Genomic DNA, 115,343 nt, shown 5'->3' with positions numbered 1-115,343 from the left:
TTAACAAGCGAAAAGTAAAAACCATTACAGAGGCAGAAATAGCAATAAAAGCAGAAACATTTTGTCTACATGGAGATACGCTTCAAGCTGTAGAATTACTTAAAAAACTTCATGAAAATTTAAAGGCTAAAGGCATAAAAATAATTTAATTTTATGGCTTTTAATCTTACATACAAACCGTTTGGCGAGCGTTCTATTTTGGTGGAATGGCCAGCAGTTATTGATAATGAAATATTAAATGATATTATTCAATTTAAAAAGATTATTGAAGAAAAAAAAATTAAATCTATTGTTGAATTAAAATCCGCATATAACTCGTTATTAATTATTTACGATTCAATTTGTAGGAATTTTGAAAATGAAGTCATTTTTCTGAAAAATGCATACAAATCTTTAAAATTGAATAATGACAGTGTGTCAGTTTTATGGAAGATACCTGTATGTTATGATGGTTTTTTTGGAATAGATTTGGAAGTTGTTTCCAAAGAAAAAAAACTCTCAAAAGAAGCCATTATTAAGCGACATTCTCAAGCTGTTTATACGGTTTATTTTATTGGTTTTTTACCCGGTTTTTTATATTTGGGTGGTTTGGACAAATCGCTTTATATACCTAGGAAATCGACCCCACGTTTACAAATTGAAAAAGGCGCTGTTGCCATTGGTGGTAGTCAAACGGGCGTGTATCCATCGGCGAGTCCGGGTGGTTGGAATATTATTGGAAATTCGCCTATTGCGTTTTTCAATCCTAAATTAAAAACACCTTGTTTTTCGAAACCAGGAGATCGTCTGGTTTTTAAGCCAGTTTCTTTAAAAGAATATGAAAACATCAAGATTTTGGTAGATTCTGGTGTGTATCAGTTGGAAAGTGAGGTGTTTAGTGGTTAAAGTATTGTCTCCCGGGTTTTATTCTACAATTCAAGATTTGGGAAGGACTGGGTTTCAGGAATTCGGCGTTCCATATTCAGGGGTTATGGATGTGTATTCGGCAACTTTAGCAAACCTTATCTTGGGTAATCATGCTAATGATGCAGTTATTGAAATGACTATGACGGGAGCAAAACTACAATTTAGCTGCAGTACCTATATCTGCGTGTCTGGAGCAGATATGTCGCCTCAATTAAATGGCGTGCCTATTCATCTAAATAAAAGCATGAAAGTAAGTGCGGAAGATGTGCTTTCTTTTGGAAAACTAAATAAGGGTTTTCGTTGTTATTTGGCGGTTTCTGGTGGTTTCAAAACAGAGGAAGTCATGCGAAGTAGAAGTATGTATAAAGATGTTACAGATTTGAATAAATTATCAAAAAATAACGAATTAAAAACAAACATAAATGATTTATATTTAAATGATAACAATTCATTAGTTAAAGTAAAAAATAAACATTTCTCAACTAAAGATATTGAGGTTTTTAAAGGTCCGGAATTTCATTTATTATCTACTAAACAACAAAAATTGCTGCTTCAAAATGAATTTACTATTTCCAAAGAAAATAACCGAATGGGGTATCAACTTTCAGAACTTTTAGAAAATAATTTAGAGCCTATCATTACATCTCCAGTACTTCCGGGAACGGTTCAATTAACCCCATCAGGTAAGCTCATAATTTTAATGCGCGATTGCCAAACAACAGGAGGTTATCCAAGAGTGTTTCAGCTTAAAGAATCTTCTATAAATGTATTGGCGCAAAAGTTTACAGGTAAAACAATTCATTTTAAACTTAATTCTCAATATTAGGTTAAGTATTTATTAGTATTAACGACAAATTGCTAAAATTATATCATGCCTAAAAAAATTATATTATTAGTTGTACTAACAATTTCAATGCTTAGTTGTGAAAAAGAAATTAAAGATGCCACCGTCATTGTTCGTAAATCTATTGAAGTTTCAGGTGGCAATTTGATTAAAAATTCTAATATTGAATTTGATTTTAGAGACAAACATTATTTTGCAAAACGTAATAGTAACGGTTTCACGTTAGCTAGAGTTTCTGATTCTATCGTTGATTTATTAAGCAACAAGGGGTTTGAACGTGTTATAAACGAGCATGTTGTTGAGGTGGCCGACAGTATGATTCCTAAATATGCTGCTTCTGTAAACTCGGTGCATTATTTTTCGGTATTACCTTACGGGTTAGATGGTGATGCTGTAAACAAATCGTATTTAGGAACATCAAAATTGGCAGGAAAAGAGTATTACAAAATTAAAATTACTTTTAATGAAGAGGGTGGTGGTGAAGATTTTGAAGATGTTTTTATTTACTGGATTAATGCCGAAACATTTAAAGTTGATTATTTAGCCTATTCTTATAATGAAGATGATGGTGTTGGTTTTCGCTTTCGAGAGGCTTATAACGAACGTTACATTAAAGGAATACGGTTTGTAGATTACAATAATTATAAACCAACAAACGAAAATGTTTCATTGGAAAATCTTGATAATTTATTCGAAACTGGAGATTTAAGTTTACTTTCTAAGATTGAACTTAAAAATATAATTGTTGATTAGTAATTATTTGATTTTTTTTGGGTTTCATACCTCGAGGCTTGCCCCGTCTTCATTTATGGAATTTGGAATTTCCTTTTTTTTGGAATTTAATACCTCATGGGCTTGCCCTGAGGTAGTTTATTTTTATAATATAACGCCAAAACTTTCTCACTAAGCTAATTCTAAAGCAATCTCAATCATTCCTTTAAAGGTGGTTTCTCTATCTTTTGAAGTAGTGCGTTCTCCAGTTACCAAGGAATCTGAAATAGTTAAAATAGTAAGCGCATTTACATTGTGTTTTGCGGCAACGGTATATAATCCTGCCGTTTCCATTTCCACACAAAGCACTCCGAATTTCGACCATTTCTTATAAGATTCAAAATCATCTGCATAAAATTCATCCGAGGTAAATACATTGCCAGCTTTAATTGGGATGTCTTTAACTTTTGCAGCTTCTATGGCTTTTTGAAATAATTCAAAATTAGCGGTAGGAGCATAATCTGCACCACCAAAACGAAGCTCGTTAACCCCAGAATTTGAAGATGCCGCCATAGCTAATACAATATCACGTAATTTAATATGCGATTGGTAAGAACCTGCACTACCTACACGAATTAAATTTTTAACACCATATTCCGTTATTAATTCGTGTGCATAAATAGATATGGAGGGTACGCCCATACCAGTTCCCATAACCGATACGCGTTTATTGTTGTAGGTGCCTGTGTATCCCAACATGCCTCTTACTTGATTAAAGCATACTGGGTTTTCAAAAAATGCTTCAGCAATCCATTTGGCTCGTAATGGGTCTCCTGGTAATAAAATGGTTTCTGCTATGTCACCTTTTTTTGCTTCTATATGTACGCTCATTAGTTAGATTTTTAGAAAGTTGGATTGTTGGATTGTTAGACGGTTAGAAACGATTATTTAATAACTCTCTGTAGAAGTTTTGCCTGTAACTATGGCAATTCCAGAGGAAGTTCCTAGGCGTTCAACACCTAAATTAATATATTCCATGGCTGTTTTGTGATCTTTTATACCACCTGATGCTTTTATTTTTGCTTTTCCATCGGCAACACTTTTCATAAGTTTTACATCTTCAATAGTGGCGCCTCCAGTGCCAAACCCGGTTGATGTTTTAATAAAATCTGCACCGCTTTGAATCGCTATTTCACTGGCTTTTATTATTTCATCTTCGTCTAGGTGGCAAGTTTCTAAAATCACTTTTAAAGTTAGGTTTGGCATGCATTTTTTAACAGCTTCAATATCTTTAGAAACGGCATCAAAATCTTTGCTTTTAAAAAACCCCACGTTAAGTACCATGTCAATTTCATCGGCACCATCACTTAAAGCTTGTTTGGTTTCGGCTATTTTTGCTTCAGTGCACATGGCTCCTAAAGGAAATCCGATAACACAGCAAACTTTTACAGGGCTATTTTTTAGCTGTTCCTTAGCCAAGGTTGCATAACAAGAATTAACGCAAACAGAATGAAATTGATATGTTTTAGCTTCATTGCAAAGCTGTATAATATCGTCTTTCGTGGCTGTTGCTTTTAAAATGGTATGGTCTATATAGCTACTTAGCTGTTTCATGTTGCAGTTCGAATTTAAGTAAATTAATCTATCTAAACATGTATATCATCTTGAAATAAATATGATATACATGTGTTACAAATGTATTAACTATTCTTTAAATTCAACGGTGCTAATAGCATAAATAAGCAGTTTAATTGTTTTAAATTAACAATCAAACTGCTTATTAAAATTGTAAGTAAGAATTTATGGTTTACCGCAATTCTTGGCTCATTTTTGAGTACTGAGCTTCTGAATTGTTTTGTTTATGGTTGGCGTCCAGATACTTTTTGTAAATCTTAGCATTTCTGGTTTGAAGGCTGCTGCTTGCTGGGTTTATGTTTTTTGAGGTTCCAATTCTATCAGCACCGGCTTCTAGGTATTTCATGGCGGTTTCATAGTCTTCAATGCCACCAGAAACCATTATTTGAGCTTGATCTTTTATGGTTTTTTTTATGATTTTTGTAGCGGTTAAAGTAGCGCCACTTTTTGAAAACCCACTAGAAGTTTTAATAACATCTACATTAGCATCTAAGCAAATAGAACAAGCTTTAATTATTTCGTTTTTGTTTAATTCGGAAATTTCCAATATAACTTTTAAAGGCGTGTCCTTTATGGCAAGCTTCACATCTATAATATCTTTTAAAACAGATACAAAGTTTCTACTTTTTAGAAATCCTAAATTCATTACCATTTCAATTTCATCAGCGCCATCTTCAACAGCCTTTTTAGCTTCGTAAACTTTAGCGGCTGTAGATGTAGCTCCTAATGGAAACCCGGTAACAGAGGCTATTTTAATACTTGTGTCATCTAAAAGTTGCTTTGCTAAAGCTACATAAGCCGTGTTGATACAAACGGCGTAAAAGCCATTTAATTTGGCTTCGTTGCATAGGTTTATAACATCGCGTTCTGAGGATGTTGCTTTTAATAGTGTGTAGTCGATAAATTTGGATATATCCATTGTTATAAGTAGGGTTTTAGGGTTTAATTCTTGTTAATTAACAGAATTGATTGAATTATTGTAATGTTTGGGGAACTTACAATATGGCTAAATTAGGTAATTTTGTCTATATTAATATACCGTTCATCGATTTTCAAATTATTTTTGCTAACTTTTTTATTAACTATTTAAATTTCAAAATATTCCGTTTTTAAAAATTGCTTAAATGTCGTTTCAAATTTTTTAATAGAAGTTAGGTTAGTGCATTTAAAAAGTATTGCTAAATTTAATTATATGGGTGAAGTATGATTGTTATAGTTTCTCAATTATAAACTTTGATTATTCATTTATGGTTTGAGTTTTGCTTCTTACAACTAATTCGTGTGCCCAAAAAATGGCTTCGCCCAATGTATCAAAAATTTCATAGGGTTTATCGAAAAAAGTGCGTTCGTATTCTGCGTTTTTCCGCATTGTTTCAGTTTCTGGTATTAGTGCAATGGCAAGCAAATTGGGTATTTTTTCGGTTTCGTTATAAATTAAAGGATTAACGGTGTAGGATTTCACACGGTTGGAAATATAAACCATATCTTCATTTCTAAAATGTTGCCGAATGATAGTGTTCAAGATGTCGTTATGATGCGATTCAATAATAACACCTTCTTTAATTTGATTAATAATGAAATTAGGGAAAATGAATAGTTCAGAATCTTCTTCGTTCAAATATTTTATTATTCCCATAGTTAATTTCGTTTGACAAATTGTATTCATGTATGATGCAGAAAACAATTTGATAATTAGATTTTTTTATTAAAACAATCGACACAGTGAAAGAACCTGTTTAGTATTGAAATATTCAATTAAAACTTGTTACAAATAAGTTTAGATTAAAAAAATGTTTAATAAATGTAGTAACTAATTTACAAATAATTAACTAGAAAAGCAACATTTGTTTCTGTAAAAACAAATATTGCTTTCTGTAAATTAATAAATTATTAAAAGTGTTTAATTAAAATATGTTGAACACTCATTTATATTTCTTCTGAGACAAAATCTCCTTGATTTCTAAATACTAGCTTATCATCAAAAGCGTCTAACAATATTATGCTATCTGTTGTTACTTTGCCTGATAAGATTTCTTTACTCAGGGCATTTAAAACGTCTTTTTGAATCACGCGTTTTACAGGACGTGCACCATATTCTGGATTGTAACCTTTATTTGCTAAATAGTCAATGGCTTCTTGCGTTGCATCAAATGTGATACCTTGTTGACCAATCATTTTGGTGATGCCTTTCAGTTGTAATTTCACAATAGCTGTTATGTTGTCTTTGCTTAAAGGTGTAAACATGATGGTGTCATCAATTCTGTTTAAGAACTCTGGGCGCACACTTTGTTTTAATAATGCGAGTACATCAACTTTGGCTGCTTCAATAGCAGAATCAATATCTTTTGTCGCTTCAAAACGTTCTTGAATTATCTGGCTTCCAATGTTAGAAGTCATAATGATAATGGTATTTTTAAAATCAGCTACACGTCCTTTGTTATCCGTTAAATGGCCTTCATCCAATACTTGTAAAAGAATATTGAATGTGTCTGGATGTGCTTTTTCAATTTCATCCAACAGCACTACAGAATATGGTTTTCTACGAACAGCTTCGGTTAATTGTCCACCTTCATCATAGCCAACATATCCAGGAGGTGCGCCAACCAGTCTGCTAACGGCATGACGTTCTTGGTATTCACTCATGTCTATACGAGTTAAAGCATTTTCATCATCAAACAAATATTCGGCTAAGGCTTTTGCTAATTCGGTTTTACCAACTCCAGTAGTTCCTAAAAACAAGAACGTTCCAATAGGTTTTTTAGGGTTTTGTAAACCGGCACGACTTCTGCGAACTGCATCACTTACGGCTTCAATAGCTTCTTCTTGTCCTACCACACGTTTGTGTAGTTCATCTTCTAGTTTTAAAAGTTTTTCACGTTCACTTTGAATCATTTTGGTGACAGGGATTCCAGTCCATTTTGCAACCACTTCAGCAATATCATCATAAGTCACTTCTTCCTTAATCATTGAATTTTCAGATTGTGCATCCAGTTGCTTTTGAAACACTTCCAGTTGCTCTTGGGCTTCTTTTATTTTACCATAGCGTAATTCGGCTACTTTTCCATAATCGCCATCTCGTTCAGCGCGTTCTGCTTCTAATTTGAAGTTTTCAATGTCTTGTTTGATGTTTTGAATGTTTTCAACTACCTCTTTTTCACTTTTCCATTTCGCATTTAAATCGTTACGTTGTTCTTTTAAATTTGCTAAATCGGAGCGTAACGTTTTTAATTTGCTTTCGTCTTTTTCACGTTTTATGGCTTCAATTTCAATTTCCAACTGCATCACTTTTCTGTCTAAAACATCCAATTCTTCAGGTTTGGAATTGATTTCCATACGCAATTTAGAAGCAGCTTCATCCATTAAGTCAATGGCTTTATCTGGTAAAAAACGGTTGGTAATGTAGCGTTGCGATAATTCCACAGCACCAATAATAGCCTCATCTTTAATACGTACTTTATGGTGGGTTTCATATTTTTCTTTAATACCACGTAAAATGGAGATAGCACTTTCGGTATCAGGTTCGTCCACTATCACTTTCTGGAAACGACGCTCCAACGCTTTATCTTTTTCAAAGTATTTTTGGTATTCATCTAAAGTGGTTGCTCCAATAGCACGCAATTCGCCTCTTGCTAAAGCAGGTTTTAAAATATTGGCAGCATCCATAGCGCCTTGTCCGCCACCAGCACCAACAAGCGTGTGGATTTCATCAATAAATAAAACGATGTCGCCTTCACTTGAAGTTACTTCCTTAACAACGGCTTTTAAACGCTCTTCAAATTCACCTTTATATTTGGCACCTGCAATTAATGCACCCATATCCAAAGCGAAAATTTGCTTGTCTTTTAAGTTTTCAGGGATGTCGCCATCAATAATTCTGTGTGCTAAACCTTCCGCAATAGCGGTTTTACCAGTTCCGGGTTCACCAACTAATATGGGGTTGTTTTTGGTTCTACGCGATAAAATTTGAAGGATTCTTCTAATTTCTTCATCACGACCAATAACAGGGTCTAACTTCCCATCTTTCGCTAATTGATTTAAGTTTTTAGCGTATTTGTTAAGCGCATTATAGGTTTCTTCCTGACTTTGGGAGGTTACATTTTCGCCTTTACGTAATTCGTTTATGCTAGCAGTAAGTGTTTTTTCAGTAACACCTTGGTCTTTTAGCATTTGTGCTATTTTGCTGTTCGATTTAAAAATAGCGATGATTAAATGTTCAATAGAAACATAATCGTCGTTCATTTTTTTAGCAATAATAGCCGCTTCATTCAAGGTTTTACCAGCTTCTCGCGAAAGCGTAAGTTCACCTCCAGTTACTTTAGGGAAACTTTCAATTTGTTTATCTAAAGCCTGTTCTAAAATGTTAATATTTACATTCAATTTTTTTAAAATGAATGGTAAAACATTTTCATCTACTTCAAAAATACCTCTAAAAAGATGTTCGTTTTCAATTTGTTGTTGCCCGAAACCTTGCGCTATTTGTTGCGCTTGCTGTATGGCTTCTTGCGATTTTATTGTATAATTGTTTGGGTTCATATTGTATGTTTTTTCATTCCTCTAATGAGAAAGTGTTATTATTGTTTTACTTTTACACTCTGTATAAGTCAATAATCTTACCAGTACGATTTTAAAGACAAAATGTCACCTAAAAGCTTTTTTTGAGTGACTTTTAGTCAGTTGGTAAGGTTTTGAAAGGATAACGACTTATATGAATAGTTATATAAAATATACTAAAATGTTCGCTTTCGCGGAAATAAAAAATGTATGGGATTATTTAATAAAATATTTAGCGGTTCTAACGAAGAAAAGGAAACTAAATCCTTGCCGTGGATTCAATTAACCACCTTGGAACAATTGCAGGAAATTGAAACAAAATCAAGTACTAAAACACAGGTTATTTTTAAACACTCTACCCGTTGTGGCATCAGTCGTATGGTTTTGAAACAGTTTGAAGCCGATTTTTATCTTACTGAAGACCATCTCGATTTATACTATTTAGATTTGCTTAATTACAGAGATATTTCAAATGAAATCGCTATGAAATTTAAGGTTTTACACGAATCGCCTCAACTTTTAGTTATAAAAAATGGCGAAACGGTAACTTATGAAAGTCATGGTGGTATTAATAGTTTAGACTTGAGCAACTACATTTAATTACTTCTGAAGTCTATGGAATCGGAGTACTTATTTGTTTACGGAACGCTTCTAAAAGATTTTGAAAGTTATATGTCTAAATTTTTAGAACGGAATTCTAATTTTATAGGTTCAGGTACTTTTCAAGGAAATCTATATCAAATATCATGGTATCCGGGTGCTATTTTAAGTCATAATACAAATGATAAGGTTTACGGACATATTTTCAAAATTAAAAATCCTGAAAAAACCTTTCAAGTTTTAGACGATTATGAAGGTATTGGTGATACGGGCGAACATGCTAACGAATACACCCGAACACTCATTGAAGCTTACCTTAACGAAACCGAACGTATTAAAACCTATGTGTACATTTACAATTTGCCCACTGCACATTTAAAGCACATTTCATCTGGTAAGTATGTCTAATTTTGGTAATTCTTTCTTTCATACATTAGAAAACAAACAGGGAATAGCGTTACCCCAAAAATTCACCTTTCCGTTTTATTACGAGCCACATCCTTTAAGTTTATTAGCGGCAGAACAACTGCAACAGTATTTAGTAACGCAAAACGATTTCGAACATAATTTCGGATTAAACCCAAAGCAAAAAGGTTTGATAATAGGGAAGATGTTTGGTGTTATGGTGGTTAAAAACACTAAAAATGAATTAGGTTATTTAGCTGCTTTTTCAGGGAAATTGGCCGATAGTAACCACATAAAAGGGTTTGTTCCCACCGTTTACAACACCTTAAATGAAGCTGGTTTTTATAAAAAAGGAGAGGCCGAATTAAACACCATAAATAATGAAATTGAAATTTTAGAAGAAGCTCAAATATATAAAAAGGCTCAGGAAAATGTTTTAAATAATAAAATCGCTTTTGCGGAAGAACTAGAGCAATTAAAAGAAGAAATTAAAGCTGCAAAACGAGATAGAAATAAACTTCGAGATGATGCAAAAAACACCATGTCTGCTGAAGCTTATATGGTATTTGTTGAAACTTTAAGTCAACAAAGTATTGGTTACCAAATACGTTTGAAGCATTTTAAAATAGAAGGGGAGCAGCGTATTCAAAAAGCCGAAGCACATTTGAATGGCTTAAACCAACCCATTCAAAAGTTAAAAACGAAGCGTGCCAATTTATCGGCATCTTTACAAAAACGGATTCATGAGCAGTATAGGTTTTTAAATTCCGAAGGAAACACCAAAGATTTACTCACTATTTTTAAAGACACCACAGCACTTGTACCTCCAGCGGGATCGGGAGAATGTGCTGCACCCAAATTGTTTCAATATGCTTATGAAAACGATTTGAAACCCATTTGTATGGCAGAATTTTGGTGGGGTGCTTCACCAAAATCCGAAGTTAGGAAACATCAACAGTTTTACCCATCATGCCGAAGCAAATGCGAGCCTATTTTAGGGCACATGATGCAAGGTTTGTTGGTTGATGAAAACCCTATTGAAGCGCAAATTATTTTCAATCAAGCATTGGATATTGTTTATGAAGACGACCATTTGCTTTTGGTAAACAAACCTCATGAATTTTTATCGGTGCCGGGAAAAAACATCAATGAGTCGGTATTAAGTAGAATGAAAGCATACTTGCCCAATGCTACAGGACCTTTGTTGTTACACAGGTTAGATATGTCTACTTCGGGTTTGTTGTTGGTGGCAAAAAGTAATCGGGTTTATAAACATTTACAAAAACAGTTTATAGAACGTAGTATAAAAAAGCGTTATATAGCTTTGTTAGATGGCGTGTTGCCCAACACCGAAGGCAGTATAAATTTACCGTTACGAGTTGATTTAGATAACCGTCCACAGCAATTGGTGTGTTACACCCACGGAAAACCAGCAACTACCAACTACCAAGTTATTACCATAGAAAACGGAAAAACCCGTGTTTATTTTTATCCCATTACGGGGCGTACCCACCAATTACGTGTACATGCTGCCCATAGCGAAGGTTTAAAAACCCCTATTATGGGCGACGATTTATATGGCACCAAAGCCAACAGATTGCATTTACATGCGGAAAGCATTACTTTTATGCATCCTATTACTAAAGAGGTGCTCACGGTTCGTTGTGAAGTTCCTTTTTAGTTGTAGTAGTTTACTATTTTTTGTGTCTTTTTTTTTAAGAAAAAAAATTAAATTTGATTTTATAAAATAAAGATTCATTTGGACTTACAGTTTTTTGAAATTTATAAAACATCAATAAAATTAAAATATGGCAAATTTATTTAAGTGTTTAAATATTATTTCATTAACGTTTTTGTTGTCAAGTTCTTGTTTTTATGGTCAAAATCCAGATTTTAAAAACTTGGATGTTCAGATTTTAAAGGTGGAAGATAGATATTCAATTCCTCAAGGATCTCATGCTATTTTATCTTCACGAGGTTCTTTTAAAATGATCCAATTAGTTATTAAGAATACAGGAAAGCCTCCCATTAATTTAAATTTTAAAAATGTTTTTGCCCTTGATAAACTAGGTAATAGATATCCAATTTATTTTTTAAAACCATTTCCAAAGAAAAAGAAAAAATTGAAAGGAAATAGAAACTTAAAAAAAACTTTATATTTTGATTTTCCACATAATCATGAACCAGTTATGATTTTAATTGAAGATAGGAAGTTTCAATTGTATTTTTAAAAAATAAATTTTGTAAAAAAACCTCTAAATAATTTTAGAGATTTTTCGTTTATTTTATCTCGGACTATAAGAATTTATAATCTTTTTGAGTTGCAGTTTTAAATCTTCACCAGTGTCGTAAATCATTTGTTCTTCACTAGGGAAGGGCACACGTTGGTTATTTAAAAAGGGTATTAAGGTGGTTTCTAAAGCACGTCTATCACCACGTGATGTTGCAAAAATATGTTGAAACACAAATTCACTACTTATTGGGAAGGCATCTACTAATTGTTTGTTTTTAACATCAACATATTCCACATTGCCAGCAACTTGTGCCGATTTAAATTGGGTGCTTTCGTAGTATTCGCATCGTACCGTTATCATTTTGTCAACTTGAATAACTTTTCCTAAGCTATCTTTTACTTTATTGCCTCGGCTATCCAGTAAATCTTTTTTACCATCAACTACTTGTTTTTCTTTTATAATTTGACGCTCCTTAATTTGCTCTGGCGATAAATTAATCTCTCTTAAATTAACACGCATATTGTAATCGTAGGTTAATTTATCTACAGGTGCGTTGTGGTACACGGTCCATAAATTGTTGAGTCCGTAAGTACTGAAGTTTAATAAATCATCTTCCAAACGGTTAGGAATGGTTTTGCGGGTATCGTTAATCATATCAACCAAAACAAAATCGGTACCTTTATTGTGCGCTACTTCTAAAAGGTTGCGTACATCTTTATAGTTTGGGTTGATGTCTTCAATATCTTGAAAAATATCAAAGGCTTGTCTAGCATCTAGTTTATTGCTTGATTTTAAAATTTCTGTGGCATTTTTGTATAAATTTAAAGAAGCATCGTTTTTAAAACTGATAATTTGACTAGAATAATCCTTGATATCAAACTTCACCGTTCTGCCATTAATAGCAAGAGGAAGTATGGGTTTAATAACTTCTTGACGCTTGTTTAAACCCATATACATATCATAAATTTGTAGATAATTTTCTGGGTTGTTGTCTTTTTTCAAGAAATTAATAGTGGTTAAATCGCGCTCGTTGGCTTTATTATAAGCTTCTTGAAGCATTACAATAAAATCCGCTTTTCCTTTTTTGTCTTTATTGGTTCGTAATTTTCCAATAGCATCGTAAATGGCTTGGTCGTAATTACCGGCACTTACCGCTTTTTCAATTTGTTTACTGGTGCTGCACGATAGGATGCAAGCAATTAGTATTGTAGAAAGTAATGTTCTTATCATGGGTTTTACGTTTGGTTTATCTGGGTGCTATTCCAATAAGAGTGCCAAATTAGTAAAACAATAGATAAAACGCTAATAAATCGGGTAAAATGATTTTTAATTATCTTATTTATATGAATTATAATACGAAAAGTGTTTTAAAAAAGAAATCCCGATTGGTATTTCGGGATAACTATTGTGATTTAAATATTATGAGATTGCTTCGTTCCTCGCAATGACGTGAATAAACCTATTTCCGTTTAAAAATCGGTAACAGTTTGGTTGAAACTTCACCAAAACCAATACGTGTTCCATCTTTTTCGCAGAAACCACGCATAATAACGGTGTCGTTATCATTTATAAAGGTGCGTTCACTGCCATCTTTCATTTTAATAGATTTTTCACCTTTCCAAGTAAGTTCTATCATCGAGCCGTACGAATCGGGTGTTGGTCCAGAAATAGTACCAGTGCCCATTAAATCGCCCGAATTTACGGGGCAACCATTTACAGTATGGTGCGCCAATTGTTGTACCATATTCCAATATAAATGTTTGAAATTAGTTTTGCTCACTACCGTTTCTTTAGCACCGCTTGGGCGAATGGCAACTTCCAAATTAATATCGTAACTTTTTTTACCTTTATATTGAAGGTATTCCAATTGTGGTTTAATAGCTTTAGGTCCTTCAACTTTGTAAGGTTCTAAGGCATCTAATGTAACAATCCATGGTGATATAGAGGTTGCAAAGTTTTTAGCTAAAAAGGGACCTAATGGTGCATATTCCCATTTTTGAATATCGCGGGCACTCCAGTCGTTTAACAATACCAATCCAAAAATATATTCTTCAGCTTCTGCTATTGGGATGGGTTCACCTAAATCGTTAGCTACAGTTGTTATAAATGCCATTTCCAATTCAAAATCCACCGATTTACTTGGTCCAAACACAGGGGCGTCAGCACCTTCAGGTAACATTTGCCCTTTTGGTCTATGTACAGGGATTCCAGAGGGGATAATAGAAGAACTTCTACCATGACACCCAATAGGAATATGTAGCCAGTTTGGTAATATGGTATTTTCTGCATCTCGAAACAAGCTTCCAAAATTAGTAGCGTGCTGCATACTAGAATAAAAATCGGTAAAATCGCCAATTTGTACAGGTAATTGCATTTCAATTTCATCCAATCTAAATAGGACAATTTCTTTATGGCTCTTGTTTTCTTTTAAGGTTTTATCGTTGCTATCAAAAATTTGAGCAATACGATTTCTTACGGCACGCCATGTTTTACGGCCATCGGCTATAAAATCATTCAACGTATCTTGAAGAAAAATATCATCGGTTAATGGGATGTCTATAAAATAACCTAATTGGTGTAACGCTCCTAGATCGATAGCGGTATCACCAATTCGCGTACCAATGGTAACAATGTCATCACGCGTTAAAAAGACCCCAAACGGAATATTCTGTATAGGGAAATCTGAATTTTTATCGACGTGTAACCACGATTTTCTATCTGGATTGTTAGCGTATAATGGCATAACTTTAAAGTTTAGTGTTTATTGAATTATATTCAAACCTACACAATTTTTTCATTTTAATGGAATAAAATGCGTAAAAATTAGGTTTCTTTTAACCGTTAATAAAACAGTTAAAAACTTAGTAGTAAATATATGTTTTTTGGTGTATTTAACTAATCTATTTGTTATTTTTGCCGAATATTTAACAAGAAATTAATTTTATGCAACGCGACGAACAAATTTTTGAACTAATTGAAGCTGAAAAAGAACGCCAACTTCATGGTATAGAACTTATTGCATCAGAGAATTTTGTAAGCCAACAAGTTATGGAAGCTGCAGGCTCTGTGTTAACCAATAAATATGCTGAAGGCTACCCAGGAAAACGCTACTATGGCGGGTGTGAAGTGGTTGATGAAGTAGAACAAATAGCTATTGATAGAGCAAAAGCTTTGTTTGGTGCAGCGTATGTAAACGTACAACCCCATTCTGGAAGTCAAGCAAATACAGCGGTTTATCACGCATGTTTAAACCCAGGTGATAAAATTTTAGGATTCGATTTATCGCATGGAGGTCACCTTACTCACGGTTCTCCAGTAAATTTTTCTGGTAAATTATACAACCCTGTATTTTACGGTGTAGAGCAGGAAACAGGCGTTTTAAACTATGATAAAATTCAAGAAATTGCGACTAAAGAGCAACCAAAATTAATCATTGCTGGTGCCTCTGCATATTCTCGCGATATTGATTTTAAGCGTTTTAGAGTAATTGCAGATAGCGTTGGAGCTATTTTAATGGCAGATATTTCACATCCAGCAGGTTTAATTGCTAAAGGTATTTTAAACGACCCACTACCGCATTGCCACGTTGTAACCACGACAACTCACAAAACGTTGAGAGGTCCAAGAGGTGGTATGATTATGATGGGACAGGATTTTGATAATCCATTCGGCATCACTTTAAAAGACGGTAGTTTACGTAAAATGTCATCTTTATTAGATTCTGCGGTATTCCCAGGAAACCAAGGTGGCCCTTTAGAACATATTATTGCAGCTAAAGCGATTGCTTTTGGAGAAGCATTAACTGATGATTTTTTACATTATCAACTACAAGTAAAATCGAACGCTGCAACTATGGCAAAAGCATTGGTGGAGAAAGAATATAATATTATTTCTAATGGCACCGATAATCACTGTATGCTAATTGATTTACGTAACAAAGATATTTCTGGAAAAGATGCCGAAAACGCCTTGGTAAAAGCAGATATTACTGTAAACAAAAACATGGTACCTTTCGATACACGTTCGCCGTTTGTAACATCGGGTATTCGTGTGGGTACTGCTGCTGTTACAACCAGAGGTTTAAAGGATGCTGATATGATTGCTATTGTTGAATTGATTGATGAAGTGATTATGAATCATGAAAATGAAGAAGTTTTAGCCTCAGTAAAAGACAGAGTAAATGCAATGATGGCGGGACGTCCATTGTTTGTGTAGTTAATATCATTGCGAGGCGTTTTTCACGACGAAGCAATCTCTCCTTAATGGAAATAAAAAAAATCCTGCTACATGCAGGATTTTTTATTTTTGGATATTTTCTTATTTATGGTTTTATAAAAAACTAAATGCACCTACTTTCATTCTTGTACTTGCATATAGCCAGGTGTACCGTGCAAACACTTAATAATTTGATTATCTCCTGGTGCTCCTGCATGGTAGTGGTAACCTCTTTCATTATCAAAATGGCCGCCACAATCATCTAAATCAACAGGTTTTTGTCCCATTTTATCCAATAAGGCATAAATACCAAAACCATCAATAGCATAACCAATCATGGGAGCGTGTTCATCCATTTGTTCAATTTCTTTGGTCGATCCTGTAACGGCGTGGTAATGGTAACCACCATGCGGATTCACATGTCCGCCATGGTCATCTAAAGGTGCAATAGTATGGGCAGCTAATATAGCATGCGTTGGTGCTGGTGGATCAAATTTAACACCGTTAAAAGCAAGACCAATACCACCTCTTCCAAAACGTTGGGAAAAATTTTGATAGGTAGGTGTAACAGGTATTACAAAAGTGGTTACTTGGTTTTTAAAGTATTCAGGTAAACACTCCACGCAATAGTTTTGGTAAGCTTCGTCTACATCTGGTTTTGCAGCACTCAAACAACCTTCTTCTGTATCGGTAACCTTTATAGAACCGTCTTCTCTATATAATTTCCACTTATCATCGTTGTAGAATTCATCCAGTTCAGCAATAAAATGGCCAGAGACATCATACACTTTTCCATCATCAAACCAAATTCCCGCTTTTTCTTTACCGTCTTCTATATGTCTAGGACACCATGGGCCCATTTGATGTTCGGTTGCTCGAGAGTTTGTTTTTATAATGTAACAAAGGGTTTCGGTACCTTTTAAATCTACTTTTTCTTGAGTAATCTCTCCAATAATATTTTCCGCAATAAAGTGATTTTTGTTTACAGGAATCGCTTGTATTTTATCAGTTTCTGATGTTTTGGTGGTAGTTTTTTGATTGGATTTACAAGCAAAAAGGACAACAAGTAATGTGAATAGGAGCGAAGTTTTTCTCATTTTTAAATTATTTAGATTTAGCATTTAGACTACTTTTAAAGTGTTTTCTTGTGTTTTAAAACATATTAATTTACAAAAAAATAAATTGATGAGCATCCAAATCAGACGAGGTTTGATAAAATATGATTTTAAAATCGAGCAGTAAGTAGATTTTATTTCTGGGCATTACCAAAAGGGTCGCGATTTCAGCTATTATTTTTCGTGCCTTAAAAAAAGGATACCGCTTCAAATGCGCAACATTCACTATTTCATTCATTTAAAATAGAATGCATGAGAATCCCTGACGCAAAAATGAGATGGTAATAATTAAAATGAGCAGAAACCCAAATTTCTATGCTTTATTTGTTTGAAGTGTTTTGTAAACTTGCTCAAAAATTTTAGGTCTATCAGCAAGAACTATGAGCGTGTCTTGTGATTTTATTTTTGTTAAACCATTTGGAATTATATAGCTGTCATCTCTTTTAATCATGGCTATTATCGCATTTTTTGGAAAACCTAATTCCACAATTTTTTTGTCTACTGCAAAGCAGTCAGGAGTAATTAAAAGCTCTTTCATTTCAGCCTTGGGGTTTTCAGCCAATAGCATATCGGTTGTATTGAATTTCTTTTGTGTTTCTGGCAATCCTACTTTCAACCATTTTGCAACAACGGAAAGGGTAGTTCCTTGAATTAATATGGATGTCACCGAAATAAAAAATACAATGTTAAAAATCATATGGGCTTTGTCAATTCCCGCCAAAAGCGGATACGTGGCAAACACAATAGGAACAGCACCACGCAACCCCACCCAAGAAATGTAAAACCTTCTTTTTAGCTTCATTTTAAAAAATATAAGGCTTATAAATACACCAATAGGTCGCGCAACAAGTATCAAGAACACAGAAATAAGCAGTCCTATACCCATATATGGAATAATTTGAGAAGGAAAAACAAGCAGACCTAAAGTAAGGAATAGAACAATTTGCATAAGCCACGCTAAACCATCAAACATTTTTAAAATGGTTTTTTTATGTATGAGGTCTTGGTTGCCTAAATAAACCGCACAAATGTAGATGGCAAGAAATCCGTTGCCTCCTAGAAAATCGGTGGCAGAAAATGTAATGAACATTAGGGCAATCACTAAAACGGGGTAGAGACCTTCAAAGTCAAGTTTTATTTTGTTGATGATATATTTGCTAGACATTCCAAAGGAAATTCCTAGTACGCCTCCTAAAATCATTTGCTGTAAAAACAATGGTATAATGGATAAAAAACTTTGGTCTTGATTAATTACTAGAGTCAAAAATGCAATAGTAAGTACATAGGCCATGGGGTCGTTACTTCCGCTTTCTAATTCTAAAGTGGGTCTTAAATTAGTTTTTAATGCCAGACTTTTTGAACGTAGAATTGAAAATACAGCAGCCGCATCTGTTGAAGATACAATGGAGCCTAATAGCAAACTCTCATAAATGGTAAAGTCTGTAACAAACCATACAAAAGTACCAAGTGAAACTGCTGTTATTAATACACCTAATGTTGATAATACAATGCCTTCTTTAAGAATAGGTTTAACAGCGGTCCAGTTGGTATCCAATCCGCCAGAAAACAATATAAAGTTTAGAGAAACGATGCCGATAAATTGAGCAAATTGAGGGTCATCAAAGCGGATTCCTCCAATTCCATCAGAACCTGCCAACATTCCAATTCCCAAAAAGAGCAATAAAGTGGGAACCCCAAACTTATAAGAAGTCTTACCAGCAAAAATACTTATAAGTAATAATAAAGAGCCAACTAATAGTATGTTTTCAATCGTTAAATTCATTCTTTTTCATTTTATGTCTCACGTTACAAATGTAATGTTATTCATCTAAAAATTTCTGCTAAAAAGGCTGAAAACGCCTTAGTTAAAATAGGTATTACTATAAAAAAAATATGATGCCTTTGATACACTTTTACTGTTTGTAAGATCAAGTATTCATGTTGGTACTGTTGCCGTTTATAATTAGAGGTTTAAAGATTCAGATATTTTTGTGTAATTTATACCATAAGATCTTACAGGTTTTAAAAAACTTATTAGGTCTCGTTAAAATTTAAAATCCTGCTACATGCAGGATTTTTTGTTTTTGGGCGTTACCTTTATCCTGAAACAAGTTCAGGAACCAGGTCGGGCTTTACGTTACAAGTCCTCGCACCTCCTACGTCGGGCTGTGGGCTTTCCACTGCAATCCCTAACGCGCTTACTCATGCACATCACTCAGAACAAATAAAATATGTAATATAAAAAAAAACCAACCACAAGTTAAATAAACATTGCGGTTGGTTTTAGTAATTGTAAAAAGTAAGTTGGTATTTCTAAACTTTAACCACTTTTTTTTCTGCAAGTTCTCTTGTAAGCCATCCACTACGGTTTGCTGTAGCAATAGCGTAAGGAGTGATCCAAAACAAGCCAAAAGTGTATAAAATACTGTATGAATAGGCCCAAAAAGCTTCAAACGATTTGTATCTATGTGCAAAGAATATTACTGGAAACGTAGCAAGAACCAAAATAGTTACCAATGTAGAACCCACGAATAATAAAGGATGTATAAGTACAAAATATAACATGAAAAATAAAAACGGAAAACTCATTAGGATTTTTGAAAATTGACTAATAAACAATAAGCGAGTCCCGAATTTAGAGTCCGTTCTAAAATTAGTAAACACATATTTTGACATTTCTAAATTTTCGCGCACATTACTGCGTCCCCATCTAATAAACATTTTATATAAACCTGTGTATTCTTCAGGAACGTTAGTATATGCCACAGCATTTTTTTGAAACAACACGTGTTTACCTTGTTTTAAAATCATGTTGGTCATAGCACGATCTTCACCAATATCCGATGGAACACCCATAAAGGTTTGGTTAATCCATTGTGGCAGACATTTGTGAACAGCAGTACTGCGGTAAGCCGCCAAAGCACCTGGTGTGCAAAGTACAGAATTTAAATTGCTTTCGGCAGATCTTACAAACTCAAAACTTAAAACAAAACTAACATCTAACATTTTAGGTAGTGTTGCTTTTTTGTTATTTAATACCCGGATGTTTCCTGCTACAGCACCACATTGTTCGTTATGTACAAACGGACTTACCAAAAGTTTTAGGGTGTTGGTATTCACAATGGAATCGCTATCTACAGTAACAAAAATTTCGCCTGATCCAATGTTAAAACCACGGTAAAGTGCGTGCCTTTTTCCTTTGTTTTTTGGTTGTTTGTAAATTTCTAATCGGTCTCCTAACATTTCTTTGGCATTTTGTATCCATGTCCATGTATCATCTTTACTACCATCATCAATGGCAATTAATTGTAATTTCTCTAATGGGTAATCACTTTCAGCTAAACTCATTAAGGTGTCCCAAACTTGTTTGCCTTCATTATATGCAGGTACAATAACAGTGCATGTTGGTAATTCCTCATCAGGTACAGAGGCTACAGGTTTATATTTAAAAAAATTATATAGCATGTATATAAAAAGTAAAATTTTATAAGCCATAAAACTGAAGGCGATTACAGCAAAAGCATAACCTAATGAAGTACTAACTTTATTGGCATTAAATTGCTCAAAATCGTTATGAAATACCGAGAAAAGTGAAAGCCCGAGTCCCATAAATAGAAATGTACTTAGGGAAACAAAATTGTTTTCGGAATTTTCAGGAGTTAATTGGTAACGGAAAAAAACTTTAGTAGAATGGATTGATTTTTTAATTATAAAATTGATTTTACGAAGGTAAAATGAGATGTCCATAAATCTTTAAATGTTTATTTGATTTTTACATAAGATTTACGCAGGAAAATATGATTTAGATTTTTTGTTACTGTTAATTATAACTTAACAATTGGGTGGCTTTGAAAAATATTTTCGTATAAGAGTAAGATAATCTGTGGTTTATCTTAGCCTAAGTGATGTATAATGAAGAGTGTTTAAGTAAATAAATACTATTCGTTAATAATAATACCCTTTTCAATTTCTGCTTTATTGGGTTTTTCAAACCAACCCTCCATAAAATCAAAATTTTCTTTTGTTACTTCAAATGCAAAGGTGTCTCCTTTTTCAATGTTACGTTTCATAACCCTCTCTAAACGTGTTTGTTTCGGAATATCTAAAAAATGAATTTTTATTTCGTAACCTTTAGACTTGGCAAACACCCTGAATTTTTCCCTATGTTCAAACTTCGATAAGCCTAAATCTAAAATAGAATCGGTTTTAGCATTTTCTAATTGGCTAACTAAATCCAATATCATTTTTTCGGCTCTTTCAATGCGTTCTAAAAACCATTCTAACCCATCGTTCGGTTTTTTGTCTTCAAGAAATAATGTTTTGTTCCATGTATCTATTGAAAATATAATACCCTTCGTTTTTTCCTTTAACGTTTTAGAATAGGTTGTTTTTCCTGAACCAGTATTTCCAACTATTAAGTGTATCACGTTCCTTAAAACAAGTATTATTATTATATGTTTTTATGCCTTAAATAAAACTAATCTTCCCCTGGAAAAATAATATGCTGATAAGCTCCTAAATCTGGAGTGGTAATTCTACTCACATTCAAAATATCAAATGGTACTTGAGTTGCAAATGTTGAAAGCCCTTTGTTTATGGCAGCCGAATCTTCACCAATAATTAGTTTATTTAAAGAGGTATTTAAAAAATTCGGGTCTTGATTGAAAATATTGCCTTCGTAGTGGTTAGCATCAGTAAAATCGTAATTAGCAACCGTATAGTTGTTGTTTCTATTATCAAAACGAATTAAGCAGTTGGTAAACTTAAAGTTAAAAACAACCGAAGCATCTTCAATTTCATCTAAAATAATTTCAGGATTATCGTTTCCGTAAATAATGCAATTGTTGAAGTTGGCTTGGGTTAAATCGGTTACTGTCGCCGTATTATCTTCGTCTATAATAAAGTTATTCAATAATACAGATGGTAATTGGCGTGAGCCATTCCAATAATTGGCAATAGTACAATGTGTAAAATTATATGTGCCGCCAAAAGTACCCGCGAATGAGGATTGTCCAGAATTATTAATCACCACATTTTCACCTGTAATGGAGGTGTTTCTACCCAAAATACCAAAACTACTGGAGTTGTATATTTGAGAATTGGTAATTTTAAGTTTTTCAGTAGTCACATCTGGGTCGCCATCGCACAGGATACCTATCGAGGCATTTTTTATGGTAGCATAATTTATAACATTATTTACACTGCCTTCAAACAACCAAATAACTCCCCATTGACCAGAAACATCTGAAAAATCAGGTTCTAAACGGTCACTTTCAAAAATAACTTCGTTTTCTAAAGTTTCAGGGTTTGAACTTAAACTGCCATTAACTTGTAAAGAGGCACCTTCGCTTACTATTAACCCAGAATTTTCATGAAAATGGATGCGTGCACCAGCATCAATAGTTAATGTTTCTCCGCTTGGTACGGCAGCAAACCCGTAAATAACATAAGGTTTTTTGTTTGTAAATGTGAGTTCGTAAGGTAATAATTCACGTCCTTGAAGGTCAGTTTCTATCTGGTCTCCATTAATGTCAAGCTTCAATGTTTCAATTATTTTAGTGGTGTTATCTCTTTCAGGATAAATAAAAACAGCATCTTGTACCAAAGTTACAAGTTCTACTTTTTGAAGATTATCACCCGCATCAAACTCAATTTGATCGGTGTATAAGAACTGGTCATCTAAATTGGAAAAATTTTTAATATCTATAGTGGTTTCAACAAAAATAAACAGACTGTCTTTTGCTAAAATTTGAATATTTTCAAACTGTTTCCCTGCCAAACCATCAACATTTAAACGGTAGTTGGAGGCACTTCCTAAGGCAAGTTTTATAGAAGGAATTATGATATCATTATTACTTCTGTTATATACTTTTAAATTGTATGTACTGGAGCCAATATTGGTAAAAACGGTATCTAAATAAACCGTGTCTTTTGAGAATTGCAGATTTCCTGTGTTTGGAGAAAAGTCGAAATCTTTTCTGCAAGAACTCCAAAGCATTAAAAAACCAATTACGAAAATGAGGTATATAGTACGTTGCATGAAACGTTAATTATTTTGAATCAATAGATTTCAAAAATATAACTTTTGTTTTGATAGTATTGTATGTTGCTTGGTTATTTAGTTAAAATAAATCGATTATTTCGGGTGTAATACGTGCAGGACGATTTGTTTGGCTATTTATTAAACACCAAGTGGTTTCAGATTTTGCCAGTAATTTATCGGCACCATTATATATTTCAACAATACGTGTTGATGTGGCACCTTTATAATTTATGATGTAGGTTTTAAGCTTTATAACATCGTTTAAAAATGCCGAACTTTTATATTCTATGTAGTGCGAAAGCATCACCCAATGATAATCATTTATAATTTTTGAAGACGCTTTTTCTAGCCAATGGGCTTTTGCGATATCTTGTACCCATTCTACATATCTTATATTGTTTACATGGTTAAGTTCGTCTAAATCATTCTTATTTACTATAAGTTTTGTTTCAAAAGTGGCCATGTGTTCTGTTTTTGTAATTAGATAAAAGGAAAGATAAAAATTTGTATCTAATTAAGTCTGAAAATTTCTTTAAAGTTTGAATTATATAAAAGGTCGTTGAAATGATATAACAGTTCAAAATAATCTGTCAAGTATCTTTGTGTCATCAAATAACCTTAAAACCAACATATTATGAAAAAATCATTCATTATACTATTATTCATGACATCATTAATAGCATTTCCAAACACTATGATGGCTGCCGAAAAAGCACCAATTAACACGACAGCTCCAGCACCAGCTGAAATTCCTGCTGAAGTTCGAGTGATGATAAATCGATTGGAAGAGATAAAAGCCATGGATAAATCGACTTTAAATTCTTCGGAAAAAAAGGCACTTCGTAAAGAGGTTAGGAAAATTAAGAAAGATGTAAGAGCATCGGGAAATGGGCTTTATATTTCATCGGGTGCAATCATTATCATTTTACTTTTGATTATTATACTATAAGGTAAACAGATGCTTAACTATATCAATTTTTATTGAAGTTTTAAATAAAAAAATGCTGTACAATTTAATGTTACAGCATTTTTTGTGATTTAAATCAATTTCACATTCCAATTAAGTTGATGGCTTTCATTGGGTTTTAAAATTTGTAAACCTATCTTGTTATTAAAACTATCAGAAACACCTGTGGTTGGTTCTATCGCAATAACATTTGCTTTTGGAGGCGTATAAATTTGTAAAAAGTTTTCTTCGGAAGAAGCACTAATCAAAAGCTTATAATGCGGTGTGTTAAATTGTGTTTGGTTGGTGTTTAGAATGAAACAATCATCTAGTTTTTTGTCTTTAACTTCAAAAATGGCTTCATTATTAATATCGGAAACACCAGTAGTTATGCAACGTTCATCAAAAATAAGTTGCTTGTTACTATCAAAATTTAGCGTGCTGTTATACAAATCGCTACTACTAAAATAAGGATGCCACCCTAGTGTGAAAGGAAATGCTTTGGCATCGGTATTTTTAACGCTTACATGAATATCAACTGAATTTTTCTTTATTATATATTCAAGTTGCATACTGAAAGTGTATGGAAAACCAATAGATTCTTTATCTTGAACATATTCAAATGTAATAGAAGCAAAATCGTTGGTCTCTTTTTGGTTAATAATCTTGAAGGTCTTGTTATAAACCAAACCATGTAAGGCGTTGTTATTGCCAGCTTCATTAATTTCAAACTTAAACTCATTACCATCATACGTATAAGCTCCATCTTTAATTCTATTGGCAAACGGAAACAAAATTGAAGACGCATAGGTATTGTTGTAAGTTAAAGGATGTAAATCTTCAATAATCGTTTTTCCTTCAAGCTTTAATTCCTGTAAGCTAGCACCTTCATTAACGTGAATTTTGGCATAACACGTTTTTTCTGGGTTTTCTATTTCAATACACTCTAAAATATTAGAGCTATTTAAAGTCTGTTTTATAGTATACAATGTTTTAGTTTTTTTTTGATTAATAAACTTCACAAATATACTAAGAGCAAGTTAAAATGTCTTCATATTATTAATGTTTGTATTCTTTAATTAATGAGCTGAAAATTTTTGAAAAAAACAGTACAAAACAGGGTAGTATTTATAATTGAGATGCTTAAATTTGTTACTGACTTAAAAAATTTTAAGTCAGATTTTTTAATATACATAAAAATGAAAGTAGGTTTATTTATACCTTGTTACATAAATCAATTGTACCCACAAGTAGGCATTGCCACTTTAGAACTTTTAGAAAAATTAGGGGTTGAAGTTATTTATCCAACAGGGCAAACATGTTGCGGCCAACCTTTAGGGAACTCGGGTTACGAGGATGATTCCAAAGGAATTTGTCAATTATTTGTTGAAAATTTTAAGGAATTCGATTATATCGTGGGGCCTTCTGGTAGTTGTGTATATCATGTAAAAAAACATTTTGACATTTTAGAACAAACGGAAGACGTAAAACGCGTTAGAAAAAACACCTATGAGTTATGCCAATTTATACACGATGTATTGGGTAAAACCGATTTAGGAGCCTCCTTTCCACATAAAGTAGGGTTACATAAAAGTTGTCACGGACTTAGAGGCTTACGTTTAGGGTCTTGTTCCGAGCGCATGGACCCCCATTATTCAACCGAAGAAGATTTACTTAAAAACGTGAAAGGCTTACAACTTCAAACGTTGAATCGAGTAGATGAATGTTGTGGTTTTGGAGGTACTTTTTCAGTATTTGAAGAAGCTATTTCAACAAAAATGGGAAAAGATAGAATTCAAGATCATATAGACAGCGATGTAGAAGTGATTACAGGTGCAGATCATTCTTGTTTAATGCACATGGAAGGCTTAATTAATAGAAATAAACAACCTTTAAAAGTGATGCACATAGCAGAAATTTTAAATAGCAGTATCTAAATTATGGCACACGCAGACGAAGCAGCAATTTTTAACAAAGACGAAGCAAAAGTAGATTGGCACGACAAAGCTTTGTGGTTTGTTAGGCAAAAAAGAGATAAATCGGCGCACAACGTACAAGGTTGGGAAGAACTTAGGAATTTAGCATCGGCCTTAAAGGCAAATGTACTTTCTAATTTAGACACCTATCTTTTACAGTTTGAAGAAAACGCTAAAAAAAATGGCGTTACTGTACATTGGGCAGCAAATGCCGAAGAACATAATAAAATTGTTCACAGTATTTTAGTGAAACATGGCGTAAAAAGAATGGTTAAAAGTAAGTCGATGTTGACTGAAGAATGCCATTTAAATCCATACTTAGAAGCCAATAATATTGAAGTTATTGACACCGATTTAGGTGAACGCATCGTGCAATTGGCTAAAGAGCCACCTAGCCATATTGTGTTACCAGCTATTCATAAAAAGAAGGAAGAAGTTGATGTATTGTTTCAAGAACATTTAGGCACAAAACCTTGCGATGGCGATCCACAATATTTAACAGGAGAAGCTAGAAAGCACCTACGTGATAAATTTTTAAAAGCAGAAGCCGCTATAACAGGCGTTAATTTCGCCATTGCCGATACGGGTGGTTTTGTGGTTTGTACCAATGAAGGAAATGCCGATATGGGCGTACATCTTGCGAAAGTACACATTGCGTGTATGGGGATGGAAAAATTAATTCCGCAAGAAAAACATTTAGGCGTTTTTCTACGTTTGTTAGGTAGAAGTGCTACAGGACAACCTATTACAACATACTCATCGCATTTTAATAAACCTGCTCCAGGTAAAGAAATGCACATTGTTATAGTTGATAATGGCAGAACTGAGCAATTAAGTCGTGAAGATTTTAGAGCATCCTTACATTGCATCCGTTGTGGAGCCTGTATGAATACTTGCCCAATTTACAGACGTAGCGGTGGGCACAGTTACAAATCAACCATTCCAGGGCCTATCGGATCTATTTTATCACCAGGTCTCGATTTGAAAAAACACAGTTCGTTACCTTTTGCATCCACGCTTTGTGGTTCATGTAGCGATGTGTGTCCTGTAAAAATTAATATTCATGAACAGTTGTATAAATGGCGCCAAATAATAGTAAAAGAGGTGCCGCAACCTGGTGTTAAAAAAAATATTTTAAAAATAGCAGGTCGTGTGTTAGCAAATTCTGCAATGTATCATGTTGCTGGGAAATCAGCACGTTTTATGTTGAAATATGCCCCACGATTCGTCATTTATTCCAAATTAAATGCTTGGGGTAAAGCCAGAGATTTGCCAGAAGTTAAAAATGGAAATTTTGATGATTGGTATAAAAACAGAAAAAAGAATGAGTAGAGAATCTATATTAAAAGCCGTTAAAAAAAACAAACCAGAATCGTTACCCTTACCGGAAATTGATTTGGGGATTTTTGAAGAAAACATTAATTTGGTTGAAACCTTTATTGGTAACTTGAATTTTGTTGGAGGTAGAGCCATACAGTTAAATAATATTACTGAAATGGATGCCGAAATAAAAAAACTGTATCCTAATGCTTCAAAAATAGTGTCTTGTGTTAAAGAATCTGCTTTAGGTACTATTTCTATTGATAAAGAAACCGACCCACACAGTTTAGAAGATATTGATTTAGCTATCATTAAAGGTGAATTGGCTGTTGCCGAAAATGGTGCTATTTGGGTTACCGATCAAGATTTTACCATTCGTGCTTTGCCATTTATTACAAACGATTTGGTTTTAGTTGTTTCAACAAACGATATGTATTTACACATGCACCATGTTTATGAAGCTATTGCAAAACGCGATAGAACGTTTGGTGTTTTCATTTCAGGACCTTCAAAAACCGCCGATATCGAACAATGTTTGGTTGTTGGTGCACACGGCGCTATGAGTTTAACAGTTTTTATTGTTTAGTTTACAATCACTTTAGGCATTAAAGTTATAGAGTCGAAAGTTTATTTTAGTTAAAAGCTAATAAAGAGTTCAGATAAAAATATCATTATAAAAATTACAAAATAGGAAAGCCCTTTAGCTGTAAGTTAAGGGGTTTTTAATTTTATTTCTGAAATGAATTATAAAAACCAATAATAAAAACAGTTGTTATTGGCGAAGTTAAAAGCTTGAAAGTTTATTGTTTACAAGAAAAAAAGCTATCGTGAAATGGCATTTTAAATAGATTTTAAAAATATATTTGCACCTTGTATCATATTCAATATTTAAAAATTAAAATTATATGAAGTTTAATAAAGTACTAACAATCCTTTTTTTATTTACAGCGCAAATGGCAACCAGCCAAATTACCGGAAAAATTCAAGATACTGCCGATAATTATCCGTTAGAATATGCCACCGCAGCACTTTACAATCAATTAGATAAAACACTTGTAACAGGTGTTATAACCAATATTGATGGTGTTTTTGTAATTGAAAATATAAAAAACGGACGTTATTATTTAGAAGCTTCATTCGTTGGTTATACGACTAAAACAATTCAAAATATTGAAATTTCAAAAGGCAATAGAAAAGTAGATTTAGGTACAATAAACTTGGTTTTAGGGAATCAACTTAACGAAGTTGAAATTAACGCAGAGCGTTCTACGGTTATTAATAAAATTGATAGACAGGTTTTCGATTCTAAAAATTTCCAAAGCAGTCAAGGCGGCAGTGCAACCGATGTTATTAAAAATCTCCCTTCCGTTACTGTAGATGGTTTAGGCGATATTAGTGTGAGAGGAAGTAAAGGTTTTTCGGTTTTAATCAATGGAAAACCAACACAAGGCGATGCCAACGCTATTTTAGCGCAATTGCCAGCAAATGCATTAGAAAAAGTGGAGATTATTACAGCGCCATCTGCTAAATACGACCCTGAAGGCAAAGGGGGTATTCTTAATATCATCACGAAGAAAGGTGCTGCAAACGGTACTTTTGTACAAATAAATGTGCGTGGTGGTTTCCCTTCCATAGAGCCTTATGACACGCAAGTAGCGGCACAACGTTATGGCGCAGATGCTACCATAAACACAAAAACCGATAAATGGAATTTATCCTTTGGAACCAGTTATCAGCGCAATGATAAAACGGGTAGAAGAGAAGGTGAGTTATTTATCATCAATGAAGCAGAAGACAAACAATCTTTTTTACCATCGGATGGAGAACGTAGTTTCGATGATATTAATTATAACGGGCGTTTTACAGTCGATTTCACTCCTAATGAAAACGATGAATTCTCCTTAGGGTTTTTTGCTGGTAAGCATACGGTGGATAGGTTAGCTGATATTACGTATTATGATAATCATGCGGTTTCACCCATTGAAAGCAATAATAGATTGTACACTTTTTCATATTACAACCACAATTTAAGAACCCGTAAAGGTGATTTTGTTTTAGGTAGTTTTGATTATGGACATACGTTTAATGATAAGTCTAAATTATCTACTTCATTTTTATACGAATATACCTTTTTAGGAGGACCCACTTATAATGATAATGTGGATACACCTGCGTATAATGAAATTTATCAACAAGAATATAATACGAATGATAATCCGCTACACGGTTTGCGTTATAATTTTGATTATAAATGGAAACCGTTTTCGTTTGGTACTATTGAAACGGGATATCAATTTAGAAATTTAGATCATGAAGGTAAATTTGTTTACGAACGTGATGGGGTTGTTGTTCCTGAATTCTCAAGTAATATTGAATTAAAAAGAACCATTCATTCAAGTTATGCACAATTGACTGGAGATAAAGATAAATGGGATTATGCCGCTGGAGTTCGTTTGGAATCTATGGATAGAACCTATACCGAAGCTTTAGTGAGCGAAGTTTCTGCTAATGAATATAATTATGATTTTGTAAAATTATTTCCTTCAGCATCTTTACAATATTCGGTAAATGACGCTACAAAAATTAAAGCCGCTTACAGTAAAAGGGTAGAGCGCACCACCACTTTTAAAATGAATAGTTTTGCAGAACGTGAACATTCTGAAGTTTTTGAACAAGGTGATAACCGATTATTGCCAGAATTTATAGATTTGGTCGAGTTAGGCATTACTAAAGAATTCAATTCAAAAAGTTCCTTGTATGCAACGGCATATTACAGACATGTTGATAATGCCATAAATCGGGTTAATACCTTGGCTTATGAAAGTAATGAAGCCGTTATTGACAGTATTTTAAACCGAGTATATTCCAATGTCGGAAAAAGTAAAGCTATTGGATTAGAGTTAGGGACGCAATTTAAAGCAACTAAAAACTGGAGTAATTTTATAGGAGCGAACATCTATAATTATGATATAAATGGTGCATTTATTTTTAGACATCGGGATGGTATTACCAGAACTTATGGTGTAAATAGTAGTAGCACCATTTACTCGTTTAACATTAATTCTACCTATTCGTTTTGGAAAAATGCGACAGCACAACTTACGTTCAACTACCTGTCTGATACCAATACGGCACAAGGTGAAGATTCTAGATTTTATGCGCCAAATTTAACCCTTAAAAAATCGTTTTTAGATAGTCGTTTAACAGCAACCTTGCAGTGGCAGAATATTGATATGGGATTATTGAAAAGTAACGAACAAAGTATTGCTACTTGGAGACCTGGAGAATTTTACACTACTACTAATTATGTATATGAAGTAGATATGGTGACATTAAATTTGACTTATACCTTTAATAAGGTAAAAAATAAATCGAAATTTATTGAAAGTGAATTTGGTAAACGTGAGTTTTAAGTTGACAAGATTTTTATAAATAATTTTAACTATTTAGCTGTAATGGAAAAAAATCATCGATACTTTGCGAAATAAGAAACAATATTTACTTGAGAAATTATCCCGCAGATTTTACGAATTTTCGCAGAATAAAAACTAATATTTGTTTTTTTGTGACAAGACAAAGAAGCCTACAAAAAAAGCCCTCACAGATTTTAAAACTTGTGAGGGCTTTTTAGTAAAAGAAAGCTTAATTTTTAACAGAGCAACCAGCTCCATCAGTTTTTTTAACTCCTAATTTCACCAAAATAGTTTCCAATAAGCACCATTTTGTAAATGCTGATTGTATAAGGTTTACACCAATAAATACCGTAAACCACATCCAGTTTTGATTAACATACACGGTTAAAACAACGCTTAAAAGCACCATAAAACCAACTATTACTCTAAAATATGTATTTAACATTTTTGTTAATTTTTAAGTTTATATAAATTTTTCAATAGGAACAACAATCGCTTTTATTGGATTGTTCGTTTTTAAATTCGAATTGAATTCTTTAATTAAATTGAATAATGCATCTATATTTTCATCTTCTGTAAAAGAGAAAAACATTTCAGAATCTGCTCCACTATTTTCATTAGCAAACCAATTGGAATCTAACTTTACAGATGGGGCGGTTTTAAACCCCTCAATGTCAGACTCACTAAAATTATTTATTTGAGCTTGTTTAAATAATTTGATGATATCCTTTTTGTAGTAATCCACTACTGTTACTATAACTAGTTTCATGATTTTATTTTTTTGATTCTCGCAGATTTCGCAGATTCCCGCAGATTTTTCAATCTTTTCTGCATAAATCTGCGTTTGCTGCGGGATAATTATTATTTATAATTTTTCTTTTCTATCATGTAGTAAACAAGAGGTACAACCAATAAAGTTAATACGGTTGAAACAATAGTTCCACCCATTAACGAAATGGCTAACCCTTGGAAAATGGGGTCAAATAATATAACGAATGCTCCAATTACAACAGTTCCTGCTGTTAGTAAAATAGGCGTAGTTCTTACAGCCCCAGCTTCAATACAAGCTTGTTTTAATGGGATGCCTTCATCGGTTCTTAAGTTGATAAAGTCGATTAATAATACCGAATTCCTAACCATAATACCTGCTAGAGCAATCATTCCAATAAATGATGTTGCAGTAAAGAATGCGCCCATAATCCAATGCCCTAGAATAATTCCTATAAGCGATAATGGAATAGCAACCATCATTACAACTGGAGCTTTAAAGTTTTGGAACCAGCCTACAATTAAGATGTAAATCAAGATAATAGCACCTAAAAAGGCAATACCTAAATCTCTAAATACTTCCAAAGTAATTTGCCATTCGCCATCCCATTTCACGGTGTAATTATCTTCAAAATCGGGTTGACCTAAATACATTTCGTTAATATCATAACCTTCTGGTAATGGTATTTCTTTCAGTTTTTCTTCCATTCCAAGTATAGCATATGCAGGACTTTCTAAATCGCCAGCCATATCTGCCATCACATATACCACACGTTTTTGGTTTTTGTGGAAAATGCTTTTTGCACTTGTAACTTCTTTAATATCAACTAAATCTCCAATTGGAACCATGGTTCCTTGTTTCGACTTTACTTTCAATTGAGAAATATCTGTAATGGTCGATTTTTCTTTTTCATCTAAAGCCAATACCAGACCAATTTGGTTTACAGCATCTTCATCATATAAATTCGTAATAGCTCTGTTAGACAATGCCATATTCATGGTGTAAGCAATTTGCTGTGGTGCTACACCATATAACATCGCTTTTTCTTTATTGATGTCAAACTGAAATTCAGTTTGATCTCCTTCAACCATCCAATCGATATCTACAACATCGTTGGTGTTTTTTAGAATGTTTTGAACATGGTTAGCAATTTTTATTTGTTCATCATAATCAGGTCCGTAAACCTCTGCCACAATTGTAGATAATACAGGAGGTCCAGGTGGAACTTCTACTAATTTTACATTCGCATTATATTTTGATGCAATTTTTTGAATGTCAGGACGTAACAATTTAGCAATATCATGACTTTGTGCTGTACGTTCTTCTTTATCCAATAAATTTACTTGAATATCTGCCATGTTACTACCACCACGTAAATCGTAATGACGTACCAAACCGTTAAAGGTTATAGGTGCCGATGTTCCAATATAGTTTTGGTAATTCACAACTTCAGGACGCGATGCTAAATATTGCGAAATCTCTTGAGCTACAACACCTGTTCTTTCCAAGGTTGTGCCTTCGGGCATATCTATTACTACCTGAAATTCATTTTTATTATCAAAAGGCAGCATTTTCACAGCAACCGATTTTGTAAAAAACAATACCATGGTCGCTAATAAAAGTAAAAACGTACCACCCAAAAACAACCAACGTTTGTTTTTGTTTTCTAATAAAGGTGTTTCAAATTTATTGTAAACTTTATAAATGTAAGTATCTTCAATTGGTTTTTCCTCTTTTTCAACAGCACCTTTTTTATCTTTTTCTCTTAAGAAAATATAACCCAAATAAGGCGTAATAGTTAAAGCAACAAACAACGATAATATCATGGCAATAGAAGCTCCAATTGGCATTGGTGCCATATAAGGTCCCATTAAACCAGATACAAATGCCATAGGTAATACCGAAGCAATTACGGTAAATGTTGCTAAAATAGTTGGGTTACCCACTTCATTAATGGCATACAAAGCCGCTTGTTTAAATGGTAAGCGTTTCATTTTGAAATGCCTATGCATGTTTTCGGCAATAATAATGGAGTCGTCCACCACAATACCTGTTACAAATACTAAAGCAAATAGGGTGATTCGGTTTAGTGTATAATCCAGCATGTAGTAGCTTAACAAAGTTAATGCAAACGTAATGGGAACCGATAAAAATACCACTAAGCCACCACGCCAGCCCATAGCCAACATAACCACAAGCGTTACAGCAAAAATAGATCCAATAAGGTGCCATAAAAGTTCAGATACTTTATGTGAAGCGGTTTCACCATAGTTTCTGGTAATTTCTACATGAACATCATCTGGGATTAAGTTTTTGCGTAAATGTTCCACTTTATCAATAATAACCTCCGAAATTTTCATCGCATCGGCACCTTTGCGTTTCGCTACCGAAATGGTAACTGCTGGGTATTCAGATTTATAATCTGAAGCCTTTTCGCTGCCTTTTCCAAATCCTAAACTTACATAGTTTTGTGGCACTTCTGGCCCATCAATAATGTTTGCTACTTGCTTTAAATAAATTGGTTGATTTTGTTGTACACCAACCACTAAATTCTCAACATCTGTAACAGATTCTAAAAACTTACCCGTATTTACAAGAAATTCAGTATCGCTTTTATCAAAACTACCCGAGCTTAATTGACTGTTGTTTGCCTTAATCATTTCAGAAACGGTTAAGAAATCCAAACCACTGGCAGCCAATTTATCTTTATCTAAAACCACACGTAATTGACGGTTTCTACCACCAATTTTATGCGTAATCGCCACATCATTCACCTTTTTAATTTCGGCTTCCAATTCTTGCGCCATTTGTCCTAATTGGTAATCGTCGTAATTTTCACTCCACAACGTTAAACCTAACATAGGCACATCATCAATAGCACGTGTTTTCACCAATGGAAACGTAACACCTTCCGGCATTTGGTCCATGTGCTTATTAATTTCATTGTAAAGTTTTACAAATGAACGCTCAATATCTTCGCCCACATAAAACTGAACAATCACCATGCCTTGTTCTTTCATCGAGGTAGAATACACATATTCCACACCTTTAATATTCGAAATTAATTGCTCTAAAGGCTTAATTACTCGCGATTCAACTTCCGTAGGGCTTGCACCCGGGTAGCCAACAAAAATATCGGCCATAGGCACATCAATCTGTGGTTCTTCCTCACGTGGAATTAAAAACGAACTATACACACCAACAACCATAAACACAATCATCAACAGCACGGTAAGCTTCGATTGTATAAAGATTTTTGCAATTTTTCCTGCGATTCCTTCTTTCATTTTTATAATATTTTGGGCGTTTTAACAGGCTATCCGTTGCAATCTTTTTTTGCCATATATGGCAGCAAAAAAAGGATTTTCACTTCTATCCTTAACGCAGCTTTTTAGTTATTGAATTGAAATTTTAGCACCATTATAAAGTTTACCTTCTGCAGAAACTATAAAAGCTTCATCGGCATTTAAACCAGATAATACTTCTACTTGGTTTCCAAAGGTTCTACCCAAACGTAACCAACGTAACATAGCGGTTTTGCTTTCACTTACTGTATAAACTCCAGATAACTGACCATTCGTTACAATAGCTTCCGTAGGAATTAAAACTAGATCTGTTTTTGCTTTTCTTTCCACAGGAAATTGAACGGTTGTAAACATACCAGATAGGATATTCGCATCTGTTTTATCTAAAGCTATTTTTACTAAGTATTGTCCACCTGTATTTTTAGCCGAAGTACTAACTTCGGTCACTTTTCCTTTAATAGTTTGGTTTATTGATTTTACCAAAACATCTACAGTAGTACCATTTTTAATATCTGAAATTTCAGTTTCTGGTACCATGGCCATCACTTCAAAACTTCCAGGTGTTTCTACGCTTATTAAAGGCATTCCTGGATTTGCCATATCACCAGCTTCAATGTTTTTACTGGTAATGATACCGCTAAAAGGTGCTGTAATATTACTATATGTAAATTGGGCATTCACTTCGTTTTTCATTTGGTTTGCAGCTTCCAAACGCGCTTTTGCCATTTCAAAATTTGCCGTCATATCATCCATTTCTTTTTGAGAAGCACTGTTTCCAGCAAATAGATTTTTAAAACGGTTGTAATCTTTCTGCGCATTATTAAATGCTGCAGTAGCTTCGGTAATGCCTGCGTTTACTTGGGCACGTTTAGCTTGTAAATCGGTGTTATTAATAGAAACTAATAATTGGCCTTTACTAACTTTGTCTCCAACATTTACATGTACTTTGTTAACATAGCCCATCATTCGGGTGCTTAAATCTGCACTATTGGTGGCTTGAATTTTTCCACTAACACTTAAAAATGGACTTGTTCCGTTTGATACAACTTGACTCACTTTTACAGCAATTGCTGGTGAATTATCTGTACTAACTTCTTTGTTTTTGTTACCGCAACTTGCTAATGCTAAAGCTGCTGTAAAGGCTACGATGGTATATAATTTTTTCTTCATTTTATGGTTTTTTTAGCAACGAATACACAAATAAATGGTCTTGCTTGTTGGTTTTTGTTTCTCTTTATTCTTTAGTTAAAAATTGTAAGTAAGCTTGCGCATAGTTATACTCAAAAACAGTTTGATAATACTCCAATTGCTTTTGTGCATATTGTGTTTCTGCAGTAAGTAAATCGGATGTTTTTTCAAGTCCTTCCTTAAATCTGTTGGTACGGATTCTTAAAGATTCTTCGGATTGTTGTAATGCTAAATTGGTGAGTTGGAGTTTGTTTTCAGCATCTAAAAAAGCGCGTTTTGCTTTGTTCAATTCTAAATTACTTTGCGAGACATATTGCTGATATTCTAATTTGGATTTTTCAAATTCGGCTCTACTTTTTTGAGCTTTTCCTAAACGTTGCGATCCTTTAAAAATATCCCAACTTAATTGTGCACCAAATAAATACCCATTAGCATCACCTTGAAAAATTTGGTCGTCGTATAACTCATAACTTCCAAAAGCATTTAATCGTGGTAAAAACGCCATTTTATCAGCCTTATTCATAGCTTCATAAGCATTGGATGCTAGTTGCATGGCTTTTATATCTGAACGATTTTCAGAAACCATTTTGTTTTCCATTGAAAATGTTGAAACCATTAACTCGTCTGAAGGGGTGTACACCACATATGTGTCATCATTCATTAAAAAAGATAAGTAATTAGACGCATTTTGTACATTACTTTTTGCCATTTGTAATTGGTTTTGAACCTCCGTAACACGTACTTCAACATTCAACACATCGGCACGCTGTAAATAACCTTGATTAAAACTGTTATCGGCTAGTTTTTTATTAGAATTTGCAGCTTCTAGAGCTTTTTCTAAAACATCAACTGCTTTATAGGATAATTGTAATTGCATATAAGCTTTTTCAACTTCAAAAGCCAAATAATCTTGTGTGCGCTCTGTTTGTAAAGACATAGCATCCATTTTAGATTTGGCTGCTTTGCGTTGGTACATCCCGTCTAAATTGATTAATGGTTGCTGAATTTCTAACTTGGTTGCGTAGTTTTCAATTTGCGCAGGGTCATTTAATAAGGCAGGATTAAAATCGTTTGCTGTTAAAATTTCCTGATTTAGTTTAGAACCAAAAGCCATTAATGGATTTGTTGTTGCAATACCTGTATGACTGGCTGTGATGTTTGGTAAAAACACAGCGTTGGTTTGTCTATAATCGGCCCTCGCTTGTTTAAATTCTTGTTCAGAAATTTTAATACTTGTATTGTTTTCTGAAACTTTAGTTAACACTTCTGTTTTTGTAATTGGCACGATATCTTGTGCTTGTACAGACAAAGTGAATACTAAAAGTAATAATGGTATATAAATATTTTTTTTCATTTATTTTAATTTTACAGAGCAAAAATAGTTGAATGTTGTATCGCAGTCTGTAACCAATGTTACTTTGCGTTCTTTTCCTTTTTCAGCAGGTATTCAATGGGCTTTTTTCATTTTGATGAGTTATTTGAATATTAACTAAAAATATTCGACAAGAGGAATTAGTACAATGATATTCATCAGGTTAAAAAATAATGTTCTTCTAAAAACAAAAAAGACTGCCTTTTCAGACAGCCTTTATCAAAAGTGAAAAATTAATTATCACTTTTAAAAACCAACCAAAAAAACTGATAACCACATCAGTTTACTTTTCTTGTGCCTCCATGGCCTCCAGCTACAATAACCATAATTTTAATACTTAAAATTATAAATTTGAAAAACTGAAGGAATGGATTCATCATTCTAAACCGCATTCTGGGTGAAATTCTTTTCATTATTCTATTCCTTTTAATAGTTGAAATTAATTTTTGATTCCTTTGTTAAAATAATTCTTTTATTTTGTTTTTTATTCTGGAATTAGCCACCAAAATGGACGCATTTTTGCTTTATATAAAAAAGCATAGTGTAACATTAATTTAAGCCAATGCCCAGCCAAACCAATAGCTCCAAAAGTTTTTCCTAAATGTCTTCCATGTGAATCTGGATATTTTACAAAATCGGGCACAATAGGGTAGGTGGTTATGCTAACGCCGCTTCCATCCCAAAATCCATATCCAGCAGATGCAATACATGCAGCTCCCATATTTCCTAAAGACCCTTTATGATCTAACGATTCTTTTCCATTTTTAATGCTATCTATTATATTGTCTGCTACCAACTTAGCGGTGATGCCTGAGGGCATTCCTGTTCGTGGTGGTGCAGGTGAAATATCTGTTCCGTTTGCGCTTTTTCTTGGTTTTGAAATGGCATGAGGTGGCGCAAAGGCGATACCTGGTGCATAAATATTTTTATAATTGGGGTTTTGGTAAGTTTCTGGCCAATCTTGAACAGTCCATTCTTCGTAAGGTTTTGGTGTATAGTCTGCATCTACAATCATAAATCCTTTGAAGAGTTTTTCTGTAATATCATTTTCGTTCTTATCAAAAGCCTTAAAGCCATGACCAGAAAATGCTGGAATTAGCATGGCGAAATCGTAAGTTTCTACTTTGTATTCACCATCAAGGGTTTCATAATAAGCAATACCATCTTCAATTTTATTAACGCCGGCACCAATAATCCATTTAATGTTTCTATCTTCAAAAATCATTTCGACCAATTCACTGGATTTCATAATCATATCACCATAACTCATCAACATGCCATCCATTCCAAAATCGCCTAATTGATGTTCGTTGGCAATCCAAGTTATTTCGGCCATGTCTCTTACATTGTGTTTGTGCAGCTCTTTTTCTACATTTAAAATATACTCGAATGCAGCACCTTGACAAGTAGATTTGGCATGTCCCGTTCCAATTAAAATTTTGGCTTTTTTACCAGCCTTCATTTGTTGAATAATATCATTTAATCCTTCCCAAGCATGGTCTGCATGTGTGTAAGTACATACAGAATAGGTTTTGTTTTTACCAGGAATTAGGCCTTCGGTGGCTTCAAAATTAAGTTTCGGCCCCGTCGCATTTATCAAATAATCGTAGGTGATTTTTTCTTGTTGACCTTGATTGGTTCCTGCGACATATTCGGCTAAAACATAAGGTTTTTGTTCGCTTTTGTCACCTTCAGGATAAAATGAAACTGCTTTGGCTTGTTTATAGCCAATGTTTTTCTTTTTGTACAAAGGCTCTAAAGGAAATAAGATTTTTTCAGATTTCATTCTGCCAATACCCACCCAAATGTTTGAAGGAATCCACTGGTAATTACTATTTGGTGAGACCACCAAAACTTCATGTTCTTTGGATAATTTTCTGCGTAAATGGGATGCAGCTACATGACCCGAAATACCTGCTCCAAGAATAACTATTTTAGACATTTAATGTAAATTAATATTGTGAAGTTAGTTTAAAAATAAAAATTGTAAAATGATATTTATCACTCTTAACACTTTAAAGCGATTAAGTAAAGATTGTTATTTTTAAACTGTTTTACAGTAACTAAAGTTACACAAGCCTTAATTCGTCTTTTTATAACTCCAAACGGCTAACCCATTCATAATAAAAGCATACAATAATGTTTTTAATAGTTGAGGGAGGATGTCCATAAGCCCTGAACCTTTAAGCATCACCATACGCATTACCTGTACAAAATATTTTATGGGGTTGAATTCGGTAATGGTTTGGGCCCATTTTGGCATGCTTTCAATAGGAGTAAATAAACCACTCATTAAAATGAAAATAACCGTAAAAAACCAAGCAATAAACATAGCTTGTTGCTGTGTTTCCGTAAAGTTTGAAATGAATAAACCTATGCCTAAAACCACTAAAATATAAATGGATGTATAAAAATACATGAGGGGCAAACTACCTACCATCGGTACATTGAAAATTAGTTTTGCTATAATTAATCCCACTGTTAATAAACTCATTCCTATTACCCAAAATGGGAAAAGCTTTCCTATTATAAACTGGCTTTTTTTAATTGGGGTCACATTGATTTGTTCCAAAGTCCCTATTTCCTTTTCACGTACAATATTCATTCCTGAAAGGAAAAGCGTAATCATGGTAACTAATAAAACCAAAATGCCCGGAACCATATAGGTTTTGTAATTTAAGGTTTTGTTATACCAAAACAACGGAATGGTATCTATATTGATGGGTTGGATTTGTAGGTCTGAAGGTTGTAACAAATCAACTTTTAAGTGTTTATTAAAATTTTGAACAATCTGTGTAACATAAACGTTTTCAACACCTGCTGCGGCACCATCAATTGCATTAATGGTAACACCTAAATGGTTGTATTTTTCTTTTTGTAGATTGCGTTCAAAATACTGTGGAATTTCCAAAATAACATCTACGTTGCCGTTTAACATGGCTGAACTGGCTAGTTCTTCCGAAGGAAAATCTGTTAAAACATCAAAATAGGTTGATGCATTGAATTTTTCAATTAATGCTCTGGATGTTGAAGTATGGTCGTTATCAATATAACCAAATTTGATATTTTTAATTTCAAAAGTGGCCGCATTTGATAGTATAATAAGTTGGAGTAGTGGTAATACAAATATGATAGGAAGCATGCCTTTATTTCTAAAGATTTGCTTGAACTCTTTTTGGATGATGTATAGAATTGTTTTCATTACTCTAATCTAATTTTATATTTTTTCACACTTAATGCTATGAAAAATACGGTCATTCCTACTAAAATCAAGGTTTCTTTCCAAATGTATTGAAGTCCAACACCTTTAAGCATTATGCCTTTAATGATGATGATAAACCATTTTGCGGGTATAATATTACTGATAAGTTGAAGCGGTAAAGGCATGCTTGAAATAGGAAAAATGAAACCAGATAATAGTATTACAGGAAGCATTAATCCCATTAAAGAAATCATCATGGCGGTTTGTTGTGTTGCGGAAATAGTTGAGATTAAAATACCTAAAGCCAAAGCCGTTATAATGAATAAAACACTTTCCAGACCTAATAAAAACAAACTACCTTGAACGGGCATTTTAAATATGAAAATGCTTAGCATTACAATAACAATAGCATTTATTATTGATAGAAAAATGTATGGAAACACTTTGCCTACAATCACCTGAATTGGTTTTAAAGGTGATACTAAAAGAATTTCCATGGTGCCTAATTCTTTTTCTCTGGTAATGGAAATTGAGGTCATCATTGCTGAAACTAGCATCAAAATAATAGTCATAACACCTGGTACAAACATATACACACTTTTTAATTCTGGATTGTAAACCATGCGTGTTTGTGGTACTATTTGATAGGAAATAACAATGTCTTTGTTTATTTCTTTTTGATACGTTTGAAGGATGGCATTTACATAATTACTTATAGTGTTAGCTGTATTAGGATCTGTAGCATCGGTAATAATTTGGACAGTTGCTTTGTTGTCTTTTATTAATTTTTGACTGAAATCTTTTTCAAAATTTAAAACGGCTTTAACATGCCCTTTTTCAAAAACCGAGGCAATTTCTGCTTCACGCGTTAGCATTTGTTTGATGCTGAAATATTTTGATGCCGATATTTTATTGATAATTTCTTTTGTAGTTGCATCTTTTGAATGGTCTAAAATAGCAATATCTACATTGTTGATTTCATTGGTAATGGCGAAACCAAACAGCATAATTTGGGCAATGGGCATTCCAAATAGGATAAACAACGAGCGTCTATCTCTAAAAATATGGTAGAATTCCTTTTTTATGAAGCCTATAAATCTTTTCATAATATATTCCCGCGGATTTCACTGATTACCGCAGATATTTTATTGTTATAACCCGTTTACTTTTCTAAAAACTCCTTTTGATATGTCATCAACATTAAAATTTACTAAAATGCCTAACTTCATTTCTGAAATCTTTAGATAAGTTAGAATTTGTTTATGATGTACTTTTGACAAAATCTCTACCGATTTGATTTCAATTATTACTTTATTATTTACTAATAAATCCAATCTAAAACCTATTTCTAATTCAATACTATCATAAAATACAGGCAGTACTACCTGCTTTTTAACTGATAAACCTTGCTTTTGCAACTCATACATTAAAACAGTTTCATATACAGATTCTAACAAACCTGGACCTAATTCATTATAGACTTTAAAAATTGCACCTCTTATTAAATATGAAATCTCGTTTTCTGTCAATTCTTTCATAGTATTTGTTTTTGTTTTTTTCTCACGCAGATTTCACAGATAAATGCATATCTATTTTTTGTTTCTTTTCTGCGAGAATCTGCGAAATCTGCGGGAAACTTTCATCCTCTAGCTAATTTCAAAAACACATCATTCATATTATCCACTTTAAATTGTTCTTTAAGCTTTTTAGGTGTGTCTAAAGCTTCAATTTTTCCGTTAACCATGATGGAAACCCGGTCGCAATATTCTGCTTCATCCATATAGTGCGTTGTTACAAAAACAGTTGTTCCTTCATGGGCTGCTTTGTAAATCATTTCCCAAAACTGACGTCTGGTAATGGGGTCAACGCCTCCAGTTGGTTCATCTAAAAACACGATTTTCGGGTCGTGTATTAATGATACAGAAAAAGATAATTTCTGTTTCCAACCTAAAGGTAAAGCACCAACTAAGGTATTAGCAACTTTTTCAAGACCTAATTCTTGAATCAATATTTCCGATTTTTCCTTGATTCTTTTTCTTGGTAATCCATAAATGCCACCAAAGAAGGTAATGTTTTCTTTAACGGTTAAATCGTCGTACAAGGCAAATTTCTGACTCATATAACCAATGTTTTTTTTGATGTCTTCAGCATGTGTAAATACATCAAACCCTGCTACGTTTGCTTTTCCAGATGTTGGGTTGGAAATACCAATTAGCATTTTCATGGCTGTAGTTTTTCCTGCGCCATTCGCTCCTAAAAAACCAAATATTTCACCTTTTTCAACCTCAAAAGTGATGGCGTTTACAGCTGTGAAATCACCAAACGTTTTGGTTAATCCTTCTACTTGTATGACTTTGTTATTATTCATTATTTGGCTAATTCCATAAAGGTATCTTCAATGGTTGCTTTGGTTTTTTCAATTTCTATGTTGAACAGATTTTTAGATTCTAAGTACACTTTTAAATCATTCGGATTAAAATCCGTTCTGCTGTCCGTGTAATGCACAAACTCACCAAAAGGGTACACGCTATGGTTGTGTTGGTATTCATTTAAACTGGTTATAAGTTGGTACATGTTATTGGCACGTACATTATAAATTTGTTTCGGAAAATGTTTTACAATCGCTTCAGGTGTGTCAATCTCTAAAATTTTTCCATCTTGGATTAAGGCAATTCTATCACATAAAGCCGCTTCATCCATATAAGGCGTTGATACCAAAATGGTGATGTTTTTTTGTTGAAGGCGTTTCAACATATCCCAAAATTCTTTTCTAGAAACGGGATCGACTCCAGTTGTGGGTTCATCTAAAAACAACACTTTCGGTTTATGTATTAATGCACAGCATAAAGCTAACTTTTGCTTCATGCCACCAGAAAGTTTACCAGCACGACGATTTTTAAAAGGTTCAATTTGAACATAAATATCTTTAATTAGATCGTAGTTTTCTTCAATGGTTGTTCCAAAAATGGTGGCGAAAAAGTTTAGATTTTCTTCAACAGTTAAATCTTGATACAACGAAAATTTCCCTGGCATGTAACCAACACTGTTTCGAATCTTTTTATAGTCTGTTACCACATCAAAACCAGCAACAGTTGCTGTGCCTTCATTGGGAAATAAAAGCGTCGTTAAAATCCTGAACAAAGTTGTTTTTCCGGCACCATCAGGACCAATAAGTCCAAAAAGTTCATTTTGTTTGACTTCAAAGGAAATGTCTTGTAAGGCTTTTACTTTTTTATAGGATTTACTAATATGGTTTACAGATATACTCACGTCTTGTTAATTTTGAACAATAATTTTAGTTTCCATAGTAATTTTTGAAGTAATGGAATTTGAAATTAAACAGGCTTTTTCAGCTTTTTCAACAATTCGTTCGGCACGTTCTCGTTTAGATTCATCATTAATTACAACTTCAGGAAACAAAAACACTTCGGTTATTGCAAATTTGCCATCTACTTTTTCTAAAACACCTTTAGAACCACATTTAAAACTGATGAATTCTAATTTTGAATATTCTGCAATGGCCAAAAAAGTAGTCATTAAACAACTGCTTACGGCTGCGGTAAATAAATGTTCTGGCGACCAAATATTTGGCATGCCTTTGTCAAATTCGGGCGGTGTTGCAACTTCTATGCAGTTAGATTCATTCGTTTCTGCATTATTTAATTCTGGTGAACACATCATTCCTTTGCGGTCTTGTGTCCAACTAATGTTAACATTATAAGTATGTTTTTCCATGATTATATATTTTAATTATTGTTTATCCACATTTCAGCTGGCATGCCAATTTTTAAACTTCCATCATTTTTTACATCCACTTTTACGGCATATACCAAGGCAACGCGCTCTTCCTTTGTTTGGATTATTTTTGGCGTGAATTCTGCTTCCGATGCAATCCAACTAATAGTGCCTTTATAGGATTTCATAGCATCTGCTTCATCAATTTTCACAGTAACGTTTTGTCCAATTTTAACAGAAGCTAATTGTGTTTCACTTATATAAACACGCAGTTGCATGGTGCTTAAATCGGCTATTTTATAGAGCGGTTTTCCAAAAGAAGTGATTTCGTTTGGTTCTGCGTATTTTACTAAAACCGTTCCGTTTACCGGATTTGTAAGCTTGCTTTTTTGAATTTGGTCATCAATTTGCTTTAGTTGAACATCCATACTTTTAAGTTCATTTACTACGGGTGCATTCTGTATTTCAATACTGCGCATTTGGTTTTTGATAACGTCTATTTCTCCCTGAACATCATCCAGTTGTTTTTGTGTTCCAGCATTGTCTTTTATCAGGTTTTGTGCTCTGTTTCTGTTCGTGTTTGCTGTTTTTAATTGAGCGTTTAACACATTAATTTGAGATAAAACACCTTTTGATTTTGAACTAATAACCGCTTTTGAAACCTCTAATTGTTCACGTTTTAATGTTAACGGAATGGTATCGATATAGCCTATGAATTTGTCCTTTTCAACTTTATCGCCTTCCTCAATATTAAATTGCATTAATTTTCCATTATTTTCTGCTGAAATTGTTATTTCTGTAGCTTCAAAATTGCCATACCCGTCTGCTTTATCGTTTCCATTTCCGCAGGAAGTAAAACTTAAAATAATGATGATTAATCCTAAAATTGCTTTGTATGTTTTCATTTGTAAAAAATTAGAGTCCTTTAATGGTATTGTAATTTGCTTTTGCGAGTTGTAATTGTATTTTGTGCCTAATCATCATGTTTTCATCTTCAAATAAATTGGTGAGTTCTGTGATGTAAGCCGATGAAGTGATAACGCCGTTTTGTAATTGGGAATCAGCAGATTTTAGCACATCTTTACGAAGATTGATAATCTCTAAATCGGAAGTTATAAAAGCTTCAATTTTATCGATTTCCTTTTGTTGTTGGTTCAGTTCTGCGTTTGTGTTTAATTCAAAGGTTTCCGATTCAGTTTCTATAATATCCTTATTAATAGCTAAGGATTGACGTTGTTTTTTGTTGGAATTCCAGTCGAATACATTCCAATTCAATTTAACACCAACCGTATAAAAGGTTTGAAATGAATTATCCAGCATATTCAACCCTGGGTTTCCGTAGCCACCAGTTGCAAACCCAAGTAATTTGGGGGCGTTTTGTTTGGCAATTAAAGCTTCGTTCGTTTCAATTTCTTCTTTTTTAAGTTGAAATAGTTCCAATTCTGGTCGGTTTATTTCGGTTTTTACAGGTGAAGTAACCAAAGCGTTTTCGAATAGGGTAGAAATGCTTAAAGTTTCACCAATAATACTAGAAAGTGTTTCAATTAGTGATGCTTTATTGCTTTCAACTTCTGCAAATTGCTGATTTATTTTTAATAATTCAGCTTCTAAAATTTTATCAGATGCAGGTAAAATGACGCCATATTTAATACCCGATTTCACTTCGTTTAATTTGGCTTGTAATTGTTTTTGTTTCGCTTTTAATAATAAATCGGTTTCCTGGGATAATAAAATGGAGAAATAAAGCTGATTTATCTTTTGCTTTAGTTGGTATAAATTGACTTCAACCTGCTTTTGCTTTGTTTTGTTTTGAGCCGATTTCACTTCTAAAGAAGCACCTGTAGCACCTCCATTGTAAATAAGTTGGTTTACTGAAAGCGTTGCACGATATTGGTCTTTATTTAAAGGTTCTATTCCAGACATTGCCAGAGGAAACTCAATAACATCGGATTGATAAGTAGCTTGCGCATCAAAACTTAACTGCGGTAATTTTGTGTTGGAAATAACCTCCTTGTCTAATTGATTTTGATTTTCGAGCAATTGAGATTGTTTTGCCAACGGATAATTTTCTGTTGCCAATTGGTAACATGCCTCTAATGTGATGCTCTGTTGTGCCAGACTAGGAAGTTCTATTAATATTATAAAAATAAGGATGATTCGTTTCATTTTATTAATGCTTTATTGAATTGATAATAAAGTTTGATACTTCTGTTTTTCGGTTTTCCATAAGTTGTAGGTAAGTTTCATCATCGGCATTTATAAAAGCTTTGATTAATGGTTTTGCAACAAATGGGAAAATATTTAGCGCCATGATATTGATGAATAATTGTTCTGCAGCTATTGGTTTTATAATACCTTTTTTAATTTCTTCATTTACTTGTTTTTTAAATTTTTCAAGATTTGGAAATTCCTTGTTTTCTTTCATTTTTAAGATAAATTCCGGATTTCTGTTAAGCTCTTGAATTACAAAATTTGGTAAATAAGGATGTTTTAAAATGAATGAAATATAATTTGTAGTAAAATTTTTAATCTTTTCTTCAATGGATGAATCATCATTTAAAACGGTGTTTAACTGAGGCGCCAATAATAAAAAGGCATTGTTAAAAACGGCTTCAAATAATAATTGTTTACTTCTGTAATAATAGTGAAGCATGGCTTTGTTTATACCTGCTTTATCTGCAATTTCTTGCATGCGAGCACCATCCATTCCTTTAGATTGAAAAATATTTTTTGCTGCTTCAAGTATTTGTTCTTCCGTATTTTCGTCTTTGGTTTTTTTCATTTTTAACTATATGGTTTAACCATTTGGTTAACAAAATTACAAAAAATAATCAAACACACAAGTATTTGATTATTTTTTAAATTATTTATTCATTTTATTATAAAGCATTTTTGCAAAAATCAATCCTAAAACACCTCCTAAAGCAGATACTAATAAGTTAATAATTAATAAAAAACCATTAAAATTTCCGTTGTTCATAATCGCCCATGGATCAAATCCTAACCTTCCAAAAGTTTTTATTAATAAGATGCTTCCAAAAACTCCAATTAATGTATTTCCCGTAAAATTGAAGGTAAATTTTTTCTTAAACAACCCAAATAAATTTGCAGCAATGATACCAACGAAAATACTAATTAAAGAAATTAGTGTCCCTGTCATGATTTTTGATTTTTACTAGTGTTCACCATACCCCACATCATCCATTTTTCCTCTAAACACACGATATTGTACAAACATATAAACACCAACTAAAAGCGCTGCGATAACAAACCAATAGACACCAACAGACAATCCGTATTCGTGAGCGGCTACATTGTATACTGTTAAATCTGGATTTATATTATTTGTTGAAGGAAGAACTTTTGGGAATATGGATGCAACGGTTGATGTTAATCCTCCAAAAAGAAATAAGGATGAAAACAAAAATCCTAAACCATGTTTTTTAAAAGTTTTTACTTTAAATATTCCAAATAATCCTGTAAATGTGATGATTGGGAAAATAAATAACCAAGGTTTATCTAAGAAATTATGAAAGGGTTGTGGTTCTATAATATGCCAAATAAAAAGCGAAATAATTACTAAAGCCAATAACACAATGTTGAGATTAAATACCACCTTTTTCAGTTTTTCATTCAAATCTGAATTGGTTTTAAAAATAATCCAGTTGGCACCATGAATGGTTAATGCTACAACACCAATAACGCCAAGTAACAACGTAAACCAGTCAATAATTCCTAAATGTTCAGCATGTGGACTAAACGTTGAATTCCAAAGAGGTAAGAAGAAATAATGTGGTTCGTGTGCAGAAACGCCGTTTGTAACCATACCTAAATTAACGCCTCTTACTACGTTGCCTAGAGCGATACCAAAAAATAAAGCCAAAAGTAAACTTGAAATACCAAAGGCTTTATCCCAAATACCTTCCCACATTTTATTGTGTATTTGTCCTCTTAATTCCAAACCGATGGCTCTAAAAATAAGTAACCAAAGAATCATAATTAAAGGTAAATAAAACCCGCTAAAGGAAGAAGCATATAAGGTTGGAAAAGCGAAAAACAGCACGCCACCCGATGCAATTAACCATACTTCATTCGCATCCCAAAAAGGGCCAATGGCATTAGTGATTGCTTTTTTATCTTTTTCGTTTTTTGCAAAAAACAAATGAATGATGCCTGCACCAAAATCGTAACCATCTAAAATGACGTAGATGGTTAGCATAGTCATTAAAACGATATACCAGAATAATTCCATAATTAGTTAAGTTTTGTAGTTTCAGGTCCTTTGTTAATTATTTTTCCTGCGAGCATTAAAAACAACAGTCCTAGTAATAAATAGAGTCCAATAAAACCAAGTAAAGTAAATAAGGTGTTTCCAGATGAAACAGTGGGTGAAATTCCATCGGAAGTTCTTAATAAGTTATAAACCAACCAAGGTTGTCTGCCTAATTCTGCCGTGTACCAACCTGTTGTGTTTGCTATGTAAGGAAATGGGAGCATAAACATAATAGTCCATAAAATCCATTTTGAATTATAAAGTTTTTTTCTGAATAATTGTACGGCAGCCAATAGCATTAAGCCAATAAAGATAGTGCCTAAACCAACCATAATGTGATAGGCATAGTACAAACCTGGAATATTGGTTGGATGCAAACTTTCATCAAATTCATTTAAACCTTTTATTTGAGCATCCCAACGTTGATAGGTTAAAAAACTTAATATATTAGGAACGGCAATTTTGTTATCGAGTTTTTTATTTTCTGTATCAGGTTGACCTATTAATATAATTTCTGAACCTCCATCTTCCGTTTCAAAAATACCTTCCATAGCAGCAAAGGTTACAGGTTGATGTTTTACAACGTTTTTAGCTGTTAAATCTCCTGTTGGAAACGCCACCAATATGCTTGAAACTAAACCAAATATAACGCCTGTTTTTACAAACAGTTTTCCGAATTCGCTATGCTTATTATTTAACAAATAGAAAGCACCAACACCTGCCACTACAAACGAAGACGTAATAACAGAACCCATTTGATTATGCAAAAACGAAGGTAATAACCAAGGGTTTGAGAATAATGCACCAAAGTTAGTAAGTACAAATTTTCCGTTTTCTACAATTTCGTACCCTACAGGATATTGCATCCAAGAATGTGTGGCTATAATTAAATAGCCACTGGCCCACGAGCCTAAAAAGACCAGAAAGCCTGTTAAGAAATGTAGTTTTTGTCCGAGCAGTTTTTCCCCAAATAAAAAGAGCCCTAAAAAGGACGACTCTAAAAAGAAAGAAAACATACCTTCCATGGCTAATGTTTGTCCAATAATACCACCTGTGAGCTCAGAAAATTTTGCCCAATTGGTACCAAATTGAAATTCCATGGGAATACCAGTAACGACACCCATGGCAAAGTTGAGCGCAAAAATCTTCATCCAAAATTTTGCGGCGTCGTTGTATTTGTCAATTTTTGTTCTGAGGAATTTCCATTTAAAATAGACAATCATTAAAGAAAGTCCCATGGTTAATTGCGGAAATAAATAATGAAATGTGATAGTAAATGCGAATTGCATTCTATCGTAAAAGAGCATGTCTTCCATTTTTGAAAAGTATTTGGACAGTAAAAATCTATTTTGCAAATATAAAGTAAATCTTATTCTTTGGTATGTAACATTAGTAGCTGATTCTATTTATTTTTTTGAGTAAAATAAATTTATTCACAGGTTTGAAATATTGATATTGAGGCTAATTTTAGAAAACAATCTTGTTATTTAATATAATTTTAACACGCTTAAGTAACAAAGGTTACAAATTCGGCACGTCCTTACTCTTATTTTTGCTCTAATCTTGAAAATTCATACTTACATACCAGTTTTACTCACATTTGTGTTTTTGGCAAAATTCATTGCCATAGATGCCAATGGGTTAAATCTTCTATTTGGTGGAAACACTATCACTTTTGTAAAACCAAACTGCAAAAAGAAGAGTGCTCCTATACTGGCAAATAAAATTATGGATTTTTCGCAAGCTGATTTGGTTACATCTCAAGAGATTTTATTAAGTGGTTTTTGTACCTCTCAATTTCAGTTTGAATTGTTTTCTTGGACCACAAGAAACATAAAATCAATTACAGTTTATAACGATTATTTTACTTCAACATTAAGTTATCGCTATTTAGAAAGCGTTTCTCCACCTCCTCGTTTAGCATAATTTCTATTTATTTGAAATTTGAATTTGGTGTTTCTCAGTAGTTATAAAAACTATCTTGAAGAAACGCTTAAGTAATACAAAACTTTTTACATTTTAATAATGACGACAAAAATTTTAATAAGTCGCCGTTCCATACAATTATTGCGCATCCTAGTGAGTGGTATTTTCCTAGTAGCAGGAACAAATCATTTACTAAATATAGAAAAAACAGCAAAAAGGATAGAGCAAGCCAGCTTTAAAGGCATTGCCTATTTTTTTGGCGAGCCACAATGGCTTATTGTACTTTCAGGAATCGCAATGGTGTCAGCAGGTTTTCTATTCTTAATAGGATACAAAACAAAATGGGCTGCAATGGTATTATTGGCGGTTTTAATTCCAATTACATTAACCGTTCAAGTAGGGCAAATAACTACACTTGGACCTCTATTTAAAAACATAGCAATTTTAGGTGGACTTCTATTTTTTATAATGAACGACACCGATAACCTTTTAAAATAAAATAACATATGAAATCATATATTTTTAGTTCCATAATGCTAATAATTACGCTTGTTAGTAGTACAAATTTACAAGCACAGGAAACAGATAGCAGCAAAAATAATTATGTAGTGGTCACTAATAAAGTCGCCCAATTACAGCCTATTATATTAACCGCAGAAGCACTTAAAGCGGAAGAAGGCAAAGTCTTTGGCAATTTTGAAGTTATTATTTGTGGACAAGAAATAGGCGACATTACAGATGCTGAGAAAATAAACAAATTCATTAAAAAAGCCAAAGAAGCAGGAGTAACTATAGTCGCTTGTGGATTTTCACTCAATAAATTTAAAATAGATAGGGCATTAGTTCCTAAAGACATTAAAATTGTAGAAAACGGAATTCTTTACAATTTTCAACTTCAAAAACAAAATTATAAAAGCTTAAGCCTTTAATTATGACAAACTATAAAAGAACAATTTTAAAAACTGTTTTCCTTTTAGGAATGGTAATCTTAACGGTATCCTGTAAAACAGAAAAGAAGAACCAAATGACAAATAATAATGCAATTAAAAATGACACTTTAAGCATTACCATATTACAAACGGCGGATATTCATGGGCAGTTAGATACACATCCCGAATTATTCTGGGAAGACGAAAAAATTGTATTCAAAAATCGTGGTGGTCTTGCAAATATTAAAACGCTTTTTGATAAAGAACGCGAAGCAAACCCTAACAAAACAATTATTGTAGATGGAGGCGATTTAATACAAGGAAGCGGTTATGCTGCTCTATCGGAAGGTAAAGTAATGCAAGATGTGATTAAAAATATGGGTTACGATGTAATCATTCCTGGCAATTGGGAAGTCGTTTATGGCAAGAATATGATGCTAGAAATCATGAAAGGTTATGAAACCGATGTGATAGTTCAAAATATGTTTGATGATGAAAATGAAAACCCATTATTTCCCGCGTATGCTGTAAAAGAAATTGAAGGCGTACGTTTAGGTTTTGTTGGTATTAACGATCCAGACGTTCCTGTAAGGCAAAATCCTATTTTTAGTCAAGGTATTGGCTTTAGTGGTCTTGATGACCATTTGAAAAAAATGGTAGACGATATCAAAGTCAAAGAAAATATAGACGTACTTTTCTTAGTGACCCATATCGGAATTTTTAAACAAGTAGAACTGGCTAGTAACCCGATTGCAGAACATGCCGATTACATTTTAGGCAACGATACCCACGAACGTGTTCGTGAAATGATTCAAGGTAAGTATGCCAAAGTTACAGAACCCGGAGCTTTTGGTTCTTTCGTTGGAAAGTTAACATTGCATTTTGTAGATGGTAAATTGGTTGGCGATGCTTATGACCTTATTGATGTAGATCCTGAAGTTTATCCTGCTAACCAAAAAATTCAATCGTTGGTAGATAAAGCAAAAGCACCATATAAAGAGTATTTGGAAACTATTATTGGTTATACCAACACACCAATTTATAGATATTTAACTGTTGAAAACCCTATGGATAACATGATTACAGATGCTGCACGCTGGAAAACTGGTGCAGACATATCAATTTCTAACGGCTTCCGATTTGGAAATCCTATTGTGCCAGAAGATGGAAAACCTGCACCTATTACAAGAGCTAATTTATGGAATTTACTTCCTGTAAATGAACCTGTAAAAACTGGAAAAGCTACAGGTAAACAAATTAAAGATTGGTTAGAAAAAGAAATGCACAATGCCTTTTCTCAAAATCCAACCGAACGTTTTGGTGGCTGGTTGGTACGTTTTTCAGGAATGAAAGTCGATTTTAACAGTCAGAATGAAAGAGGCAAACGAATATCTTCAATAACAGTAAAAGGACAACCCATGCAAGATGATGAATATTATACCATTTCAGCTTGTGTACGTCCTGGCGATCCAATTGACAATTTGTGTAGAATGGCAAATGTGAAGGATGTTGAAGTAAAAGATTATACCATACACGAAGCTGTTGAAGAATATCTTCAAAAAAAATCGCCAGTATCGCCAACTTTAGAAGGAAGGGCGTATTGTGATTATCTTGGTGAGTATTCTTTTTCAACCGTTCCTCAAACGAATTATGAATTTCATTAAAAAAAATAAAACTATGAATAAAGAAAAAAAGAACATAAAAAAATCATGGATTAAGAATGGAATTTTTGTAGCTATTCTTGCTGTGCTTTACATCACTGGCTTACATACCGAAGTTATTGGTTTTGCGCAACGTGGACTGCTTGCAACGGGCTTAATGAATCCAGATATTGAAGAAATAGCACATGTTCAAAATAATGAAAATGAAACAAATCTGCCTCAAACTAAAACGGCAGATTTAAACTTAAAACTAATGGATAGTGAAGGAAATATTTCTTCTCTGGAAAATTTAAAAGGTAAAGTGATTTTTATGAACTATTGGGCTACATGGTGTCCACCTTGTGTTGCAGAAATGCCAAGTATAAATAAATTGTATGAAGAGATGGGAGATGACGTTGCTTTTGTAATGATCTCGTTCGACAAAGATTTTGAAAAAGCAAAATCTTTTAATAAAAGTAAAGGTTATAATTTTCCTATTTATACACTTGCAAGTAATATTCCTGAAATGTTTGAATCTTCTGCTTTACCAACCACATTTATTATCGATGCGAAAGGAAATTTAGCATTAACACATAAAGGAATGGCAGATTACAATACTTCGGAATTTAAAGAGTTTCTGAATGGTTTGAAGTAATATTTTTTTTGAAAGAGGAAATAATACTTAAAGTTTATTAGTTTCTTGGGAAGACAAATCACATCAGATGTAATTAAAAAATAAAACTTATGAAACTAAATATTTTATTTATAAACGACGTTCACGGTTACTTGGCACCACACCCAGAATTGTTTTACAACGAAACGGGTGAAGTGATTGAAACAGCTGGTGGTTATGCACATATTGCAGGATTGGTAGATGAGATTCGTAGCCAAAACCCGAATACATTATTTTTTGATGGAGGAGACACCTTACATGGTACAAAACCTTTAGTAGATTCTCAAGGAGAAGCTCTTGTGCCTATTTTAAATGCTTTAAAACTTGATGCCTTGGTTGGGCATTGGGATTTTGCCTATGGTCCAGAACATTTAAAAAATATAGATAAACAATTAGAATTTCCAACATTGGGATGCAATGTTTTTAAGGAAGATGGCTCTAATTTTTTGCAGCCCGCTATATTAATTCAAAAAGCGGGACTTAAAATTGGCGTAATTGGTATATGTGCCATGATTATTGATAAAGTGATGCCAGAAAAAATGAGTAAAGGTTTAAAGTTTACTTCAGGTGAAGAGGAACTTCCTAAGCATATAAAGCAATTGAAAGCAGAAGGAGCCGATATGATTATTTTGCTTTCGCACAATGGTTTTCCGCAAGATGTGGCACTTTTGAAAAAGGTAGATGGAATTGATATCTGTTTAAGTGCACATACCCACAACCGAAATTATAGTCCTATTGAAATTAATAATGCACGAATTGTACAATGCGGTTGTCACGGAGCATTTTTAGGAAATTTTACTTTGGAAATTCAAGACAAACAGATTAAAGATTGTGCGTTCGAACTTATAAAAATTGACGATTCTCTACCAAAAAATACGGATGTGGATCAGTTGGTTCAAAACATTTTGAAACCTTATAAGGATATTAGAACTGCTGCTTTAGGCACCACGGACCAAATTCTACATCGTTACAATACCATAAACTCCACTATGGATGAATTGCTCTTGAAAGCCATTGCACAAAGTACAAATACTGAAATTGCCTTTTCAAACGGATGGCGTTATGGGGCGCCAATTCCAAAAGGTAATATCACGGAAGATGATTTATATAATATTGCCCCAATGAATCCGCCAGTTTCAACTGTCCATTTAACAGGAAAAGAAATTAAGGACATGTTGGAAGAAAATCTGGAACGTACTTTTTGTAAAGATCCATTTGGGCAAATGGGAGGTTATGTAAAACGTGTTTTTGGCTTGCAAGTAAATATGCGTATTGAAAATCCAAGCGGCCACCGTATCCAGGAAATTTACTATAAAGGTTCCCACATAAATCCTGAAAAAATCTATAAAGTAAGTTTTGTGACTATGCAAGGTGTGGCGAAAAAATATGGTAAAAACCGAATAGAATCAGATATAAAAGCAGTTGAAGCTATGAAGCATTATCTTAAGCAGCATCCAAATTTCAGTCTTTCTAAAATTAAAAGTTTTCGCTTGGTATAATTCATTGTGCTTATTTAAAATTTCAAAAAACAAAACCCGAAGCATTGTTCTTTCGGGTTTGTTTTAATTATGATGGTATTGATTTTAATTTAATCTTGAAACTGTTTCACATCATCACTTAAATCGTAAACTGTTGCACCTTTTAATTTTTTATCAAGAATACTGCTACCAGCAGCACTACGATAACCTCCCGCACAATGCACTACAATAGGTTTGTTTGTTGGAATTTGTACTTCAGAATCTCTTAATTGATTTAGTGGTATAGAGATAGCTTTTTCGAAAATTTTACCTTCTTCAACTTCACTTTTGTTTCTTACATCAATTATTGTATAGGCTTCTGGGTGCTTTTTAAACTCATTTAAATTAAATGTTTCTGAATTTTCAAAAGTGGTTTTCCCCAAAGTCATCAAACCTTTTAACTGCTTTTCGTAGCCTATTTTAGCAATTCTGTTTAATATGGTATCACGATCTTTTATAGAATTTAGCACCACATAAAACGCTTCTTCTGGTTTAACAATGGAACCTAACCAGGTTTCAAATTTATCATCTTCGGTTTCTGCTTTAATATTAATGCTATTTTTTAAATGATTATTTTTAAAATCTTCATGACTCCTAGTATCTATTATCAAAGCATTATTAGCGTCAAACTGATTGATTTGAAACTGAAATGTTGTTTTTGCAATGCTCAATTCAAAATTATCGGCACCTTCTTTATTTATATCTACATTAAAACCAAAATATGAAGGAATAAAAGGTTGATCTTTTAAAATGTGATCTACAAACTGGTCTTCAGTTAAATTTTTAAACGCCCAGTTTTCATTTCTTTCTCTACCTAGAGTACTTGAAGCATCGTCGCTCATACTTTTCCCGCATAAGGAACCTGCTCCGTGCGCTGGATAAACCATGGTACTGTCTGGTAAATGATTAAACTTATTTTGTATTGTATGGTACATGCTTTTTGCTAATTCCTCTCTTTTAGCCTTCATATTACCAGCCTTTTCCCTTAAATCGGGTCGCCCAACATCCCCAATAAATAAGGTGTCTCCAGAAAACATAGCCTGATTATTATCATGGTCTTCTGCCATTACGGTAATGCTATCTGGTGAGTGTCCTGGGGTGTTTATAGCTTTAAATGTAATATTTGCCAACGTAACCACATCGCCATCATCAAAAGTTTTGTGCGGATAACTTGCACCAACCAATTTACTAACATATATGGTTGCCCCGGTTTCTTTATGTAATTGTAAATGGCTGCTTACAAAATCGGCATGTGGGTGGGTTTCAAAAATAGCCGTAATTTTTGCATGATGCTTTTCTGCCAACTTATAGTATGGTTCTGTATTTCTTGCAGGATCGACAATAGCCATTTGGTCTTCACTAATTATTACATACGAATAATGTGCCAATGGACTGTCTTTAATTTGTATAATGTTCATATTCCTTTTTTTAATGTCTTAATATAAAAAATTCGGTCTTATCTATAAAATAAAGACCGAATTTTTAAGATAATTTTAGATATTTTTCTTAGCCAAATACCAATCAACTTTTTCTAAAGAATCATCGTTAAGTCTGTCGTTTAGTTCATCTAAAGTTTTAGGTGGTCCAACAATAACTTTATCTCCTTTTTTCCAATCTAAAGGCATGGCTACTTTATATTTATCTGAAGTTTGTAAGGCTTCCAATGCTCTTAGAATTTCGTTCATATTTCTACCTACATTTAAAGGATAATACATGACCAAACGAATTTTTTTCTTAGGATCGATAAAGAAAACGGCTCTAACTGCAGCTGTTTCACTTTCATTAGGCTGAAGCATTCCGTAAAGTTTAGATACTTTCATATCGATATCTGCAATAATGGGGAAATCAAAATAAACTCCAGTATTTTCTCTTACATTTTGTACCCATCCTAAGTGTGCGTGAATACTATCGATACTCAATCCTAAAAGTTCGGTATTTAAGGCGTCGAATTCACTTTTTCTAGTTGCAAATCCACTCATTTCTGTGGTGCAAACAGGGGTGAAATCGGCTGGATGCGAGAACATAACCACCCATTTATCTTTTGCGAAATCTGAAAATTTAATTTTACCTTTTGTAGTCACAGCTTCAAAATCTGGTGCAAAATCACCAATTCTTGGCATGGCATTATTGTTTTCTGTTTTTTCTGTTAAATCTGTTGTATTCATAATTATAAGTATTTAATTTATTTATTGCAAATATATAACTTCATAGTATTTATCTATGCTACTAATGTTACTTAAAGAATCTAGTTTTAGTAATAACTTTATAAATTATTTAATGAATCAAAGTAGTATTATACTACCTCAAAGTCAATGATAAATATCAGTTTAATAACCAACAGACTGTTTTAAATTTGCTATAATTGAAAACAGGCACATACATAATAACTTTTATCTTAATGGTATTGATTTTATTCAATAGCACTAGGGTATCTTTTACATATGCTTATTATGAATTGGATAAAATGGGATTTATTGAAAATCTTTGTGAAAATAAAGACAAACCCGAACTTCAATGTAATGGTAAATGCCATTTAAAAAAAGTTGCAGAATCGCAAAGTAAAGAGCAGAAAACACCAGAAAGTATTATTGATTTTAAGGAACTTTTATTATACCCAAGCCCCATTTCAGAATTTGTATTTACCAATAAAATAGAGTGCAAAAAACAGCATTTCTCATATTATTTCAACCTATATTCTTTTAGTGATATAGAAGGTTGTTTTCGTCCGCCACGAGTTTCATAAGTTTTTTTAATTGGTAGTAAGCACTGCCTAAATTATTTAAATTAATATAATATTGAAACTGATGAAAACATTATACAGTGTGCTTTTATGCACGCTTATTACAGCTGTATCTTATGGTCAAGAACTAAAACCGACTGAAAAAGATACTATTAAACAAAAAATAACAAAACTTAATGAAGTGATTGTTACCGGAAATTTAAAAACAGATCCGGTACTAACCGTTGTTGCCAATAATTATGATGAAAAGGTTGTACAGCCTAAAAATGTGGCCGATTTATTCAATAACATCAATGGGTTTTCGGTAATTAAAAGAGGGAATTATGCCATCGATCCTTCCTTTAGAGCAGCACAATACGAACAATTAAACATTCAGTATGATGGTGGCACCAAAGCAATGCATGCATGCCCGAATAGAATGGACCCCATTACCACCCATATAATTCCTGAAGAAATTGCTAAAATTGAAATTATAAAAGGCCCTTATACCGTGAGGTACGGAGCTACTTTTGGAGGTATTGTAAATTTGGTAACCCAAAAAACAGATTATGAAGAACTTGGTTTACACGGAAAAGTTTCAGGTGGTTATGAAAGCAATGGAAACTCCTTAGTAAATTTAGTGCAACTTCAATATATACAGAATAAATATGATATTGTTGCCAATGCAGGTTACCGGGATTTTGGAAATTATGAAGATGGTGATGGAGTTGAAATTCCATCGTCTTTTAGAAGTACCGATTATGGCTTAAAAATGGGCTATAATTTTTCTGACGATCAACGCTTGCAAGCACATTGGAGACAATCTTTTGGACGTGACGTGTTACATGCGGCACTACCTATGGATACAGAGTACGACAATAGCAGTATTATTTCCTTGGACTATACATTGGACAACATGGGTGAAATTGCAAAAGCATTAACCGCAAAGGTTTATTACAGTTATGTTGATCATTTAATGACCAATAATAACCGACCTTCTTTTATGATGACGGAATCTTCATCTGCTGTCGATGCTACCACGGCTGGTGGTAAAATTGAACTTAATTGGCATCCCATTGAAAAATTGAATGTGTTTTCAGGTTTAGATGCCATGCATGTTGCAAGAGATGGTGGTAGAACAAGATTGGTGAAAATAATGAACGGTACTACTTTGCCAACACCCAGAACCTTTAATGATAAGGTTTGGCAGGATTCCTACATCAACGATTTTGGTGTTTTTACAGAAGCTAAATACAGTTTAAATTCTAAAACGGTTCTTACCGCAGGCATGCGTTATGATAATGTTACTGCCGATATACAGGATCCTGAAGAAGACTTTGCAGCCATGTACGATCTTGAAAAACGTACAGAACATAATATTAGTGGAACGGTTTCCGTAAAAAAAGTAGTTTCAAATAGGTTTACTTTAGAAGCTGCTTATGGTCGAGGTGTTCGGTCTGCAAATATGATAGAACGTTTCATCAATCACTTTTCCGTAGGTCAAGATCCATATGAATATATTGGGAATCCAGATTTAAAAGCAGAAGTTAATAATCAATTTGAAATTGGATTTAAAGGAAACGAACCATTAAAAAATGGTTTTAATAGTTTTAAATATGAAACGTCTTTTTACTATTCGTTTTTCGAAAACTATATTGTGGGTATTGTAGATGAAACTTTAAACCGAAAGTTCAGCCCTACGGTTCAGCCAATAAACCCAAAAGTGTTTAGAAATCTTGATGAAGCCTATAAAACCGGTTTTGAAGCGATGGTTCAATTAGATTTTTTAGATGATTATTTTCTAAAATCTGAACTCTCTTATGTGTACTCCAAAAACAAAGATTTGGCAGAATCATTGCCACTAACACCACCGTTAACAACCCGATTATTTTTTGGAATTGAAAAGGATAAATTTTGGGGAAATATTCAGTACAATGTAGTATCAAAACAAGAAAATATTTCTAAAAGTTTTGGCGAAACAGAAACTGATGGTTATCAAACATTGGATTTTAGGTTGGGCTTAAAACCAATTAAAAATGTTACGCTGGGTGTTGCTGTTATAAATGCATTAGATGAAGCTTATGTCAACCATTTAAACTTTTCGTTTACAAATCAAGCAGATTTGGGAAACACTCCAATTACAGAACCAGGTAGAAATTTTTCCGCCTTTTTACAATATAAATTTTAGTTGTTTTTCCACAATAAAAAAAGGGTAGTTTATTATAAACTACCCCTTTTTTTGCTATAAATTAATTTTAATCAGTGTTCTGTGTTTTCGTCTTCATTCAGATTGTTAGAAACATCTTTATCTTTTCCTTTCATCATAAAATTAATGAGTATACCAACTAAGGTAATACAAACTAAAGCGAAGATTGCAATCATGACAACTCCGTTAGACCAACTATATAATGCTATTAAAGATTTAATCATACTTTTTCTGTTTTTTTTCTGAGTATAAAATTACAAACTTAATTCTTATGAAATATGACATTTGTCAGTAAACCGAATATAGTTCGATGCTTTTATAAAACCTTTTTAGTAAGTGGTTATTATGTTAATAATTTCATCTTTTTGTAATACACCCGATTGTTTCCATACCTGTTTTCCATCTTTAAATAGCATCATGGTTGGTACACCTCTTACTTTGTATTTTGCAGCTAAGGCTTGGTTTTTATCCACATCTATTTTTACAATAGATACACGATCGCCTAAGCTATCTTTTACTTGTTTTAAAATGGGCGCTAACATTTTACATGGTCCGCACCATTCTGCAAAGAAATCGACCAAAACTGGTTTATCTTGATTTATTAATTCTGAAAATTTGCTCATACCTGACATGTTTTTATTTATCAAAAGTAATACTCCAAATACCTCTTACTTCATTTACATCATACCCAATAGCTTTATCGGTATGGTATAAATTTTTAATTTTTGTTAATGTTGATTTTTCAATAGTTTCATTTGGTTTTCCATGGCATTGTAGGCACATGGTATTTGTGGTAATAGGGTAGAAGACCTGAACTTTATCATCCAACTCTTTTACAATTGGTTTAGGTTCTTCGTTGTTTCCAACTACTTCTTTGAATGTTTTAATATATTTTAATTCTTCAGTATTTGCTTGGTTTTGTGGGTTTCTAGGTTTATCCGTTGCCCGCTTAATGGTTGCGTTATGCACAACAGCCATACTATCCGTCAACGGGTATGCCTCTACATTACAAAATGATAAAGCTTCCAAAGTGCCTTTTTTTTGAATGGTTCCCATTAAATTTTTACCTAATACGGCTTTAGTGGTCAATGCATATTTCAAACCACGTTCAGCATAAGGTAAATTTTGAAAATTAGTTTGGGATTTTTCTTGTCCCATTTCTTTGCCTTGTGCATTGCCTGTGCCTATTTCCTCATTAAAATGTTTTTCAAAATCTTTTGAACCTTCAATATCATTATCAAACATGTAATCTGCAATTTGTTCTATGGTTTTTTCAGGATATGGTGTTTTTGGCATCACACCAAAACGATCTACAGAACCAACCATTTTTGCATCGTCTTTATTCGGGTTTTTAATCCAAGCTTGCATTTTAGCGATAAATTCTTCTTTTGAAGTGTTGCTGTCAATATAATGGTTTTTAACGGCTACCATTGCCGGCGCAATTCTATCTTCTTCACTAGCAGCAGGATTATGACAAACATAACAATTGGTTTCCATTAACTTTTTACCTGGATGTAATGGTGTATTCTCTTCTTTATCTTTGGAAATGTAATTTCCTTTTTTAGAATTATTGCAGCTAAAAACCAAAGAGATAAACACTATTGTTATGATGTTTTTTATCATACTTATTATTTTATTTTGATAGTTTGCCCGTAGCACAACTTACAAAAGATTTAGCTTTTGATGTTAAAGAATTCGAATCTTCTATGGACGGATACCCTAAACTTTTTAATTTATCTTTCACCTTAATAGTGTCTTCTTCATTCAAATAATTGAAAGTTACCTTGCTTTCATCAACATCTACATGCAAGTTAGTAATATTTTCAATAGTTGCAAGTTTGGTTGATATGGTATGTGCACAACCACCACATTTTAGGTTTTGTACTAATATTGATGCAATCATGATATTTTTTAATTTGGTTTTTTAATATTTTCAAAAATACTATCTGTAAATAATATGTTGAGTAACATTGGTTACATTGTTCATATTTAATTTAAAATCTGAAATATAACTTATGGGATATGTGTATCTCTGATTAATTTGAAGACGTAAAAGGGTTAAAATCTTGAAAGAAATCTTTATAATTATATAATAAGCCTTATTCTTTAAAGCAATATCTTCACAAAAGTATTTTTAATACATTAAAGTGATACTAAATAAATCAGTTATTACATACAAGCGTTTCTAAATTTTCATGGTTATACTTAAAAAAGTTGCGAAAATCGTTTTAAAAATCTTGCTCATATTTGTAGCGGTTTTTTTATTGATTGTACTTGCATTACAAATTCCCTTTGTTCAGAATTTTGTAAAGGACAAGGCTGTGGTTTATTTGCAAGAAAAAATAAAAACAAAAGTAGAAGTGGGTTCTATCGAAATTGGCCTGCCTAAAAAAGTTATTCTACACGATTTTTACTTCGAAGACCAATCTAAAGACACTCTGTTGGCTGGAGAAACATTGAAAATTGATATTGATTTGCTCAAATTATTGAACAATACGGTAGAAATTAATTCCATCGATTTAGAAAATATTACAGCTAATATTAAAGTAAACAACGATTCTGTATTTAACTTCGATTACATTATCAAAGCATTTGAAACCAATGAACCGAAAACAGATACTGAACCCATGGAGATTTCTGTTAAAAACATAAATCTGGACCAAATAAAATTCACCTACCAAGATGCCGTTGCAAAAAATAATATCAATTTATTTATTTATCATTTTGATACGGACATTAAGACATTTGATTTAGAAAACTTAACATTTGATGTTCCTGAAATCAATTTAAAAGGATTAAGATTGGTTTTAGATCAAGATATAGTGGAAGCTTCTAAAAAAGCCACTGAAAAAATTGAAAATGAATCAAATACAAACATATTAAAGCTAGGTTTAAAGGATATTAACTTAGAGAATATTGATATAAAGTATAAAGATGCCATTACAAATCTTGATACTAAAATTCAATTTAAGAAATTAAAAACCGAAGTTGAAATCATTGATTTAGAAAAGCAGATTATTGCTTTAAAAACTATAGAATTGATTGAAACTAACGGTGAAATTACCTTAACCGCATCCAATAAGAGTACGGAAAGCAAAGAGAAAACTGCTGAAAACACATCAAGTTCTTCATGGAAAATAGATGTTGCGGACATTTCCCTGACCAACTTAAATTTTGCTTTCGATAACAATAATGCCGTAAAAACGGTTCAAGGTATTGATTTCAATCATTTAAAATTGAACGATTTAAATTTTCAAGGAAAATCAATTGCCATAAACAATACGGCATACAGTGGAGAAATTGAAACCCTATCTTTTAAAGAAAAAAGTGGTTTTAGTTTGGAAGCATTAACCACAGAGTTTAACTATGCTTCCCAAAGCGCTTCGCTTAAAAAATTGTATTTGCAAACGCCACAGACTACCTTGCAAAACAATATTTTAATTTTTTATCCTTCTATTGAATCTTTAAGTGAAAATCCAGAAAACCTAGTTGTCGATGCGAATTTAATAGATAGTAAATTGGGATTTAAAGATGTTTTGTTATTGGTGCCTCAGTTGAATTCCAATGATATTTTTAAGAACAATCCCAATGCTATAGTTAACTTTAATGCTATTATAAAAGGTAAAATTGATGATTTAAATATAAATACGTTTACTGCAAATGGTATTGGTAGCACAAATGTTAATATAAACGGAACCATTAGCGGTTTGCCCAACATTGAAAAAGCAATTTTTAATCTTAATATTCTTAATTTTGAAACTTCTTCAAAAGATATTTATTCATTTACGCCTAAAAATACCATTCCAAACACCATTAAGTTACCTGAAAACCTAAATGTAGAAGGAAATTTTAAAGGTAGCCTAAATGATTTTCAAACGCGTTTGAATTTGAAAAGTTCAATGGGTAATGCTCTTGTGGAAGCCACTTTTGACCAATCACGAAAAAATAATGAAAAATACATCGCCGATGCTAGCGTGGAAAATTTCGATTTGGGTAAATTCATTAAAAACGATCAATTTGGAAAAGTAACCGTTAACGCTACTGTAAATGGTAGAAGTCTTGATCCTTCCACCATGACTGCGAAACTAAATTCTGAAATTGTTACAGCAAAATTCAATAATTATGATTATAAGAATATACTCCTTAACGGAAGTATTGATAAAGGTGTTTATGTAGTTAAAGCAAGTTCTAAAGACCCAAATTTAAATTTTGATTTAGATGCCAATGGGTCTTCCAATCCAGAAAAACCGACAGTAGATTTAAAGCTGAATATGGAATTAGTCGATTTAAATAAACTCAATCTTCATGCAGGCCCTTTAAAAATGAAAGGGAATATTACCGCCAATTTTGAAGATTTAAATCCTGATAATCTAAATGGAACTCTACGTGCCAATAATTTTTTAATTGCTTTAGAAAAAGAACAATTTCCGTTGGATACCATAAGTGTTATCGCTAAATCCAATATAGAAAAAGATTCTATTATTTTAAAATCGCAATTTGCAAATGGTTTGATTACTGGAAATTACAAATTATCAACCATAGCCGATCAATTGACGAATTCCATTTCAAAATATTATCAACTGGACAAAGCATATGTTAAAAATGAAGAAAATCAGAATTTAGATTTTGAATTCATTATTAAAGACAATGTTATTACCAAAAAAATAATTCCTGAAATTATAGAATTATCTGAAATCACATTGAATGGAAGTTACAATTCCGTGAATGATTCTATTGTAATCAATGCCGTTATTCCAAGGTTAAATTATGCAAACAATGAAGTTTCAAATGGGGTTTTAAAAGTAAATACAAAAACGGATGCATTACTTTATGATTTGTCTTTAGATAAAATAAAAGTATCTGCATTTGAAATTCAAAAAACATCATTAACAGGCACTTTAGAAGATAAAACGGTAGATTACACCCTAAATATAAAAGATGTACAAAACAAGGATAAATATATTATTTCAGGTGTTTATAAAGATAGTTTAGGCGCATCCGTCATCAGTTTTAATCCTGAAAAATTACTTTTAAATTACGAAGATTGGAAAATTGATGATGCTAATTTTATAAAGTTAGAGAAGAAAAGAATCATGGTTTCCAATTTCAAAATTGAAAACGGTCAACAATCATTTTCAGTTCAATCTGAAAATAACACGTTAAATGCACCCATTTTAGCAAATTTTGAAAATTTTAAGCTGGAATCTTTAACAAGTATTGCCAAATCAAATTTTGAAATAGGAGGAACCATTAATGGAGAAGCTACGTTAAATGATGTAACCTCTAATTTATTATTTGTTGCCGATTTAGATATCGAAAATCTCAAAATGAAAAACGATACGGTAGGAAATTTAAATGTGAAAGTAGATAATAAAACCGCCAATTTGTATAGTGCCAATGTAACGTTAACGGGTTTAGATAATCAATTAAATTTGGAAGGAAACTACAATGTAACGTCTGAAAATTTAGATTTTAATGTCGATATTCAAAAACTTCAAATGACATCCCTTCAACCGTTCACTTTAGAAAATTTAAAAGAAAGTGAAGGTTTTTTAAAAGGAAAATTAGATATCACCGGAAAAGCCGCCAACCCCAATGTAAATGGTAATATTAAGTTTAATGATGTGGGGTTTCTGGTAGTGCCATTAAATTCAAAATTTAATTTGATTAATGATGAGATTGTTTTTAATTCTGATAAAATTGTTTTTGATGATTTTAAATTACAGGATGAAAATGGAAATCCTTTAAAAATAAGTGGTTCTATTGATAGTAAAGATTACACCAATTTAGGATTCAATTTAAATGTAATTGCCGATAATTTTAGGGCCGTAAATTCAGAAGCAAAAGACAACGATTTGTTTTATGGTGAACTCTATTTAGATAATAATTTGGGTATAAAAGGAACTTTAGAAAGCCCTATTATAGATGGAACAATTAAAATTAATGCCGATACTAAATTTACCATCGTATTGCCACAAAGCGATCCATCCATTGCAGATAGGGAAGGCATTGTGGAATTTATAGACCAAGACCAACCGGTATTGATTACCTATGAAGATCCAACAAAACAAATTACCCAAACAGAAGTAAAAGGCATCGATGCATCAGTAAATATTGAAGTGGACAAAGAAGCGGAAATTTCTATAATTATAGATGAAGTTAATGGCGATTATTTAAAACTTAAAGGTGAAGCAGAACTAACAGGAGGCATCGATCCATCGGGAAAAACAACCCTAACCGGAAAATATGAATTTACTGGTGGTGCTTATGAAATGAATTTCAACTTGATAAAAAGAAAATTTGAAATAGAACCCGAAAGTTATATTCTGTGGACGGGAGAACCTACAACCGCAAACATCAATATAACGGCCGTTTATAATGTAGAAGCTTCGCCATTAGATTTAGTGGACGACCAGTTAGTTGGTATAACTCCTGAAACTAGAAATACATACAAACAAAAAATCCCTTTTGAAACAAATTTAATAATGAAAGGTGAGTTATTGCAGCCCGAAATTACTTTTGATATTGTTTTACCAGATGGAAACAATGATGTATCAACCGAAATAATCAATACAACACAAACCAAGTTAGAACAGATTAGAACAGATGAAGATGCGCTTAATAAACAAGTATTTGCTCTTTTGTTATTGAACCGTTTTATAGGCGAAAATCCTTTTGAAAGTGAAGCGGGCGGTACCAGTGGTGCATTTTTAGCAAAACAAAGTGTGAGCAAAATTTTATCGCAGCAGCTTAATAATTTGGCTGGAGATTTAATAAAAGGCTTTGAATTAGATTTTGATTTGGAAGCTACAGAAGACTATTCATCTGGTGAAAGAGAAGAACGAACCGATTTGAATGTGGGCCTTTCAAAACAATTATTGGACGACCGATTAAAAGTAACCGTAGGCAGTAGTTTTGGGTTGGAGGGTGAAGGTCAGGAAAATGAACAAGCTACCAATATAGCAGGCGATGTAACAGCCGATTATTTGCTTACAAAAGATGGTAGATACAAAATAAGAGCTTACAGAAAAAACAATTACCAGGTGGCTTTACAAGGTCAAGTTATTGAAACGGGGGTCGCGTTTATAATCACCATGAACTATGATAAGTTTAGGGAATTGTTTCACTCAAAGCGAAAAGGCAACAGAAAAAACAAGAACAAGAATGAAAATTAATAATTATATAGCTCTATTATTTTCAGTAGCCTTCCTGTTAGGCTGTAGTGGAACACGTAAAATTCCCGAAGGCAATTTATTGTATGTTGGTCATACCTTAAAGATTGAAAAGGGCAAAGAACCTAAAAAAACAAGAAAAGCGATAGAGTCTGCATTGAATGAATTAATTCGTCCAGAACCAAACAAATCTTTTTTAGGCATGCGCCCAAGCCTCTTTTTTTATAACATATTCGATACCGTAAATAAAGATAAAGGTTTTAAACATTGGGTAAAATACAAACTAGGAAAAGCGCCTGTTTTAATGAGTAAAGTGGATTTGGAATACAATAAAAAAGTAATTCAAAATTATGTTGAAAACAAAGGCTTTTTTAATGCAGAATCAAGTGCGGATTCCACAAGAACAGGAAAAAAAGCAAAAGCTAATTATGAAGTGAATTTACATAATCAGTATAAAATTAAATCGGTTGTTTTTCCTAAAGATTCTATACTTCTTGCGAATGAAATTGATACTTTAAAAGAAAACAGTCTATTAAAAATAGGAAAACCCTATGATTTAGACGTTATAAAAAGCGAACGAACACGCATAGATACCAAACTTAAAGAACGTGGTTTTTATTATTTTAATGAAGATTATCTTTTAGTTCAAGTTGATAGTACGGTTGCCAATCATGAAGTAGATTTATTGGTTAAAATAAAAAATGATATTCCTGAAAAAGCCAAAAATCAATATAGAATCAATAACATATTTGTTTACCCAAGCTTCAATTTGAAAAGGGACACCATTTCTACAAGAAAAATGGAAACCACTAAATATGAAGATCTTACTATAATAGACAACAAAACGGTGTTTAAACCCTTCATATTTGATAAAACGCTGTTATTCAATAAGGGAGATTTGTACAACAGAACTACGCATAATTTATCATTAAATAGATTAATAACTTTAGGCACATTTAAATTTGTAAAAAATGAATTTAAAGAAAATGATTCATTAGAAAATAATTTGGATGCGTATTATTATTTAACTCCTTTGCAAAAAAAATCCATACAAGTAGAAGCCTTGGCTAAAACAAATTCAGCCAATTATTCAGGTACGGAATTGAATGTTAATTGGAGCAATCGCAATACGTTCAAAGGTGCTGAACTATTAAAAATATCGGCATTTGCAGGTTTAGAAGCACAAGTTTCAGGACAAAACAATGGGTTTAACGTGTATCGATTTGGTGGTGAAGCTAACTTAATTTGGCCTCGATTTATTTCACCTTTTACCATGAGTTCAGGTAGCGCCTACGTACCTAATACCAAAGCATCTTTAAGTTACGAATATCAATTACGTACCAAATTATATTCCTTAAAAACATTCAACGGGTCGTTTGGCTATTTATGGAAGGAAAATGAGCGTAAAGAACACAATCTTAATGTGGTGAACATCGCATATACATCTTCCAACAATGTTTCAGATTTATATAAATCACAAATTGCTGAAAATCCTTCGCTACAAAAAGTAATCGATAAACAATTTATTTTAGGTACTACCTATTCTTACACCTACACCAATACGATGTTGAAGAATAAAAAAAATAATATTTATTTTAAAGGTGAAGTCGATTTGTCAGGAAACTCGGTAGGCTTAATATTGGGTGCTAACGATAGCGATAACCCCAAAAGTATATTGGGCGTTCCGTTTAGCCAATATTCAAAATTAGAAATGGATTTTCGCCATTATTATAATTTTAACAAGCAAACTACGCTGGCCAGTAGAATTATAGTAGGAGCAGGAATTCCATATGGAAATTCTGAAGAGTTGCCTTTCATTAAACAGTTCTTCATTGGAGGAACCAGTAGTATTAGAGCTTTTAGGGCGCGTTCTATTGGTCCAGGAACTTTTAATGGCAATGAAGTAACCAATTCGTTTTTACCAGACCAATCGGGCGATTTAAAATTGGAATTAAATACAGAATTAAGAACCACGCTTTACAAATTTGTTAAAGGAGCGCTATTTGTTGATGCGGGTAATATTTGGTTGCTAAATGAAAGTGCTGAAAAACCCGGAGCAAAATTTTCGGGTCAATTTTTAAATGAATTAGCCGTTGGAGCAGGTGTAGGGCTTCGATTCGATTTTAGTTTCTTGGTATTGAGAACAGATTTTGCATTCCCTTTAAGAAAACCATATTTGCAAGAAGGAAATCGATGGGTTATTGATGATATTAGCTTTGGAAATAGTGGCTGGAGAAAAGAAAATTTAATATTCAATTTAGCTATTGGTTATCCTTTTTAATATGATTTTATTAAGGATTGTTTTAAGTGTAAATTTTAATTAATTCCAATACAATCAATTCCCATCTATTTCATTGATATTCTATAATAAATGGTAAAAATCTTGTAATTCTTAATCTTCAAAAGCATGTAACTTTATTGGCATATTGCAATACTTAATTCATGCCTAAAAATTTATATAATTCAGACGAATCAACTCTTAAAACACCTTCTTTTATAACCTTAATAAAAGATAAGAGTGTATCGTTTTTCATAGACATATCAAATGTTATTGAATATTTAAAAACCGTAATGAAAAACCTTTTCACTAAGACGTTTGAATTTCAAGAATTTTTAAAACAATGTTACCAAATAGGGAACAAATCGGTAGGATTGATTTCGATTACAGGTATTATTGTCGGTTTGGTTTTAACCATTCAATCTCGACCTCCATTAGTAGAATTTGGTGCTGTTGCCATGTTGCCTGGTATGGTTGCGATTTCTATTATTAGAGAAATGGGACCTGTAATTACAGCTTTAATTTGTGCTGGAAAAATTGGTTCGAGTATGGGAGCTGAATTGGGTTCTATGCGAGTTACCGAACAAATTGATGCGATGGAAGTATCTAACACAAACCCCATAAATTTTTTAATTATCCCACGCGTACTTGCAGCTACCGTAATGATTCCGCTTTTAACCTTATATGCCGATGCTATTGGAATTTTTGGTAGTTGGTTAGGCATCAATATTAAAGATAACGTAAGTTTAAGCTTATTTATAAACCAAGCATTTAGTCAAGTCGAATTTATTGATGTGTTTCCTGCGGTTATAAAATCGTTCTTTTTTGGTGCTGTTATTGGTTTAGTGGGCTGCTATAAAGGCTATAATGCAGGTAGAGGAACAGAAAGTGTTGGTATTGCAGCAAACTCTGCGGTGGTAACTTCATCATTATTATTAATTATTGTAGACTTAATTGCTGTACAGATAACCGATTTATTCTAATGGAAAACAACTCAAATAACGTTCTTATAGAAATTAAAGATCTCAAAAAAAGTTTTGGAGATCAAAAGGTTTTAGATGGCGTTAATTTAGAACTTTTAAAAAATGAAAATTTAGTGGTTTTGGGTAAATCGGGTTCAGGAAAATCGGTTTTAATTAAGTGTATCGTCAGTCTTTTAAAGCATGATGAAGGAAGCATTAAAGTAGGTGAACACGAGTTGACAGATATTGATGAAGATGCTTTGATAGAAGTACGCAAAAAAATAGGATTTCTTTTTCAAGGTGCGGCTCTATATGATTCGATGACCGTAAGAGAAAATTTAACATTTGCACTTTCAAGGTTGAATGAAAAATTTTCAGAAGAAGAAATCAATGATAAAATTGTGGAAGCTTTAGAAAATGTAGGGATGCCTGATTCTATTGATAAAATGCCGTCAGAATTATCTGGAGGCATGAAAAAAAGAATAGGTTTAGCAAGAACGCTTGTGGTGAATCCAAATATCATTTTATATGATGAACCCACAACAGGATTGGATCCCATAACATCCGATGAGATAAGTAATTTAATAAACGATACCAAAACTAAATTTAAAAATTCATCTATCATCATTACCCACGACATCAATTGTGTAAAAACGGTAGCCGATAGAATTGCTATGATAAAAGACGGTAAAGTTTATAAAGTAGGAAGTTTAGAAGCATTTATTAATGATGAGGATACCTACATACAGTCATTTTTTAAATAATTGTATTTTAAAATGTCCATTATTAAGTTGTAAAACAATTAGCCAGAATTATAATTGGACATTTCATTCGGCCATAACAAAATAAATTGTAACAGATGAAAACAAATAAAAACGCATATAAAGTGAAACTTGGAATTTTTGTTTCCATTGGAATATTGATCTTATTTATAATTATTTTTTTTATAGGAAGTAATCAAAACTTGTTCAGCTCAAAATTTAAGATAAATACCAATTTTCGTAATGTAAGTGGTTTACAGGTTGGAGGTCAAGTTCGGTTTTCAGGAATAGCCGTTGGTACTATTGAAAGTGTATCCATAATTAACGATTCTACGGTAAATGTGGTAGCTATGATGGATAAGGATGTTAAAAAATTCATCAAAAAAGATAGTAAAGCGTCCATAACTTCTGAAGGTGTTATAGGCGATAAACTTTTAATGATTTCACAAGGAAGCTCATCAGCTCCAGAAATTAAAGATGGTTCCTTTATTCAATCTATGGAGCCTGTTGAATTTGATGATATTTTGGCATCTATTAAAATTACTGCCGAAAATGCCGAAGTTATAACCGATGAATTGGCTACCATGTTAATTGATATTAATGAAGGTGAAGGTACTTTAGGCAAACTACTAAACGATGAAGGTGTAGCCAGAGATATGGAAAAAACCATGGAAAATTTAAGACAGGGTTCCAAAGGTTTAGAACAAAACATGGAAGCTGCAAAGCATAATTTTCTTTTAAGAGGTTATTTTAAAAAGAAAGAAAGAGAAAAGGAAAAAGCAAAAAAAGAAGCAGAAAAAAAGGCTGAAGAAGCCGCAGAGGAACGCGCAGAAAAAAATAAATAAAAATTATGGACACAGAAATAAACATATTCAAAGACTCAATTCATCAATCGTGGTTAAATTTAGTATCTCATTTGCCAAAAATATTTTTAGCACTTGTAATATTCATAATTGGCCTATTAATTATTAGGCTGATAAATAAATATGCCAAAAAAATAATCATTTCAAAATCTGACGATCCATTAATAGCAGATTTCATTTTAAGTGTTATTTCATTGGTTTTAACTGTTTTGCTATTTGTAATATCATTAGGGATCTTAGGTTTTGATGATGTGACTAATAAAATTTTAGCAGGGGCAGGCTTAACCACTTTCATAATTGGTTTTGCATTAAAAGATATAGGCGAAAATTTTATAGCTGGTATATTAATGGCATTTCAAAGGCCTTTTAGAATTGGAGATTTAATTGAAATTGACGGTATAAAGGGGCGAGTTATTGAAATGAGATTACGCTCCACAACCATAAAAACCGTAGATGGCATAGACGCCTACATTCCAAATGGTTCTATTTTGAAGAACAATTTAAAAAATTATACCATAGATGAATTAATGCGTAACGAATTCATTTTAACAGTAGTACACGATGAAAGAATACACCAAGCGATTGCAATTATTGATTCTACCTTAAATAAAAATGAGTTTGTTTTGAAAACGCCTATGTATGATGTTTTGGTAGATAAAATTGAAAACGACACGGTTAACATTTTAGTTCTTTTTTGGTATAAAACAGATGAAGTAAGAGCTCCTGGTGGCAAATTAAAAACAGATTTACAATTAGATATGTATGCTGCTTTAAAATCTGAAGGGTTTAATTTACCAACCACAACACTTTCTGTGGAGCAAATTGAAAAGAAATAGAAATTTTTTTTTGAGTCAATAATGAGATTAATAGAGTTATTGTACTGATTATTAATATTATATATTTGAAATATTAACAATAAAAAAAATAAATTTATGAAAACTCTAAAAAGATTTATGATAGTTTGCCTTATTTTAATCACAACTGGTGCCATGGCACAAAGTGAAAAAGACACAGAAATAATGGCAGATGCACAAAAAGCGAAAAGCACACTAATTGCCACAGATGCAGGATTGGAAACATATTTTGATAATGCTTCTGGTTATGCTATTTTCCCGAATGTTGGAAAAGGTGGTTTAATTGTAGGTGGTGCTAGCGGTAACGGTGTTCTTTACGAAAACGGTACTGCAGTAGGAATGACATCCTTGAAAAAAATAAACATTGGACTTCAAGCGGGTGGACAAGCTATGATACAAGTTATCTTTTTTGAAACCGATGCAGCTTTAGCAAAATTTAAACAAGGTAATTATGAATTTTCAGCTGAAGCTTCTGCAGTAGTAGCTGAAGAAGGAAAATCTGAAAACGCTAGTTATTCCGATGGTGTTATGGTTTTTGCTTTGCCTAAAGCGGGACTTATGGCAGATGCCTCAGTAGGTGGTCAAAAATTTGAATATCACCCATTTCCACAATAATAATCAATATATTTAATCTTAAAAAGGTTGGCTAAAATTGCCAACCTTTTTTTTGGCACATATACCATATTTCATTTAATCGAATCAATATTTTGAATAATGGCATAGATAACAAAAAAATATCCTCCCAATTTAAACTGGGAGGATATTGCTATTAATCAGTAATAATTTTAAATCTATTGCCAAGATTCAATTTCTTTTTTTAAATCTTCTTTTGTTTTACCTGTTTTTTCTTGAAGGTTACCCATCATTTCATCGAATTTCCCTTCAGAATAGGTTAAATCATCATCGGTAAGATCACCATATTTTTGTTTGAATTTACCTTTTATTTGTTTCCATTTTCCTTCTATTTGATCTGAGTTCATAATCTTTTAATTTTTAGTTAATATTTCTTTTTAATATGAAATAAAATTACAGAAAGAAACACCGCATCATTAACTCAAAAAAATATTTTCTTAATGCAATAGCCAATAAATTACGAATCGGTTTGAAGTCAATATTTTATCTGATAAGGTTAAGTATATTAATTATTTATGGCAAAATTTGATCTGAAATTATAAAGTTGAACATAAAATTAAAGCTATGGATATTCCAAGTATAAAAAATGAAGACCAATATGAAGCGCTTCGCGAGAAAGGTTACAGTAAACAAAAATCTGCAAGAATTGCTAATACACCTAATGCTGGCAAAAAAGGAGGTGAAGCGAAGGCTTATGAAAAGTGGACAAAAAACGACTTATATGAACAAGCAAAAAATGTTGGTATTGAAGGGCGTTCCAAAATGAATAAAGAAGAACTTATACATGCACTTCGAAATAATTAAGCATTTATTTTTAACTTTAATATATAACTGTAACTAATGAATAGTATAAACGCAAAAATAATACGCCAAATATTTACACTCTTGTTAATAGTTTTAATGGGAGTTTTGATTTTCCGAGAAATGATACCCTATTTATCTGGTGTATTAGGGGCCATTACTTTATATGTGTTGTTAAAAGGGATTATGGGTAAATTGATTAATAGGGGCTGGAACCCTAATTTGGCTGCAGCTTTGCTTATGTTATTGTCTTTTATATCTATTTTGCTTCCTATTGCAGGTGCTGTACTTATGCTGGGTAACAAAATAGGTAAAGCAGCCCAAAATTCAGAAAAAGTGGTACAAGTAGTTAAAAATAAATTGGAAGGTTGGGAGCAATCGCTCGGGTATAATATAACAGACCAAATAGATGCTTCATCAATTTCCAACGGAATTACAAAGAGCATTACAAATATTTTAGGCGGCACTTTTAGTACGTTTATAGCTATTTCAATCATGTATTTTTTATTGTTTTACATGCTTACCAACCGTAAACAGCTACGCGAAACATTAATTGATTATATTCCTATAAGCAAGGATAATGTTAAAACATTAGGTAAAGAGGTACATGCCATGGTACGTTCTAACGCCATTGGTATTCCTTTAGTAGCTTTGGCTCAAGGTTTTGTTGCCTTAATAGGGTTTTTAATATTTGGTGTTGAAAGTCCATTTTTTTGGGCCGTAGTTGTAACCATTGGTTCTATGATTCCTTTTGTAGGAAACTTTTTGGGTACTATTCCGGTTTTTATTTTGGCGATTTCAAATGGAGATACATTTCAGGCTTGGGGCGTTTTATTATATGGTATCGTAGTGGTAGGCGTTACAGATAATCTTATTCGCCTTTATGTGCTTAAAAGACTGGATAACGTTCATCCTTTAATTACGCTTATAGGTGTTATTATTGGAATACCGCTTTTTGGTTTTATAGGATTGGTTTTTGGTCCTTTATTAATTAGTTTATTCTTATTGGTGGTTAGAATTTATAAGAAAGAATACGGAAAAGCACATAACAGACTTTGAAAAACCACTAAACGAACTCTTTTTTCAATGTATTGAGTCAATAATCAATTGGTTTAAGTCAACCGTTTTACTTTAAAATAAATAATTTACAATATCACAAATTTATGGTTTTTTAAAATTCTTGTTAGGAATAACTATAAACGGATTGATATAAATGATTAATTTTAAAATGAAATGTTATGAAAATAGGAATAATAGGAAGCGGAAATATAGGAGGAAATTTAGGTAAGCACTGGAGTAAAGCAGGACACCAAGTATTGTTTAGTTCAAGGCACCCAAAAGAGCTTAATAGTTTAGTGAATGAAGCAGGTGAAAATGCCAAAGCAGTAAGTGTTACTGAGGCTTTTGAGGCAAATGCCGATGTGTATTTATTGGCAGTGCCATTTAAAGCCATTGATGAAATAGCAGAACTTTATGCTGGAGAATATGGCGATAAAATTATTATTGATGCAACAAATCCCTATCCTGAAAGAGATGGAGAAATGGCACAGAAAGTTAGGGACGCTAATTATAATGCTTCGGAATATACAGCTATGAAATTTGGCACAGCAAAAACAGTTAAAGCTTTTAATAGTATACATGCAGAGCATTTAAGAGATCGTGCTTTTAGAACTTCCAATAAATTAACGATTCCATTTGCTGCACAAGATTTAGAAAGTAGGAAAGTGGGAAAACAACTTATTGAAGATATAGGGTTTGATGCTTTATATATTGGAAACTTAAGTGATACCAATATTATGGATCCAGACCAAGCTGTTTATGGTAAATCTCTGGAGCGAAATGAGTTGGAAACATTAGTAAATAGCACCAGAGCATCATAGAATAATTTGAGATTAAAATCCACAAGGTTTATATTGAATTTAATTTTTGATATAAACTTTTGCGGTATAAAAATAAAAAGCATCAAAGTTTTTCAAGTTTAAGTAAAGCAGTAAAGTTTTCAATAAGTTAAAAAAAATTAATATTTTTATAGATGGATGGAGAAATTATATTAATGTTTTCGGTGCTATTGGTAACAATAGTGCTTTTTGTTTTTGAAATTTTTCCTATTGATAAAATAGCTTTTTTTATTATTGTTTCCCTAATTTTATTAGGATTGGTAACACCAGAAGAGGGGATTAGTGGTTTTTCAAATCCAGCTACCATAGCCGTTTTAGCACTCATGATTTTGGCCATAGCCATGGAAGAAAATGGCGTAATACATTGGCTTACTTCGGGCATGGGCAAAATTAAGTCGTTACCTATTTATATAATGGCACCTATTTTTATGTTCGTAACAGCGGGCATATCGGCGTTTATAAGTACTACTGCCGTGGTTATCGTTTTTATAAAAATAATTAACCAGCTTTCAGAAAAATATAAAATTCCACAATCTAAACTTTTGTTGCCCATTTCATTTGCGGGTATTTTAGGTGGGTCTTGTACATTAATGGGCACTTCAACAAATTTAATAGTAAACGCTGTGGCAAAAAACTTAGGTGCAGAAAAGCTCGGTTTTTTTGAATTTTCTGTTTTAGGTCTTATATTTCTTAGCATATCTATTATTTATTTAACTATATCGTTGCGATGGCTTCCTTGGGACACTGTAAAAAATTTGGGGAAAGATTATAATATCGATAATTATCTTACCAAAGTGAGCATCAATCCAGATTCAGAATTAATCGGAAAAAAAATCCAAGAAACGTTTCTCTTTGAAAACCCCGAAGTATCATTACTACAGTTAATTCGGAATAATAGAATTCACAATTCACCCGGAAAATATATTACTTTAAAGCAAAATGATGAATTACTTTTATTATGTAACCTTGAAAACCTGGCACGTATTAAAACATCGGAAAACCTAAGGGTTTATGAAGGTAAAAAAGTAGATGAATTGGATGATGACAATAATGAAAAAGAAATTGGCACTAATGAATTAGATGAAGATGTTTTTGTTGAACTTTTAATGCTTCCAGGAGCCTCGTTATTAGGTAAAAACATGGCGAGTCTACGAAGTTTTATGTTACAGGATGCCATTCCGTTGGCTATAAAAAAAAGAAAAACACTTATAAACTTGCAAGACAGAATGGTGCGCAGCAGTATGAATCGTTTGGTGTTAAAGGCAGGCGACAGGCTATTGGTTGAAACATCAAAAGAAAAACTGCCAGCTTTAGAAACCATGGAAAATGTAGTGGTTTTACAAGAATTTAATAAAGTAAACACAGACTCAAAGTTCAAAAGATATTTTTCCTTAGGGGTTTTAATTTTAGTAATTATGTTGGCAGCAACAGGATTGTTATCTATTATGGTAAGTGCTTTGGCAGGCGTATGTTTACTGCTTATTACAAAGAATTTAAACCTGAACACCGTTTATAAAAAAGTAAATTGGCAAATATTTTTCTTGTTGGCAGGTATGATTCCTCTGGGTTTTGCTATGCATAATACAGGCACAGATATGTGGGTTTCAGAAAAATTATTAGGTTTTTTATCAGGACAACCGCACTACATAATTATAGGGACTTTATTTTTTGTAACCATGGTATTAAGTGGTGTGGTTAGCAATAACGCCACTGCAATAATTATGACACCTATAGCAATTTCAGTAGCCCAAGGTATGGATTTAGACTTTAAACCCTTTATATTAGCAATTATGTTTGCTGCCAATTTTAGTTTTTTCACCCCAATGGGGTATCAAACCAATACTTTAATATACGGCTTAGGTAATTACCGATTTAAACACTTTTTATTTATTGGCGGCATGCTTAGCTTAATACTTTGGATAGTGGCTACTTTTTTATTAACCAGAATGTTATAAATTTTTTAAAAATGAACGATAAATTTTCAATAGAAGGCTCAGTAAGTAAACTGTGGGACAAGTTAGATGGTTGGCTAGATGCCATAATTTTAAAGTTGCCTAACTTGGTAATGGCAATTTTAACAATGCTTCTTTTTTATTTTGTTGCGCGCGGTATTAAAAAACTTTCAAATAAGTACTTGTTGACGCATATCAGCCAAAAATCAATTCAGCTTATTATTGCAAAAATTATTTTCATCATTGTTATTATGATTGGGTTTTTTATAGCCCTCGGTGTTTTGGATCTTGATAAAGTATTAACAAGTATCCTAGCTGGTGCTGGTGTTATTGGTTTAGCCATAGGTTTGGCGCTTCAGGGCACATTAAGCAATACGGTAGGTGGTGTAGTGCTATCGTTTATGGATAAAATAAGAATAAACGATTATATAAAAACGAGTGAAGCTGATGGTTTTGTATCTGAAATTAGCCTTAGAAACATCGTTTTACGACAAACGGATAATAACTATGTAGTTATTCCTAATTCAAAATTTGTTGAAAATGCATTTACTAATTATTCTATAAGCGAGCGCAGCAGAATTGCAGTAACCTGTGGCGTTGGTTACGAAAGCAATTTACAAGAAGTTGAAGATTTAGTAGTTGGTATTATTGCAGAAAATTTTGAGCAAAAAGAAGGAGAGGGTGTTGAGTTTTTCTTTACGGAATTTGGCGATTCCTCTATTAATTTCATGACTCGTTTTTGGATTGATATGGTTAAAGCAAAGCAAGAACATGAAGCAAGGCATAAGGCAATTAAGCTTATTAAAACCCATTTCAATGCTAAAGGTATTAACATTCCTTTCCCAATCCGCACCTTGGACTTTGGAAAAAACAAGCTGCAAATTGCTCCTAATGAAAATGCAAGTGAAAATGCAAACAACGATTAATTTTAGTTTAACCATCTTTAAATGAATAGCGTTAAATACTAATGTGTTTGCGTTAATCTTATCCTAGTTTTTTTTGCAAATTTGGTTTGGAATGGCATGGTATGTAAAGTTTTTTTCTTTCATCGTTATGCTTTTAAATAAATCTGTTCAATCTAAAAAACTTAAAGACATGGAAAATGAATTTGCTAAACATGAAAAAGATTTTATAAAAATCTATCAAGAAAAAGGTTTCACGGCTAATTTTCATTTTAAAAATGATAAGCTCATTACCAGTGAAACAAAAAACGAGTATGCTCCTAATGATATTTATATTGTTGCAGAACATAGGTACGAAGGTATGAGTGATCCTTCTGATATGTCTATACTTTATATTATCAAAACCAATAAAGATGAAAAAGGAACTTTTTTGCTGGGATATGGCCCAAGCGCCGATTTGGAAGTAGCGGAATTTTTTAAAAAGATACCAAAAAGTAATGTCTCCAATGATGAAAGTATTACCAATGAATAGTAAAAAAATCACTTTTCATATTAATTCAATAGCCAAACAGCTATATATATTGCAGTAAATTAAGTTTCAATTTTATTTATGGTTGCTCGTGTTTTTTAGTTTTTAAAAGTTCTTAATAAAATAATTGTATTCAGTGATTGTTTTTAATTTTTCACTTCTTTCTATTTAAAAATCAGTGCTTTAAAGGGTTGTAAATATTAAGTGAAACCATTTCATTTATCAATTAAAAAGTATATCTTTCATGTATTAGTTACTATTTTGAAGGCATTGATCTAAAACTGATTTTATTAATATTAATCATTTCCTTGTCAATCTTTTCATTTACATAGGTTCCTACATTAAATTATTTTGGTGTAAGGTGTGTAAAATATTTTATGATAAAACAATTTATTACATGTAACTTTACACAAAATACTATTATAAATGAGCGATACTATATATAAAATAATTTTAGCTGATGATGATGAAGATGATAGATTGCTGTTTAGTGAAGCTTTAGAAGACATATCCTTAAAAACATCATTGTCACTTTTTAAACATGGGCAAGAATTGTTAGATTATCTTTTTCAGCCTAATGTAGAGCTTCCAAATTTAATTTTTTTAGATATCAACATGCCTATAGTTAATGGTATGCAATGTTTAACCGAGATTCGTAACCACCCTAATTTAAAAGATTTGTTCATAGCCATGTATTCAACATCTTCTTCAGAAAAAGATATAGAAGATTCTTTTAAAAAAGGCGCCAATATTTATATAAATAAACCAAGTTGTTTTACTAAACTATGCGAAATGGTAGAAAAAACACTCACAATTAATTGGCTAGCACATAATTCAAATTTAAATAAAGAAACATTTATATTTCGTATTTAAAACGTATGAACTTTAAGCAATTATATACTTCTACAAAAACTTATATAGTACTGCTGGTTATTGCCGTTATGTTATTATTGGTTACTACTAGCATGACCTATAGGCAAATTATGCTTACGCAAAAATCTGCAGAAAGGGTTGTGCATACATTACAAGTTTATAATGCTTTAAGTGATTTAACCAACCATTATAATAAAGCAAAAACAGAAGAATTTAGAGAAGAATTATTAAAAAACAAAGATTCAAATAACGGGTTTATAGCTTATAAGCAAGAAGGGCAATCTATAATAGATACTTTAAGTTTACTTATTCAAGATAACGATTTACAAAAAGCACGCATAAAGCCACTTACGGCATTGTTAAATAATTTACACAGCCAACTTTTAAATTTGGATGTTGTTAATGAGCAAGACAGTTTAGATGCAGCAGAAATAAAACAATCCCAAAAATTAAAAATCAATAGAACTTTAGACGACATAGGGAGCATAAAAAACAGAATGCTTACAGATGAAAAGCGTTTATTAAACGAAAGAAAACTAACTTATACTTTTCATAAATCTTTAACGCCAAATATGCTATTAATCTTGGCATTTTTTGCGTTGCTTGTATTTGTTATCTCTTTTTTTAGAATATACAATAACAAATTAAAGATAAGAAAATCGGAAGCCTTCTTAAAAAACGTACTAGCCACAACCGATAATATAGTAAACTATTACGAACCCATTTATGGTATTACCAATGAAATAATAGATTTCAAAATTATATATGCCAATGATTGTAATCGAGATTATCTAGGACTCGAACCAGATAAAATAATGGGCGATACAGTGTTAAATGTGTATCCTTTACATAAATCGCATAGTGAATTGCAAGAATTAATAACATCATTTAAAAAAAAGACTAAAGTTGTTTTTGATAGAAAAATTAGCATTGATGGTAAAACCATGTGGTTTAAATTATTGGTTACCTCACTTGCAGAAGGTGTTTTGGTTACCTGCCGAAATGCTACAGCCGATGAAGAATCTAAAGAAATGGAATCGGCTCTTAAAAAACGTTTAGAGCATCAAAACTTAACATTATTAGATAATCGTGCACTACTTACAAATATTTTTAAGAGTATTTCGCATATAGTTATGCACTTTAAAAGCATCAGAAATAAGGATGGTAAAATTGTAGATTTTGAAGTTCTTTTTGTTAATGATAAAATAAGTCCTCTAACAGGAGATATTCCAGACGATATTAAAAATAAAAAAATATCAGAAGTATTTCCAAGTACTTTTAATTCAGGTGTTTTTGAGCATATGGTGAATGCCATAGAAAATGATAAAGCTGTGGAATATGAGGTTCCTTACAATAATAAAAATGGCAGCGTACAATGGTTTAAAGCCACTGCCATTAAATTAGGCGATGGGGTTACAATAACAACCAGGGATGTTACAGGAGATAAAGAAAAAGCAAATCAATTAGTAAATTTAAATGAAGTGCTTATAATTCAAAATTCTATTTTAACAGGGGCAGAACGTATTGCTAAAATTGGTAATTTTATCTGGTATTTGGATACGGGTATTTCTGAAATTTCAGATAATTTTTATCAAATGTTAGGCTATCAACCAAAGGAGTTTGAGCCTTCATTTGAAAAATACAGGGAATTTATACATCCAGAGGATTTAAATGAATATGATAAAATTGGAAAAAAAGCATTAACAGAACTTCAAGTTTCCGAACATACTTACCGAATACTTACTAAACAGGGTACTATAAGGCATTTTAAAACGAATGGTCAATTTATAAACAAAAATGATAAATTGGTTATGATAGGTGTTGTTCAAGACGTTACTGAAACTATTGAGGCAGAGGCCATGTTATTGAAAAGTAATTTGGAATTAAAAAGCAGAAACGATGAGCTTGAATCCTTTAACCGTGTAGCAAGTCATGATTTACAGGAACCTTTACGAAAAATACAATTGTTTGCTTTAAGAATACAAGATACTGAAGCAGAAAATTTCACAGAAAAGAGTAAAGACTATTTTGGAAAAGTGATTAAAGCCGTTAACCGCATGCAATCGCTTATTGAGAATTTGCTGGCTTATTCTAAAATTAACATTACAAAAAAAGATTTTGAAAAGGTTGATTTGAACCACGTATTAGCTAAAGTTAAAGAAGATTTAACCACAAATATTAGTAATTCAAGTACCGAAATTATTTCAGATAATCTTCCCAAAATAATGGGAGTCACGTTTCAAATGGAGCAATTGTTCACCAATTTAATATCTAATGCTATAAAATATAAAAGAACAGACGAAACTCCAAGAATACAAATTCAGTATATCAAAGTTTCAGCTACAGAACTGCCTGATTCTGTTCAAAAAGAACATAAACAATATCACAAAATAACGTTTATAGACAATGGTATTGGCTTCAAGCAACAATATGCCGAAAAAATATTTGAAGTATTTCAGCGTTTACATCAAAAAACCGAATATTCGGGTACAGGTATCGGTTTGGCAATATGTAAAAAAATTGTAGAAAACCACAATGGTTATATTGTTGCTCAAGGAACCGAAAATGTAAGTGCCCAATTTATTGTTTATCTTCCTGTATAAAGTATTAAATTATCACCTTTCAAGCCCCTAATTACAACTGTTTTTTCTTTCTACAAATAGGAATTTCATAATTATAATAAGGCATTTCATTCAGCGTGTATATATAAACTAAAGTACTAAACTTGCAAATTTTTAAGGAATCTAATTAACTTTACAACTTAAATTTTAGAATTGAGAACAACTTACCACCATACCACACCAAATATAGACTTGTTTAAATATAAGTTGCTGCAATGGTCGCAACAGTTTGATGATGTAGTTTGGTTAGATTCTAATAATTACCATCAAAACTATTCTAACTACGATGCCGTATTGGCAGTTGATGCTTTTACAAGTATTAAAACGGATTATACACAAGCTTTTGAGCATCTAAAAGAATATCAAAACACCGTAAAAGATTGGGTTTTTGGTTATTTGACGTACGATTTAAAAAATGCTGTTGAAAATCTAATATCACAAAATTTTGATGGCTTGGAGTTTCCTGATTTATACTTCTTTCAACCCAAAAAAATCTTCTTTTTTAAAGGAAATGAAGTTGAAATACAGTATTTAAAAATGGTTGATGATGAATGGAAAGAAGATTTAAAAGAGATTAAACAAATCAACGAATCAACATATCAACAAATCAACAATCCCATCAAAATAAAACTCCGTATCCATAAAAATGACTATTTCAAAAAAATAAATAGCATGCTGGCACATATACACCGAGGCGATATGTATGAAGCTAATTTTTGTCAAGAGTTTTATGCGGAAGAAACCACGATTAACCCACTGGAAACCTATTTGAAACTTAACAGAATTTCCAATACGCCATTCGCAACCTTTCTTAAATACCAAGATAAATATCTGCTTTCAGCTTCTCCAGAACGTTATTTAAAAAAACAGGGAACTACCATAATTTCTCAACCCATAAAAGGAACTGCTAAACGTTCTAAGGATAAAAAAGAAGATGAACAATTAAAAAAAGATTTGTTAGCCAATGCTAAAGAGCTTAGCGAAAATATTATGATAGTTGATTTGGTGCGTAACGATTTATCTAAAACCGCTATTAAAGGTACGGTTGCCGTGGAGGAATTGTGTAAAATCTACACGTTTGATCAAGTGCACCAAATGATATCGACCGTTATCTCGCAAATTTCACCAGATACCAATCCCGTTGATGTGATAAAAAGTACCTTCCCAATGGGAAGCATGACGGGTGCGCCAAAAATCTCAGCAATGAAAATTATTGAAGCTTTAGAGGAAACTAAACGCGGACTCTACTCGGGCGCTGTTGGGTATTTTACTCCCATGGGTGATTTTGATTTTAATGTGGTAATACGTAGTATTTTATACAATGAAACCAAAAAATACGTATCCTATTCCGTTGGTGGGGCAATTACTGCTAAAAGCAACCCACTAAAGGAATACGAAGAGTGCTTGGTAAAAGCCAAAGCCATGCGACAGGTATTAGAAGATTAATCTAAATGGTCTTTAAATTTATTTTTAACTTCTTCATAAATAAATTCAACACGCTTAACTTCAATCGATTTAACTTTCGCTATTTCTTCAAAATTTAATTTTCCAAATACCAATAAGTCTATTATACTCGAAACATTTAAAGGCAACCAACCGTAAAGGCTTCCTATAATTTCTTTCGATTTGTTTTCTGATAAATCCTCCGATTCAAAAGTTGATAAAAAGGAATTATCTGCTTCATCATATAAAAATAAGTGTTTCTGTTTTTGGTCTTGCTGGTATGAAATATCGTTTAATTCATCATTCATTACAAAATCAAAACCATCATCAATGGTATATTTTTCTTTCAAAGCTTCCATTTCTTCTTCTAAAATGGAATTTGTACTTACTGTATTTTTATGAAAATCCTCTTTCCTAAATATGGCATCCAATTCCGCATCAGCATATTTAAAAAGTTTTAATTTTATAGCATTTACTTCCATGTCAATATCATAGCCTTTTTCATAAAATGAAGCAATACTTTCATCTATAATACCATTTGAAGCATACATTTTTTTAGGTATAACCCCTGTAGATTCTGCTATATAAAGACGTTGTTTTACATAAGGATGCAATTGTTGTGAGGTTGCTACCACTTTTTTATTGAACGCTTTTTGCGTTGCTTGGTCGTTTATTTTTTCTATAGAACTCATAATGCCTGTATTTAGTATCGTCTTCGAAATTTACAAAATTCTGTAGAATTTTATGTGATTAAAATCAGTTTTTGGGGCAGTAGCTATAAAAATAAAAACTTTAGAGGCAAGCCATTTTGCGAGATTAAAATAAACATTAACTTTGAAATATGATTGGCAATTTTGAAACCCATATAAACGCTAAGCTTTCGTTTTTAAAAAATAGCAAGTTACTTCTAGCAATTTCAGGAGGTATAGATAGCGTGGTTTTAACGTATTTATGCTATAAATTAGGTTTCAATATTGCTTTGGCACATTGTAACTTTAATTTAAGAGGAAAAGAAAGCGATGCCGATGAAGATTTTGTGCTACAACTAGCAGAAGATTTGGATTTGGAAGTGTTTGTTGAAAGTTTTGATACGACCACTTTTGCGCAAGACAGTAAACTATCTATACAAATGGCTGCCCGTATTTTACGTTATGATTGGTTTGAAACTTTAGCAAAACAACTTAAATACGATTATATTTTAACGGCTCACCATGCCGATGATAATTTGGAAACTTTTTTGATAAATTTTACGCGTGGTACAGGTTTAGATGGTTTAACGGGTATTCCTGAAATTAATGGTAAATTAGTAAGACCACTCTTGCCTTTTTCGAGAGAATTTATTGAGTTTTATGCTAAAGAAAATCATTTAAAATGGCGTGATGATAGCAGTAATGCATCCACTAAATATATGCGTAATAAATTAAGGCACGACGTTATTCCGGTTTTAAAGGAAATAAACCCCAGTTTATTGCAGAGTTTTCAAACTACTTTAAATAATTTACAGGGTTCTTGTGATATTATTGACGATAGGATTGAAGCTTTATTCAAAGAGGGCATTATTAAGTTAACCCCTACAGGATTTAAGCTAAGTATTTTTGAAATTAAGAAGTTTCATAACATAAAAGCCTATTTATACCGGTTTTTAAATGCTTACGGATTTACAGAATGGGACGATGTTACAAACTTATTAAACGCTCAACCTGGTAAGCAAGTGTTTTCAAAACATTGGCGTTTAGTAAAAGATAGGGATTATTTATTATTAAGTGAATTAGTTGATGATGAGCGTTCCATTATTACTATTTCAGAAACTGATAAACAAGTTGAAACGCCCTTAGGTATATTGTTTTTTGATGAAGCCGATGCTATTTTAGAAACATCGAAAACCATTGTATATGTAGATAAAACGACCTTAAATTTTCCATTAACTTTAAGAACATGGGAGGAAGGCGATGTGTTTTTTCCTTTAGGAATGGATGGTAAGAAGAAGAAAGTGAGCAAGTATCTTAAAGATGAAAAGCAATCGCTTTTAGAAAAAGAGCAAACGTGGGTATTGTGCTCTGGAAAAGCTATTATTTGGATAGTTGGTATGCGTGCCGATAACCGATTTAAAGTATCCGAAAACACCAAACATATTTTAAGAATTGAATTAAAATAAATTTGTTACACTGAGCGCAGTCGAAGTGTCTAATTAACTAAAATCATAATTTGAAACTACAAGGAAACATAATCGACATACCAAACAAACGTTTTTTTAAAGGTGAAATCACTTTTGAAAATGGAAAAATCGCATCGATTATTGAAAAGAATCATAACATTGAAACCTATATCCTTCCGGGTTTTGTAGATGCCCATATTCATATAGAAAGCTCGATGTTGGTGCCAAGTGAATTTGCTAGATTAGCCGTCACCCATGGCACCGTAGCAACCGTTTCAGATCCGCACGAAATAGCTAATGTCTTAGGGGTTCAAGGTGTAGAGTTTATGATTGAAAACGGAAAAAAAGTACCGTTTAAGTTCAATTTTGGAGCACCATCGTGTGTACCAGCTACCACGTTTGAATCAGCGGGTGCGGTGATAGATTCTGAAGCAGTAAAAAAACTTTTAGAAAATCCTAACATCAAATATTTAACAGAAATGATGAATTACCCGGGTGTTCTGTTTGATGATGAAGAGGTTTTGAAGAAAATTGATTGGGCAAAAAAATATGGTAAACCGGTTGATGGTCATGCACCAGGATTAAGAGGTGACAACATAACTAAATACATCAACGCAGGAATTTCTACCGACCACGAATGTTTTACTTATGAAGAAGCTTTAGAAAAACTTCAAAAAGGCATGAAAATTTTAATTCGTGAAGGAAGTGCCGCTAAAAACTTCGATGCTCTAATCGACTTGGCATCAGATAATTTTGAAAACATGATGTTTTGTAGTGATGACAAACATCCAGACGATTTGATTGTAGACCATATAAACAAACTTTGCGCAAGAGCTATTGCAAAAGATATTGATGTGTTTAAAGTACTGCAAATGGCTTGTGTAAATCCAGTAAAACACTATAATTTAGAGGTTGGATTGTTACAAGTAGGTGATTTTGCAGATTTCATTATTGTTGAAGATTTAGTAAAATTCAAAACGCTTCAAACATATATAAATGGCGAGTTGGTTTTTGATAAAGGAAAATCTTTAATTAAGCCAGTATCTTTTGATATTCTGAATAATTTCAATTGTATTAAAAAAGAGATTTCAGATTTTAAATATGAATCTTCAGCCAAAAAAATTAGAGTTATTGAAGCACTGGAAGGTCAATTAGTGACAAACGAATTAATTGAAGATGCTTTAATAGTTAACGGAAATTTAGTTTCAAACATCGAAAAAGACATATTAAAAATGACGGTGGTAAATCGTTATAAAAATGAAAAACCTGCCATATCATTTATTAAAAATTTCGGATTGAAAGAAGGTGCTATTGCATTATCTGTAGGGCATGATTCGCATAATATCATTGCCGTAGGTGTTTCTGATGAAGCCATTTGTAAAGCGGTTAATTTAATTATTGAAAATAAAGGCGGTATTTGCGCCATTTCAAATTCCGAAGAAAAAATTGTACCGCTTCCAGTCGCAGGAATTATGAGTGATAAAGATGGAATTACGGTAGGAAAACAATACGCTAACCTCGACAACATGGCAAAACAATTAGGTAGCACGTTACACGCGCCTTACATGACCTTATCGTTTATGGCATTGTTGGTAATTCCATCATTAAAACTAAGTGATAAAGGATTGTTTGACGGAACTAATTTTAAATTCACATCTTTGACAATTGACAATTGACAATTGACAATTGACAATTAGCAATTAACAATGAAAAATTAATAATTTCAGCAACCATCAACCAACAACCAAAAACCAAAAACCAACAACCAAATATGCCAATAATAGAACCAACCTACAAACCACTATTCTTTTTTAAAAAAGGTTTTGTTTCAACTGTTTATTCAGGTTTGGTACGTCGTGTTTCATTAAAACAAGAACGTGAACGCCTTAGGCTAGATGATGGAGATTTTCTGGATTTAGATTGGAGTTTTTCAAAAGAAAAAAGCAACAAATTAATTATTTTGCTTCACGGATTGGAAGGTAATGCCCAACGTCCGTATGTAACAGGAGCTGCTAAATTATTTAACGAGAATAATATTGATGCGGTTTGTGTAAATTTTCGAGGGTGTAGTGGTGAAGATAATTTGTTGTACCGAAGTTATCATTCGGGATCTACCGAAGATTTGGAAGCGATTATTAATCACGCTATTTTAAATAAAAAATATTCAGATATCTACCTGAAAGGCATTAGTTTAGGGGGGAATATTATTTTAAAATATTTGGGTGAAGGTGGATTAGTTCCACAGGAAATTAAATCGGCTATTGCCATTTCAGCACCTTGTTATTTATCTGGATCTGCTAAAGAATTGCACACTTTTAAAAATATATTATTTCACGACAGATTTAAAAGGCATTTAGTTAACCGGTTAAAAATCAAACAAAAAAACTACACCAATGATTTGAGTGTGGAAGATATTAATTCAATAAAAACTTTATACGATTTTGATAATATTTATACATCAAAAGCACATGGTTTTAAAAATGCCGAAGATTATTATGAGCAATGCAGTAGTCTTCAATTTCTTTCAAAAATAAAAACGCCAACACTTATTATTAATGCGCTTAACGATTCCTTTTTGTCACCAGAATGTTACCCGGTTAAAGAAGCTAAAAACAATCCGAATTTATATTTAGAAATGCCAAAATTTGGAGGCCATGTGGGATTTATTGATAAAAAGAATGTCTATTATAATGAAAAAAGAGCTTTATATTTTATAAAATCTTTTAACTAACTATCAATTGATAGCGTCCATTCGTATTTCTTACCATTTTATTTTAATGAATACTTAGAAAATGATTATTCAAATTAAGAAATTGCTAATATTCAATAAAATCAGTATAATTTATATTTTAAAATAAGTATTAATACGTAGTTTTTGTTTATGTTTGTATTATTAAATACGTAATCATGAAGAAAATTATTGTAGTTGGTAACGGAATGGTAGGTTATAAGTTTTGTGAAAAATTTGTAGCACTAGCAAAAGATAAAAAATTTCAGTTAACTGTTTTTGGTGAAGAACCTAGACCAGCATATGACCGTGTTCATTTAAGTGAGTTTTTTGAGAATAAAGATGCGAAAGCTCTTGAAATGGCTCCTAGAGAATGGTATGAAGAGCATGGAATTGAATTGGTTACCGACGAACGTATTACAGCAATTCATCGTGTTTCTAAAAAAGTAACAACGTCAAAAGACTTAAATTATAAATACGATTACTTAGTATTAGCTACCGGTTCTGCGCCTTTTGTACCAAATATTCCTGGTGTAGAAAAACAAGGTGTTTTTGTTTATAGAACTATTGAAGATTTAGAAGACATGCTTTCGTATGCCGCTAAATTGAAGAAAGGAAGAAAAAAAGACACTATTAAAGCTGCGGTTTTAGGTGGTGGTTTATTGGGTTTGGAAGCAGCTAAAGCAGTCATGGATATGGGTTTTGAACCCCATGTAGTTGAGTTTGCAAATAAATTGATGCCGCGACAGTTAGATACCAGAGCAAGTAAAGTGTTGCAAGAAAAACTAGAATCTTTAGGAATCAATATACACTTATCAAAAGCTACAAATAAAATTCTTGGTGATAAAAGTATCACAGGAATGGAGTTTGGAGAATATGATAAAATTGATGTGGAAATGTTGGTTATTTCAGCAGGAATTAGACCGCGTGATGAATTAGCAAAAACCTGTTATTTGGAAATGGGAACCCGTGGTGGTATTGTGGTTAATGATAAAATGCAAACTTCCGATCCAGAAATTTATGCTATTGGCGAAGTTGCTTTATATAACCAAATGATTTACGGTTTAGTAGCTCCCGGTTACGATATGGCTGGTGTTGCCGTAAACCAAATTATAGGAAACTCAGAGGTTTTAATGGAAAGCGATATCGATATGTCTACCAAATTAAAATTAATTGGTGTAGATGTAGCGAGTTACGGCGAGCCTTTTATGCCTGTTGAAAAAGGCTATTCGATTATTTATGAGAACAAAACGAAGAATTTATACAAACGTATTAATATCAGTCATGATGGAAAAAGCCTTTTAGGAGGTATTTTAGTTGGTGATGCATCTGATTATAATATGTTTCATCAAATATATTTAAACGGTCTCCCAATTCCTGAAGATGCTGAAGAGTTGATTTTAGGGAGTAGAGGTGAAGGTGGTTCATCCTTTGGAAGTGTGATGGATATTCCAGATGCAGCGCAGGTGTGTTCTTGCGAAAGTGTGACTAAAGGCATGATTTGTTCTTCAATTACTGAAGGCGGTTGCCAAAATTTAGGCGATGTTATTGCAAAAACCAAAGCAACTTCAGGTTGTGGTGGTTGTAAACCAATGGTAGTCGATTTGGTAAATGAAACTTTAAAATCTCTTGGAAAAGAAGTTAAAGAAACCCTTTGCGAGCACTTTAGTTTTAACCGTCAGGAGTTATACGATTTGGTGAAAGTTAATAAAGTTAAAGATTACGACGAAGCTTTAAACTTGTTTGGTGAAGGCGACGGTTGTGAAACTTGTAAGCCAGCATTAGCGTCTATTTTCGCGACTATTACTATGGAAACGCCAAACAAACAAGTGGCTATTCAAGATACAAATGATCGTTTTTTGGCCAATATTCAACGTAACGGAACCTATTCGGTGGTGCCAAGAATTGCTGGTGGAGAAATTACACCCGATAAGTTGATTGTTATTGGTGAAGTTGCTAAAAAATACGATTTATATACTAAAATAACTGGTGGACAACGTATCGATTTATTCGGTGCACAATTACACGAGTTACCACTTATTTGGAAAGAATTAATTGATGCCGGTTTTGAAAGCGGCCATGCATACGGAAAATCTTTAAGAACGGTAAAAAGTTGCGTTGGTTCTACATGGTGTCGTTACGGAATGCACGAAAGTGTCACCTTCGCTATCGAAATTGAAGATAGATATAAAGGGTTACGTTCACCACATAAATTAAAAGGAGGCGTTTCGGGTTGTATTAGAGAATGTGCTGAAGCCAGAGGTAAAGATTTCGGATTGATAGCTGTTGATGGCGGATGGAATTTATACGTCTGTGGAAACGGTGGTGCCACACCAAAACACGCGGTGCTTTTCGCAGAACAATTAGACGATGCTACAGTTATTAAATACTTAGATAGATTCTTAATGTTTTACATACGAACCGCTGGACCTTTAGTAAGAACAGCGCCTTGGTTAGAAAAATTGGATGGTGGTATTGAATATTTAAAGAAAGTAGTTATTGAAGATTCGTTAGGAATTGCTGAAGAATTAGAACTGGAAATGCAAGGTCTTGTTAACAAATACGAATGTGAGTGGAAACAAGCTATTGAAGACCCAAATATGGCAAAACGTTTCAAACATTTTGTGAATTCGGATGATACGGATGATAATTTGGTATTTGTACCAATGCGTGACCAGAAAATGCCAAAGGCGTGGTAAATCAATTGACAATTGACAATTATCAATTGTTTAGCGTTAGGGATTGCAGCGGAAAGCCCGCAGTGAGGCACGAACGAGGACTTGTAGCGGAAAGCCCGACCCGATAGGGTAACGCCCAAATAAAAAAATGAATTAAATAAAGTGGATTTGTGAAAGTGTTTCAAACGCATAAACAAATAAACAGATAAACGAGTAAACTAATAGATATGCAAAATATTCTTGAACAATATAAATCGGTTACAGAAGCTGACGTTAAAACGTGGTTTGAAGTTGGTACCGTATCGGATTTTCCTGAAAATAGTGGGGCGTGTATTAAGTACAAAACCAAGCAAATTGCGGTGTATAATTTCGCTAGAAAAGACAAATGGTATGCTTGCCAGAATTTGTGTCCGCATAAAATGGAAATGGTGCTGTCTTTAGGGATGATTGGCGATAAAGAGGGCATTGCTAAAGTGGCTTGCCCCATGCATAAAAAGAATTTTTCGTTGGAAGACGGTACGAATTTAGCTGGCGATGATTTAAAAATTGCGGTATATCCTGTTAAAATTGAAGGAGGAAATGTGTATATTGGCTTTTCAGATTAACATTAAAATATACGCACCATGAAACCAACACGTTTTGAAACAGCCATTGCATTAATTGATAAACAAAATTCTGAAGATCCTAACGTTTACCACGCTTGTGGTTTGGATTTTCCTAAAGAACTATTGTATTCGCAACGTATGTCTCAAAAGTTGTTGCAGTTTAACCCAGATGCTTCGAGAGCGCTTCAAATTGCTGCCAGAGCGCAACATATTTGCCGTTGGAAAATTGCTAGAGACGAATACCCAATGGATAGAGTTGGCTATTTAAAATGGCGTGAAACGCTTAAAAAAATGCATGCTGAAATTACAGCTGATATTTTAAAAGAAGTGGGTTATGACGGTGAGTTTATTGAGCGCGTTTCTTTTTTAATCAATAAGAAACTTATTAAAAAGAATGAAGAAAGCCAAACGATTGAAGATGTGATTTGTTTGGTATTTTTAGATTATTACTTTGAAGAGTTTGCTGAAAAGCACAACGATGAAAAGGTAATTGATATTCTACAAAAAACATGGGTTAAAATGTCGGAAGAAGGACATGCAGAAGCCCTAAAACTTAAATTTTCAGATAAAAGTTTAGCGCTTGTTAAACGAGCTATTTCCTAAAAATTAAAATAACCAATGACGAAAAACGGTAATTCATTAGATCAACGCACTTTTGATAGATTAAGCCGTTTGTACATTATTGCTTTGAGTGCCATTGCGCTTTCGGTAATTGTGAGTCAGATTTTGGTGCGCAAGTATTTAAAAGACCAACAAAGTGACTCTTCGGTTATTAATGTGGCGGGAAGACAGCGTATGTTGAGTCAGAAATTAACAAAAGAGATTGTATTACTTTCTACGGAAGATAGCATTGAAGAGCGACTGCTCCTTAAGGAAAAGGTTAAGCAAACTCTTAAATTATGGACAGTATCACATAAGGCACTTCAAAACGGAAATGATAGTTTAGGATTGCCAGGGAATAATAGTGAAATTATCAAAGATAAATTTGAAGTTTTAAATCAAACGTTGGATAGTATTAGCAATGCTTCCCAAGCCATTATTGAAAAAATTGAAAACATTCCGCCATTATCAAATTCGGTTTTTGTGGAGGATGTAGCCATTGTAAAACAATACGAAGGCCATTTTCTTGATGTTATGGACGAGATTGTAAATCAATACGATTTAGAAGCCGATGCTAAAGTAAGTTGGTTACGTAAGTTGGAGTTGTTTATAATGGCATTTACCATACTTATATTATTGGCAGAATTTCGATTTATATTTTGGCCAACAGCAAAATCGGTTAAAACCATACTTGCAGAATTATTATTTGCAGAGCAAAAAGCTAAAAAAATGGCATTTGATGCCGACGAACTAAGTATTTCCAAAGAAAAATCGATTAAAGAATTGCGAGCGTTAAGTCATGCCATGGATGAAACGTTGCTGTTTGCACGCATTTCAACTATTGGAAATTTAGTGCATATGGGTAAGAAGTTTTCAAAACTTTTTAAGTTCACAAAGTTTAATATGACTACCAATTTTGCTGAAGTACTTTCTATAAATGAAGCAGAGCAACTTGTTATTGAAAACTTAATTAATAAACATAGAAAAAAGGGTTGGCAAGGTGAAGTAAAAGGAACAACGAAAGATAATCAAGATATTTGGTTGGAAATGGCAATTATTCCGTTTAACCCCACGGATGATAAATCGGAACTCCTTATCATTGCTTCCGAAATTACCACAAGAAAAGCAGCTCAACTTGAAATTGCCCGATTAACCAAGGAAAGTTTTGAGGAAAAAATAAACCAGCAAAAGGTTGTTTCAAGTAAAATTATTGAAAATCAAGAAAAGGAACAAAACCGCATTGCCAAAGATGTGCATGACGGCATTGGGCAAATGCTCACCGGTTTAAAATACAATTTAGAAAGTATTGATATTAAGGATATTGATAAAGCAGCTTTAAAAATTGAACACTTAAAAGTACTCACATCAGATATTATTAAAGGAGTAAGAACAGCAACCTTCAATTTAACACCACCAGAACTTTCCGATCATGGTATTGTACCGGCACTTTCAAAATTAACGTTGGAATTAGGTAAACTTACCGCTAAAAATATTGTATTATTCAATAAAACAGATTTTAATAAACGGTTAGATTCGTTAGTGGAAATTAATATCTACCGTATTGTACAAGAAGCTATTAATAATGCCATTAAGTACGCCGATTCTACACATATCCTCGTTTCGTTATCACACAGTGAAAATATACTTAGTATTGTTATTGATGATAATGGGAAAGGATTTGATCCTTCAAAAGTAAAGCATGTTAAAAATGGCGATGGCGGTATGGGAATGACCTTTATGAGAGAACGCATTAAATATATAGATGGGCGTTTTTTTATAACTTCCGAAATTGGAAAAGGAACACGAGTAACGTTGAATATACCATTGGGTTAATTTGAATGTCATGTCGACGATAGGAGACATCGCATTATTGGCTTTTTTGGTTATTACTTCGATAAGCTCATAGTTTTCTACTATTAAAGTATATATCTTAAAAGACAATTATTGATATATGTTTTTTCTATTGAAATGAAATTACGTAGTATTACTTAAAATCCTTATTTTTGTACTTATAAAAATAGAAAATGAATATGATAAATGTAGTTTTAGCAGACGACCATGTTTTAGTAAGAGATGGTATAAAAGCACTTTTAGAAGATCAGGAAGGCATTCGTGTTATTGATGAGGCATCAAATGGTGCTGAGGCTCTTGAGGTTATTAAGAGAAATAAACCGCATTTATTGATTGTGGATATCAGAATGCCAGAACTTAATGGTATTGAGGTTGTTGCTGAAATAAGTAAAAATCATCCCCATGTTAGAACTTTAGTGCTTTCAATGCATGATTCTGAAGAATACGTAGTAAAAGCCATTCAAGCAGGAGCCGATGGCTATTTACTGAAAGGAGCAAGTAAAGAAGAGTTTTTAAAAGCCATTCACAAAGTCGCTTCAGGAGGAAAATACTTTACGGGTGATGTTTCAGCAATCATTATGAATAATTTTGTGAATGGTAACACAGCAACCCCTTCAATTAATACTCCGGAAACAAAACAAATTGAAGACCCATTCAATCTTACCAAACGTGAAAAGCAAATATTAAACCTTGTTTTACAGTTAAAAAATAATAAAGATATTGCTGATGAACTTCAAATTAGCAAACGTACTGCCGAAGTACATCGTTTCAATTTAATGAAAAAATTAAACGTAAAAAATCTTATGGAACTAAGTAATAAGGCTAATGAGTATCAACTTATATAGTTCAAACTTAGTTTTTCTATTCTATTATTCGTAAAATTCAATATATTAAGTAAGGTTTTTTGATAGATTCATAAAAACAGATTTTGATATTTATCAAATACGTATTTATTTATATAATACGTAATTTATATTTTTATTATTAAGTATATATACTTAGTTTTGTACGTATAAATATACTTATTATGAAAACGACACAATCTCTTAAGGCAACTAAACTAAGTTTGTTCAATTTTAAATCGATTCCAACACGTACATTTTGGATTACTTCAATTTCATTCTTCATGTGTTTCTTCGCATGGTTTGGTATTGTTCCATTTATGCCCGATGTTGTTAAAGATTTAGGATTAACTCCAACTCAAAAATGGAACTCTATCATTTTAGCAGTTTCAGGAACCGTATTTGCCAGATTACTTATTGGAAAATTATGTGATAAATACGGTCCAAGATTATGTTATACATGGTTGCTAACATTAGGCGCTATTCCTGTAATTGCATGTGGTTTGGTACAAACGCCACTTCAATTTTTAGTATGTAGGTTATTTATTGGTTTCATAGGTGCTTCGTTCGTAATTACGCAAGTACATACCTCTTTAATGTTTGCTCCTAATGTAGTAGGAACAGCCAATGCAACATCTGCAGGATGGGGTAATTTAGGTGGTGGTGCTAACCGTTTAGGGATGCCATTAATCGCAGCTGCTGTAGTAAGTTTTGGAGTTGCCGATGCCGAGGCTTGGAGATATTCAATGGTTATTGCAGGTATCGTTTGTTTTTTAATGGGAATTGTGTATTACTTTTTTACTCAAGATACACCTGAAGGAAACTTTAAAGATTTAAGAGCCGCTGGTGAAGAAGTTACTACTAAAAAAGATAAAGTTGGTTTTTCAACCGTTATAAAAGATTATAGAACATGGATACTTTTTGTAGTTTATGCTGCTTGTTTTGGTATAGAACTTACAGTATATGGTACCATGGATGATTATTTGCAAAACACGTTTCAATTAAGCAGACTTACCGCAGGAAACATTGTTTTGTCCTTTGCATTAATGAATATTTTTGCTCGTACCTTAGGTGGTTTCTTTGGTGATAAATTTGGAAAACTTAAAGGTTTACGTGGTCGTGTATTGTTTCTTGCGGCCATCTTATCATTAGAAGGTATTATGTTAGTTACATTTTCTACAACGACAAGTATTGTGTTAGGAATCATGTTTTTAATCATGTTTAGTTTAACAGTTCAAATGGCTGAAGGGGCAACCTTTTCTGTGGTACCATTTATAAATAAAAAAGCGATTGGTTCGGTTTCAGGAATTGTTGGTGCCGGTGGAAATGTAGGGGCTTTTTTAGCAGCTATGTTATTAAAATCTAAATCGGCTGTAGCGGAAAAAGCAGCACTTGTTTCAAATCAAGGATTGGGTGAAGAAGTTATGAAATCAGCGCAATCTGCAGCAGCATCTAGCGCAGTTTCAAGCGGTTATTTCATCATCGGTTTTGTGGTTGTGTTAACAGGAGTTTTAGCGCTTGCCATTCGTTTTTCAACAGAAGATGAAGTGGTTTTGGAACCAAACTTAAACGAAGTAAGTCCTGAATTAATTACTGTTAAGGCAGATTATAAAAGTTAATTTTAATAGATTTTGAATAAACAAGTAGCTTTTTTATTGTATTACTAATAATAGATTAGGAGCTTGTTTGGTGTTGTTAAATTAACGTAATTCGTAATAAATCGTATTTGTAAATGCATAAAAAGGAAGTAAAAACAACGTGTTCGTATTGTGGAGTTGGTTGCGGGATTATTGTTAAAAAAGATAACAATAATAAGGTGCTGGTTGAAGGTGATAAAGACCATCCTGTAAACAAAGGTATGCTTTGTTCAAAAGGCATGAATTTACATTACGTCGTTAACGATACTTCCGATAGAATTTTATATCCCGAAATGCGCTGGAGTCGTTCACATCCTCGCGAGCGTGTAAGTTGGGACGATGCTTTAGAGAGAGCAGCAAGTGTTTTTAAATCTATTATAAAAAAACATGGTCCGGATAGCGTTGCCTTTTATGTATCAGGACAAAGTTTAACCGAAGAGTATTACATCGCCAATAAACTAACTAAAGGTTTTTTAGGGACCAATAATATCGATACGAATTCACGATTGTGCATGAGTTCGGCAGTTGTTGGATATAAAAAAACCTTTGGAGAAGATAGTGTGCCAGTATCTTATGAAGATATTGAATTAGCCGATTGTTTTCTAATTACTGGTGCAAATCCTGCCTGGTGTCATCCCATTCTTTTCAGACGCATCGAGCAGCATAAAGAGAAAAATCCCGATGTGAAAATTATTGTAATAGATCCGCGTAAAACGGATACAGCAAATTTTGCCGATTTACACCTTCAGTTAATTCCCGGAACCGATGTTGTTTTATATAATGCCATAGGAAGATGTTTGTATAAACGCGGATTAATTGATGAAGACTTCATTAAAAATCATACCGAAGGGTTTGATGCCTATAAAACTCAAATTTTCGAAACTTCATTAAAAGAAGCTTCAAAAATTTGTGGAATTTCAGAAACAGATATTCGAAAAGCCGCCGATATTATTGGTCTTTCAAAAGGCTTTATTAGCATGTGGACCATGGGGCTTAACCAAAGTGCAATAGGTACCGATAAAAACACAGCTTTACTAAACTTATCACTTATAACCGGACAAGTTGGTAAACCAGGTTCTGGTCCGTTTTCTTTAACTGGACAACCTAATGCCATGGGAGGTCGTGAAGTAGGAGGAATGGCAAATCTTTTGGCAGTGCACAAAGACTTGATGAATGAAGAACATCGCAGGGAAGTAGCCCAATTTTGGGGCGTTGATAAAATTTCACCAAATCCAGGATTAACAGCTACCGAAATGTTTGATGCTTTGGAATCTGGAAAATTAAAGGCTATTTGGATTGCCAGTACCAATCCACTTGTAAGTTTACCTAATTTAAATCGCGTTGAAAAAGCCATGAAAAACGCCAAGTTTGTTGTGGTTCAAGATATATCGCATAAAGCGGATACTGTGGCTTTTGCCGATTTGGTACTTCCTGCTGCTGGTTGGTTAGAAAAAGAAGGGACGATGACGAATTCTGAGCGTCGTATTTCCTATTTACCTAAAGAAATAAATGCCCCTGGAGAAGCCAGACCCGATGTGGAGATTTTCTGTGATTTTGCGCAACGTATGGGCTTCCGAGGCTTTAACTACAACAGTACCGAAGAAATTTACGATGAATATTGTTCTATGACCAAAGGAACAAAAATTGATGTATCGTTTTTAAATTATGACAGATTAAAAAGTGAAGGCACCTTTCAGTGGCCAGTATCAGAATACCGCCATGCAGGAACGCCACGACTTTTTCAAGATAAAAAATTCTATACGCCGTCACAAAAAGCCATTTTTAATGTGGCTACCAGTATTCACAATACGGCGTTACAACCCAATGAAGATTACCCCTTAGTTTTAACAACAGGCAGGGTACGAGACCATTGGCATACCATGACAAAAACGGGCAAAGTTTCCCGTTTAAAAACCCATTATCCAACGCCCGTTTTAGAAATTAATCCTGTGGATGCATATTTAAGTAAAATTAAAGATGGTGATATTACCGAAATTAAAAGCGAAAACGGCGTTGTTAGGGTACGAGCAAAAGTAACTGATAGTATTGTAAAAGGTTGTGTATTTTTACCCATGCACTGGGGGAAACAGTTGCAAAGCACCTTAAATAGAGCTAATAATTTAACCAACACACATATAGATCCAGAATCGAAGGAACCCGATTTTAAATATACTCGTGTGTCCGTTTCAAAATATAAAAAGCCAGTCGAAAAAATTATTATTGTTGGGGCAGGAGCTGCAGCATTCCGATTTATTCAAAATTATAGAGAATCGAATGAAGTTGATGAAATTCATGTATTTTCAAAAGAGCCTAATTTGTTTTATAACAGGGTGTTGCTTCCCGAATATGTAACTGAAGAATTGAGTTGGGAACAACTTCTTAAAATAAAACAAAAAGAGTTAGGTAAGTTAAATATTAAGGTATATCCTGAAACATCAATTAACAAAATCGATTCTGAAAATAAAATAGTGACAGATACCAATGGCGATAAACACACTTTCAATAAGCTTATTTTGGCAACTGGAAGTCGTTCGTTTATTCCAAAAGATGTTCAAATTGATCTGCCTGGGCGTTTTACCATGCGTAATAAGAATGATGCCGATAGATTTAAAGCTTATTTAGATGCTACAGGTTTACCACCCGAAGAACAACACGTTGTTATTGTAGGAGGCGGACTTTTAGGCTTAGAGTTGGCAGCTGCCATGAAGCATAAAAACGTAAAAATCACCATCATACAACGGGCATCTCGATTAATGGAACGTCAATTAGATAAAATTTCAAGTAAATTGTTGTCTTTGGATGTGCAAGAACGTGGTATTCAAATTTACTTTGACAATGAAGTAAGTACCGTATTTGATGATGATGATACAGGCGAATTAAACATCACTTTAAAAAGTGGAAAGTTCATTACGGCTAATGCCATTGTATATGCTATTGGAACGATTCCTAATATTGAAATTGCGAGAGAAAACGGCATTCATTGCAGTCGTGGAGTAAAAGTGAATCAGCATTTGCAATCGTCCAATTCAGATATTTTTGCGATTGGTGAAATTGCCGAATTTAATAATCAATTATTCGGAATTACTTCAGCAGCAGAAGAGCAAGCCACTATTTTAGCCAATTTTATTGCGGGCGATATTAGTTGTGCTTATAACGGTTCGGTTTTAATGAATATTTTAAAATTCAACGATTTAAATCTGTGTAGCATTGGCGAAATAAATGTACCTGAAAATGATGATTCGTATGAGGAAGTCATCTTCACCGATATTTCAAAACGCTATTATAAAAAATGTATTGTAAAGGACGATTTGTTAGTTGGTGCGGTTTTAATGGGTGATAAAAATGAATTTGCCGAATTTAAAACCATGATTGAAAGCAAAATCGAAATGTCTGATAAAAGAAACACTTTATTACGCGGATCTTCAAACGATGTGCCTGTTATTGGTAAATTAGTCTGTTCCTGTAGTCAGGTAGGTGTAGGTAATATTGAAGATGCCATTAAAAGTGGCTGTACCGATTTTACAGAACTGTGTAACAAAACAGGAGCAGGTTTAGGCTGCGGAAGTTGTAAAACGGAGGTTAAGGAAATTCTTAATAATGCAAAAGTATTGGCATGAGTGAATCATATAGATTAATAGTGAACGGTGGTGTACTGTCGCCGGGCGAGTTAAAATACATTTGTGAAGCCGCAGAAAGTTTGGGTTTAGATTCCATTTCGTTTGGTTCAAGACAAGATATTGTTTTTCCAGAACCTGTAGATGTAGAAAAATTAAAGACGTTCGATAAACTTCAAATAGTAGTTCCAAATGCAGACCGTTGCGAAAATATGGTGTCGTCTTATGTGTCGTCCGATATTTTTCCAAGTACCTCATGGCTTACCAGCGATAGGTATTTATACGTTTTGGAACAATTCAAACATAAATTAAATTTACGTGTTAATATTACCGACCCTAAACAACGTTTAGTGCCTTTATTTACGGGGCATATTAATTTTATAGCTTCAGAACACGAAGATTATTGGTATTTGTACATCCGACTTCCAGAATGGAAAAAAACAGTTATGTATCCAGCGCTTATTTATAGCTGGGATTTAGATAAAGTAGAGCTTGCCATTGAAAACATGTTGCAGGAAGAACCAGAAAATGTAGAAACTATTTTCGAATTGGTTAGTGATGCGATAGACACCAACAACAGAACCGTCGATAAACCTTTGGAAGTCCCATTTTACCCATTTCCATACTATGAGGGCATGAATAGAATAGGCGATAAATATTGGTTGGGTTTATATTGGAGAAATAACCGTTACGACCTAAATTTTTTAAAAGCGATGTGCGAGTTGTGCGCCGAAAATAAAATAGGTAAAATATCCATCACCCCATGGAAATCATTCATTGTAAAAGGTATTCCGTTGCAAGCAAAACTCCAATGGGAGAAGTTTTTAGGCAAGTTTGGTATCAACGTACGCCACTCCATGCTAGAACTCAATTGGCATTTGCCGGTGAATGATAAAGAAGCTTTGAGTCTAAAAAAATATTTGGTTACTAATTTCGATCAGAACGATATCAGCACCTATGGTTTAACTTTCGGACTCACCAATTACGCTAGTAAGGCCTATTATTTTACATCGGTAGTTATTCAGAAAAACAAACAACCCGAAGCGTTACATGGTTTTGTAATTCGAGACACCTACAATTTATTGTACGCCAAAAATTTCGACCCAAATACACGAGACTACATCATGCATGTTCAAGATATTGATAAGGTGGAGTTACCTGGTTTGTTAATGGAATTAAGTCAGTTGTATTTTGAGCAATTAGGAACCGAACGCGAAGAGGTTTCAGTAAAAGCTGTAAAAAAGGAAAGTATTGAAGAACAAGTATATCAGTGCACAGATTGTTTGACGGTTTATAACGAAGTTTATGGCGACATCACCCAAAATATTCCGCCAGAAACCCCGTTTGAAAGCCTACCAGAAACTTATGAATGTTCCCTTTGTGAAGCCCCAAAAAGTAGTTTTGTGAAGAAAGTTTTGGTGAAATAAAATCAATTTATAGAAGCTGTTTCCTGCTATCCGCTATATCTTTTTTGAAGAAAAATCAAAAAAGGATGCCGCTTCTATCAGGGCTAAACAAGCTGCTTGGTCATTTCATACAAGGCAATGTTGGTGGCTTGCACCACATTCATACTGCTATTTAAACCAAACATATCAATATGAATCACAACATCCGATATATTTAAAATAGCTTCCGAAACCCCAAAATTTTCATCGCCAATTACGAGTACTATCGGTTTTTTTGCCGCAAATTTTAAGGTGTGAAGCGGTTTGCTGGTAGATGTAATTTCCAACGAAATAATTTGATAGTTTTGTTCTTTTAACTTTTCAACAACAGTAATTGCAGATGCACAAATTTCAAAATTCACTACTTTTTCAGTAGCTCGTGAAGTTTTTGTAATTTTCCTTCCAATAGAAATACCTTCACCACAAAGCATCAATTTTTCAACCCCAAAAGCATCAGAAATTCTAAATAAACTACCAATGTTTGGTGCGTTGGTTACATTATCGCATACTAGGACAATTGGGAATTTACGTTTTTTAAAATGGATGTTGTAGTGGGTAAGCTGCAAAGGTGTTGATGTGTTTATTTGTTAAGTTGTTTTCTGTTTAGGTGTTAATTCGTAAATCGTAAATCAAAAACCGTCAATCGTTAATCAATTCAATGTTCAAACGCATATTTAACAATATTAGCGCCCATTTTCAAGGCTTTTTCTCTAACATCTGCGGGGTCGTTATGCACTTCGGGGTCTTCCCAACCATCACCTAAATCACTTTCATAGGTAAATAATAAAACCAATCGGTCTTCAAAATAAATACCAAAGGCTTGGGGGCGCTTGCCATCATGTTCATGTATTTTAGGTAAGCCGTTCGGGAATTTATACGCTATATTAAAAATGTCGTGATTTGCAGGAAGTTCTACCAATTCCTTATCTGGAAATACTTTTTTAAGTTCTTTCGTTATGTATTGTTGAAAACCATAGTTATCATCAATATGCAAAAAACCACCAGAAATTAAATAATTACGAAGGTTTTCAGCATCGGTTTCACTAAAAAACACATTTCCGTGCCCCGTCATATGTAAAAAAGGAAATTGAAAAATATCAGAACTTCCAACTTCTACATCTTGTGGTTTTGGGTTTATTTTAGTGCCAATGTTATTATTACAAAACGCAATTAAGTTACGTAACGAGGTTGGGTTTGCATACCAATCTCCACCACCTTTGTATTTAACTAGTGCTATTTCTTGGGCAGAAACAGTAAAAAGTAAAAAGTTAAAAGTTAAAAGTAGGATTGTCTTTTTCATAATTGACTCAAATTTGTTTACTGACAAAACTATATGTAATTATATAAATGAAAATAAATGTAATTAATATAACCCATTCATTAGCGTTTTTTATAAAATCATAATTTATTAGAATTATACTAATTGCATTTAATAAAATAATTAAAACGCCAATTATTACAAAAGAAACAATGGTTAATGCAGCAGATTTGGAAGTATAATTATTTGATCCAATCCTTTTATGAAAAAAGAAGAATATAGAATTGTAAATAGAAATTATAATCTTTTTCATTCATTTGTATAAGCGACTGAATGACACGCTACAATAGCAGCCGTTTCGGTACGCAGTCTGGTTTCTCCCAAAGTTACTGGAATAAACTTGTTTTTTATGGCCAATTCAATCTCTTTTGTACTAAAATCGCCTTCAGGACCAATTAAGATCGTAATATTTTGTTTTGGTTTTAGTTGTTGCTTCAGCGATTTTCTATCGGTTTCTTCGCAATGGGCAATAAACAAATCGCCTGTAAATTCCTGTGAAATAAAATCTTTAAAAGAAATAGCATCATTAAGTTTTGGCATATAGCAACTCAACGATTGTTTCATGGCCGATTGCATAATCTTCTCAAAACGTTCGGGTTTGATAATTTTACGTTCGCTATGGTCGCACATTATAGGGGTGATGCTATCAATACCAATTTCAGTAGCTTTTTCTAAAAACCATTCGTAACGGTCGTTCATTTTAGTTGGTGCCACCGCTAAATGCAAATTATAATCGTGTTTTTGTTGTTTTGATTTCGAAATAATAGTTACCACACATTTGTTAATGTTTGGTATGGTCACTTCTGCAGTAAACAACCAGCCATTACCGTTTGTAATATGTAATATATCGCCACCTGTTTTGCGAAGCACTTTTACAATATGCTTGCTTTCTTCTTTTTCAAAAGAAAATTGGGTGGTACTCTCGGTAATGTCTGGATTGTAAAAAAGTTGCATTAATCTAATTTGTCTACAATTTTTAAAACTTTAATTTCTGAGATTTCCTTAGGTTCAAAAGTTTTTAAAATTATATAAAACTTGTTTTTTTCTGGAATATCTACAGTGAAAATATCATCTAAACTATGGTCACCATTAATAATTTCATTTTCAAATTCGGGTTGTAATTCACCTTCTATAAACCAGCCAGAATCGCCACCTTTATTGGCATTCTCATCCATGGAATAGCGTTTTGCTAAAAAATCAAATGGTGCATTACTGTTTTTATACTCATTAATTAATGTTGATCTAAAAATATTTAAATCGTCTATGTTTCCATATTTGGTGCCATCTAAATAAATATAAGAAACTCTGTAATAGGTTTTATTGGTTTTTTCAACTACTTTGTAAATTATTCTTTCATAGCTGTTCCTTACTGTTTTCATGCTACCCGTATTAAGGGCTATAAGCTCTTTGGCTAGTATGGTTTTGTGTTTTTCCTCATTAAAAGTAAGCAATTTATTTTCTTTCGATTTGTTTGATGCAAGATATGCTTCAATCTGCTCTGGGGTTTCAATAAATTCTAATTCTTTTTCGGTTGAAGTTTGGGCATTCAAAAAAGCAGAACCACAAAGGGTTGCTGCAAAAAGTAGGTTTTTAATCATGATTTTGGGTTTAAATTTAGCCTCAAATTTAAAATTATTGTCGGAAAATTTAAATGGGAAGGATATAAATTTTTAAGAATAGATTGTTTATAACTTATTTTAGTTTTTTGTTAAAGTAGAAATGTGCTAACATTGAGGTACATAGATTGATAATGAATAGTATTTGAATAAAAGAAAAAATGATAAAAATTATTACAATGAAGGCATCCATACTTAAGGAGTCATCTAACATAATAAATTTATTTTCAGTAATGCTATAATAAAATATTCCGATCATAAATATTAAGAAGCAAAAGATGCTCGTTGTAGTATGGATTTTAGTCAAAAAAACATTTAAATTTAAACTTGATTTACTCAAAATCCAGTAAATGAAACCTATAATAACGTAAAACGAACCAGATAAAATAATAAAGTCTAAATTTGAAATAACATAATATGTATCATGAATGTTTATTACAATTGAATCAGTGTTGTAATCAAAGAAACCAATAACAAAAATAATTATTGAAGTTATCCAAAAATAGATATTTGGTTTTATAGGTCTCATTTAAAAAACATTTGCGCATTAGTGGCTATAAAATTAAATCTTCAATCGCGCTGAAGCAGCTACATTTTGTTCAGCAAAATCGCCTTCTAAATATTTTAGATAGCCTACTATGGCAATCATAGCAGCATTATCGGTTGTGAATTCAAATTTGGGCACGTAGGTAGTCCAACCAAATTTTTGTTCACCATCTTTTAAGGCTTGACGAATACCAGAATTTGCAGAAACACCACCACCAATAGCAATATGTTTTATGCCCGTTTGTTTCACGGCAAGTTTCAATTTATCAATTAAAATCCCGATAATAGTATATTGAATAGAAGCACAAATATCATTTAGGTTTTCTTCAATAAAATTTGGGTTTGCTTTGGTTTCATTCTGGATAAAGTATAAAATAGCTGTTTTTAACCCTGAAAAGCTAAAATTTAAACCATCAACTCTTGGCTTCGTAAATTTAAATGCTTTAGGGTTTCCTAATTTGGCACGTTTATCAATTTCTGGTCCCGCAGGATAGCCTAAACCTAATATTTTTCCACTTTTATCAAACGCTTCACCAACGGCATCATCAATAGTTTCACCAATAACGGTCATGTCAAAATAATTATCAACTCTAACAATTTGGGTGTGTCCGCCAGAAATAGTCATGGCTAAGAACGGAAATGGTGGTTTATTAAACCCTTCTTCATCAATAAAATGCGCCAAAATATGTCCTTGCATGTGGTTCACATCTATAAGCGGAATATGCAATCCGTAAGCCAACGACTTCGCAAACGATGTTCCAACTAATAACGAACCCATTAACCCAGGCCCTCTTGTGAAAGCAATAGCATGTAACTGGTCTTTAGTAATATTTGCTTTTTTTAAAGCTTGTGCCACCACCGGAACAATGTTTTGTTGGTGCGCTCTGGATGCTAGTTCGGGTACCACGCCACCATATTCTTCATGTATTTTTTGGTTTGCTACAACATTGCTTAAAATACGTCCGTTGTGCATTACAGAAGCCGCGGTATCATCGCAAGAGGACTCAATTCCTAGAATATAAATATTTTGTGAAGCCATTACTGAATTTTGGGCATAATTATTGTTAATTTTGAAACAGAATTAAAGTCTAATACAGTACTTTTATTCGTAATTGCAAAAATACTTAATTATATTTTTTAATTGAAGTTAAAAAAGTAGTTTGTGTAGTTTACCTTAATTAGTGCCTTTTCAATTATTAAATCGTTATTTAGTATCAAAAAAATATTCAAAATAGCATATAAAATAGCAGGCATCGTACTGCTGCTTTTCATCATTTTGGTGCTGGTACTTTCTATTCCTGCGGTTCAAACCAGTCTTGGTAAATATGCTACAAAACGCCTTAACGACGCCTTTAAAACCAACATAAACATCAGCAGGGTTAGTTTGCAGTTTAATGGCGATGTAGAGCTTAAAGACATTTATATAGAAGATTTTAAGCAAGATACCCTTATAGGAATAGCAGAGTTAAACACGTCCATTATTAGTGTTAATAATTTAATTAATGGTAAATTAACTTTTGGTGATATTGATATTGAAGATTTAATTTTTAATATTAAAACCTATAAAGGCGAATCGGAAACCAACTTGGATGTTTTTGTACATAAATTTGAAGACGATAACCCAAGAAAAACAACAAGTTCATTTTTGTTATCGTCTAGTGATGTGTCCATTTATAACGGTATTTTTAGATTACTGGATGAAAATAGGGAAACCACAAAATTGTTAGAATTTACAAAGCTAAATATTAATGCCACCAATTTTTTAATTAATGGAAGCGACGTAAGTACTCGAATAAATACGTTGGCTTTTAAAGATAGTAGGGGCTTGGTTATGAAAAATATGATGACCGATTTCGCCTACACGCTAACCGATATGACTTTTGATAATTTAGAGGCTAAAACAGAACATTCTTTATTAAAAGGTGATTTGCAATTTTCATACAATAGAGCAGATTTACAATATTTTACCGATAAGGTTTTGGTAACTGCCAGCTTTAAAGATTCACATGTTTTTTTAGATGAAATTAATGTGTTTTACAATGAATTTGGGAAAAATCAATCGGTTAAATTAAATGCAGATTTATACGGAACATTAAATAATTTACAAACCACCAACCTTCAATTAAATACTGGAAATAATACTGTTGTAGAGGGAAACATACGTTTTAAAAACCTATTTAATAAAGAAGAAGGGAATTTTTATATGAATGGAAATTTTATAAATTTATCATCTACCTATAAAGATTTAACAGGCTTATTGCCAAACATTTTGGGAGCTTCTATTCCTTCTTCGTTCGATAAATTAGGGAAGTTCACTATAGTTGGTAATTCGCAGATAACGGCATCTACAGTTAATGCCAACATTCAAATTGATACCGAATTGGGTTATGTAGATTCCAATTTAAAAATATCAAAAATAAATGATATTGATAATGCATCCTATAACGGTAAAATTGTTTTTGAAGGGTTTGATTTAGGTGCTTTTATTAACGACCCCACTGTTGGAAAAACATCCTTGAATTTCGATGTAAATGGCTATGGTTTTACTGCCAAAAACCTAAATACACAGGTAAAAGGAGCTATTTACGAAATAGAATATAACAATTATAATTATTCAGAAATTAAAGTTATTGGAAATGTTAGGAATAAAATTTTTGATGGAAATTTAACAGCCAATGATAAAAATTTAAGATTAAACTTTTTAGGACTTGTAGATTTTTCTGAAAAAGTAAAAAAATATGATTTTGAAGCACATGTTGATTATGCCAATTTAAATGCTCTTAATTTTATAAAGAAAGATAGTTTATCTCAATTTAGCAGCCATGTTAAAATGAACATGAACAGTAGTACGCTTGATGATGCTTACGGAAAAATTTCATTTACTAATACGGTTTATAAGAATCAAAATGATACGTATTATTTTGATAAATTGGATTTAACCTCCAGATTTGAAGATGATATTCGATTTATAGAAATTAAATCGCCAGATATTATTGAAGGGGAGCTTAAAGGGCGTTTTGTAATGAACGATATTAAAAAGCTTTTTGAAAACTCTTTAGGGCATATTTATACCAATTACATTCCGCATAAAATTAAAACGAACCAGAGTATCGATTTCAACTTTAAAATTTATAATAAAATAGTTGAAGTTTTTTATCCGGAAATTGAACTCGGAAAGAACACTTATATAAAAGGACGTGTAGAAAACGACCAAAGGCAGTTTAAGTTAACCTTTAAATCGCCTCAAATTAAATTACTCGATTATTTTGCAAACAATATCGAGCTTCAGGTAGATAATAGTAACCCACTTTTCAACACATATATAGAGGTTGATAGTTTAAATACAAAATATTATAACGTTTCTAAATTCAGTTTAATTAATGTTACGGTAAACGATACCTTGTTTATGCGTTCAGAATTTAGAGGCGGAAAACGTAATAACGATATTTTTAACTTAAGCTTCTATCATACAATTAATAAAGATAATGAGTCGGTTATCGGTTTTAAAAAATCGGATGTTACCGTAAAAGATAATACCTGGTATATTAATGAAAAGAAAGACCGTTTCAACAAAATTTCATTCAACAATACCTTTACAAAGTTTAATATAGATAAGCTTGTAATTAATCATGGAAATGAAGAAGTTAAGTTTTCTGGTTTTCTTAAAGATTCAACACAAAAAGATTTAAAGCTCGATTTTAAAAATGTCGATTTAGCTAAAATTATTCCAGAAATTGATAGTTTGAAATTTGAAGGACGCGCCAATGGTAAGTTAGATTTATTACAAAAAAATGGGGTTTATTTACCAAATTCAGCCATAGTTATTGATGATTTTAAGGTTAATAATGTGGAATTCGGTTCGTTTGATGCCAACATAAAAGGGAATCAAAACTTAACCAACTATAATGTAGATATTACCATTAAAGATGATATCAATAAATCGTTTAGAGCCATTGGCGATATTAATGTAAACGGAAAACAATCAAGTATTGATGTTGATTTAGAACTCAATGCATTTAATTTAGAGCCCTTAAACCCACTTTTACACGGCGTTTTATCGAATATAAGAGGACTCGCTACAGGGAAAGTAAATGTAAACGGCAATTTAAATAAACCAAATATAGATGGCGATCTTGTTTTAAATAAGGCAGGCTTGGGCATACCTTATCTTAACGTAGATTATCAATTTGCCAATAAATCTTCAGTAACATTAAAAAACCAAAGTTTTATTTTTAATAAAATTCAATTAACAGATACTAAGTACAAATCTAAAGGGCAGCTAAATGGATCGTTAAGTCATGTGAATTTTTCTAAATGGCGATTAGATTTAGATTTAAACACCTCCAAATTATTGGTGTTAGATACTAAAGAAGCCGAGGATGCCTTGTATTATGGTACTGGTTTTGTAGGCGGTAGGGCAAGCATAAAAGGGCCAACAGAACAACTTGTAATAAATGTGGTAGGTGAAACAAAACCAGGAACGGTTTTTAAAATACCTTTAAGCGATACAGAATCTTTTGGAGATAATAGTTATATAAATTTTATTACTAAAGAAGAAAAACTGGCAAGAAAACAAGGAATAGATATTGTATTTAATGAAATTAAAGGACTTGAATTAGATTTTGATTTAGATATAACCGAAGATGCCGAAGTTGAAATCATTATTGATAAAAATTCTGGACATTCCTTAAAAGGCCGTGGTCGTGGTGGTATTTTAGTTGAAATTAACACCAATGGTAAGTTCAATATGTGGGGAGATTTCTCGGTGTTTGAAGGGGTTTATAACTTTGCCTATGGCGGTTTAATTCAAAAGGAATTCACTGTACAACCTGGTGGTACTATTGCTTGGGAAGGCGACCCGTTAGATGCCTTGTTAAATATGAAGGCTATATATAAAACGCAAGCAAATCCGTCACCATTACTCGATAATCCAATAAACAGAAGCATCCCTGTAGAGTTGAATATTAGTTTAACAGGTAATTTAGAACGACCTACACCACTTTACGATTTTAAGTTTCCTACCGTAAGTTCAACTATTAAATCAGAGTTGCAATATAGGTTAGAATCCGATAATGATAAACAGAACCAGGCCTTATATTTATTATCTACGGGCTCTTTTTCTAGAGGCTTAAGCGAACTTAGTTTTTCAGGAACCATTGCCGAACGTCTTAATGGTATCATCAACGGTATTTTCACAACGGGCGATAGTAAACTTAACATCGGGTTGAATTATGAAGCAGGAGAAAACAGGCCAGATTACCAAACCGATGATCGTTTTGGGGTAACCCTACAAACCCAAATTAGCGACCGTGTACTTATTAATGGTAAAGTTGGTGTGCCGGTTGGTGGAGCAGGAGCTTCAGAAACTGTTATAGCCGGCGACGTTGAAATAAACTTTTTGTTAAACGAAGAAGGTACTTTAACTGCCAATGTTTTTAACAGAGAAAATAGTATTCAAAATTTTGGTGAAAAAGTAGGCTACACACAAGGCTTGGGTATTTCATATAGTGTAGATTTTGATACTTTTAAAGAACTACTTCAAAAATTCTTTAAGAACGCCAAAAAAGAAGAAGAAATCACAATTGAAAATGAGCCTGAAAAAGAAGTATCATTACTTCCGGAATTTGTAAAAATGAAACCGGCATCTGGTAAATAATTTTTTCAATTTTATGTAAAAGCATTTAAGTTAATACTTCTCAACTTTTTTTTGTAATTTACTAAAACGTTATAGTTTAATATGTTTCATAAAATAGAATAAATCATGTAGATATATGGTTTTTGTTTAGTAATTTTACGTTTGAAAAATTAAAATTTAATGTCAAAAACAATAAAAAAAATTGCAGTTTTAACTTCTGGAGGCGATTCTCCAGGTATGAATGCAGCCATTAGAGCTGTTGTTAGAACTTGTGCTTACCATAATATAGAATGTGTTGGTATTTACCGAGGATATGAAGGCTTGATGGAAGGCGACTTTAAACAAATGAACGCCCGTAGTGTTAGAGGTATTATTAACAAAGGTGGAACTATATTAAAATCGGCACGTTCTAAAGAATTTAGAACAAAAGAAGGTAGATTACAAGCTCACAAAATGTTAGTTGAAGAGAATGTAGACGCATTAGTAGCTATTGGTGGTGATGGTACGTTTACTGGAGCTATGATTTTTAGTCAAGAATTCGATTTCCCAGTAATGGGAATTCCAGGGACTATAGATAATGATATTGTTGGAACGTCTCATACACTTGGTTTCGATACAGCTTTAAATACAGTTGTTGATGCCATCGATAAAATTAGAGATACAGCAAGTTCGCATAACCGACTTTTCTTTATAGAGGTTATGGGGCGCGATGTAGGGCATATCGCTTTAAACGTTGGAATAGCTGGTGGAGCCGAAGAAATTCTAATACCAGAAGAAGATTTAGGATTGGATCGACTTGTAGAATCATTAAACAAAAGTAGAAAATCTGGAAAATCTTCAAGTATCGTTGTAGTAGCTGAAGGGGATAAAATAGGTAAAAATATTTTTGAACTTAAAGATTATGTTGATGAAAACATGGAAGGTTATGATGTACGTGTATCAGTACTTGGTCACATGCAACGTGGTGGACCACCATCATGTTTCGACCGTGTATTAGCAAGTAGAATGGGTGTAAAAGCTGTTGAATCTTTAATGGAAGGTAAAACAAGCTACATGGTTGGTTTAATTAACGGTAAAATGGAGTTAACACCATTAGAAAAAGCCATTAAAGGAAAAACAAAAATAAACTTAGAATTATTGCGTGTCTCAGATATTATGAGCACTTAACATTTATAAACAAGAATATGTCAAAATTAAAATTAGGAATTAACGGATTTGGTAGAATAGGTAGAATTGCTTTTAGAGTAGCTGCAAGCAGACCAGAAATTGAAATAGTAGGTATTAATGACTTACTAGATGTAGAGCATTTAGCATACTTATTAAAATATGATTCTGTACACGGACGTTTTAACGGAACTGTTGAAGTAAAAAACGGAAACTTAGTTGTTAACGGAAATGAAATTAGAATTACTGCAGAACGTAACCCAGAAGATTTAAAATGGGATGCTGTTGGTGCTGAAGTAGTTTTAGATTGTACAGGTATCTTTACATCTTTAGAAGGTGCTCAAAAACACATTACTGCAGGTGCTAAAAAAGTAGCAATTTCTGCACCATCAGCAGATGCGCCAATGTTTGTAATGGGTGTAAACAACAAAAAAATTACTGCTAAAGATACCATCGTATCAAACGCATCTTGTACTACAAACTGTTTAGCTCCAATAGCTAAAGTTATTAATGATAACTTCGGAATTATCGAAGGTTTAATGACTACAGTTCACGCTACAACTGCAACTCAATTAACTGTTGATGGTCCTTCTAAGAAAGACTGGAGAGGTGGTCGTAGTGCTTTAGCTAACATCATACCTTCATCTACAGGAGCTGCAAAAGCGGTAGGTAAAGTAATTCCAGAATTAAACGGAAAACTTACAGGTATGGCATTTAGAGTACCAACTCCCGATGTATCTGTAGTAGATTTAACTGTTAGAACTGAAAAAGCAGCTTCTTGGGAAGAAGTGAAAGCAGTATTGAAAAAAGCATCAGAATCAGGTGACTTAAAAGGTGTGTTAGGATACACTGAAGAAGCCGTTGTTTCTCAAGATTTCGTTTCAGAATCTATGACAAGTGTTTTTGATGCAGATGCAAGTATTGCACTTAATGATAATTTCTTTAAATTAGTATCTTGGTACGATAATGAATTTGGTTATTCAACTAAATTAGTTGACCTTGCTCAATATATTAGTAAAGTATAATTTAAGAAAATAATATTAATTATGAACTCCACAGATTTATTGTAATAATAAAAATCTGTGGAGTTTTTTTATTTCAAAACACATGATTTTAATTGTTGATAGTGGCTCTACCAAAAGTGATTGGATTGCTGTAGATAATAATGGTAAACAAATTTTAGAAAAGGTAAGAACCAAAGGTCTTAATCCTGAAGTTTTAAAAGGAGATAAGCTAAAAAAACTAATTAAAAAAAATCCAGATTTAAAGGCAAATAGAAAAGATGTCACTCACGTGTTTTTTTATGGAGCTGGTTGTGGTACAGATCGTGGTAAAGAAATTGTAAGAGCTGCTTTAGTGGAAGTGTTTCCTGAAGCTTTAATAAAAGTGGAAGAAGATACTTTGGCTGCTGTTTATGGTACTATAAGTCATGACACCGAAGCTGCTGTTGTTTGTATTTTGGGTACGGGTTCTAACTGTAGTTATTTTGATGGTGCTAAATTACACCAGAAAGTGCAGTCTTTAGGCTATATTTTGATGGATGATGCTTCAGGTAACTATTACGGAAAACAATTAATAAGAGATTATTATTTCAATTCGATGCCAGAAAACATTAAAATAGCATTTGGTAGTAAGTACAATATGGAGGCCGATTATGTTAAGTACAACATCTATAAACAACCCAATCCAAACGCCTATTTGGCCAATTTTGCAGAGTTTATGTTTTTAAACAAAGACTCAGAATATATAGTTGAGCTTATTAAACAAGGCATCCGCATTTTTGTTGAAAATTACATCATGCAGTACAAGGAAGAAGTTAAAACAGTTCCAGTACATTTTGCTGGGTCTATTGCTTATTTTTCCCAGGATGAAATTAAAGCCGTAGCAAAAGAAATGGGCTTTACAGTTGGTAATTTTGAACGCAGACCAATTGAAGGTTTGGTGGCATATCATATTAAAAACCTATAAATAAATTAATTATAATTTTTAGACCTCACAA

At 32.8% G+C, this 115,343-nt stretch carries 99 protein-coding genes (1 of these 99 cut by a window edge); 53 read left to right on the top strand and 46 right to left on the bottom strand.

The genetic code is table 11. The features are described from left to right. The 4 genes in view from pxpA to EV196_RS04715 are tightly spaced (at most 45 nt apart) and all read left to right on the top strand, a layout consistent with a single transcriptional unit that may run on beyond the window. A protein-coding gene (pxpA, locus tag EV196_RS04730) for a 5-oxoprolinase subunit PxpA (RefSeq protein WP_132215459.1) crosses the window boundary here: on the top strand, positions 1 to 149 show its 3' end. 592 nt of this gene lie to the left of the window's left edge; only the last 149 of its 741 coding nucleotides appear in the window; its start codon lies beyond the left edge, outside the window; it ends in the stop codon at positions 147 to 149. Positions 150 to 153: 4 nt separating this feature from the next. Further along, on the top strand, positions 154 to 885 hold the full coding sequence (pxpB, locus tag EV196_RS04725) for a 5-oxoprolinase subunit PxpB (RefSeq protein WP_132215457.1): 732 nt from the start codon (positions 154 to 156) through the stop codon (positions 883 to 885). Next, positions 878 to 1,732: a 5-oxoprolinase subunit C family protein gene (locus EV196_RS04720; RefSeq protein ID WP_132215455.1), complete on the top strand. Its 855-nt coding sequence runs from the start codon at positions 878 to 880 to the stop codon at positions 1,730 to 1,732. Before pxpB ends, EV196_RS04720 begins: the two co-directional genes overlap by 8 nt. 45 nt (positions 1,733 to 1,777) lie before the next feature. Further along, a complete protein-coding gene (locus EV196_RS04715; protein ID WP_243652180.1) occupies positions 1,778 to 2,503 on the top strand; it encodes a DUF6503 family protein in 726 nt (241 codons plus the stop codon). 150 nt (positions 2,504 to 2,653) lie between these two features. On the opposite strand, the gene deoD is transcribed toward EV196_RS04715, so the two are convergent. The 5 genes from deoD to clpB all read right to left on the bottom strand — a co-directional run bounded on the left by deoD (position 2,654) and on the right by clpB (position 8,629). Beyond that, positions 2,654 to 3,352 (bottom strand): purine-nucleoside phosphorylase, encoded by a 699-nt coding sequence (gene deoD, locus EV196_RS04710; RefSeq protein WP_132215453.1) that lies wholly within the window; start codon positions 3,350 to 3,352, stop codon positions 2,654 to 2,656. Between the two features lie 57 nt (positions 3,353 to 3,409). Next, the gene (gene deoC / locus EV196_RS04705; RefSeq protein WP_132215451.1) at positions 3,410 to 4,075 is read right to left on the bottom strand and encodes a deoxyribose-phosphate aldolase; all 666 of its coding nucleotides are present in this window, start codon (positions 4,073 to 4,075) and stop codon (positions 3,410 to 3,412) included. Between the two features lie 193 nt (positions 4,076 to 4,268). Further along, the gene (deoC, locus tag EV196_RS04700; RefSeq protein ID WP_132215449.1) at positions 4,269 to 5,015 is read right to left on the bottom strand and encodes a deoxyribose-phosphate aldolase; all 747 of its coding nucleotides are present in this window, start codon (positions 5,013 to 5,015) and stop codon (positions 4,269 to 4,271) included. Between the two features lie 318 nt (positions 5,016 to 5,333). After that, a complete protein-coding gene (locus EV196_RS04695) occupies positions 5,334 to 5,732 on the bottom strand; it encodes a hypothetical protein (protein WP_132215447.1) in 399 nt (132 codons plus the stop codon). 290 nt (positions 5,733 to 6,022) lie between these two features. Then, positions 6,023 to 8,629 carry an ATP-dependent chaperone ClpB gene (gene clpB, locus EV196_RS04690; RefSeq protein WP_132215445.1) on the bottom strand — a complete coding sequence of 869 codons (2,607 nt, stop codon included), beginning with the start codon at positions 8,627 to 8,629 and terminating at the stop codon, positions 6,023 to 6,025. A gap of 228 nt (positions 8,630 to 8,857) precedes the next feature. Here clpB and ytxJ point away from each other — a divergent pair, with 228 nt between their 5' ends. The 4 genes from ytxJ to EV196_RS04670 all read left to right on the top strand — a co-directional run bounded on the left by ytxJ (position 8,858) and on the right by EV196_RS04670 (position 11,883). Next, complete coding sequence (ytxJ, locus tag EV196_RS04685) at positions 8,858 to 9,247, top strand: bacillithiol system redox-active protein YtxJ (protein ID WP_132215443.1); 390 nt, start codon at positions 8,858 to 8,860, stop codon at positions 9,245 to 9,247. A 15-nt stretch (positions 9,248 to 9,262) separates the two neighbouring features. Beyond that, positions 9,263 to 9,655 carry a gamma-glutamylcyclotransferase family protein gene (locus EV196_RS04680; protein ID WP_132215441.1) on the top strand — a complete coding sequence of 131 codons (393 nt, stop codon included), beginning with the start codon at positions 9,263 to 9,265 and terminating at the stop codon, positions 9,653 to 9,655. Further along, a complete protein-coding gene (locus EV196_RS04675; RefSeq protein WP_132215439.1) occupies positions 9,648 to 11,333 on the top strand; it encodes an RluA family pseudouridine synthase in 1,686 nt (561 codons plus the stop codon). Before EV196_RS04680 ends, EV196_RS04675 begins: the two co-directional genes overlap by 8 nt. Positions 11,334 to 11,460: 127 nt before the next feature. Further along, on the top strand, positions 11,461 to 11,883 hold the full coding sequence (locus EV196_RS04670) for a hypothetical protein (RefSeq protein WP_132215437.1): 423 nt from the start codon (positions 11,461 to 11,463) through the stop codon (positions 11,881 to 11,883). 54 nt (positions 11,884 to 11,937) lie between these two features. Here EV196_RS04670 and EV196_RS04665 read toward each other — a convergent pair whose 3' ends face one another. After that, positions 11,938 to 13,116 (bottom strand): hypothetical protein, encoded by a 1,179-nt coding sequence (locus EV196_RS04665; RefSeq protein WP_132215435.1) that lies wholly within the window; start codon positions 13,114 to 13,116, stop codon positions 11,938 to 11,940. Between the two features lie 229 nt (positions 13,117 to 13,345). Continuing rightward, positions 13,346 to 14,629, bottom strand: a complete 1,284-nt coding sequence (fahA, locus tag EV196_RS04660) for a fumarylacetoacetase (protein ID WP_132215433.1) — start codon at positions 14,627 to 14,629, stop codon at positions 13,346 to 13,348. Between the two features lie 200 nt (positions 14,630 to 14,829). Here fahA and glyA point away from each other — a divergent pair, with 200 nt between their 5' ends. Next, positions 14,830 to 16,101, top strand: a complete 1,272-nt coding sequence (gene glyA, locus EV196_RS04655; RefSeq protein ID WP_132215431.1) for a serine hydroxymethyltransferase — start codon at positions 14,830 to 14,832, stop codon at positions 16,099 to 16,101. A gap of 140 nt (positions 16,102 to 16,241) precedes the next feature. On the opposite strand, the gene EV196_RS04650 is transcribed toward glyA, so the two are convergent. The 6 genes from EV196_RS04650 to EV196_RS04625 form a co-directional block, all read right to left on the bottom strand. Further along, positions 16,242 to 17,198 (bottom strand): YHYH protein, encoded by a 957-nt coding sequence (locus tag EV196_RS04650; RefSeq protein ID WP_132215429.1) that lies wholly within the window; start codon positions 17,196 to 17,198, stop codon positions 16,242 to 16,244. A gap of 331 nt (positions 17,199 to 17,529) precedes the next feature. Continuing rightward, positions 17,530 to 18,999, bottom strand: a complete 1,470-nt coding sequence (locus EV196_RS04645; protein ID WP_132215427.1) for a potassium/proton antiporter — start codon at positions 18,997 to 18,999, stop codon at positions 17,530 to 17,532. A gap of 530 nt (positions 19,000 to 19,529) precedes the next feature. Next, on the bottom strand, positions 19,530 to 20,963 hold the full coding sequence (locus EV196_RS04640) for a glycosyltransferase (RefSeq protein WP_132215425.1): 1,434 nt from the start codon (positions 20,961 to 20,963) through the stop codon (positions 19,530 to 19,532). 191 nt (positions 20,964 to 21,154) lie between these two features. Then, a complete protein-coding gene (locus EV196_RS04635; RefSeq protein ID WP_132215423.1) occupies positions 21,155 to 21,643 on the bottom strand; it encodes an AAA family ATPase in 489 nt (162 codons plus the stop codon). A gap of 50 nt (positions 21,644 to 21,693) precedes the next feature. After that, positions 21,694 to 23,256 (bottom strand): right-handed parallel beta-helix repeat-containing protein, encoded by a 1,563-nt coding sequence (locus tag EV196_RS04630; RefSeq protein WP_132215421.1) that lies wholly within the window; start codon positions 23,254 to 23,256, stop codon positions 21,694 to 21,696. A gap of 82 nt (positions 23,257 to 23,338) precedes the next feature. Next, a complete protein-coding gene (locus tag EV196_RS04625; RefSeq protein WP_132215419.1) occupies positions 23,339 to 23,722 on the bottom strand; it encodes an acyl-CoA thioesterase in 384 nt (127 codons plus the stop codon). Between the two features lie 171 nt (positions 23,723 to 23,893). On the opposite strand from EV196_RS04625, the gene EV196_RS04620 reads away from it, so the two are divergent. After that, the gene (locus EV196_RS04620; protein WP_132215417.1) at positions 23,894 to 24,208 is read left to right on the top strand and encodes a hypothetical protein; all 315 of its coding nucleotides are present in this window, start codon (positions 23,894 to 23,896) and stop codon (positions 24,206 to 24,208) included. An 89-nt stretch (positions 24,209 to 24,297) separates the two neighbouring features. Here the strand turns inward: EV196_RS04620 and EV196_RS04615 are convergent, their stop codons facing one another. Beyond that, a complete protein-coding gene (locus EV196_RS04615) occupies positions 24,298 to 25,194 on the bottom strand; it encodes an aldose 1-epimerase (RefSeq protein ID WP_165876103.1) in 897 nt (298 codons plus the stop codon). Positions 25,195 to 25,404: 210 nt separating this feature from the next. On the opposite strand from EV196_RS04615, the gene EV196_RS04610 reads away from it, so the two are divergent. From EV196_RS04610 to EV196_RS04595, 4 genes are all read left to right on the top strand, one after another. Then, on the top strand, positions 25,405 to 26,142 hold the full coding sequence (locus EV196_RS04610) for a (Fe-S)-binding protein (RefSeq protein ID WP_132215413.1): 738 nt from the start codon (positions 25,405 to 25,407) through the stop codon (positions 26,140 to 26,142). Positions 26,143 to 26,145: 3 nt separating this feature from the next. Next, complete coding sequence (locus EV196_RS04605) at positions 26,146 to 27,513, top strand: lactate utilization protein B (RefSeq protein ID WP_132215411.1); 1,368 nt, start codon at positions 26,146 to 26,148, stop codon at positions 27,511 to 27,513. Next, positions 27,506 to 28,087: a LutC/YkgG family protein gene (locus tag EV196_RS04600; protein WP_165876102.1), complete on the top strand. Its 582-nt coding sequence runs from the start codon at positions 27,506 to 27,508 to the stop codon at positions 28,085 to 28,087. The genes EV196_RS04605 and EV196_RS04600 overlap by 8 nt, the downstream gene beginning before the upstream one ends. Before the next feature lie 319 nt (positions 28,088 to 28,406). After that, a complete protein-coding gene (locus EV196_RS04595) occupies positions 28,407 to 30,914 on the top strand; it encodes an outer membrane beta-barrel protein (RefSeq protein ID WP_132215407.1) in 2,508 nt (835 codons plus the stop codon). 229 nt (positions 30,915 to 31,143) lie between these two features. Here the strand turns inward: EV196_RS04595 and EV196_RS04590 are convergent, their stop codons facing one another. The 19 genes from EV196_RS04590 to EV196_RS04505 all read right to left on the bottom strand — a co-directional run bounded on the left by EV196_RS04590 (position 31,144) and on the right by EV196_RS04505 (position 50,074). Continuing rightward, the gene (locus EV196_RS04590) at positions 31,144 to 31,359 is read right to left on the bottom strand and encodes a YgaP family membrane protein (RefSeq protein WP_132215405.1); all 216 of its coding nucleotides are present in this window, start codon (positions 31,357 to 31,359) and stop codon (positions 31,144 to 31,146) included. An 18-nt stretch (positions 31,360 to 31,377) separates the two neighbouring features. Continuing rightward, a complete protein-coding gene (locus tag EV196_RS04585; RefSeq protein WP_132215403.1) occupies positions 31,378 to 31,683 on the bottom strand; it encodes a hypothetical protein in 306 nt (101 codons plus the stop codon). A 92-nt stretch (positions 31,684 to 31,775) separates the two neighbouring features. Next, positions 31,776 to 34,970, bottom strand: a complete 3,195-nt coding sequence (locus tag EV196_RS04580; protein ID WP_132215401.1) for an efflux RND transporter permease subunit — start codon at positions 34,968 to 34,970, stop codon at positions 31,776 to 31,778. A gap of 108 nt (positions 34,971 to 35,078) precedes the next feature. Further along, on the bottom strand, positions 35,079 to 36,158 hold the full coding sequence (locus EV196_RS04575; protein ID WP_132215399.1) for an efflux RND transporter periplasmic adaptor subunit: 1,080 nt from the start codon (positions 36,156 to 36,158) through the stop codon (positions 35,079 to 35,081). Positions 36,159 to 36,222: 64 nt separating this feature from the next. Next, complete coding sequence (locus EV196_RS04570; RefSeq protein ID WP_132215397.1) at positions 36,223 to 37,530, bottom strand: TolC family protein; 1,308 nt, start codon at positions 37,528 to 37,530, stop codon at positions 36,223 to 36,225. Between the two features lie 296 nt (positions 37,531 to 37,826). Continuing rightward, complete coding sequence (locus EV196_RS20195) at positions 37,827 to 37,961, bottom strand: hypothetical protein (RefSeq protein WP_262711324.1); 135 nt, start codon at positions 37,959 to 37,961, stop codon at positions 37,827 to 37,829. A 71-nt stretch (positions 37,962 to 38,032) separates the two neighbouring features. Continuing rightward, the gene (locus tag EV196_RS04565) at positions 38,033 to 39,490 is read right to left on the bottom strand and encodes an NAD(P)/FAD-dependent oxidoreductase (protein WP_132215395.1); all 1,458 of its coding nucleotides are present in this window, start codon (positions 39,488 to 39,490) and stop codon (positions 38,033 to 38,035) included. A gap of 138 nt (positions 39,491 to 39,628) precedes the next feature. Next, positions 39,629 to 40,750, bottom strand: coding sequence for an ABC transporter permease (locus tag EV196_RS04560; RefSeq protein WP_132215393.1), 1,122 nt, complete (start codon positions 40,748 to 40,750; stop codon positions 39,629 to 39,631). Then, entirely contained in the window at positions 40,750 to 41,856 is a 1,107-nt protein-coding gene (locus tag EV196_RS04555; RefSeq protein WP_132215391.1) for an ABC transporter permease, read from the bottom strand. Before EV196_RS04555 ends, EV196_RS04560 begins: the two co-directional genes overlap by 1 nt. A gap of 45 nt (positions 41,857 to 41,901) precedes the next feature. Beyond that, the gene (locus EV196_RS04550; protein ID WP_132216503.1) at positions 41,902 to 42,279 is read right to left on the bottom strand and encodes a GxxExxY protein; all 378 of its coding nucleotides are present in this window, start codon (positions 42,277 to 42,279) and stop codon (positions 41,902 to 41,904) included. Positions 42,280 to 42,389: 110 nt separating this feature from the next. Then, positions 42,390 to 43,118: an ABC transporter ATP-binding protein gene (locus tag EV196_RS04545; protein ID WP_132215389.1), complete on the bottom strand. Its 729-nt coding sequence runs from the start codon at positions 43,116 to 43,118 to the stop codon at positions 42,390 to 42,392. Next, positions 43,118 to 44,020, bottom strand: coding sequence for an ABC transporter ATP-binding protein (locus EV196_RS04540; protein WP_132215387.1), 903 nt, complete (start codon positions 44,018 to 44,020; stop codon positions 43,118 to 43,120). Before EV196_RS04540 ends, EV196_RS04545 begins: the two co-directional genes overlap by 1 nt. A gap of 6 nt (positions 44,021 to 44,026) precedes the next feature. Next, positions 44,027 to 44,485: an OsmC family protein gene (locus EV196_RS04535; protein ID WP_132215385.1), complete on the bottom strand. Its 459-nt coding sequence runs from the start codon at positions 44,483 to 44,485 to the stop codon at positions 44,027 to 44,029. Between the two features lie 11 nt (positions 44,486 to 44,496). Beyond that, the gene (locus tag EV196_RS04530; RefSeq protein WP_132215383.1) at positions 44,497 to 45,390 is read right to left on the bottom strand and encodes an HlyD family secretion protein; all 894 of its coding nucleotides are present in this window, start codon (positions 45,388 to 45,390) and stop codon (positions 44,497 to 44,499) included. A 10-nt stretch (positions 45,391 to 45,400) separates the two neighbouring features. Then, positions 45,401 to 46,651, bottom strand: a complete 1,251-nt coding sequence (locus EV196_RS04525; protein ID WP_132215381.1) for a TolC family protein — start codon at positions 46,649 to 46,651, stop codon at positions 45,401 to 45,403. Positions 46,652 to 46,655: 4 nt separating this feature from the next. Beyond that, complete coding sequence (locus EV196_RS04520) at positions 46,656 to 47,267, bottom strand: TetR/AcrR family transcriptional regulator (RefSeq protein WP_132215379.1); 612 nt, start codon at positions 47,265 to 47,267, stop codon at positions 46,656 to 46,658. Between the two features lie 81 nt (positions 47,268 to 47,348). Next, positions 47,349 to 47,645, bottom strand: coding sequence for a hypothetical protein (locus tag EV196_RS04515; protein WP_132215377.1), 297 nt, complete (start codon positions 47,643 to 47,645; stop codon positions 47,349 to 47,351). 15 nt (positions 47,646 to 47,660) lie between these two features. Further along, on the bottom strand, positions 47,661 to 48,737 hold the full coding sequence (gene cydB, locus EV196_RS04510; protein ID WP_132215375.1) for a cytochrome d ubiquinol oxidase subunit II: 1,077 nt from the start codon (positions 48,735 to 48,737) through the stop codon (positions 47,661 to 47,663). Between the two features lie 2 nt (positions 48,738 to 48,739). Further along, positions 48,740 to 50,074, bottom strand: coding sequence for a cytochrome ubiquinol oxidase subunit I (locus EV196_RS04505; protein WP_132215373.1), 1,335 nt, complete (start codon positions 50,072 to 50,074; stop codon positions 48,740 to 48,742). Between the two features lie 286 nt (positions 50,075 to 50,360). Between EV196_RS04505 and EV196_RS04500 the strand changes: the two genes are divergently transcribed. From EV196_RS04500 to EV196_RS04475, 6 genes are all read left to right on the top strand, one after another. Beyond that, complete coding sequence (locus EV196_RS04500; protein ID WP_243652191.1) at positions 50,361 to 50,684, top strand: hypothetical protein; 324 nt, start codon at positions 50,361 to 50,363, stop codon at positions 50,682 to 50,684. 99 nt (positions 50,685 to 50,783) lie between these two features. Next, complete coding sequence (locus EV196_RS04495; RefSeq protein ID WP_132215371.1) at positions 50,784 to 51,182, top strand: DoxX family protein; 399 nt, start codon at positions 50,784 to 50,786, stop codon at positions 51,180 to 51,182. Positions 51,183 to 51,190: 8 nt separating this feature from the next. Next, the gene (locus EV196_RS04490) at positions 51,191 to 51,613 is read left to right on the top strand and encodes a DsrE family protein (RefSeq protein WP_132215369.1); all 423 of its coding nucleotides are present in this window, start codon (positions 51,191 to 51,193) and stop codon (positions 51,611 to 51,613) included. Positions 51,614 to 51,615: 2 nt separating this feature from the next. After that, a complete protein-coding gene (locus tag EV196_RS04485) occupies positions 51,616 to 53,277 on the top strand; it encodes a bifunctional metallophosphatase/5'-nucleotidase (RefSeq protein ID WP_132215367.1) in 1,662 nt (553 codons plus the stop codon). Between the two features lie 13 nt (positions 53,278 to 53,290). After that, a complete protein-coding gene (locus EV196_RS04480) occupies positions 53,291 to 53,908 on the top strand; it encodes a TlpA family protein disulfide reductase (protein WP_132215365.1) in 618 nt (205 codons plus the stop codon). A gap of 89 nt (positions 53,909 to 53,997) precedes the next feature. After that, complete coding sequence (locus EV196_RS04475; RefSeq protein WP_132215363.1) at positions 53,998 to 55,425, top strand: bifunctional metallophosphatase/5'-nucleotidase; 1,428 nt, start codon at positions 53,998 to 54,000, stop codon at positions 55,423 to 55,425. An 89-nt stretch (positions 55,426 to 55,514) separates the two neighbouring features. On the opposite strand, the gene EV196_RS04470 is transcribed toward EV196_RS04475, so the two are convergent. Continuing rightward, positions 55,515 to 56,861, bottom strand: a complete 1,347-nt coding sequence (locus EV196_RS04470; protein ID WP_132215361.1) for an MBL fold metallo-hydrolase — start codon at positions 56,859 to 56,861, stop codon at positions 55,515 to 55,517. Between the two features lie 75 nt (positions 56,862 to 56,936). Further along, the gene (locus tag EV196_RS04465; RefSeq protein WP_132215359.1) at positions 56,937 to 57,608 is read right to left on the bottom strand and encodes a peroxiredoxin; all 672 of its coding nucleotides are present in this window, start codon (positions 57,606 to 57,608) and stop codon (positions 56,937 to 56,939) included. Positions 57,609 to 57,805: 197 nt separating this feature from the next. Here EV196_RS04465 and EV196_RS04460 point away from each other — a divergent pair, with 197 nt between their 5' ends. Beyond that, the gene (locus tag EV196_RS04460) at positions 57,806 to 58,186 is read left to right on the top strand and encodes a hypothetical protein (RefSeq protein WP_132215357.1); all 381 of its coding nucleotides are present in this window, start codon (positions 57,806 to 57,808) and stop codon (positions 58,184 to 58,186) included. 61 nt (positions 58,187 to 58,247) lie between these two features. After that, a complete protein-coding gene (locus tag EV196_RS04455; protein WP_132215355.1) occupies positions 58,248 to 60,350 on the top strand; it encodes a TonB-dependent receptor domain-containing protein in 2,103 nt (700 codons plus the stop codon). 71 nt (positions 60,351 to 60,421) lie between these two features. Here the strand turns inward: EV196_RS04455 and EV196_RS20190 are convergent, their stop codons facing one another. From EV196_RS20190 to EV196_RS04440, 4 genes are all read right to left on the bottom strand, one after another. Then, positions 60,422 to 60,544 (bottom strand): hypothetical protein, encoded by a 123-nt coding sequence (locus EV196_RS20190; RefSeq protein ID WP_262711323.1) that lies wholly within the window; start codon positions 60,542 to 60,544, stop codon positions 60,422 to 60,424. A gap of 153 nt (positions 60,545 to 60,697) precedes the next feature. Beyond that, positions 60,698 to 60,991 (bottom strand): thioredoxin, encoded by a 294-nt coding sequence (gene trxA, locus EV196_RS04450; RefSeq protein WP_132215353.1) that lies wholly within the window; start codon positions 60,989 to 60,991, stop codon positions 60,698 to 60,700. Positions 60,992 to 61,004: 13 nt separating this feature from the next. Beyond that, entirely contained in the window at positions 61,005 to 61,991 is a 987-nt protein-coding gene (locus EV196_RS04445) for a Tll0287-like domain-containing protein (RefSeq protein ID WP_132215351.1), read from the bottom strand. Positions 61,992 to 62,001: 10 nt separating this feature from the next. Further along, positions 62,002 to 62,271, bottom strand: a complete 270-nt coding sequence (locus tag EV196_RS04440) for a heavy-metal-associated domain-containing protein (protein WP_132215349.1) — start codon at positions 62,269 to 62,271, stop codon at positions 62,002 to 62,004. Between the two features lie 292 nt (positions 62,272 to 62,563). Here EV196_RS04440 and EV196_RS04435 point away from each other — a divergent pair, with 292 nt between their 5' ends. The 7 genes from EV196_RS04435 to EV196_RS04405 all read left to right on the top strand — a co-directional run bounded on the left by EV196_RS04435 (position 62,564) and on the right by EV196_RS04405 (position 73,873). Then, positions 62,564 to 67,543: a translocation/assembly module TamB domain-containing protein gene (locus EV196_RS04435; RefSeq protein ID WP_132215347.1), complete on the top strand. Its 4,980-nt coding sequence runs from the start codon at positions 62,564 to 62,566 to the stop codon at positions 67,541 to 67,543. Next, positions 67,533 to 69,821 (top strand): translocation and assembly module lipoprotein TamL, encoded by a 2,289-nt coding sequence (gene tamL / locus EV196_RS04430; protein WP_132215345.1) that lies wholly within the window; start codon positions 67,533 to 67,535, stop codon positions 69,819 to 69,821. Before EV196_RS04435 ends, tamL begins: the two co-directional genes overlap by 11 nt. A 161-nt stretch (positions 69,822 to 69,982) precedes the next feature. Then, the gene (locus EV196_RS04425; protein WP_132215343.1) at positions 69,983 to 70,801 is read left to right on the top strand and encodes an MlaE family ABC transporter permease; all 819 of its coding nucleotides are present in this window, start codon (positions 69,983 to 69,985) and stop codon (positions 70,799 to 70,801) included. Further along, a complete protein-coding gene (locus tag EV196_RS04420; RefSeq protein WP_132215341.1) occupies positions 70,801 to 71,544 on the top strand; it encodes an ABC transporter ATP-binding protein in 744 nt (247 codons plus the stop codon). The genes EV196_RS04425 and EV196_RS04420 overlap by 1 nt, the downstream gene beginning before the upstream one ends. Before the next feature lie 95 nt (positions 71,545 to 71,639). Continuing rightward, positions 71,640 to 72,386 (top strand): MlaD family protein, encoded by a 747-nt coding sequence (locus tag EV196_RS04415; protein WP_132215339.1) that lies wholly within the window; start codon positions 71,640 to 71,642, stop codon positions 72,384 to 72,386. Positions 72,387 to 72,391: 5 nt separating this feature from the next. Further along, positions 72,392 to 73,240: a mechanosensitive ion channel family protein gene (locus EV196_RS04410; protein WP_132215337.1), complete on the top strand. Its 849-nt coding sequence runs from the start codon at positions 72,392 to 72,394 to the stop codon at positions 73,238 to 73,240. Positions 73,241 to 73,336: 96 nt separating this feature from the next. After that, complete coding sequence (locus tag EV196_RS04405) at positions 73,337 to 73,873, top strand: lipid-binding SYLF domain-containing protein (protein WP_132215335.1); 537 nt, start codon at positions 73,337 to 73,339, stop codon at positions 73,871 to 73,873. 176 nt (positions 73,874 to 74,049) lie between these two features. On the opposite strand, the gene EV196_RS04400 is transcribed toward EV196_RS04405, so the two are convergent. Next, a complete protein-coding gene (locus tag EV196_RS04400) occupies positions 74,050 to 74,238 on the bottom strand; it encodes a CsbD family protein (RefSeq protein WP_132215333.1) in 189 nt (62 codons plus the stop codon). A gap of 217 nt (positions 74,239 to 74,455) precedes the next feature. Between EV196_RS04400 and EV196_RS04395 the strand changes: the two genes are divergently transcribed. The 9 genes from EV196_RS04395 (at position 74,456) to EV196_RS04355 (ending at position 84,913) form a co-directional block, all read left to right on the top strand. Next, positions 74,456 to 74,695, top strand: a complete 240-nt coding sequence (locus EV196_RS04395; RefSeq protein WP_132215331.1) for a DUF7218 family protein — start codon at positions 74,456 to 74,458, stop codon at positions 74,693 to 74,695. Between the two features lie 36 nt (positions 74,696 to 74,731). After that, entirely contained in the window at positions 74,732 to 75,751 is a 1,020-nt protein-coding gene (locus EV196_RS04390) for an AI-2E family transporter (RefSeq protein WP_132215329.1), read from the top strand. 179 nt (positions 75,752 to 75,930) lie between these two features. Then, positions 75,931 to 76,572 carry an NADPH-dependent F420 reductase gene (locus EV196_RS04385; RefSeq protein WP_132215327.1) on the top strand — a complete coding sequence of 214 codons (642 nt, stop codon included), beginning with the start codon at positions 75,931 to 75,933 and terminating at the stop codon, positions 76,570 to 76,572. Between the two features lie 152 nt (positions 76,573 to 76,724). Next, a complete protein-coding gene (locus EV196_RS04380; protein ID WP_132215325.1) occupies positions 76,725 to 78,545 on the top strand; it encodes an SLC13 family permease in 1,821 nt (606 codons plus the stop codon). Positions 78,546 to 78,556: 11 nt separating this feature from the next. Continuing rightward, positions 78,557 to 79,468, top strand: a complete 912-nt coding sequence (locus EV196_RS04375; RefSeq protein ID WP_132215323.1) for a mechanosensitive ion channel family protein — start codon at positions 78,557 to 78,559, stop codon at positions 79,466 to 79,468. A gap of 91 nt (positions 79,469 to 79,559) precedes the next feature. Continuing rightward, a complete protein-coding gene (locus EV196_RS04370; protein WP_243652178.1) occupies positions 79,560 to 79,976 on the top strand; it encodes a hypothetical protein in 417 nt (138 codons plus the stop codon). 423 nt (positions 79,977 to 80,399) lie between these two features. Further along, positions 80,400 to 80,846, top strand: a complete 447-nt coding sequence (locus EV196_RS04365) for a response regulator (protein WP_132215318.1) — start codon at positions 80,400 to 80,402, stop codon at positions 80,844 to 80,846. A gap of 5 nt (positions 80,847 to 80,851) precedes the next feature. Continuing rightward, positions 80,852 to 83,449: a PAS domain-containing protein gene (locus EV196_RS04360; protein ID WP_132215316.1), complete on the top strand. Its 2,598-nt coding sequence runs from the start codon at positions 80,852 to 80,854 to the stop codon at positions 83,447 to 83,449. A gap of 171 nt (positions 83,450 to 83,620) precedes the next feature. Continuing rightward, entirely contained in the window at positions 83,621 to 84,913 is a 1,293-nt protein-coding gene (locus EV196_RS04355) for an anthranilate synthase component I family protein (RefSeq protein ID WP_132215313.1), read from the top strand. Here the strand turns inward: EV196_RS04355 and EV196_RS04350 are convergent. Next, the gene (locus EV196_RS04350; RefSeq protein WP_132215311.1) at positions 84,910 to 85,602 is read right to left on the bottom strand and encodes a hypothetical protein; all 693 of its coding nucleotides are present in this window, start codon (positions 85,600 to 85,602) and stop codon (positions 84,910 to 84,912) included. The two genes, EV196_RS04355 and EV196_RS04350, sit on opposite strands and share 4 nt — an antisense overlap. A 149-nt stretch (positions 85,603 to 85,751) precedes the next feature. On the opposite strand from EV196_RS04350, the gene tilS reads away from it, so the two are divergent. The 11 genes from tilS (at position 85,752) to EV196_RS04295 (ending at position 103,047) form a co-directional block, all read left to right on the top strand. Then, positions 85,752 to 87,065, top strand: a complete 1,314-nt coding sequence (tilS, locus tag EV196_RS04345) for a tRNA lysidine(34) synthetase TilS (protein WP_132215309.1) — start codon at positions 85,752 to 85,754, stop codon at positions 87,063 to 87,065. A gap of 50 nt (positions 87,066 to 87,115) precedes the next feature. Further along, positions 87,116 to 88,741, top strand: coding sequence for an adenine deaminase (gene ade, locus EV196_RS04340; RefSeq protein WP_132215307.1), 1,626 nt, complete (start codon positions 87,116 to 87,118; stop codon positions 88,739 to 88,741). A gap of 95 nt (positions 88,742 to 88,836) precedes the next feature. Next, positions 88,837 to 89,796, top strand: coding sequence for a YheT family hydrolase (locus EV196_RS04335; protein WP_132215305.1), 960 nt, complete (start codon positions 88,837 to 88,839; stop codon positions 89,794 to 89,796). 176 nt (positions 89,797 to 89,972) lie between these two features. Next, complete coding sequence (gene nirB / locus EV196_RS04330) at positions 89,973 to 92,492, top strand: nitrite reductase large subunit NirB (protein WP_132215303.1); 2,520 nt, start codon at positions 89,973 to 89,975, stop codon at positions 92,490 to 92,492. A gap of 206 nt (positions 92,493 to 92,698) precedes the next feature. Then, a complete protein-coding gene (gene nirD / locus EV196_RS04325) occupies positions 92,699 to 93,076 on the top strand; it encodes a nitrite reductase small subunit NirD (protein ID WP_132215301.1) in 378 nt (125 codons plus the stop codon). 18 nt (positions 93,077 to 93,094) lie between these two features. Beyond that, positions 93,095 to 93,679: a DUF4202 domain-containing protein gene (locus EV196_RS04320; protein WP_132215299.1), complete on the top strand. Its 585-nt coding sequence runs from the start codon at positions 93,095 to 93,097 to the stop codon at positions 93,677 to 93,679. 15 nt (positions 93,680 to 93,694) lie between these two features. Continuing rightward, positions 93,695 to 95,509, top strand: a complete 1,815-nt coding sequence (locus tag EV196_RS04315; RefSeq protein ID WP_132215297.1) for a sensor histidine kinase — start codon at positions 93,695 to 93,697, stop codon at positions 95,507 to 95,509. Positions 95,510 to 95,700: 191 nt separating this feature from the next. Continuing rightward, positions 95,701 to 96,372: a response regulator transcription factor gene (locus EV196_RS04310; RefSeq protein ID WP_132215295.1), complete on the top strand. Its 672-nt coding sequence runs from the start codon at positions 95,701 to 95,703 to the stop codon at positions 96,370 to 96,372. Positions 96,373 to 96,554: 182 nt separating this feature from the next. Then, positions 96,555 to 97,988 carry an MFS transporter gene (locus tag EV196_RS04305; protein WP_132215293.1) on the top strand — a complete coding sequence of 478 codons (1,434 nt, stop codon included), beginning with the start codon at positions 96,555 to 96,557 and terminating at the stop codon, positions 97,986 to 97,988. 113 nt (positions 97,989 to 98,101) lie between these two features. Further along, positions 98,102 to 101,623 (top strand): nitrate reductase, encoded by a 3,522-nt coding sequence (locus EV196_RS04300; RefSeq protein ID WP_132215291.1) that lies wholly within the window; start codon positions 98,102 to 98,104, stop codon positions 101,621 to 101,623. Next, positions 101,620 to 103,047: a rubredoxin domain-containing protein gene (locus tag EV196_RS04295; protein ID WP_132215289.1), complete on the top strand. Its 1,428-nt coding sequence runs from the start codon at positions 101,620 to 101,622 to the stop codon at positions 103,045 to 103,047. Before EV196_RS04300 ends, EV196_RS04295 begins: the two co-directional genes overlap by 4 nt. 83 nt (positions 103,048 to 103,130) lie before the next feature. Here EV196_RS04295 and EV196_RS04290 read toward each other — a convergent pair whose 3' ends face one another. From EV196_RS04290 to tsaD, 5 genes are all read right to left on the bottom strand, one after another. Then, positions 103,131 to 103,631 carry a TrmH family RNA methyltransferase gene (locus EV196_RS04290; protein ID WP_132215287.1) on the bottom strand — a complete coding sequence of 167 codons (501 nt, stop codon included), beginning with the start codon at positions 103,629 to 103,631 and terminating at the stop codon, positions 103,131 to 103,133. 89 nt (positions 103,632 to 103,720) lie between these two features. Next, entirely contained in the window at positions 103,721 to 104,365 is a 645-nt protein-coding gene (locus EV196_RS04285) for a DUF4159 domain-containing protein (RefSeq protein ID WP_132215285.1), read from the bottom strand. A 267-nt stretch (positions 104,366 to 104,632) separates the two neighbouring features. After that, positions 104,633 to 105,337 (bottom strand): 16S rRNA (uracil(1498)-N(3))-methyltransferase, encoded by a 705-nt coding sequence (locus tag EV196_RS04280; RefSeq protein WP_132215283.1) that lies wholly within the window; start codon positions 105,335 to 105,337, stop codon positions 104,633 to 104,635. Next, entirely contained in the window at positions 105,337 to 105,981 is a 645-nt protein-coding gene (locus EV196_RS04275) for a peptidylprolyl isomerase (RefSeq protein ID WP_132215281.1), read from the bottom strand. Before EV196_RS04275 ends, EV196_RS04280 begins: the two co-directional genes overlap by 1 nt. Before the next feature lie 580 nt (positions 105,982 to 106,561). After that, a complete protein-coding gene (gene tsaD / locus EV196_RS04270) occupies positions 106,562 to 107,584 on the bottom strand; it encodes a tRNA (adenosine(37)-N6)-threonylcarbamoyltransferase complex transferase subunit TsaD (protein ID WP_132215279.1) in 1,023 nt (340 codons plus the stop codon). A 240-nt stretch (positions 107,585 to 107,824) separates the two neighbouring features. Here tsaD and EV196_RS04265 point away from each other — a divergent pair, with 240 nt between their 5' ends. The 4 genes from EV196_RS04265 (at position 107,825) to EV196_RS04250 (ending at position 115,312) form a co-directional block, all read left to right on the top strand. Further along, on the top strand, positions 107,825 to 112,201 hold the full coding sequence (locus EV196_RS04265) for a translocation/assembly module TamB domain-containing protein (protein ID WP_243652177.1): 4,377 nt from the start codon (positions 107,825 to 107,827) through the stop codon (positions 112,199 to 112,201). Positions 112,202 to 112,360: 159 nt separating this feature from the next. Then, a complete protein-coding gene (pfkA, locus tag EV196_RS04260; RefSeq protein ID WP_132215275.1) occupies positions 112,361 to 113,347 on the top strand; it encodes a 6-phosphofructokinase in 987 nt (328 codons plus the stop codon). A 17-nt stretch (positions 113,348 to 113,364) separates the two neighbouring features. Further along, a complete protein-coding gene (gene gap / locus EV196_RS04255) occupies positions 113,365 to 114,369 on the top strand; it encodes a type I glyceraldehyde-3-phosphate dehydrogenase (protein WP_132215273.1) in 1,005 nt (334 codons plus the stop codon). Between the two features lie 82 nt (positions 114,370 to 114,451). Beyond that, positions 114,452 to 115,312, top strand: coding sequence for a BadF/BadG/BcrA/BcrD ATPase family protein (locus tag EV196_RS04250; protein ID WP_132215271.1), 861 nt, complete (start codon positions 114,452 to 114,454; stop codon positions 115,310 to 115,312). The last annotated feature ends 31 nt before the right edge of the window (positions 115,313 to 115,343 follow it).

This window comes from Mariniflexile fucanivorans (assembly GCF_004341235.1).
GTDB classification, from domain to species: Bacteria; Bacteroidota; Bacteroidia; order Flavobacteriales; family Flavobacteriaceae; genus Mariniflexile; species Mariniflexile fucanivorans.
This window is presented reverse-complemented; position numbering and strand designations above follow the sequence as displayed.

Excerpts from the sequence above, each read along its gene's own strand:
- pxpB (WP_132215457.1), top strand. The coding sequence starts at position 154 with ATGGCTTTTAATCTTACATACAAACCGTTTGGCGAGCGTTCTATTTTG.
- EV196_RS04715 (WP_243652180.1), top strand. The coding sequence starts at position 1,778 with ATGCCTAAAAAAATTATATTATTAGTTGTACTAACAATTTCAATGCTT.
- deoD (WP_132215453.1), bottom strand. The coding sequence starts at position 3,352 with ATGAGCGTACATATAGAAGCAAAAAAAGGTGACATAGCAGAAACCATT.
- deoC (WP_132215451.1), bottom strand. The coding sequence starts at position 4,075 with ATGAAACAGCTAAGTAGCTATATAGACCATACCATTTTAAAAGCAACA.
- deoC (WP_132215449.1), bottom strand. The coding sequence starts at position 5,015 with ATGGATATATCCAAATTTATCGACTACACACTATTAAAAGCAACATCC.
- EV196_RS04695 (WP_132215447.1), bottom strand. The coding sequence starts at position 5,732 with ATGGGAATAATAAAATATTTGAACGAAGAAGATTCTGAACTATTCATT.
- clpB (WP_132215445.1), bottom strand. The coding sequence starts at position 8,629 with ATGAACCCAAACAATTATACAATAAAATCGCAAGAAGCCATACAGCAA.
- ytxJ (WP_132215443.1), top strand. The coding sequence starts at position 8,858 with ATGGGATTATTTAATAAAATATTTAGCGGTTCTAACGAAGAAAAGGAA.
- EV196_RS04680 (WP_132215441.1), top strand. The coding sequence starts at position 9,263 with ATGGAATCGGAGTACTTATTTGTTTACGGAACGCTTCTAAAAGATTTT.
- EV196_RS04675 (WP_132215439.1), top strand. The coding sequence starts at position 9,648 with ATGTCTAATTTTGGTAATTCTTTCTTTCATACATTAGAAAACAAACAG.
- EV196_RS04670 (WP_132215437.1), top strand. The coding sequence starts at position 11,461 with ATGGCAAATTTATTTAAGTGTTTAAATATTATTTCATTAACGTTTTTG.
- EV196_RS04665 (WP_132215435.1), bottom strand. The coding sequence starts at position 13,116 with ATGATAAGAACATTACTTTCTACAATACTAATTGCTTGCATCCTATCG.
- fahA (WP_132215433.1), bottom strand. The coding sequence starts at position 14,629 with ATGCCATTATACGCTAACAATCCAGATAGAAAATCGTGGTTACACGTC.
- glyA (WP_132215431.1), top strand. The coding sequence starts at position 14,830 with ATGCAACGCGACGAACAAATTTTTGAACTAATTGAAGCTGAAAAAGAA.
- EV196_RS04650 (WP_132215429.1), bottom strand. The coding sequence starts at position 17,198 with ATGAGAAAAACTTCGCTCCTATTCACATTACTTGTTGTCCTTTTTGCT.
- EV196_RS04645 (WP_132215427.1), bottom strand. The coding sequence starts at position 18,999 with ATGAATTTAACGATTGAAAACATACTATTAGTTGGCTCTTTATTATTA.
- EV196_RS04640 (WP_132215425.1), bottom strand. The coding sequence starts at position 20,963 with ATGGACATCTCATTTTACCTTCGTAAAATCAATTTTATAATTAAAAAA.
- EV196_RS04630 (WP_132215421.1), bottom strand. The coding sequence starts at position 23,256 with ATGCAACGTACTATATACCTCATTTTCGTAATTGGTTTTTTAATGCTT.
- EV196_RS04625 (WP_132215419.1), bottom strand. The coding sequence starts at position 23,722 with ATGGCCACTTTTGAAACAAAACTTATAGTAAATAAGAATGATTTAGAC.
- EV196_RS04620 (WP_132215417.1), top strand. The coding sequence starts at position 23,894 with ATGAAAAAATCATTCATTATACTATTATTCATGACATCATTAATAGCA.
- EV196_RS04610 (WP_132215413.1), top strand. The coding sequence starts at position 25,405 with ATGAAAGTAGGTTTATTTATACCTTGTTACATAAATCAATTGTACCCA.
- EV196_RS04605 (WP_132215411.1), top strand. The coding sequence starts at position 26,146 with ATGGCACACGCAGACGAAGCAGCAATTTTTAACAAAGACGAAGCAAAA.
- EV196_RS04600 (WP_165876102.1), top strand. The coding sequence starts at position 27,506 with ATGAGTAGAGAATCTATATTAAAAGCCGTTAAAAAAAACAAACCAGAA.
- EV196_RS04595 (WP_132215407.1), top strand. The coding sequence starts at position 28,407 with ATGAAGTTTAATAAAGTACTAACAATCCTTTTTTTATTTACAGCGCAA.
- EV196_RS04590 (WP_132215405.1), bottom strand. The coding sequence starts at position 31,359 with ATGTTAAATACATATTTTAGAGTAATAGTTGGTTTTATGGTGCTTTTA.
- EV196_RS04585 (WP_132215403.1), bottom strand. The coding sequence starts at position 31,683 with ATGAAACTAGTTATAGTAACAGTAGTGGATTACTACAAAAAGGATATC.
- EV196_RS04580 (WP_132215401.1), bottom strand. The coding sequence starts at position 34,970 with ATGAAAGAAGGAATCGCAGGAAAAATTGCAAAAATCTTTATACAATCG.
- EV196_RS04575 (WP_132215399.1), bottom strand. The coding sequence starts at position 36,158 with ATGAAGAAAAAATTATATACCATCGTAGCCTTTACAGCAGCTTTAGCA.
- EV196_RS04570 (WP_132215397.1), bottom strand. The coding sequence starts at position 37,530 with ATGAAAAAAAATATTTATATACCATTATTACTTTTAGTATTCACTTTG.
- EV196_RS20195 (WP_262711324.1), bottom strand. The coding sequence starts at position 37,961 with ATGAAAAGAATTTCACCCAGAATGCGGTTTAGAATGATGAATCCATTC.
- EV196_RS04565 (WP_132215395.1), bottom strand. The coding sequence starts at position 39,490 with ATGTCTAAAATAGTTATTCTTGGAGCAGGTATTTCGGGTCATGTAGCT.
- EV196_RS04560 (WP_132215393.1), bottom strand. The coding sequence starts at position 40,750 with ATGAAAACAATTCTATACATCATCCAAAAAGAGTTCAAGCAAATCTTT.
- EV196_RS04555 (WP_132215391.1), bottom strand. The coding sequence starts at position 41,856 with ATGAAAAGATTTATAGGCTTCATAAAAAAGGAATTCTACCATATTTTT.
- EV196_RS04545 (WP_132215389.1), bottom strand. The coding sequence starts at position 43,118 with ATGAATAATAACAAAGTCATACAAGTAGAAGGATTAACCAAAACGTTT.
- EV196_RS04535 (WP_132215385.1), bottom strand. The coding sequence starts at position 44,485 with ATGGAAAAACATACTTATAATGTTAACATTAGTTGGACACAAGACCGC.
- EV196_RS04530 (WP_132215383.1), bottom strand. The coding sequence starts at position 45,390 with ATGAAAACATACAAAGCAATTTTAGGATTAATCATCATTATTTTAAGT.
- EV196_RS04525 (WP_132215381.1), bottom strand. The coding sequence starts at position 46,651 with ATGAAACGAATCATCCTTATTTTTATAATATTAATAGAACTTCCTAGT.
- EV196_RS04520 (WP_132215379.1), bottom strand. The coding sequence starts at position 47,267 with ATGAAAAAAACCAAAGACGAAAATACGGAAGAACAAATACTTGAAGCA.
- EV196_RS04515 (WP_132215377.1), bottom strand. The coding sequence starts at position 47,645 with ATGACAGGGACACTAATTTCTTTAATTAGTATTTTCGTTGGTATCATT.
- cydB (WP_132215375.1), bottom strand. The coding sequence starts at position 48,737 with ATGGAATTATTCTGGTATATCGTTTTAATGACTATGCTAACCATCTAC.
- EV196_RS04505 (WP_132215373.1), bottom strand. The coding sequence starts at position 50,074 with ATGGAAGACATGCTCTTTTACGATAGAATGCAATTCGCATTTACTATC.
- EV196_RS04495 (WP_132215371.1), top strand. The coding sequence starts at position 50,784 with ATGACGACAAAAATTTTAATAAGTCGCCGTTCCATACAATTATTGCGC.
- EV196_RS04490 (WP_132215369.1), top strand. The coding sequence starts at position 51,191 with ATGAAATCATATATTTTTAGTTCCATAATGCTAATAATTACGCTTGTT.
- EV196_RS04485 (WP_132215367.1), top strand. The coding sequence starts at position 51,616 with ATGACAAACTATAAAAGAACAATTTTAAAAACTGTTTTCCTTTTAGGA.
- EV196_RS04480 (WP_132215365.1), top strand. The coding sequence starts at position 53,291 with ATGAATAAAGAAAAAAAGAACATAAAAAAATCATGGATTAAGAATGGA.
- EV196_RS04475 (WP_132215363.1), top strand. The coding sequence starts at position 53,998 with ATGAAACTAAATATTTTATTTATAAACGACGTTCACGGTTACTTGGCA.
- EV196_RS04470 (WP_132215361.1), bottom strand. The coding sequence starts at position 56,861 with ATGAACATTATACAAATTAAAGACAGTCCATTGGCACATTATTCGTAT.
- EV196_RS04465 (WP_132215359.1), bottom strand. The coding sequence starts at position 57,608 with ATGAATACAACAGATTTAACAGAAAAAACAGAAAACAATAATGCCATG.
- EV196_RS04455 (WP_132215355.1), top strand. The coding sequence starts at position 58,248 with ATGAAAACATTATACAGTGTGCTTTTATGCACGCTTATTACAGCTGTA.
- EV196_RS20190 (WP_262711323.1), bottom strand. The coding sequence starts at position 60,544 with ATGATTGCAATCTTCGCTTTAGTTTGTATTACCTTAGTTGGTATACTC.
- trxA (WP_132215353.1), bottom strand. The coding sequence starts at position 60,991 with ATGAGCAAATTTTCAGAATTAATAAATCAAGATAAACCAGTTTTGGTC.
- EV196_RS04445 (WP_132215351.1), bottom strand. The coding sequence starts at position 61,991 with ATGATAAAAAACATCATAACAATAGTGTTTATCTCTTTGGTTTTTAGC.
- EV196_RS04440 (WP_132215349.1), bottom strand. The coding sequence starts at position 62,271 with ATGATTGCATCAATATTAGTACAAAACCTAAAATGTGGTGGTTGTGCA.
- EV196_RS04435 (WP_132215347.1), top strand. The coding sequence starts at position 62,564 with ATGGTTATACTTAAAAAAGTTGCGAAAATCGTTTTAAAAATCTTGCTC.
- tamL (WP_132215345.1), top strand. The coding sequence starts at position 67,533 with ATGAAAATTAATAATTATATAGCTCTATTATTTTCAGTAGCCTTCCTG.
- EV196_RS04425 (WP_132215343.1), top strand. The coding sequence starts at position 69,983 with ATGCCTAAAAATTTATATAATTCAGACGAATCAACTCTTAAAACACCT.
- EV196_RS04420 (WP_132215341.1), top strand. The coding sequence starts at position 70,801 with ATGGAAAACAACTCAAATAACGTTCTTATAGAAATTAAAGATCTCAAA.
- EV196_RS04415 (WP_132215339.1), top strand. The coding sequence starts at position 71,640 with ATGAAAACAAATAAAAACGCATATAAAGTGAAACTTGGAATTTTTGTT.
- EV196_RS04410 (WP_132215337.1), top strand. The coding sequence starts at position 72,392 with ATGGACACAGAAATAAACATATTCAAAGACTCAATTCATCAATCGTGG.
- EV196_RS04405 (WP_132215335.1), top strand. The coding sequence starts at position 73,337 with ATGAAAACTCTAAAAAGATTTATGATAGTTTGCCTTATTTTAATCACA.
- EV196_RS04400 (WP_132215333.1), bottom strand. The coding sequence starts at position 74,238 with ATGAACTCAGATCAAATAGAAGGAAAATGGAAACAAATAAAAGGTAAA.
- EV196_RS04395 (WP_132215331.1), top strand. The coding sequence starts at position 74,456 with ATGGATATTCCAAGTATAAAAAATGAAGACCAATATGAAGCGCTTCGC.
- EV196_RS04390 (WP_132215329.1), top strand. The coding sequence starts at position 74,732 with ATGAATAGTATAAACGCAAAAATAATACGCCAAATATTTACACTCTTG.
- EV196_RS04385 (WP_132215327.1), top strand. The coding sequence starts at position 75,931 with ATGAAAATAGGAATAATAGGAAGCGGAAATATAGGAGGAAATTTAGGT.
- EV196_RS04380 (WP_132215325.1), top strand. The coding sequence starts at position 76,725 with ATGGATGGAGAAATTATATTAATGTTTTCGGTGCTATTGGTAACAATA.
- EV196_RS04375 (WP_132215323.1), top strand. The coding sequence starts at position 78,557 with ATGAACGATAAATTTTCAATAGAAGGCTCAGTAAGTAAACTGTGGGAC.
- EV196_RS04370 (WP_243652178.1), top strand. The coding sequence starts at position 79,560 with ATGGCATGGTATGTAAAGTTTTTTTCTTTCATCGTTATGCTTTTAAAT.
- EV196_RS04365 (WP_132215318.1), top strand. The coding sequence starts at position 80,400 with ATGAGCGATACTATATATAAAATAATTTTAGCTGATGATGATGAAGAT.
- EV196_RS04360 (WP_132215316.1), top strand. The coding sequence starts at position 80,852 with ATGAACTTTAAGCAATTATATACTTCTACAAAAACTTATATAGTACTG.
- EV196_RS04350 (WP_132215311.1), bottom strand. The coding sequence starts at position 85,602 with ATGAGTTCTATAGAAAAAATAAACGACCAAGCAACGCAAAAAGCGTTC.
- tilS (WP_132215309.1), top strand. The coding sequence starts at position 85,752 with ATGATTGGCAATTTTGAAACCCATATAAACGCTAAGCTTTCGTTTTTA.
- EV196_RS04335 (WP_132215305.1), top strand. The coding sequence starts at position 88,837 with ATGCCAATAATAGAACCAACCTACAAACCACTATTCTTTTTTAAAAAA.
- nirB (WP_132215303.1), top strand. The coding sequence starts at position 89,973 with ATGAAGAAAATTATTGTAGTTGGTAACGGAATGGTAGGTTATAAGTTT.
- nirD (WP_132215301.1), top strand. The coding sequence starts at position 92,699 with ATGCAAAATATTCTTGAACAATATAAATCGGTTACAGAAGCTGACGTT.
- EV196_RS04320 (WP_132215299.1), top strand. The coding sequence starts at position 93,095 with ATGAAACCAACACGTTTTGAAACAGCCATTGCATTAATTGATAAACAA.
- EV196_RS04315 (WP_132215297.1), top strand. The coding sequence starts at position 93,695 with ATGACGAAAAACGGTAATTCATTAGATCAACGCACTTTTGATAGATTA.
- EV196_RS04310 (WP_132215295.1), top strand. The coding sequence starts at position 95,701 with ATGAATATGATAAATGTAGTTTTAGCAGACGACCATGTTTTAGTAAGA.
- EV196_RS04305 (WP_132215293.1), top strand. The coding sequence starts at position 96,555 with ATGAAAACGACACAATCTCTTAAGGCAACTAAACTAAGTTTGTTCAAT.
- EV196_RS04300 (WP_132215291.1), top strand. The coding sequence starts at position 98,102 with ATGCATAAAAAGGAAGTAAAAACAACGTGTTCGTATTGTGGAGTTGGT.
- EV196_RS04295 (WP_132215289.1), top strand. The coding sequence starts at position 101,620 with ATGAGTGAATCATATAGATTAATAGTGAACGGTGGTGTACTGTCGCCG.
- EV196_RS04285 (WP_132215285.1), bottom strand. The coding sequence starts at position 104,365 with ATGAAAAAGACAATCCTACTTTTAACTTTTAACTTTTTACTTTTTACT.
- EV196_RS04280 (WP_132215283.1), bottom strand. The coding sequence starts at position 105,337 with ATGCAACTTTTTTACAATCCAGACATTACCGAGAGTACCACCCAATTT.
- EV196_RS04275 (WP_132215281.1), bottom strand. The coding sequence starts at position 105,981 with ATGATTAAAAACCTACTTTTTGCAGCAACCCTTTGTGGTTCTGCTTTT.
- tsaD (WP_132215279.1), bottom strand. The coding sequence starts at position 107,584 with ATGGCTTCACAAAATATTTATATTCTAGGAATTGAGTCCTCTTGCGAT.
- pfkA (WP_132215275.1), top strand. The coding sequence starts at position 112,361 with ATGTCAAAAACAATAAAAAAAATTGCAGTTTTAACTTCTGGAGGCGAT.
- gap (WP_132215273.1), top strand. The coding sequence starts at position 113,365 with ATGTCAAAATTAAAATTAGGAATTAACGGATTTGGTAGAATAGGTAGA.
- EV196_RS04250 (WP_132215271.1), top strand. The coding sequence starts at position 114,452 with ATGATTTTAATTGTTGATAGTGGCTCTACCAAAAGTGATTGGATTGCT.